The organism is Pseudarthrobacter sp. NamB4, assembly GCF_005796185.1.
In the GTDB taxonomy this organism is placed as follows: Bacteria; Actinomycetota; Actinomycetes; order Actinomycetales; family Micrococcaceae; genus Arthrobacter.
In genome coordinates this window covers 1-81,002 of the sequence record NZ_VAHM01000020.1, presented here as the reverse complement: position 1 = coordinate 81,002, position 81,002 = coordinate 1, and the positions used below count along the sequence as shown (strand labels likewise).

General features: G+C 65.3%; 86 protein-coding genes and 2 pseudogenes. 40 read left to right on the top strand and 48 right to left on the bottom strand.

What is annotated here, in order from left to right:
• Positions 1–145: 145 nt before the first annotated feature.
• A complete protein-coding gene (gene nboR, locus FDW81_RS16455) occupies positions 146–775 on the top strand; it encodes a nicotine blue oxidoreductase (protein ID WP_138135284.1) in 630 nt (209 codons plus the stop codon).
• Here the strand turns inward: nboR and FDW81_RS16450 are convergent.
• The 7 genes from FDW81_RS16450 to FDW81_RS16420 all read right to left on the bottom strand — a co-directional run bounded on the left by FDW81_RS16450 (position 764) and on the right by FDW81_RS16420 (position 9,712).
• Complete coding sequence (locus FDW81_RS16450) at positions 764–1,402, bottom strand: uracil-DNA glycosylase (protein WP_138135283.1); 639 nt, start codon at positions 1,400–1,402, stop codon at positions 764–766. The two genes, nboR and FDW81_RS16450, sit on opposite strands and share 12 nt — an antisense overlap.
• A gap of 32 nt (positions 1,403–1,434) precedes the next feature.
• Complete coding sequence (locus FDW81_RS16445) at positions 1,435–2,415, bottom strand: aldo/keto reductase (RefSeq protein WP_138135282.1); 981 nt, start codon at positions 2,413–2,415, stop codon at positions 1,435–1,437.
• 84 nt (positions 2,416–2,499) lie between these two features.
• A complete protein-coding gene (locus FDW81_RS16440; RefSeq protein ID WP_138135281.1) occupies positions 2,500–5,325 on the bottom strand; it encodes a molybdopterin-dependent oxidoreductase in 2,826 nt (941 codons plus the stop codon).
• Between the two features lie 3 nt (positions 5,326–5,328).
• Entirely contained in the window at positions 5,329–6,249 is a 921-nt protein-coding gene (locus FDW81_RS16435) for a xanthine dehydrogenase family protein subunit M (RefSeq protein WP_138135280.1), read from the bottom strand.
• Positions 6,240–7,484, bottom strand: a complete 1,245-nt coding sequence (locus tag FDW81_RS16430; RefSeq protein WP_138135279.1) for an XdhC family protein — start codon at positions 7,482–7,484, stop codon at positions 6,240–6,242. Before FDW81_RS16430 ends, FDW81_RS16435 begins: the two co-directional genes overlap by 10 nt.
• 177 nt (positions 7,485–7,661) lie before the next feature.
• Entirely contained in the window at positions 7,662–9,203 is a 1,542-nt protein-coding gene (locus FDW81_RS16425; protein ID WP_138135278.1) for an NCS2 family permease, read from the bottom strand.
• A gap of 14 nt (positions 9,204–9,217) precedes the next feature.
• Entirely contained in the window at positions 9,218–9,712 is a 495-nt protein-coding gene (locus tag FDW81_RS16420; protein ID WP_138135277.1) for a nucleoside deaminase, read from the bottom strand.
• 370 nt (positions 9,713–10,082) lie between these two features.
• Here FDW81_RS16420 and FDW81_RS16415 point away from each other — a divergent pair, with 370 nt between their 5' ends.
• A complete protein-coding gene (locus tag FDW81_RS16415; protein WP_171027253.1) occupies positions 10,083–11,489 on the top strand; it encodes an 8-oxoguanine deaminase in 1,407 nt (468 codons plus the stop codon).
• 33 nt (positions 11,490–11,522) lie between these two features.
• On the opposite strand, the gene FDW81_RS16410 is transcribed toward FDW81_RS16415, so the two are convergent.
• A complete protein-coding gene (locus FDW81_RS16410; protein ID WP_138135276.1) occupies positions 11,523–11,708 on the bottom strand; it encodes a hypothetical protein in 186 nt (61 codons plus the stop codon).
• A 345-nt stretch (positions 11,709–12,053) separates the two neighbouring features.
• Between FDW81_RS16410 and pucL the strand changes: the two genes are divergently transcribed.
• A complete protein-coding gene (gene pucL / locus FDW81_RS16405; protein WP_138135275.1) occupies positions 12,054–12,962 on the top strand; it encodes a factor-independent urate hydroxylase in 909 nt (302 codons plus the stop codon).
• Positions 12,963–13,103: 141 nt separating this feature from the next.
• On the top strand, positions 13,104–14,609 hold the full coding sequence (locus tag FDW81_RS16400; RefSeq protein ID WP_138135274.1) for a nucleobase:cation symporter-2 family protein: 1,506 nt from the start codon (positions 13,104–13,106) through the stop codon (positions 14,607–14,609).
• Between the two features lie 72 nt (positions 14,610–14,681).
• Here the strand turns inward: FDW81_RS16400 and FDW81_RS16395 are convergent, their stop codons facing one another.
• A complete protein-coding gene (locus tag FDW81_RS16395; RefSeq protein WP_138135273.1) occupies positions 14,682–14,930 on the bottom strand; it encodes an SCO4226 family nickel-binding protein in 249 nt (82 codons plus the stop codon).
• 157 nt (positions 14,931–15,087) lie between these two features.
• Positions 15,088–15,843, bottom strand: coding sequence for an IclR family transcriptional regulator (locus FDW81_RS16390; protein WP_138135272.1), 756 nt, complete (start codon positions 15,841–15,843; stop codon positions 15,088–15,090).
• A gap of 222 nt (positions 15,844–16,065) precedes the next feature.
• Between FDW81_RS16390 and FDW81_RS16385 the strand changes: the two genes are divergently transcribed.
• The 5 genes from FDW81_RS16385 (at position 16,066) to FDW81_RS16365 (ending at position 22,490) form a co-directional block, all read left to right on the top strand.
• Positions 16,066–17,511, top strand: coding sequence for an NAD-dependent malic enzyme (locus tag FDW81_RS16385; RefSeq protein WP_138135271.1), 1,446 nt, complete (start codon positions 16,066–16,068; stop codon positions 17,509–17,511).
• 37 nt (positions 17,512–17,548) lie between these two features.
• Positions 17,549–19,147 carry a malate synthase A gene (gene aceB, locus FDW81_RS16380; protein ID WP_138135270.1) on the top strand — a complete coding sequence of 533 codons (1,599 nt, stop codon included), beginning with the start codon at positions 17,549–17,551 and terminating at the stop codon, positions 19,145–19,147.
• Positions 19,148–19,150: 3 nt separating this feature from the next.
• Entirely contained in the window at positions 19,151–20,428 is a 1,278-nt protein-coding gene (locus FDW81_RS16375; protein ID WP_138135269.1) for an aldolase, read from the top strand.
• 16 nt (positions 20,429–20,444) lie between these two features.
• On the top strand, positions 20,445–21,257 hold the full coding sequence (locus tag FDW81_RS16370) for a bifunctional allantoicase/(S)-ureidoglycine aminohydrolase (protein WP_138135268.1): 813 nt from the start codon (positions 20,445–20,447) through the stop codon (positions 21,255–21,257).
• 90 nt (positions 21,258–21,347) lie between these two features.
• On the top strand, positions 21,348–22,490 hold the full coding sequence (locus tag FDW81_RS16365; RefSeq protein WP_138135267.1) for a serine hydrolase: 1,143 nt from the start codon (positions 21,348–21,350) through the stop codon (positions 22,488–22,490).
• Positions 22,491–22,503: 13 nt separating this feature from the next.
• Here FDW81_RS16365 and FDW81_RS16360 read toward each other — a convergent pair whose 3' ends face one another.
• Entirely contained in the window at positions 22,504–23,685 is a 1,182-nt protein-coding gene (locus tag FDW81_RS16360) for a zinc-dependent alcohol dehydrogenase (RefSeq protein WP_138135266.1), read from the bottom strand.
• A 173-nt stretch (positions 23,686–23,858) separates the two neighbouring features.
• Between FDW81_RS16360 and FDW81_RS16355 the strand changes: the two genes are divergently transcribed.
• Positions 23,859–24,107 (top strand): hypothetical protein, encoded by a 249-nt coding sequence (locus FDW81_RS16355; protein WP_138135265.1) that lies wholly within the window; start codon positions 23,859–23,861, stop codon positions 24,105–24,107.
• A 9-nt stretch (positions 24,108–24,116) separates the two neighbouring features.
• Here FDW81_RS16355 and FDW81_RS16350 read toward each other — a convergent pair whose 3' ends face one another.
• The 3 genes from FDW81_RS16350 to FDW81_RS16340 all read right to left on the bottom strand — a co-directional run bounded on the left by FDW81_RS16350 (position 24,117) and on the right by FDW81_RS16340 (position 27,038).
• A complete protein-coding gene (locus FDW81_RS16350) occupies positions 24,117–24,824 on the bottom strand; it encodes an HAD family hydrolase (protein WP_138135264.1) in 708 nt (235 codons plus the stop codon).
• Complete coding sequence (locus FDW81_RS16345) at positions 24,824–25,114, bottom strand: hypothetical protein (RefSeq protein WP_138135263.1); 291 nt, start codon at positions 25,112–25,114, stop codon at positions 24,824–24,826. The genes FDW81_RS16350 and FDW81_RS16345 overlap by 1 nt, the downstream gene beginning before the upstream one ends.
• 115 nt (positions 25,115–25,229) lie before the next feature.
• Positions 25,230–27,038 (bottom strand): glycoside hydrolase family 15 protein, encoded by a 1,809-nt coding sequence (locus FDW81_RS16340; RefSeq protein WP_138135262.1) that lies wholly within the window; start codon positions 27,036–27,038, stop codon positions 25,230–25,232.
• Between the two features lie 101 nt (positions 27,039–27,139).
• On the opposite strand from FDW81_RS16340, the gene FDW81_RS16335 reads away from it, so the two are divergent.
• Together FDW81_RS16335 and FDW81_RS16330 are read left to right on the top strand one after the other, a co-directional pair.
• Positions 27,140–27,871 carry a DUF72 domain-containing protein gene (locus FDW81_RS16335; protein WP_138135261.1) on the top strand — a complete coding sequence of 244 codons (732 nt, stop codon included), beginning with the start codon at positions 27,140–27,142 and terminating at the stop codon, positions 27,869–27,871.
• A 67-nt stretch (positions 27,872–27,938) separates the two neighbouring features.
• Positions 27,939–29,063 (top strand): App1 family protein, encoded by a 1,125-nt coding sequence (locus FDW81_RS16330; RefSeq protein ID WP_240720358.1) that lies wholly within the window; start codon positions 27,939–27,941, stop codon positions 29,061–29,063.
• Positions 29,064–29,137: 74 nt separating this feature from the next.
• Here the strand turns inward: FDW81_RS16330 and FDW81_RS16325 are convergent, their stop codons facing one another.
• The 4 genes from FDW81_RS16325 to FDW81_RS16310 form a co-directional block, all read right to left on the bottom strand.
• Complete coding sequence (locus FDW81_RS16325) at positions 29,138–30,718, bottom strand: glycoside hydrolase family 1 protein (RefSeq protein ID WP_138135259.1); 1,581 nt, start codon at positions 30,716–30,718, stop codon at positions 29,138–29,140.
• A gap of 108 nt (positions 30,719–30,826) precedes the next feature.
• On the bottom strand, positions 30,827–31,204 hold the full coding sequence (locus tag FDW81_RS16320) for a hypothetical protein (protein ID WP_138135258.1): 378 nt from the start codon (positions 31,202–31,204) through the stop codon (positions 30,827–30,829).
• A 64-nt stretch (positions 31,205–31,268) separates the two neighbouring features.
• Entirely contained in the window at positions 31,269–31,592 is a 324-nt protein-coding gene (locus FDW81_RS16315; RefSeq protein ID WP_138135257.1) for a J domain-containing protein, read from the bottom strand.
• A 111-nt stretch (positions 31,593–31,703) separates the two neighbouring features.
• On the bottom strand, positions 31,704–32,129 hold the full coding sequence (locus FDW81_RS16310) for an Hsp20/alpha crystallin family protein (protein ID WP_138135289.1): 426 nt from the start codon (positions 32,127–32,129) through the stop codon (positions 31,704–31,706).
• Positions 32,130–32,266: 137 nt separating this feature from the next.
• On the opposite strand from FDW81_RS16310, the gene FDW81_RS16305 reads away from it, so the two are divergent.
• Entirely contained in the window at positions 32,267–32,587 is a 321-nt protein-coding gene (locus FDW81_RS16305) for a MerR family transcriptional regulator (protein WP_138135256.1), read from the top strand.
• A gap of 20 nt (positions 32,588–32,607) precedes the next feature.
• Here FDW81_RS16305 and FDW81_RS16300 read toward each other — a convergent pair whose 3' ends face one another.
• The 4 genes from FDW81_RS16300 to FDW81_RS16285 all read right to left on the bottom strand — a co-directional run bounded on the left by FDW81_RS16300 (position 32,608) and on the right by FDW81_RS16285 (position 36,929).
• Entirely contained in the window at positions 32,608–33,408 is an 801-nt protein-coding gene (locus FDW81_RS16300) for a phosphatase PAP2 family protein (protein WP_138135255.1), read from the bottom strand.
• Between the two features lie 54 nt (positions 33,409–33,462).
• Entirely contained in the window at positions 33,463–35,262 is a 1,800-nt protein-coding gene (locus FDW81_RS16295) for a S8 family serine peptidase (RefSeq protein ID WP_138135254.1), read from the bottom strand.
• A 173-nt stretch (positions 35,263–35,435) separates the two neighbouring features.
• Positions 35,436–36,302, bottom strand: a complete 867-nt coding sequence (locus tag FDW81_RS16290; protein WP_138135253.1) for an NAD(P)-dependent oxidoreductase — start codon at positions 36,300–36,302, stop codon at positions 35,436–35,438.
• 33 nt (positions 36,303–36,335) lie between these two features.
• Positions 36,336–36,929, bottom strand: coding sequence for an adenylate kinase (locus FDW81_RS16285; RefSeq protein WP_138135252.1), 594 nt, complete (start codon positions 36,927–36,929; stop codon positions 36,336–36,338).
• Between the two features lie 291 nt (positions 36,930–37,220).
• Between FDW81_RS16285 and FDW81_RS16280 the strand changes: the two genes are divergently transcribed.
• Positions 37,221–37,964: a GAF and ANTAR domain-containing protein gene (locus tag FDW81_RS16280; RefSeq protein ID WP_138135251.1), complete on the top strand. Its 744-nt coding sequence runs from the start codon at positions 37,221–37,223 to the stop codon at positions 37,962–37,964.
• Between the two features lie 65 nt (positions 37,965–38,029).
• On the opposite strand, the gene FDW81_RS16275 is transcribed toward FDW81_RS16280, so the two are convergent.
• The 5 genes from FDW81_RS16275 to FDW81_RS16255 all read right to left on the bottom strand — a co-directional run bounded on the left by FDW81_RS16275 (position 38,030) and on the right by FDW81_RS16255 (position 43,018).
• Entirely contained in the window at positions 38,030–38,866 is an 837-nt protein-coding gene (locus FDW81_RS16275) for an alpha/beta fold hydrolase (RefSeq protein ID WP_138135250.1), read from the bottom strand.
• A 175-nt stretch (positions 38,867–39,041) separates the two neighbouring features.
• Positions 39,042–39,239 (bottom strand): hypothetical protein, encoded by a 198-nt coding sequence (locus tag FDW81_RS16270; protein WP_138135249.1) that lies wholly within the window; start codon positions 39,237–39,239, stop codon positions 39,042–39,044.
• A gap of 228 nt (positions 39,240–39,467) precedes the next feature.
• Positions 39,468–40,658: an acyl-CoA desaturase gene (locus FDW81_RS16265; RefSeq protein WP_138135248.1), complete on the bottom strand. Its 1,191-nt coding sequence runs from the start codon at positions 40,656–40,658 to the stop codon at positions 39,468–39,470.
• 12 nt (positions 40,659–40,670) lie between these two features.
• Positions 40,671–41,768 (bottom strand): ferredoxin reductase, encoded by a 1,098-nt coding sequence (locus FDW81_RS16260; RefSeq protein WP_138135247.1) that lies wholly within the window; start codon positions 41,766–41,768, stop codon positions 40,671–40,673.
• Between the two features lie 212 nt (positions 41,769–41,980).
• A complete protein-coding gene (locus tag FDW81_RS16255; RefSeq protein WP_138135246.1) occupies positions 41,981–43,018 on the bottom strand; it encodes an LLM class flavin-dependent oxidoreductase in 1,038 nt (345 codons plus the stop codon).
• Between the two features lie 99 nt (positions 43,019–43,117).
• Here FDW81_RS16255 and FDW81_RS16250 point away from each other — a divergent pair, with 99 nt between their 5' ends.
• The 3 genes from FDW81_RS16250 to FDW81_RS16240 are packed head-to-tail and all read left to right on the top strand — an operon-like array spanning position 43,118 to position 44,257.
• Positions 43,118–43,456, top strand: a complete 339-nt coding sequence (locus tag FDW81_RS16250; RefSeq protein WP_138135288.1) for a YnfA family protein — start codon at positions 43,118–43,120, stop codon at positions 43,454–43,456.
• 54 nt (positions 43,457–43,510) lie between these two features.
• Entirely contained in the window at positions 43,511–43,915 is a 405-nt protein-coding gene (locus FDW81_RS16245) for a YidH family protein (RefSeq protein ID WP_138135245.1), read from the top strand.
• Positions 43,916–43,945: 30 nt separating this feature from the next.
• On the top strand, positions 43,946–44,257 hold the full coding sequence (locus FDW81_RS16240; protein ID WP_138135287.1) for a DUF202 domain-containing protein: 312 nt from the start codon (positions 43,946–43,948) through the stop codon (positions 44,255–44,257).
• A 35-nt stretch (positions 44,258–44,292) separates the two neighbouring features.
• On the opposite strand, the gene FDW81_RS16235 is transcribed toward FDW81_RS16240, so the two are convergent.
• Positions 44,293–44,691: a hypothetical protein gene (locus tag FDW81_RS16235; protein WP_138135244.1), complete on the bottom strand. Its 399-nt coding sequence runs from the start codon at positions 44,689–44,691 to the stop codon at positions 44,293–44,295.
• Between the two features lie 57 nt (positions 44,692–44,748).
• On the opposite strand from FDW81_RS16235, the gene FDW81_RS16230 reads away from it, so the two are divergent.
• The 3 genes from FDW81_RS16230 to FDW81_RS16220 all read left to right on the top strand — a co-directional run bounded on the left by FDW81_RS16230 (position 44,749) and on the right by FDW81_RS16220 (position 47,661).
• The gene (locus FDW81_RS16230) at positions 44,749–44,985 is read left to right on the top strand and encodes a DUF2630 family protein (RefSeq protein WP_138135243.1); all 237 of its coding nucleotides are present in this window, start codon (positions 44,749–44,751) and stop codon (positions 44,983–44,985) included.
• Between the two features lie 126 nt (positions 44,986–45,111).
• Positions 45,112–45,906: a carbon-nitrogen hydrolase family protein gene (locus FDW81_RS16225; RefSeq protein WP_138135242.1), complete on the top strand. Its 795-nt coding sequence runs from the start codon at positions 45,112–45,114 to the stop codon at positions 45,904–45,906.
• Positions 45,907–46,341: 435 nt separating this feature from the next.
• Positions 46,342–47,661 (top strand): ammonium transporter, encoded by a 1,320-nt coding sequence (locus tag FDW81_RS16220; protein ID WP_138135241.1) that lies wholly within the window; start codon positions 46,342–46,344, stop codon positions 47,659–47,661.
• A gap of 58 nt (positions 47,662–47,719) precedes the next feature.
• On the opposite strand, the gene FDW81_RS16215 is transcribed toward FDW81_RS16220, so the two are convergent.
• Entirely contained in the window at positions 47,720–48,334 is a 615-nt protein-coding gene (locus FDW81_RS16215; protein WP_138135240.1) for a PadR family transcriptional regulator, read from the bottom strand.
• A gap of 176 nt (positions 48,335–48,510) precedes the next feature.
• Here FDW81_RS16215 and FDW81_RS16210 point away from each other — a divergent pair, with 176 nt between their 5' ends.
• Both FDW81_RS16210 and FDW81_RS18775 read left to right on the top strand, forming a co-directional pair.
• Positions 48,511–50,670, top strand: a complete 2,160-nt coding sequence (locus FDW81_RS16210) for a transglycosylase domain-containing protein (RefSeq protein ID WP_138135239.1) — start codon at positions 48,511–48,513, stop codon at positions 50,668–50,670.
• Positions 50,671–50,844: 174 nt separating this feature from the next.
• Positions 50,845–51,165 (top strand): annotated as a pseudogene (locus tag FDW81_RS18775) (hypothetical protein); the annotation flags it as partial.
• Between the two features lie 277 nt (positions 51,166–51,442).
• Here FDW81_RS18775 and FDW81_RS16200 read toward each other — a convergent pair.
• From FDW81_RS16200 to FDW81_RS16190, 3 genes are all read right to left on the bottom strand, one after another.
• Complete coding sequence (locus tag FDW81_RS16200) at positions 51,443–52,045, bottom strand: DUF1992 domain-containing protein (RefSeq protein ID WP_138135238.1); 603 nt, start codon at positions 52,043–52,045, stop codon at positions 51,443–51,445.
• A gap of 247 nt (positions 52,046–52,292) precedes the next feature.
• Positions 52,293–52,790 carry an SRPBCC domain-containing protein gene (locus FDW81_RS16195; RefSeq protein ID WP_138135237.1) on the bottom strand — a complete coding sequence of 166 codons (498 nt, stop codon included), beginning with the start codon at positions 52,788–52,790 and terminating at the stop codon, positions 52,293–52,295.
• A gap of 14 nt (positions 52,791–52,804) precedes the next feature.
• Positions 52,805–53,137: a metalloregulator ArsR/SmtB family transcription factor gene (locus FDW81_RS16190; RefSeq protein WP_138135236.1), complete on the bottom strand. Its 333-nt coding sequence runs from the start codon at positions 53,135–53,137 to the stop codon at positions 52,805–52,807.
• Positions 53,138–53,208: 71 nt separating this feature from the next.
• Between FDW81_RS16190 and FDW81_RS16185 the strand changes: the two genes are divergently transcribed.
• Positions 53,209–53,994, top strand: coding sequence for a hypothetical protein (locus FDW81_RS16185; protein WP_205754629.1), 786 nt, complete (start codon positions 53,209–53,211; stop codon positions 53,992–53,994).
• Here FDW81_RS16185 and FDW81_RS16180 read toward each other — a convergent pair.
• Complete coding sequence (locus tag FDW81_RS16180; protein ID WP_138135235.1) at positions 53,991–54,722, bottom strand: GAF and ANTAR domain-containing protein; 732 nt, start codon at positions 54,720–54,722, stop codon at positions 53,991–53,993. The genes FDW81_RS16185 and FDW81_RS16180 overlap by 4 nt on opposite strands.
• A gap of 152 nt (positions 54,723–54,874) precedes the next feature.
• Between FDW81_RS16180 and FDW81_RS16175 the strand changes: the two genes are divergently transcribed.
• From FDW81_RS16175 to FDW81_RS16135, 9 genes are all read left to right on the top strand, one after another.
• Entirely contained in the window at positions 54,875–55,591 is a 717-nt protein-coding gene (locus FDW81_RS16175) for a GAF and ANTAR domain-containing protein (protein ID WP_138135234.1), read from the top strand.
• Positions 55,592–55,600: 9 nt separating this feature from the next.
• Complete coding sequence (locus FDW81_RS16170) at positions 55,601–55,936, top strand: hypothetical protein (protein WP_138135233.1); 336 nt, start codon at positions 55,601–55,603, stop codon at positions 55,934–55,936.
• Positions 55,937–56,139: 203 nt separating this feature from the next.
• Positions 56,140–56,865, top strand: a complete 726-nt coding sequence (locus FDW81_RS16165; RefSeq protein WP_138135232.1) for a GAF and ANTAR domain-containing protein — start codon at positions 56,140–56,142, stop codon at positions 56,863–56,865.
• Between the two features lies 1 nt (position 56,866).
• Positions 56,867–57,109 carry a hypothetical protein gene (locus FDW81_RS16160; RefSeq protein WP_138135231.1) on the top strand — a complete coding sequence of 81 codons (243 nt, stop codon included), beginning with the start codon at positions 56,867–56,869 and terminating at the stop codon, positions 57,107–57,109.
• Positions 57,106–57,876 carry an ANTAR domain-containing protein gene (locus tag FDW81_RS16155; protein WP_370279120.1) on the top strand — a complete coding sequence of 257 codons (771 nt, stop codon included), beginning with the start codon at positions 57,106–57,108 and terminating at the stop codon, positions 57,874–57,876. Before FDW81_RS16160 ends, FDW81_RS16155 begins: the two co-directional genes overlap by 4 nt.
• A 399-nt stretch (positions 57,877–58,275) precedes the next feature.
• Entirely contained in the window at positions 58,276–58,473 is a 198-nt protein-coding gene (locus FDW81_RS16150; RefSeq protein WP_138135230.1) for a hypothetical protein, read from the top strand.
• A gap of 89 nt (positions 58,474–58,562) precedes the next feature.
• Entirely contained in the window at positions 58,563–58,985 is a 423-nt protein-coding gene (locus FDW81_RS16145) for a hypothetical protein (RefSeq protein ID WP_138135229.1), read from the top strand.
• A 47-nt stretch (positions 58,986–59,032) separates the two neighbouring features.
• A complete protein-coding gene (locus FDW81_RS16140) occupies positions 59,033–59,827 on the top strand; it encodes a type II CAAX prenyl endopeptidase Rce1 family protein (RefSeq protein WP_138135285.1) in 795 nt (264 codons plus the stop codon).
• Positions 59,828–59,856: 29 nt separating this feature from the next.
• Positions 59,857–60,885: a nitronate monooxygenase gene (locus tag FDW81_RS16135; RefSeq protein WP_138135228.1), complete on the top strand. Its 1,029-nt coding sequence runs from the start codon at positions 59,857–59,859 to the stop codon at positions 60,883–60,885.
• Between the two features lie 18 nt (positions 60,886–60,903).
• On the opposite strand, the gene FDW81_RS16130 is transcribed toward FDW81_RS16135, so the two are convergent.
• Positions 60,904–61,083 (bottom strand): hypothetical protein, encoded by a 180-nt coding sequence (locus FDW81_RS16130; protein ID WP_138135227.1) that lies wholly within the window; start codon positions 61,081–61,083, stop codon positions 60,904–60,906.
• Between the two features lie 106 nt (positions 61,084–61,189).
• Entirely contained in the window at positions 61,190–62,230 is a 1,041-nt protein-coding gene (locus tag FDW81_RS16125; protein ID WP_138135226.1) for an NAD(P)-dependent alcohol dehydrogenase, read from the bottom strand.
• A 291-nt stretch (positions 62,231–62,521) separates the two neighbouring features.
• Here FDW81_RS16125 and FDW81_RS16120 point away from each other — a divergent pair, with 291 nt between their 5' ends.
• The gene (locus FDW81_RS16120; protein ID WP_138135225.1) at positions 62,522–63,403 is read left to right on the top strand and encodes a helix-turn-helix transcriptional regulator; all 882 of its coding nucleotides are present in this window, start codon (positions 62,522–62,524) and stop codon (positions 63,401–63,403) included.
• Between the two features lie 32 nt (positions 63,404–63,435).
• Here FDW81_RS16120 and FDW81_RS16115 read toward each other — a convergent pair whose 3' ends face one another.
• A complete protein-coding gene (locus tag FDW81_RS16115; RefSeq protein WP_138135224.1) occupies positions 63,436–63,717 on the bottom strand; it encodes a hypothetical protein in 282 nt (93 codons plus the stop codon).
• Entirely contained in the window at positions 63,680–64,843 is a 1,164-nt protein-coding gene (locus FDW81_RS16110) for a sorbosone dehydrogenase family protein (protein ID WP_138135223.1), read from the bottom strand. Before FDW81_RS16110 ends, FDW81_RS16115 begins: the two co-directional genes overlap by 38 nt.
• Positions 64,844–64,985: 142 nt before the next feature.
• On the opposite strand from FDW81_RS16110, the pseudogene FDW81_RS16105 reads away from it, so the two are divergent.
• A pseudogene (locus FDW81_RS16105) lies at positions 64,986–65,309 on the top strand (LLM class flavin-dependent oxidoreductase); the annotation flags it as partial.
• 20 nt (positions 65,310–65,329) lie between these two features.
• Here the strand turns inward: FDW81_RS16105 and FDW81_RS16100 are convergent.
• Positions 65,330–66,163, bottom strand: a complete 834-nt coding sequence (locus FDW81_RS16100; protein WP_370279118.1) for an oxygenase MpaB family protein — start codon at positions 66,161–66,163, stop codon at positions 65,330–65,332.
• Positions 66,164–66,420: 257 nt separating this feature from the next.
• Between FDW81_RS16100 and FDW81_RS16095 the strand changes: the two genes are divergently transcribed.
• The 4 genes from FDW81_RS16095 to FDW81_RS16080 all read left to right on the top strand — a co-directional run bounded on the left by FDW81_RS16095 (position 66,421) and on the right by FDW81_RS16080 (position 69,603).
• Complete coding sequence (locus FDW81_RS16095) at positions 66,421–66,837, top strand: Hpt domain-containing protein (RefSeq protein WP_138135221.1); 417 nt, start codon at positions 66,421–66,423, stop codon at positions 66,835–66,837.
• Between the two features lie 75 nt (positions 66,838–66,912).
• Positions 66,913–67,377 (top strand): hypothetical protein, encoded by a 465-nt coding sequence (locus tag FDW81_RS16090; protein WP_138135220.1) that lies wholly within the window; start codon positions 66,913–66,915, stop codon positions 67,375–67,377.
• Positions 67,374–69,086 carry a DUF5671 domain-containing protein gene (locus FDW81_RS16085; RefSeq protein WP_138135219.1) on the top strand — a complete coding sequence of 571 codons (1,713 nt, stop codon included), beginning with the start codon at positions 67,374–67,376 and terminating at the stop codon, positions 69,084–69,086. Before FDW81_RS16090 ends, FDW81_RS16085 begins: the two co-directional genes overlap by 4 nt.
• Before the next feature lie 94 nt (positions 69,087–69,180).
• A complete protein-coding gene (locus tag FDW81_RS16080; RefSeq protein ID WP_138135218.1) occupies positions 69,181–69,603 on the top strand; it encodes a universal stress protein in 423 nt (140 codons plus the stop codon).
• Between the two features lie 86 nt (positions 69,604–69,689).
• On the opposite strand, the gene FDW81_RS16075 is transcribed toward FDW81_RS16080, so the two are convergent.
• The gene (locus tag FDW81_RS16075; RefSeq protein ID WP_138135217.1) at positions 69,690–70,637 is read right to left on the bottom strand and encodes a polysaccharide deacetylase; all 948 of its coding nucleotides are present in this window, start codon (positions 70,635–70,637) and stop codon (positions 69,690–69,692) included.
• A gap of 59 nt (positions 70,638–70,696) precedes the next feature.
• Positions 70,697–72,217, bottom strand: coding sequence for a cytosine permease (locus FDW81_RS16070; protein WP_138135216.1), 1,521 nt, complete (start codon positions 72,215–72,217; stop codon positions 70,697–70,699).
• Positions 72,218–72,325: 108 nt separating this feature from the next.
• On the opposite strand from FDW81_RS16070, the gene FDW81_RS16065 reads away from it, so the two are divergent.
• Positions 72,326–73,906 (top strand): PucR family transcriptional regulator, encoded by a 1,581-nt coding sequence (locus FDW81_RS16065; RefSeq protein ID WP_138135215.1) that lies wholly within the window; start codon positions 72,326–72,328, stop codon positions 73,904–73,906.
• A 50-nt stretch (positions 73,907–73,956) separates the two neighbouring features.
• Here FDW81_RS16065 and FDW81_RS16060 read toward each other — a convergent pair whose 3' ends face one another.
• The 3 genes from FDW81_RS16060 to FDW81_RS18185 form a co-directional block, all read right to left on the bottom strand.
• Positions 73,957–74,775 (bottom strand): IclR family transcriptional regulator, encoded by an 819-nt coding sequence (locus tag FDW81_RS16060; protein WP_240720356.1) that lies wholly within the window; start codon positions 74,773–74,775, stop codon positions 73,957–73,959.
• 85 nt (positions 74,776–74,860) lie between these two features.
• Positions 74,861–76,114 carry an aminopeptidase P family protein gene (locus FDW81_RS16055; RefSeq protein ID WP_138135213.1) on the bottom strand — a complete coding sequence of 418 codons (1,254 nt, stop codon included), beginning with the start codon at positions 76,112–76,114 and terminating at the stop codon, positions 74,861–74,863.
• Positions 76,115–76,419: 305 nt separating this feature from the next.
• Positions 76,420–76,620, bottom strand: coding sequence for a hypothetical protein (locus FDW81_RS18185; protein ID WP_171027251.1), 201 nt, complete (start codon positions 76,618–76,620; stop codon positions 76,420–76,422).
• A gap of 233 nt (positions 76,621–76,853) precedes the next feature.
• On the opposite strand from FDW81_RS18185, the gene FDW81_RS18180 reads away from it, so the two are divergent.
• Positions 76,854–77,018 (top strand): hypothetical protein, encoded by a 165-nt coding sequence (locus FDW81_RS18180; RefSeq protein ID WP_171027252.1) that lies wholly within the window; start codon positions 76,854–76,856, stop codon positions 77,016–77,018.
• 160 nt (positions 77,019–77,178) lie between these two features.
• On the opposite strand, the gene FDW81_RS16050 is transcribed toward FDW81_RS18180, so the two are convergent.
• From FDW81_RS16050 to FDW81_RS16030, 5 genes are all read right to left on the bottom strand, one after another.
• Positions 77,179–77,415, bottom strand: a complete 237-nt coding sequence (locus FDW81_RS16050; RefSeq protein ID WP_138135212.1) for a hypothetical protein — start codon at positions 77,413–77,415, stop codon at positions 77,179–77,181.
• Positions 77,412–77,672, bottom strand: a complete 261-nt coding sequence (locus tag FDW81_RS16045; protein WP_138135211.1) for a hypothetical protein — start codon at positions 77,670–77,672, stop codon at positions 77,412–77,414. Before FDW81_RS16045 ends, FDW81_RS16050 begins: the two co-directional genes overlap by 4 nt.
• A 6-nt stretch (positions 77,673–77,678) precedes the next feature.
• The gene (gene purU, locus FDW81_RS16040; protein ID WP_138135210.1) at positions 77,679–78,629 is read right to left on the bottom strand and encodes a formyltetrahydrofolate deformylase; all 951 of its coding nucleotides are present in this window, start codon (positions 78,627–78,629) and stop codon (positions 77,679–77,681) included.
• A complete protein-coding gene (cycA, locus tag FDW81_RS16035; RefSeq protein ID WP_138135209.1) occupies positions 78,626–80,113 on the bottom strand; it encodes a D-serine/D-alanine/glycine transporter in 1,488 nt (495 codons plus the stop codon). Before cycA ends, purU begins: the two co-directional genes overlap by 4 nt.
• Positions 80,103–81,002, bottom strand: a 900-nt coding sequence (locus tag FDW81_RS16030; protein ID WP_370279115.1) for a methylenetetrahydrofolate reductase, incomplete at its 5' end; no start/stop codon positions are given. The genes cycA and FDW81_RS16030, both read right to left, overlap by 11 nt.

Here is an 81,002-nt window from a genome sequence, read left to right as displayed (position 1 = left end):
AAAGCGCTGCAGATGCTCTCTGCCAGGGGCGAGGTGGAGGAGGGCGCGCCGTCGTACGCCCTGGACCGGTACAAGCTGCTGGACGTCAACGCCGGAACCACAGGCGGGACCGGCGGCGACGCCTAGGGGAGAGTAGGGTGCAGCTATGGGGAACACTGGTGACGTCAGGACCACCGGCCTGGTACTCGCTGCCGGCGCCGGCACCAGGCTCGGCAAAGGCCCCAAAGCGCTGCTCCCCTACCGCGGCCGGCCGCTCGTTGAATCCGTAGCCGGAGCACTGCTCGACGGCGGCTGCCGGGAGGTGGTGGTGGTGCTCGGCGCCGGAGCACCGGACGTCATCGCCGCCGCGGAGCTGGGCCGCTACCGCACCGTGGTGAACCAGGAGTGGCAGTCCGGGATGGGCAGCTCCCTCCTGCAGGGCAACGCCAGTGCCGCCCCGGAGGATCATCTCCTGGTGGCACTCGTTGACCAGCCAGGCGTGACCACCACAACGGTGCAGCGGCTGCTGGCAGCCCACCGTCCCGGCCGGATTACTGCGGCGGCGTACTACGGCAGTGCTGCCGCAGCGGAGGGTGCCGGTGGCAGGCTCCGCCGCGGGCACCCGCTGGTGATCGACGTAGCGCTCCGCAGCGACGTGGCGCAAACGGTGACCGGCGACGCCGGGGCGCGCGGCTTCCTGGGGGACCACCCGGAGCTGGTGGATGAGGTGGACTGCAGTGACCTGTGCACGGGAGAAGACATCGACACCCCGGCCCAGCTGGGGTTACTGGGCTAGCAGCTCCTCGAGCCCCCGCTTAAAGCCGGACCGGCCGCCATGGGAAGGATGCCTCACCTTCCGCACCTCCATGCCACTGCGCAGCAGGCTGCGGTGCGCCACGTTGCCCACAGCCACCACGGTTTCGATGCCAAAGAGCTCCACCAGCTGCTGCCAGAACGGAGTGCCCAGCTTCGCCTCCGCTGCCGTTGGGGTGCGGTTGGACTGCGGCCGGCCCGGGACGTGCGTATGCCAGGGGCAGGCGCTCCACAGCAGGGGAAGGAACTGCAGTTCCGCCAGCACCTCCCACATCACCGTAGCCGTGGGCTCGGCCGCAACCCCTGCAGCGTCCTCCGGAAGCGTGTACCCCTTGCCCGGGCCAAACAATCCGAAACTGTTGGCCTGGCCCTGGAACATAGTGCGGTTGGTGAACGGCACCCCGGTGATCCTCATGCCCCTGAAGCCGGGGGCTTCCCCCAGCAGCAGCATCTGCGGCGACCGCTCCTGCATTTCCGCCAGGTAGAGCTCAAGGTTGTGCCGGCGCTGGGCGTTTGCAGGCGCCGAGTGGCCAAGGAAGTTGTTGCGCCCCGGCCCCGACGGCACGGCTGAGAGCCGCTCCACGAAGGCGCCCAAGGCTGTTTCTGCCACTCACAGCCCCCGGTCGGACGCGATCAGCCCTGCTACCAGCGCGGGTGGATGGCCTCGCGGAAGTAGTGGTCGTAAATCCAGCGGACCCCGGCGTCAAACTCTTCGGTGACCTGCACGGAAGCCGCCGCTGCGTTCGCTTTCGCCTGGTCCACGTTGCGTGCGCCGGGGATCACCGTGGTCACGCCGTCCTGGGCCGCGATCCAGGCGATGGCTGCCTGGGCAGTGGTGGCTCCGGAAGGTACCAGCTGTTCGAACTCGGCCACGGCCTTCAGCCCGAGCTCGTAGTCCACGCCCGAGAAGGTTTCGCCAACGTCGAATGAGTCACCGTTGCGGTTGTAGTTCCGGTGGTCGTTCTCCGCGAAGGTGGTGTCCTTGGTGTACTTGCCGGACAGCAGCCCCGAAGCAAGCGGCACGCGGGCGATGATTCCCACGTTTGCCGCCTTTGCGGCGGGAAGGACCTCGTCCAGGGGCTTGAGCCTGAAGGCGTTCAGGATGATCTGGACGGAGGCTGTACTTCCGCGCCGGATCGCTTCCAGCGCCTCGTCGGTCCGTTCCACGCTGACACCGTAGTTCCGGATGGCACCCTCCGCCACCAGGGTGTCCAGGGCGTCGTAGACCTCGTTGCTGCTGAACACCGGAGTGGGCGGACAATGCAGCTGGACCAGGTCCAGGGTGTCGGTGCCCAGGTTCTTCCGGGACCGGTCCACCCACTGGCGGAAGTTGGCCAGGGTGTAGTTCTCCGGTTTCTGGTCCACCCGGCGGCCCATCTTGGTGGCTACCGTGATGTCCAGGCCGGGATTGTCTGCGAGGAACCTTCCGATGGCCTGTTCGCTCTTGCCGTCACCGTAGACGTCGGCCGTGTCGAAGAAATTTACTCCTGCTTCGACGGAGGCCGCCAGGATGGCCTGCGTCTGGGCCGGGTCCACGTTGCCCCAGTCGGCTCCGAGCTGCCAGGTGCCGAGTCCCACGATGGAGACGTTACGTCCGGTGTTGCCTAAAATCCGATGTTCCATCCCTCGACTATATGCAACGATGCAGGGTGAGGTGGGTCACCGGCTGCCGGACGCGCCTGTTTGGGGCTTTTGTGACCCCCTTTTTCAGGTGAGCAGCGATTCAGTGGGGACCAGCCCCGCTTCCTTAAGCCCCAGGTAAATCCGGTCCCGCGCAATGGGCAGCGACGCGAACCGCACTCCCGTCGCGTTACGAATGGCATTCGCCAGGGCGGGGGCAACGGGGTTGAAGGGACTTTCGCTCATGGACTTGGCACCCAGCGGCCCCACCTTGTCCTTGGTGTCCGCGAAGTACACTTCGCTGCGCGGCACGTCCGCGAAGGTGGGAATGTGGTACTGCCGGAGGATGTCCGTGGTGACCCGGCCTGTGTCGTCGATCACCACTTCCTCGTACAGTGCTGCGCCGATGGCCTGGGCGATCCCGCCCTCGATCTGCCCGCGGCACTGGCGCGGGTTGACCACCACGCCGGCGTCCGCCGCCTGCACGCTCTGCAGGATCCTCAGCTCCCCGGTGCCACGGTTCACCGCGACCCGGAACCCGTGGACGTTGAAGGCGACAGACCGCGGCGTCCCGCCCCAGCGTCCCTCTGCAGAGAGTTCGACGCCGGCTTCGGCAGCCTGCTGCGCCAGTTCAGACAGTGCCACGGGATTGCCGTCTATGACAACCGTGTCGCCGTCAAGGACGCAGGCCGAGGCCTGCGTCTGCCGGATGCCGGCGGCAAAGGCGCGGATCCTCACGGCCAGTTCCTCGGCCGCGGCAAGCGTGGCCTTTCCGGCCACCACCGTTCCTGCCGAGCCAAAAGCACCAGTGTCGTGCTCCACCAGATCCGTATCCGACTGCCGTACTGCAACGTTCGCGGCTTCGGTGGAAAGCGCGGTAGCCGCCAGCTGGGCATGGACTGTGGTGGTTCCGTTGCCGAATTCAGCCGTTCCCACGTCGGCCTGGTACGTGCCGTCCGGCAGGAGCCTCAGCCTGGAGTGGGCAAAGTGGCCGCGCGGGGGCACGGTGTCGATCATGGACAGGGCAGTTCCCTCGCCGGTGAGCCAGTCAGGTCCAAGCTCGTCCAGTCCGGCGGCACGATAGCGCTGGCGGCCGCGGGCCAGTGCGTCGCGGACCAGGCCCAGGCACTGGTCAAGCCCGTAGCTGCCGTAGTAGACATCCTCCTCAGGGTCCGGCTGGGTTGAGAGCATGCGGTCGCCTTCGCGCACCATGTTCCGGCGGCGGAACTCGAAGGGATCCATGCCGATGCCGGCCGCAAGTTCGTCCATCGCGGACTCGATGGCGAAAACCATCTGGCTCAGCCCGTAGCCGCGGAAGGCCCCGGCCGGAACCGTGTTGGTGTACATCGCATGCGCGTCCACCTTCTTGTTGGGGCAGTTGTATACCGCCAGGGATTCGCCGCAGCCATGGAACATCACACCCGGGCCGTGGTTTCCGTAGGCGCCGGTGTTGGTCAGGACGTCCAGTTCCAGCGCGGTCAGCCGGCCGTCGGCTGCAGCCCCGGCCTTGAGTTTGATGGTGAACGGGTGCCGGGTGGTGGTGGCGGTGAACTGCTCAGTCCTGGTAAGTTCCAGCTGGACCGGGCGGCCCAGCTTCAGGGCTGCGAGGGCCACGATGTCCTCGGTCAGGACTTCCTGCTTGCCGCCGAAGCCGCCGCCGACCCGTCCTGCCACCACGTGCACCTTGTCCTCCTCCAGGCCGAACACCCGGCAAAGGGTGCGGCGGACCAGGAACGGGACCTGGCTGGACGTGCGCACCTGCACGCGCCCTTCACCGTCCACGGACGCGATGGCCGCATGCGTTTCCAGGGCCACGTGCTGGACCCGCTGTGTTTGGTAGGTCTGTTCGTGAATGAAGTCCGCGGCGGCAAAGCCCTCGGCCACGCTGCCCAGTTCGGCGTGCAGTTCGGCCACCACGTTGCGTTCGGGGCGGGAAATGCGGGACGCCATTCCGTCCTTGTCCCCGTGCACTAGCGGCGCGCCGCGCAGCAGTGCTTCCTGCGGCGAGAAGACCGCCGGCAGTTCCTCATACTCCACGTCCAGTGCACGCACACCGGCTTCGGCGGCAGCCACCGTTTCGGCCACCACCGCCGCCACCCGCTGACCCCGGAACCGCACCACGTTGTCCAGGACGCGCGTATCGTCCGGGTCGTCGGTAAATAGTTCATGCTGGGCGGTGGAAAACAGCTGCTCCGGTACGTCCTCATGGGTGAAGACCGCAACAACGCCCGGGACCTTCAGCGCTGCATCGGCATTGATGGAAAGCACGCGGGCGTGCGCAAGCGGCGAGCGCAGGAGCTTGAGGTGGAGCAGGCCCTGCAACTGGTCCACGGGCACGTCCAGGGTGTAGCGGGCGGCGCCGGTAACCACAGCCCGGCTGGCAGGTGCGGGAACGTCGTCGCCCAGTTGCCCGGGCTCGGGATCGGGCTGCCCCTCCCCCGCAATGCCGGAACCCTGTCCTTTCGGATCCGGGTGCCCGGCATGCCCGCAGACGGCATCGGAAATGGCCCTGTACCCGGTGCACCGGCAGAGGTTGCCCTTCAGGTTTCGGGGCAGGTTCTCCTTCTGCTCGTCGTCGAAGGTGGCAGCGGTCATCACCATGCCTGCCGTACAGAAGCCGCACTGGAAACCCTGCCGCTCCATGAACTGCTGCTGCACCGGATGGAGGTCGGCACCGCCGGCGGTTGCGGCGAGCCCTTCGATCGTGGTGACGGCATGGCCTTCCGCGCGGACCGCTGGATAGATGCAGCTGTGCACCGGGGTACCGTCAACGTGGACAGTGCACGCGCCGCAGTCTCCGCCGTCGCAGCCCTTCTTGACGCCCAGGTTTCCCTGCTCGCGCAGGTAGGTGCGCAGGCACTGTCCCGGGCGGGGTGCCGTTTCAGCCGTCGTTCCATTAATTTCAATGGCCATTGCTCAGGCCCCTTCCTGCTGGGCGGCAAGCCCACTGTCCTTAGGCGGCCAGAAGTCGCCCGATACCCGGAGTCCGGGCGCCCCGTCCGGAGCGGCGAGTTCGGCCCGGATTTCTTCGGCTAGCCGGTAAGTCATGTCCCGGCGCCACACCGGCAGGCCATGGATGTCGTCGTGGTAGAGATCCTCAGGAATTGCCGCGCTGACGGCATCTGCCAGCCTATCGGCGTCCGGCAACCCGTCGAAGCGCAGCTGCACGGGCCGCTTGGTGGCGGCTGTAACGGTCAGGACCAGGGAGGTACCGCCGTCGAGCCTTCCAATCAGCAACACCCCGGACCTGCCCAGGTTGCTGAGGGACAATCGGCGGAACGCCGCCCGGGAGGCAAGGGCCGACGCCGGCAAGTGGACGCTGCGCAGCAGCTCGCCGGGTGCCAGGCAGTTCCTGGCGTCGCCGGTAACGAAGTCCGCCACGGGCACGGTGCGGCTGGTCCCACCGGGTCCGATGATGGTGGCCATGCCGTCCAGCCCGGCGGAGAGCGAGATGATGGGGCCGGCGGGCAGTGAGGTGCAGAGGTTGCCGCCCACCGTAGACATGTTCCACACCTTGAAGGAGGCGACGAAGGAATCGCAGCAAGGGTGGACCAGGTCCAGCCCGGGCCAGCTGCGTCCCGCCACCGCCGGTGACCCGGGAAGGCTGTACAACTGGGAGATGGTGCAGGTGGCGGCGAGCTCGATGCCGTCGTCGGTGACGGTTACCGGGGTCCAGCCTGCGCTGCCGAGGTCGAGGAGCCGCTTCAGCGGCCGGGGACCGAAGGCGAAGCTGCCGTAGGAGAACAGCACGGTGCCGCCGGCCAGCCAGGCGTCGCCGTCGCGCCATTCTGCGGGGTCGGTGGTGGGGACCACCGCCTCGATGGTGTTCATGTCCATGCGATCTCCTGCTGATTAACTGTGGCGCTGGCCTGTACCGGCTGCCGGCGCGCCGGGTGCTGATGGATGGGGCCGGACCTGTCCCGAAGAGGGGTACAGCCGGGGGCCCGGTTGCGTGCTGCAACGATTTCGGCAGTGATGGAAACCGCCACTTCGGCGGCAGAGACGGCGCCGATGTCCAGGCCAATCGGCGAATGGAGTGAGGCGATCCGCTCCGGCCGGACCCCGGCGGCGAGGAGCTCCTCCACCCGCTGCAGGTGGCTCCTCCGGGACCCCATGGCACCCACATAGGCGAGGTCCAGGTCCAGGGCTTTCTCCAGCAGTGGGAGGTCGAACTTCGGATCGTGGGTGAGGACCGCCGCGACGGTGCGGCCGTCCAGGCGTCCGGCCGCAGATTCCGCAGCCAGGTAGCGGTGCGGCCAGTCGGTCACCACGTCATCGGCGGCAGCGAATCTGGACTGCGCCGCGAACGCGGGGCGGGCGTCCACCATGGTTACGCGGTAGCCAAGCAGTTTTGCGGCCGGGATGAGGGCTGCACCGAAGTCATTGGCACCAAACACCAGCATCCGCGGCGGCGCGAGCCGGGATTCCACCAGGAGGGAAGGTCGCATGCTGTCCTGCGGGTCCTGTCCGAGCTTTTCCGGGAGGCAGTTGCCTGGCTCGGCAAGCGGGATTACGTCGGCGCCGCCGTTGCGAAGGATCGACTCCATCCGGAGCAGGGCCACGGAGTGCCCCTGCTCCACTAGAGAAGCCAGTTCCGGCAACACCGCCGCGCGCGCGGCCGCCGGATCATGGACCACGACGGCGCCGCCTCCGGACGTGCCTAAGCGGCGTACCAGCGCCACTGGCTCGCCCGGCGCCAGCTCCGCCAGTTGATGCAGCACGGTCCGGAGCGGGTGGGCGGGCTGGCCCGGTGCGTCCGGGGCCACCGGTTCGATATGGATGTCCAGCTCTCCCCCGCAGGTGAGCCCGGCGGCGAAAGCATCGGCAGAACTGAAGCCGAAGCGCTTCCCTCGCGCGGCGCCGTCGTCCATGGCTTCCTGGGCGAGCGCCACCACGGCGCCTTCCACGCAGCCGCCGGAGAGGCTGCCCAGTACGTCCCCGGAGGCGGCGACAATCATGGAGGTTCCGACAGGCCGGGGCACGGAACCGCTGGCGGCAACGATGGTGGCAACGGCGAACTGGCTACCGAGGAAATGCGCCCCGGAGCGAAGCGAAGGGATCAGGTCAAGCATGGCTGCACTCCTTGGTCCGCGCGGCGGTGGTGTCCATTGTCGTTCCTGTCGGTGATTCGGAAAAGCAGGTGGTTCTGGAAGCGGATTGTTCTTTGGAATTTGCCTGGTCCGGACATCCGCATCCCCTCCCAGGAATGCGGATGTCCGGAAGCGGCACGAGGTGGCCACAGGGTCCGGTCAGGCACCCAGCAGCAGGTTGATCGGTCCGCGGGCGAAGTAAATTAGGAAGCCGGCACTGACCACCCACATGAGCGGATGGACCTTCTTCGCCTTGCCGGACGCCGCACCGATGATGGCCCAGCTGATGAAGCCGACGCCGATTCCGTTGGCGATCGAGTAGCTCAGCGGCATGGTGACAATGGTGAGGAATGCCGGCAGGGCCACGCTGAACTTGCTGAACTTGATCTCGCGGATCTGCGCCATCATCATGGCGCCCACCACCACCAGTGCGGCGGCAGCGACCTCGAGCGGAACCACGCTGGTGAGCGGGGTAAGGAACATCGAGCCCAGGAACAGCACACCGGTGACCACAGATGCCAGGCCCGTGCGGGCGCCTTCACCAATTCCCGCTGCTGAGTCGATGTACACGGTGTTGGAGGAGCCGGAGGTAGCTCCGCCCGCCACGGCACCGAGCCCTTCAACGATGAACGCGGACTTCAGCCGGGGGAACGTCCCGTCCTTGTGGGCCACCCCGGCGCTCTTCGCGAGGCCGGTCATGGTGCCCATGGCATCGAAGAAGTTGGTGAACACCAGCGTGAACACCAGCATGGTGGCCGCGAGCCCGCCGATCCTGGCGAACGAGCCGAAGAGGTCGAACTGGCCCACCAGTGCCAGGTCCGGGGCCGAGACCAGCTGGCCGGACAAAACGGGGGTGTTCAGGTGCCAGCCGCCGGGATTTGTCTCGCTGGCCGGGCCGATCTTCATGACGGCTTCGACCACCGCCGCCAGGAACGTTGTGGCCACGATCCCGATCAGCAGGCCACCCTGGACTTTGCGTGCCACCAGGATGCCCATGGCCAGCAGGCCTACGATGAATACAAGGGTGGGGACCGAGGTGATGGAGCCGCCGTTGCCCAGCTGGACGGGAGGCCCGCCCGCGGTCGCCTTCACGAAGCCCGAGTCCACGAAGCCGATGAAGGCGATGAACAGGCCGATGCCCACCGTGATGGCGGCCTTCAGCTCCTTGGGTACTGCGCGGAAGATGGCGGTCCGGGCACCGGTGACGCCAAACAGGACGATCAGGATGCCGTTGATCACCACCAGGCCCATGGCTTCAGCCCAGGTCACTTCCTGGATGACTGAAACCGCCAGGAATGAGTTGATGCCGAGTCCGGCGGCGAGGCCGAACGGCAGGTTGGCGACCAGTCCGAAGAGTATGGTCATCACGCCTGCGGTGAGTCCGGTGACGGCGCCCACCTGCGCGGCAGAAAGCCAGCCCCCGGCGACGTCGGTGGGGGCGTTTCCTGCGCTGAACCCGCCGAGAATGAGCGGGTTAAGGATGACGATGTACGCCATGGTGAAAAAGGTGACCAGGCCGCCACGGAATTCGCGGGCGAGCGTTGAACCGCGCTGCGTCACCTGGAAGAAACGGTCAAGGAAAGAGTTCAACGCCGGCGGGCGTGGAGTGCCTGCCTGAGCGCTGGGGGTGCGCGGCGCCGTTTTTGCGCTGCGGGGTTGTGGAGCCGAATGCTCCTCGTGGGAGTTGTCCAGGATGGTCATGTCAGCCGCCCGGCCTAGTAGTCGATCCTGGTGTCGAGCGTGTTCCAGGTGTTGAACGGCTCCAGCGGCGCGGGGGCCTGCGGGTCGTTCAACACCAGCTTCGAGACCGGCATCAGGGAGTTCCGGTCCTTGTTGTCGAAGTATTCGTAGAAGACGGCGTCGTCGAAACCGACCGAGGCGGCGTCATGGCGGTCTGCTGCGAAGACCACCCGTTCCACCCGTGCCCAGAGTGCGGAGGCCAGGCACATGGGGCATGGCTCGCAGCTGGTGTAGAGGATGGCGCCGCTGAGGTCGAACGTGCCGAGCTCGCGGCAGGCCGTGCGGATCGCGGTGACCTCGGCGTGGGCGGTGGGATCGTTGTCCGCGGTGACCCGGTTGACGCCGTCGAACGTCCGGCCGTCCGCCGTGACGATCATTGCTCCGAAAGGTCCCCCGCTGTTCAGGACATTGGCCGTGGCCAACCTGATGGATCTGGCCAGGAATTCTTCGGCCGTGACGGTGGTACTCATGATGCGACTTCCTTATTGCCGGGAAGCCTGTTGCCGTTTTGCAGGACCAGTAGAACCAGGTGCGACGGTTACCAGGCTTCAGCATGTGCTGTGAAGGTTAAGTTGCGCCTGGTAGATAGCTTCCCGGAGTCCGGGTGCCCGCCTTTGGCAAAAACGAGACTAGCACCGGATTGTGGGCTGCGCCATAGTTTTCTGGAACTTTAATTTCGCTAGGTGAAATCTATGTTTCGGGTTCTTCACCTGCCCCTGCCGCTGCGGTCACAATGCGGGGCGTTGACGCAGGTCAAGGCTACTCCTTACCCTGATCGGACCCGCCCTGCCCCGCAGCGGCGGCCACCTGGATCAGCAGACAGGGCCTCACTGAGCTGGAATGACTACTACCGCGCTCAGACAAGGACAGCCCGTGCCCATCCCCGCCACTCTTCCTTCCGCAACCCGCCTCTGGATCAGGAATCCGCAAGCCGCCTTCACTGCCAACAGCCTTGACGCTTCAGCCGGCCTGGTGGTCAGCGGCGGGACGATTGTCGAGGTGCTTGCCGCCGGACAGCAGCCCGCCGAGCCGTGCGACGGGACTTTCGAGGCGGGCAACCACGTTCTGCTGCCGGGCCTGATCAACACCCATCACCACTTCTACCAAACCCTCACCCGGGCCTGGGAGCCGGTAACCAACGCACCCCTGTTCCCCTGGCTGCAGAACCTGTATCCGGTCTGGGCAAGACTGACCCCGCGTGACCTTGAGCTCGCCACCACCGTGGCGCTGGCAGAGCTGCTGCTCTCCGGCTGCACCACGGCCGCGGACCACCATTACCTCTTTCCGGCCGGCCTGGAGGGTGCGATTGATATCCAGGTGCAGGGTGTGCGCCGGCTGGGGATGCGTGCCACTCTCACCCGGGGGTCCATGACCTTGGGAACGGACGCCGGCGGCCTGCCGCCGCAGTCCACTGTCCAGGCTCCTGAGGTGGTGCTGGAGGACAGCGCACGCCTGGTTGACCTCTACCACGAACGCGGCGACGACGCAGTGATCCAGATTGCCCTGGCCCCATGCTCACCCTTCTCGGTGACAAAGGAGATCATGGCTGAAAGTGCAGCGTTGGCTGAACGTCTGGATGTGCGGCTGCACACGCACCTCGCCGAGACCCTGGACGAGGAGGACTTCTGCCGGCAGATGTTCGGGCTGCGGACTGTTGACTACCTGGACAGCGTGGGCTGGCTGACGGACCGCACCTGGCTGGGCCACGGCATCCACTTCAGTGATGCGGAGATCGCGAGGCTGGGAGCCGCGGGCACCGCCGTCGCGCATTGCCCTACCTCGAACATGCGCCTGGCGTCGGGGACCGCGCGGGTCGTGGAGCTGGAGGACGCAGGGGTTCCCGTGGGGCTGGGAGTGGACGGCTCTGCGTCGAACGATGCCTCAAACATGATCCTGGAAACGCGGCAGGCACTCTATCTCCAGCGGCTGAAGTACGGCGCGGACGTTCCCGTGGAGCGGGCGCTCGGCTGGGCAACGCGCGGTTCGGCCGCAGTGCTGGGCCGTTCCGGATTGGGGCAGCTCGCGCCCGGAATGCAGGCGGACCTGGCACTCTTCCGGCTGGATGACCTGCGGTTCTCCGGGAGCCACGACCCCATTGCCGCACTGCTGCTGTGCGCTGCCGACCGCGCCGACAGAGTGATGGTGGGCGGGCAATGGCGTGTAGTGGACGGGCAAATCCCGGGACTTGATGTGCCCGGGCTCATCGCCGAGCACTCCGCGGCGGCGCGCCGGCTGGTGAACGATTAACGGGGCCTCGGCCGTCCGGCCGGCGTCAGCGCTCTAGGAGCGCCGGCTGAATCCCGGAAGCGCGTGGACCCAACGCGAGAAGCGGCCGGGGACGTGTTCGCGGTCGGCGGGGAGGTAAAAGTCCGGATCAGTCCCGCCGCCCAGGGGGAGGTAGAACTCGGGGACTGACGGTGCCCCCGTTGGTGCCGGTGCTACCTGCGGGCTGTCCTGCTGGTACATCTGATCCTCCTCCGGGAGATGTTTCCGTAAAGCGGAAAATAAGTTTTGCCCTACGAAAAAGCATAGGCCGCGGCAACTGCTGCGTCAATGGTTTGCAAAGCCTCCGGTCATAAAACGAATTTTCGGTTTGTGATGTACACCACCGGTTTCCGGGGGTACGCTGGATGTCAATTCGTGGCGCATGTCACGTAACCTGGGAGCAGCAGGCAGGGTCGTTAATGAGCTGGCATCAATGGATGTCGGCTCTTTTTTGTTGGGTCGGCTCCACCGGAAACGCGCTTGAAACGCGCGCTTAATTTCAGTGATGGAACCTAGGTTCCACTTACCGGAAGTTGGGAACAGACCATGAGCAGCAAGATCATCCTCGGCGAAAACCAGTACGGAAAGGCCGAGGTCCGGGTCGTCAAAATCACCCGCGACACCGACCGCCACGAAATCGAAGACCTCAACGTTACCTCGCAGCTGCGGGGCGATTTCGCGGCCGCCCACCTCGAAGGCGACAACGCCCACGTGGTGGCCACCGACACCCAGAAGAACACCATCTACGCCTTCGCCCGCGACGGCGTCGGCTCCCCCGAGGCGTTCCTGCTTCGCCTCGGGGAGCACTTCACCTCCAGCTTCGACTGGGTCACCGGCGGGCGCTGGGAAGCCGAGTCCTACAGTTGGAACCGGATCCAGGCCCACGGCGCGGAGCATGACCACTCCTTCGTGCGGAACGGCCAGGAGGTCCGCACCGCGGTCCTGGTCCGGGACGACGCTACCACGCACCTGATCTCCGGGCTCAAGGACCTGACTGTGCTGAAGTCCACGCAGTCCGGCTTCGTGGGCTACCCGAAGGACAAGTACACCACACTGCCCGAAACCACTGACCGCATCCTGGCCACGGACGTCTCCGCGCGCTGGCGCTTCAAGTCCGGCACCGACTTCGGCGCGCTGGACTTCAACAAGAACTATGACGACATCAAGGGCCTCCTGCTCGAAGGCTTCACGGAGAAGTACTCCCACGCCCTGCAGCAGACCCTGTTCGACATGGGCGCCAAGGTGCTGGAAGCCCACAGCGAAATCGACGAGATCAAGTTCTCGATGCCCAACAAGCACCACTTCCTGGTTGATCTCGCACCGTTCGGCCTCGACAACCCCAACGAGGTCTTCTACGCCGCCGACCGCCCCTACGGCCTGATCGAGGCCACCGTCCAGCGCGACGACGCAACCGCGGCTCCTGCCGCCTGGTCCGGTATCGCCGGCTTCTGCTAAACCCCTTTTTCCGGTGGTTGAGCCGGGAACCGGCTCAACCACCGGCCCCAAAACCGGATATTTTCACGTCTTCAGCTTCACCTGTTAGCCAGACAACGTTAGCCAGACGATGACGTCTGCCATGAACCAAGAAAGTCTGCCATGAACACCAAGAAGAAACTGGCCGCTGCGGCCGCCCGTAAAGGATCAGCGAAGGCCCGCCCGGAGGACCAGAGGCTCCCCATCGGAAGCACGTTTGCCTACGGTTTCCAGCACGTCCTCACCATGTACGGCGGCATTATTGCCCCGCCCCTGATCATCGGCGCCGCCGCCGGCATGAGCTCTCAGGACATCGGCCTGCTCATCGCAGCCTGCCTTTTCGTCGGCGGCCTCGCAACCATCCTGCAGACGGTCGGCGTTCCCTTCTTCGGCTCCCAGCTGCCGCTGGTCCAGGGCGTCTCCTTCGCCGGGGTCTCCACAATGGTGGCCATCGTCCATGGAGGCGGCGGAATCCAAGCAGTGTTCGGCTCGGTCATCGCGGCATCGCTGATCGGCCTGCTGATCACACCGCTGTTCTCGAAGATCATCCGCTTCTTCCCGCCGGTGGTCACGGGAACGGTGATCACCACCATCGGCCTGACTTTGATGCCGGTGGCAGCCAACTGGGCCATGGGCGGCAACAGGACTGCCGAAAATTACGGCAGCATGGGCAACATCGGCCTCGCAGCAGCCACCATGGCCATCGTCCTGCTCCTGAGCAAAGTAGGCAGCGCAGCCATTTCCCGGTTGTCCATCCTGCTCGCGATGGTCCTGGGCACCCTCATCGCCTTCGTGTTCGGCAGGGCCGACTTCTCCAAGGTGGGCCAGGGCGAGATCGTCGCCTTCCCCACCCCGTTCGCGTTCGGCCCGCCCGTCTTCGAGATCGCGGCCATCATCTCCATGCTGATCGTCATCCTGGTGACCCTGACCGAAACCTCGGCCGACATCATCGCCGTGGGCGAGATCGTTGGCACCAAAGTGGACTCCAAGAGGATCGGCGACGGCCTCCGGGCGGACATGCTCTCAAGCGCCATTTCGCCGTTGTTCAACTCCTTCACCCAGAGCGCCTTTGCACAGAACGTCGGGCTCGTGGCCATCACGGGTGTGAAAAGCCGCTTCGTGGTCAGCGCCGGCGGCCTGATCCTGGTGATCCTCGGACTGCTGCCCGTCCTCGGGCGTGTGGTCGCCGCGGTGCCCACGCCCGTCCTGGGCGGAGCCGGCGTCGTACTCTTCGGAACAGTGGCCGCCAGCGGCATCCGCACCCTGGCCAAGGTGGAGTACCGGAATAACATGAACCTGATCATCGTGGCAGCTTCCATCGGATTCGGCATGATCCCCATCGCCGCACCCGCCTTTTACGACAAGTTCCCCACCTGGTTCGGCACCATCTTCCACTCCGGCATCAGCTCCGCAGCCGTGATGGCCATCCTGCTGAACCTGCTCTTCAACCACCTCAAGGCCGGCAACTCGGAGAACCAGTCTGTGTTCGTCGCGGGCACGGGCCGGGTCATCAGGGAAGAAGACCTGAAGTGCCTTGAGCACGGGGACCGCTTTGAAAACGGCAAGCTCATCGACTGCGACGGCAAGGAAGTTCCCGTGCAGTCGTCCGAGAAGGCTTCGGAGCACTAGGAAGTACAAAGACAGTTCACCGCAGTGGTCCCAAAAGGAACACTGCGGTGAACTGTTGTTATTGCCGGATACTTATACCATCAGGGGCACGGGATGAATTTCATCCGCCGGATGGCCGGCCCGCTCGTGGATCCGTTTTACGGCGTCTGCAGACGGAGCTTCGGACAGGCAATAGACCAGGCCGGATTCGGGATCCGCCCAGGCTTGTTTGAAGTCAACCTGCTCGTCCGCCTGGATTGCCAGATCCGCGTCATGCGCGGCGTGCAATTGCTCTGCGGTGATACCGACCATATTGTGATGCACATCCATGAAGGTTGCCATGACAGCACTCCCAAGGGTTGATTCCAATGGATGGGCCGATGCTACGCCTGCTCCATCAACCGGTCAACGACATTTTCCGCCGCCATTCGGCGCCCGGAACAGGCCTGCCGGGGGCAGGGCCTGCCAGAGCTGGAACGACAGCGGTACGCCCGGCGGGTCAGGTGCGGTTGAGCTCCAGCGAGATGGCCTCGGCTGCTTCGCGCAGGACGGGCACGGCTTTGTCAGCGAAGTGCTCGTCAACGCGGGAAACCGGCCCGGACACGGAAATCGCGGCGGGCGTGGGCGCATCCGGCACCGCCATGGCAAAGCAGCGCACGCCGAGCTCCTGCTCCTCCTCGTCAATAGAGTAGCCCCGTTCCCGGATGAGCTTGAGGTCCGCCAGGAGGTCGTCCACATCACCGATGCTCCTGGGTGTGGGGGTTGGCATCCCGGTGCGTGCAACTATGCCGCGCACGGTGTCATCGTCCAGCTGGGCCAGGATGGCCTTGCCCACGCCGGTGTCATGCATGTGGGCGCGCCGGCCCACCTCAGTGAACATGCGCATCGAGTGCAGCGACGGTACCTGCGCAACATAAATGACCATGTCCGAATCCAGCACGGCCATGTTGGAGGTCTCTCCAAGCCTGTCCACGAGCGTTTTCAACTGCGGCCGGGCCACGGCGCCCAGCTGTTTGTTCGCACCTTCGCCCAGCCGGATGAGCCGCGGACCCAGGGCATACCGCCGGTTCGGCAGCTGCCGGATATAGCCAAGCGACACCAGGGTCCGCAGCAGGCGGTGGATGGTGGGCAGGGGCAGGTCCGTGGATGAGGAAAGCTCGCTGAGCGTGACGTCGCCGCCGGCGTCCGTGATGAGCTCCAGCAGTTCGAAGACGCGCTCCACCGACTGCACGCCGCCCGGCGCTTTTTCTGCCATTCCGTTGTCTCCTACGGCTCGGAATCCGACAACTCTTATCCGCATCGTGAAAAGAGTTGCTTAGAACACCCAACATACAGCACCGCCGCAGAGACCGCGATGCACGCAAGGCAGTCTTATTTTGAAGGGTTGTATTTCCATCTTGCAGATAATAATATCCATAATACGAAAAGGTTTTAATTGAGCAGACGCCCGGCCCCGGGCCTAACAGGAGGACATTCAATGGCGAACCCCAGCCCCGGAAATTCGATCACCCTGCGCGTGGAAGCACCCTCGAGCTTCAGCGCCACCAGCGAACTGGCTGCCGCAGTCGGCGCCGCAGGCGCAGCCATCACTGCACTGGATGTCAGCGAATCCCACCACGAGACCCTGGTGGTGGACGTAACCTGCAACACCACGGACGATGAACACGCGGGCCGGGTCAAGGACGCCCTCAACGCGCTCGACGGCGTCAAGGTCCAGCACGTCTCCGACCGCACCTTCCTAATGCACCTGGGCGGCAAGCTGGAAGTCGTCCCCAAGGTAGCCCTGCGCAACCGTGACGATCTTTCCCGCGCCTACACGCCCGGCGTCGCCCGCGTCTGCCTCGCCATCGCCGAGGACCCCGCAGCCGCCCGCAATCTGACTGTCAAACGCAACACCATCGCGGTCGTCACCGATGGCTCGGCCGTACTGGGCCTTGGCAACATCGGCCCAGCCGCCGCGCTTCCCGTGATGGAGGGCAAGGCCGCACTGTTCAAGCAGTTCGCCAACGTGGACGCCTGGCCCGTCTGCCTGGATACCCAGGACACGGAAGAGATCATCAGGATCGTCAAGGCACTGGCCCCGGTGTATGGCGGCGTCAATCTTGAGGACATCGCAGCCCCGCGCTGCTTTGAAATCGAAAACCGGCTCCGAGAGGAACTGGACATCCCGGTATTCCATGATGACCAGCACGGCACCGCCATCGTCACGCTCGCCGCCCTGGTGAACGCACTGCGCGTGGTGGGCAAGAAGCTTGAGGAAGTAAAGATCGTGGTCTCGGGCGTCGGAGCCGCCGGCTCGGCCATCATCCAGCTCCTAAAGGCCCAGGGCGCGCGGCATATCATCGCCGCCGGCCGCTCCGGCGCCATCCACTCCGGTGAGGAGTACGGCGACGAGCACCGCAGCTGGATCGCAGCCAACACCAACGAGGAAGGCTTCGCCGGCACCCTGCACGAGGCCCTCGTCGGCGCGGACGTCTTCATCGGCGTCAGCGCCCCGCACGTCATCGGCGAGGAACAGGTGGCAGCCATGGCGCCGAACGCCATCGTGTTCGCCATGGCCAACCCCACGCCGGAAATTGATCCCGTCATCGCGTCGAAGCACGCCGCCGTCGTAGCCACGGGCCGCAGCGACTTCCCCAATCAGATCAACAACGTGCTGGCTTTCCCGGGCTTCTTCCGCGGTCTGCTCGACGCCGGGGCCTCGGACATCACCCCGGAGATGCTGGTGGCCGCCGCGGAGGCGATCGCCAGCCGGGTGGCTGACGATGAGCTCAATGCCAGCTACATTATCCCCAGCGTCTTCGATCCCCATGTGGCAGCCGATGTTGCGTCCGCTGTTGCAGCTGCTGCCCACGCCGCCAGCGTGGCAACGGCGGCTGCACCGGTAGCTGCGGAGCCCGAAGCAGCCCTGGCCAGCGCCTGATTCACCGCCTGACTTCAGCACAAGGAAAGGACCAGAAATGGCCATCACTGTCACAGACCCCCGGCCCATCGACCGCGCGGAGGAAATCCTCACGCCCAAGGCACTGGCCTTCGTGGAGGAACTGCACAACCGCTTTGCCGGCACCCGCAACGAACTCCTGCAGGCCCGCGCCGCCAAGCGGCAACGCGTGGCGGAGACAGGCAAGCTGGACTTCCTGCCGGAGACCAGGGACGTGCGCGACGGCGACTGGAAAGTTGCGCCCGCGCCTGCAGCTTTGCAGGACCGCAGGGTCGAGATGACCGGGCCGGCCTCACCGGCAAAGATGGCCATTAACGCACTGAACTCCGGCGCCAAGGTGTGGCTCGCGGACCTCGAGGATGCCAGCACGCCCACGTGGGGCAACGTCATTGACGCCATCCTCAACCTCCGCGACGCCGCCCGGGGCACCCTCAGCTACACCTCGGACGAGGGCAAGGAGTACCGGCTCCGCACTGACGCGCCGCTCGCCGTCGTGGTGGCCCGCCCCCGCGGCTGGCACATGCAGGAAAAGCACCTGCTGCTCGACGGCGAACCGGCCGTAGGTGCCCTGGTGGACTTCGGCCTGCACTTCTTCCACATCGCCAAGCAGCTGGTGCAGAACGGACAGGGTCCCTACTACTACCTGCCCAAGATGGAAAGCCACCTTGAAGCACGGCTCTGGAACGATGTTTTCGTCTTTGCCCAGGACTACCTTGGCCTGCCGCAGGGCACCATCCGGGCCACTGTCCTCATCGAGACCATTCCGGCCGCCTTTGAGATGGACGAGATTCTGTACGAACTGAGGGACCACGCCTCCGGCCTGAACGCCGGCCGCTGGGACTACCTGTTCAGCATCATCAAGTACTTCCGGGACGGCGGCGAGGAGTTTGTCCTGCCGGACCGCGCTTCCGTTGCCATGACTGCGCCGTTCATGCGCGCCTACACCGAACTGCTGGTGAAAACCTGCCACAAGCGCGGTGCCTTCGCCATGGGTGGCATGGCGGCCGTCATTCCGAACCGGCGGCACCCGGAAGTGACCGAGGCGGCGTTCGAAAAGGTCCGCGCGGACAAGACCCGCGAGGCGAACGACGGCTTCGACGGTTCCTGGGTTGCGCACCCGGACCTGGTGGCCACCTGCCGCGAAGTTTTCGACTCGGTGCTGGGCGGCAAGCCGAACCAGGTGGACAGGCAGCGCCCGGAGGTCAACGTCACTGCCGAACAGCTGCTGGACGTCTCCTCGGCAGACGGACAGGTGACCGAAGCCGGGCTGCGGCTGAACCTCTATGTCGCCGTTGCCTACACTGCTGTTTGGCTGTCCGGCAACGGTGCGGTGGCCATTCACAACCTGATGGAGGACGCGGCCACCGCCGAGATCTCCCGCTCGCAGGTATGGCAGCAGATCCGCAACAAGTCCGTCCTCGCGGACACCGGCAACACTGTCACCCGCGAACTGGTGGAACGGATCCTGGGCGAGGAGACAGAGCGGCTCCGCACCGAGTTCGGTGACGAGGCCTTCCGCCGCTACTACCAGCCGGCCAGCGAACTGATCGCTGACATCTGCCTGTCCGAGGACTACACCGACTTCCTTACCACCCCCGCCTACGAACTGGTGGGCTGAGGCATGGCAGCTTCACCCAAACCCTCGCTGTCTGCCGGGGACCTTGCCAACATCGACGGGCAGCTGGCCGCCACGGACCGGCTGCTGGAGCGGAACTACCCGGGCGACGACGGCTCCCGTCAGCCCGTCCACACGGTGTACGTGCCGGCGGACCGGTTCACGCCGTCGTTGGCTGCTGACTGGGGCGCCCAGGCGCTGGCAACCGCTGAGGCTCACGGCGGCCTGGAGAGGCTGGGCTGGTTGCTGGAGCAGCCGCTCTCCCTGAGCGCAGCGGTTGCCTCCCGGGTAGCGGACAAGCTCCGGCAGGAACCGATTGAGGACCTCCGGCTGGACTTCGAAGACGGCTACGGCGACCGCGGGGACGAAGCGGAGGACTCAGATGCCTGCACTGCCGCCCGCCAAGTAGCCGAGGCCGTTGCTGCCGGCACAGCTCCCCCCTTCATCGGAATCCGCTTCAAGTGCTTCGAATCCGCCACGCGGGCCCGCGGACTCCGGACGCTGGATCTGTTCGTCTCGGGGCTGGCCGAGGCGGGGGAACTGCCGCAGGGGCTTGTCCTCACGCTCCCCAAGGTGACCACGGTGGCCCAGGTACAGGCAATGGGCTATGCGGTGTCCCGGCTGGAGGAAATCCACTCGCTGCCCGCCGGGCGCCTCCGGTTCGAGGTCCAGGTTGAGACGCCGCAGCTCATTTTGGGACCGGACGGTTCCTCCCCCGTGGCACAGCTGCCGCACGCGGTTCCCGGCCGGATCAGTGCCCTGCACTATGGCACGTACGACTACTCTGCTTCGCTGCAAATCGCGGCTGAGCACCAGTCCATGGAGCATCCGGTGGCTGACTTCGCCAAGGAAGTCATGCAGCTGGCCGTGGCTGGAACCGGCATCAGGCTGTCTGACGGTTCCACCAACATCATTCCTGTAGGCGCCAACGTGGAGAACGCCTGGCGGCTTCATGGCCGGTTGGTGCAGCGTTCACTGGAACGGGGCTACTACCAGGGCTGGGACCTGCACCCGGCCCAGCTTCCGAGCCGCTTCGCCGCCACCTACGCCTTCTATCGGCAGGGCCTGCCCGCCGCCGCGGCACGCCTGCGGAACTACGTTGAACAGACGGAAGGCGGCGTCATGGACGAACCCGCCACGGCCCGTGCGCTGGCCGCCTTCGTCCTCCGCGGCGTCCAGTGCGGCGCTGTTGGTGCCCATGAGGTCCAGGCGCTTGCCGGCGTCGGAATTCCCCAGCTCACTGCACTGGCGCACCCGCGACTCGCCGCAACCTCCAACTCCTAAGCAAAGGATCCCTTTCATGGGCAAGTACTACTACCCCGAAGGCGGCCTGCCGCCGCAGACCCACCTCACCACCGAGCGCGCCATCGTCACCGAGGCGTACACAGTGATCCCCAAGGGCGTCATGACGGACATCGTCACGTCCAATCTTCCGGGCTTTTCAAACACCCGCTCCTGGATCATCGCCCGCCCCATTTCGGGCTTCGCCACCACGTTCTCGCAGCTGATCGTGGAGATCGGCCCGGGCGGCGCTGCCCCCAAAGCCGAGTTCGAGGCCGGCGTGGAAGGCGTGGTCTTCGTTACCAAGGGCACGGTCAACCTCACCCTGGACGGCGAACTGCACCAGCTCGAGGAGGGCGGCTACGCCTACCTGGCCGCCGGTGCGCAGTGGGGCCTGGAGAATGTTTCGGACGACATCGTGTCCTTCCATTGGATCCGCAAAGCCTATGAACGTCTGGAAGGGTACGAGGCCAAGTCCTTCGTCACCAACGAAAAGGACGTGGAACCTACGTCGATGCCGGACACCAACGACGTCTGGAAGACCACCCGCTTCACGGACTCCAATGATCTGGCCCACGACATGCAGGTGAACATCGTGACGTTCCAGCCCGGCGGCGTCATCCCGTTCCCGGAAACCCACGTGATGGAGCACGGCCTGTACGTCCTGGAGGGCAAGGCCATGTACCTGCTGAACAACGACTGGGTGGAGGTGGAAGCCGGCGACTTCATGTGGCTGCGAGCCTTCTGCCCGCAGGCCTGCTACGCCGGCGGCCCTGGCGAGTTCCGCTACCTGCTCTACAAGGACATGAACCGCCAGGTGCGCCTCACCTAACGCCCGCCCCACACAACCGACCCGCAAAAAATCGTCTTCAAAACCCGTTTTCCGACGTCAACTGCAAGTTGGTTGGGGAGAATTGATTCCATGGGCAGGCGGCGTGGCTGCGGGAGGAAGCGGATTACGGCCGCCCTGTGCGCGGCCCTGCTGGCGGCCGCCGTCGGGTGCACCGGGGAGCCGCCACCGCCGGAACCGGACGAGCCTGCCGCGTTCGCCCTCCTGGAGAACTTCAGTGCCCGGATGGTGGAGGAAGGTGCCCCTGCAATCGTGGTCTCGGTCCGGAACAGGGGTGAGGCCTGGACGCACGCGGCCGGCATACGGAGCCTGGAGTCCGGGGAGTCCGCCACGGTTGCCGATCCCGTCCACGTCGGCACCATCACTGAGTCCATGGTGGCCGTTTCCGTGATGAAGCTGGTGGAAGAGGGCAGACTGGACCTGGACGGCCAGGTCAGCGCCTATTTGCCTGAGTTCGGTACACTCCTGCAGCCGCCTGGGCCCCTCACTGTCCGGCAGCTGCTGACGCACGAATCAGGAATCCCCGACTTCACCGTCCCCCTGCTGGCATCGGGACGCTGGGTGGAGAGGATGAACCGGCCGCTCAGCCTCGAAGAGCAGTTGGCCCTCGCTGGCACCGTTCCCTGGGACGGGCGGCTGGCACGGATCTTTGACTACTCCCGCTCGAACTACGCGGCTCTTGCCCTGATTGTTGAGCGGCTCCGCGGCCAGGACCTTGCTACGGTCCTGGCCGCGGATATCGCCGGTCCCCTTCGCCTGGCAACAACCAGGCTGGGGGGCTCCCCGCCCACGGCCATGATTCACGGATACATCACCGTCGAAGGCATGAGGCAGGATGCCGGCATGCCGGCCTGGTTGGCCGAGGCCCCCTCCAACGGAGCCGTGTCCACGGTTGAGGAAGTGAACACGTTCTACGCGGCGCTGCTCCAGGGCAGGCTGCTGGCACCGGACACAGTGACGGCCATGAAGGGGGGATACTCGCAGTATTACGGCTTTGCCCTGCGGCGCTGGAACAACACCTGCACCAACCGCTTTTACTATGGACTCCCCGGCGATGTGGACGGCTATGGAACCGTGGCCATGACCAGCGAGGACGGCAGCAAGCAAATCGCCATGACGGTCGCTTACCCGCCCGCACCACCCACCCTGGAGTTGAACCCATTGATTTACGAGATGCAGGAGGTGGCGCAGGAGGCGATGAACAGCCTGTGCTGAATTAACTCGGGAGTCAGGCGCCGGGGTTCAGGACCACCTTGATGCAGCCGTCCTCTTTTTTCTGGAACTTCTCGTACAGGGCGGGCGCCCCTTCCAGTCCCGAACGGTGGGTAACCAGATCCATCACGCCCAGCGGATCGGCGTCGTCTTCCACCAAAGGAATCAGGTCATCGATCCAGTGCCGAACATTGCACTGGCCCATCCGGATCTGGAGTTGCTTGTCGAACATGGTGAGCATCGGCATGGGGCTGGCTTGGCCCCCGTACACGCCGCTCAGGGAGAGCGTTCCGCCGCGCCGCACGGCGTCGATGGAGGTGTGCAGCGCCGCCAGCCGGTCCACGCCGGCGGTCTCCATGGCCTTTTGCGCCAGCTTGTCCGGCAGCAGGCCCAGCGCCTGGTGGGCGAAGCCCGCTGCGGGAGAACCATGGGCTTCCATGCCGACGGCGTCCACCACCGCGTCCGGGCCCCTTCCGGCGGTCATCTCCCGCAGTTCGTCCGCCACGTCTTTGCCGTAGTCGAGGGCTTCCACCCCGTGCCGCGCAGCCATCTCGCGGCGCTCGGGAACAGGGTCGATGCCGATGACGCGAAGCCCCCGCTGGACGCCGATCCTGCCGGCGAACTGGCCCACCGGGCCCAGCCCGAACACTGCGAGGGTGCCGCCGGCAGGAGTGTCGGCGTACTCCACTGCCTGCCATGCGGTGGGGAGGATGTCCGAGAGGAAGAGGTACCGCTCATCCGGAAGTTCCGTGCCGACTTTCACCGGGCCGTAATCCGCGTGCGGGACGCGGAGGTATTCGGCCTGGCCGCCGGGCACAGAACCATACAGCTCTGAGTAGCCGAAGAGGGCGGCGCCTGAGCCCTTGTCCTTAACCTGGGTGGTTTCACACTGGGACTGCAGCCCCAGCGAGCACATGTAGCAGTGGCCGCAGGCAATGTTGAAGGGAACGACCACCCGGTCACCCTTCCGCAGGTTGGTGACTGCGCTGCCCACTTCCTCCACGATGCCCATGGGTTCGTGTCCGATGACATCGCCCTTGTGCATGTACGGTCCCAGCACCTCGTACAGGTGCAGGTCCGATCCGCAAATCGCCGTGGAGGTGATGCGGACAATGGCATCCGTCGGCTCCTGGATCACAGGGTCCGGTACTTCCTCCACGCTTACAGAACGTTTTCCTTGCCACGTCAGTGCTTTCACAACTCGCCTTTCCGGAAGTCCTGCCGTCAGTCGGGGCTCGCGCCCGTCCTTCGACGCTATCGGCAATCGGACAAAAAAGTAAGCAGGCTGACTAAAGCCTTGTCGTCGCGGGCTGCGGCTCCTAGCGTAGGAAGAGCCACATCCGCAGACAGCACGAGTGAAAGAGGAACGCCATGTCGCTATACCAGCCCGAACCCGTTGAAATCTCCACCCGTATGCGGCCGGGCGAATGGACGGAAGCGAGCCTCGAGGAGCTGGTCAACTCCTACCGCCACCGGATTGTGGAGATGGGCGCCAGCGTGTCCGATATCGTCACGGACATCGAGAGGAACGACGACGGCTCAGTCAAGGTGGCAGTGTCCTGGGCCAAACCCGCGAACCAGGGCGACGAAGACGCAGTGGCCGGCGGGCAGACCCTCTGAGGACAGTCCCTAAGCCCTGGCGATCAGCCGCCCAATGGCGCTGGAGGTAAGGTTCTGGAGCAGATCAGCAGGCCCTTCATAGACCTCTATTGCCCCCGCTTCACGAAGTTCCACCGCGTTGATTCCCCCGCACCTGACAGCCACACAGGGGATTCCCAGGGCCGCCGCAGCCTTCATGTCCCAGACCGCATCCCCTACGAAGACGGCGTCTGCGGCGTCAACACCGATCGCCTCCAGTGCCGCCACCAGGATGTCCGGGGAGGGCTTGCTCTCCTTGGCGTCATTGGCGCTGGTGGCGCCGTCGATGAAGGCATCGGACTCCAGGACGCCCTTCATGACCTCCAGGTCCCTGTGGCGGGCGGAAGAAGCCAGCGCCACCGCCAGTCCCCCGGCATGGCACTGGGCCAGCAGCTCCTTGGCTCCTTCAAACGCCCGCAGGGCGGGCCAGTGGGATGCATACAGGGCGCCGTGGCTGGCCATGATCTCCGCGTCCGCCGAGCGGTCCCGGTCGCCCGGCAGGAGATTGTCCACCAGCCGGTCACCGCCCATGCCCACATAGTGGTGAATGGAGGCCATGGGAATGTCGTAGCCGTACTGACGGAAGGCACCCCACCACGCCATGGTGTGGATGTAGGAGGAATCAATCAGCGTTCCGTCCACGTCAAAAAGAACCCCCCGGCGTCGAGCGCCAGAGGGTGTCTTGGCTTGGTGCACCATCAGCTGACCGCTGCCCGCTTGGATGCGGGGGTCTTCTTGTGGCGGGCAGCCTCCTCCTTGGCAGAGGCAACGGGGCGGACGCGCTCCCGGATGACTGTTCCGGCGCCGTCATGGCTCTTGTCCCGGATCAGCCCCGTGCCGGCGATTTCCCGCGCCATTGCCACTCCGGCAACGGCAGCCCGCTTAGTGGGAAACGTGACCGAGATGGCCATCAGGCTTCCGCTTCCATCCAGCATCCGGACCCTGTAGCCACCGTCGGGCGCGTCCACCAGTTCAAAATACCCGGCCATTAATATCACTCCTCCGTCAGTCACGGCGTTGTGCTTTGTGGGAGCACTCCATGAGGTCTTAGTAAGTATACTTATCTATTCTGCGAAGGAGAAGCCACTCCCGGACCGCACCGCCTCAGCACGGCTCCGCCGCTTCAGGCGGAATGGGAGTGTCACTTCGCCGCACCGTATCCTGATGAAGCTCCAAAGCGCTAGTCACAAGCGCAAAGTGGCTGAAGGCCTGTGGGGTGTTGCCCAGCTGCCGGCCGGCTTTCACGGCCCATTCCTCACTCAGCAGACCGACGTCGTTCCGCAGCTCCAGCAGCCGCTCGAAAAGTTTCCGTGACTCCTCATGGCGGCCCGCGCCCAAAAGCGCCTCCACCAGCCAGAACGAGCAGGCCAGGAAGATTCCCTCGTCCCCCGGCAGGCCGTCGTCGCTCTCTTCCGGGCGGTAGCGCAGCACGAACCCGTCCTCGGTGAGTTCCCGCTGGATGGCTTCAATGGTTCCGATCACCCGGGGGTCGTCCGGCGGCAGGAACCCAACCCGCGGAATCAGGAGGAGGCTGGCGTCCAGCTCGGGCCTGCCGTACGACTGCACGAAGGTATTGCGGGAAGCATCGAAGCCATTGGCCATAACGTCCTCATGGATGATGTCCCGCAGCCGCTCCCAGCGCTCCACCGGCCCCTTCAGGCCGGAGTCGCGGACGCCTTTCACCATTCGGTCCGCCGCCACCCAGGCCATCACCTTTGAATGCGTGAAGTGCCGGCGCGGCCCGCGCATCTCCCACAGCCCGTTGTCCGGCTGGTCCCAGATGGTTTCGAGGTGCTCCATCAGGGAAAGCTGCACGTCCCACGCCTCGTCCGGATGCTTCAGCAGCGAGTTCCGGGTCAGTGCAAGGCAGTCCAGCACCTCGCCCCAGACGTCCAGCTGCAGCTGCTCCGCAGCCCCGTTGCCGATGCGCACGGGAGAAGAGTTCTCGTAGCCCTTCAGCCAGGGCAGTTCCATTTCAGGCAGGCGGCGCTCGCCGTGGATGCCGTACATGATCTGCAGGTCGGCAGGGTCACCGGCCACGGCGCGCAGCAACCAATCCCGCCAGGCGGCTGCTTCCGCCGTGTAGCCCGCGGCCATGAGGGCCTGCAATGTCATGGTGGCGTCCCGCAGCCAGCAGTAGCGGTAGTCCCAGTTGCGTGGCCCTCCTATCTGCTCGGGCAGGGAGGTGGTCACTGCCGCCACGATCCCGCCTGTAGGCGCGTAGGTCAGGGCCTTCAGGGTCACCAGGGAACGCACCACCGCCTCCCGGTACTCACCCTTCACCGTGCATTGGGAAACCCAGCCCCGCCAAAAGGCATGCGTGGTGCGAAGGACTTCCTCGGCGTCGACCGTATGCGGCCTGCCCACGTGGCTTGGCGCCCAGGTGAGCACGAACGGGACCCTGTCTCCGGCCTCAACAGTGAAATCACTGACCGTGTGCATGTTCTCCCCGTGAAGGGGTGCCGGGGTCACCAGGTAGACGGCGTCCGGCCCGGCAATGGCATGAAGTCCAAGCTGGTCCCGGCGCACCCAGGGAATGATGTGGCCGTAGTCAAAACGTAGGACCAGTTCACTGTGCATCCTGACGCTGCCGCTGACGCCTTCAACGATGCGGACAATGTCCGCCACGGAGTCGCGCGGCGGCATGAAATCGATGACCCGCACGGTCCCATCAGGCGTTTCCCACTCCGTCTCCAGGACCAGCGTGCCCTCCCGGTACCCTCTTCGGGTACACGCTCCCCCGCCCGCAGGAGCCAGCAGCCAGCGCCCGGCTTCGGGCGTGTCCAGCAGGGCGTTGAAGCATGCGGGGGAATCGAACCTCGGCAGGCAGAGCCAGTCGATGGACCCCTCTTTGCTGATCAGGGCCCCCGTCTGAAGGTCACCCACCACTGCGTAATCCTCAATCCGCGCCATGTCCTTACCCTGCCACAGCCGCTCCCAAAGGGAAGGGCACTCACCGGTGTAGCCTGAAAGCCCTGAGGCACACCGGGAGGAACAGCACACCGGGAGGAACTATGGCAATCCACATCGGGACCTCCGGCTGGAGCTATGACCACTGGGAAAACGTCCTCTATCCGCCCGGGCTGCCAGCCAAGGACCGGCTCAAGCACTATGTCTCCCGGTTCAGCACCGTCGAGCTCAACGCCAGCTTCTACCGCTGGCCCCGGGACAGCACGTTCGCCGGCTGGAACCAGCGGCTGCCGCACGGGTTCTCCATGTCCGTCAAAGCCCCGCGTGGACTCACCCACGCCAGAAAACTGTACGCGCCCGAGGTGTGGCTGGAACGGATTGAGCGCTGTTGGCATGAACTGGGGGACAAAAGGGCGGTCCTGCTGGTCCAGCTTCCGCCGCAGATGGAGCGTGACGACGCCCGGCTGGACTACTTCCTGGCTGCCGTCCCGCCGTGGATCCGGGTTTCGGTGGAGTTCCGGCACCCCAGTTGGGACAATCCGGAGGTTTTTGCGTTGCTGGAGCGGCACCAGGCTGCCTACTGCGTGATGAGCGGGGCCAACCTGCCCTGCATCCTGCGGACCACCGCACCGTTCACCTACGTGCGGCTGCACGGGCCGGACCCGCAGCACCTTTACGGCGGTTCCTATTCAGACGACGACCTGCACTGGTGGGCGGAAAGGGTCCGCGAGTGGTCCGGCCAGGGCCTTGATGTTTACGCCTATTTCAACAACGACGGCGGCGGCAACGCGGTGCGGAACGCCGAGACCCTGCGGTGGATCCTGGGCGAAGGGTGACGTAATGCGGTGCCGGCAAGGACCCGGAAACCGTCCGATGCAGTACAGCCTGTGGCAGAGTGGTGCCATGGACACGGCTCACCAGAACCCGCCTCAGGACGCAGCAACCTCCCAGGGCCCGGAAAGCACGCAGGACCGGAATGGAACGGACCACACCCTGCTTTCCGGGAACCCGGTGTTCAGGCTCGCGCATAAGGTCTCCGACGCCTTCAACAACGTCCGCATCCAGTTGGCCAAACGCTGGAAGTTTGTTCCGCAGACCATCGCCTACCAGGGTTACGGATCCACCACTCAGATCCGGGTGCTCGGCCGGGTGCTGATGACCCAGAAACCGCTCCCGGGCAGCAAAGCGGAAACCGAGGCCCAGAACGGCAACCAGAACGTCCGCGGCTGGCGCGCCTTCACGGGTGTGCCGCTGCAGTTCACCGACGTCGAGATCACCATCGGCGATGTCGTCACCCATGTCCGCGCGGACCGGGGCGGCCTGATCGACACCGAGGTGGCGGTGGAGCTGTCCCCCGGGTGGCATACAGCCGTCCTGCGGGCGGAAGGAACGGAACCGGTGGAGGCACCCATCCAGGTGATCGCCCCGGACGTGAAGTTCGGCATCGTGTCCGATATCGACGACACCGTCATGGTCACCGCCCTGCCCCGTCCGTTCCTGGCGCTCTGGAACACCTTCGTGCTGAGTGAGCGCGCCCGCATGGCAACCCCCGGCATGGCCGTCTTGATGGACCGGCTGATCATCGAGCACCCCGACGCCCCGGTGATCTACCTGTCCACCGGCCCGTGGAACGCTGCACCAACCCTGGCCCGCTTCCTGAACCGGAACATGTACCCGAAAGGGGCGCTGCTGCTGACGGACTGGGGCCTGACGCAGGACCGCTGGTTCCGCAGCGGCCAGGACCACAAGCACCGCAACCTGGAACGCCTGAGCAAGGAGTTCCCGGACATGCGGTGGCTCCTGATCGGCGATAACGGCCAACATGACGAGGCTATCTACTCCGGCTTCGCCCAGGAAAACCCGGACAAGGTTGCCGCGATAGCCATCCGGCAGCTGTCCATGAGCGAATCCGTCTTCGCCGGCGGCCACTCTGAAGACGGCGACCATTCTGCATCGAAAGTCCCGTGGATCTACTCGCCGGACGGCGCCGGGATGGCCAAGCAGCTCACCACGCTGAACCTGCTTTGAGCCGGCCAATACGGCTCTGAGCCATTCAGTACAGCCCTGAACCAGCCCGTACGACTGGCCCAGGCACCCCGGTCCTAAGCGCTGGCACCCAGGACCGGGACGCCGTCGTCGGGAACGTCGTCAGTGCCCGGGACTTCCGCGCCGATAACGTCGACCTCGATGGGGTCCCCGGCCATCGCCCCGGCAATCGCGGCAGCTGCCGCCACCGCCAGGTCGCGCTCCTCGATGAGTTCCTGGAACCAGAAGTAGGACGCCTTGGGCGTCCGCTCGAGGGTGTCGAAATCCACGTGCAGGAGCCCAAAGGGCTGGTTGTAGCCGGCAGACCACTCAAAGTTGTCCAGAAGCGACCAGACGTAATAGCCGCGCAGGTCAACCGACTCAGCTTCGCCGCCCGGGGTCGTGGCCCGCAGTGCTGTCTCCAGGTGGTCCGAGAGGTATTTGAGCCGGCGCTCGTCCGGAATGAACTTGGTGTTCGTGGACTTGTCCCGCACGATGATGTCCTCGAAGCTCGCTCCGCCCTCGGTGATGATGACCGGCGGCAGGTTGGGGTAGCGCTCAGCCATCTCCTTCAGCGCTACCGACATGTACTCCGGCTTCACCGGCCAGCCGTAGGAAGTGATGTCCGCCTCCGGCCACGTCTCCACGTGGAAAGGAGTGCCGCCGCTGCCCGCCGCGCTCAGGTCGCTGCCCATCGCCTCGGCCATGCTGGCGGGAACTGCGCCGCCGCCCGGCCCTACCGCCACCTTGGTGGGCATGTAGTAGTTCAGGCCATAGAAGTCGAGGGGCTGGGAGATGAGCTCCATGTCCTCCTCGGGGTGCTCGAATGAGCTGAAGAACTTGGCCGCCCTGATCAGGTCCGGATACTTTCCGGTCAGCACCGGGTCCGCGTAGAGACGGTTCTGGGCGAGGTCCATCAGCCCCGCGCTGATCCGGTCAAGGGGATTGATGGAGTTGGGCACCATGGGCGAGTAGACGTTGGTTATCCCAATCTCACCGGGCACGTTTGCCGCCCGCAGGGCCTGCACAGCAAGCCCGTGCCCCAGCAGCTGGTGGTGCACGGTGGGGAAGGCGCCCAAAACGAGTTCCTTCCCGGGTGAATGCAGGCCAAGGGAGTAGCCGTTGGTGCTGACAGTGGCCGGCTCGTTGACGGTGACCCACCTGGCCACCCTGTCGCCGAACCTGTCCGCGAGGATGGCGGCGTAGTCCCCCAGGCGGTAGGCGGTGTCGCGGTTCATCCAGCCGCCGGCCTCGTCCAGCGCCAGTGGGGTGTCCCAGTGGTAGATGGTGGCCATGGGCGAAATGCCGTTGGCCAGCAATTCGTCCAGGAGCCTGTCGTAGAAGTCCAGTCCGGCAGGGTTGGCGGCCCCGCTCCCGGTGGGCTGGATCCGGGGCCAGGCGAAAGAGAACCGGTAGGAGTCCACGCCCAACTGCTTCATCAGGGCAACGTCCTGCGGCATGCGGTGGTAGTGGTCGCAGGCTGTTACGGGGCTGTGGTTTTCGACGATGGCACCGTCCTTTGCGGCGAAGACATCCCAGCCCGCCGGACCGCGGCCGTCCTCATCCAGGGCCCCTTCAATCTGGAACGCCGCAGTGGCCACGCCCAGGGTGAATCCAGGGGGAATGAGTGCGGCGAGGTCTTTGGCGGTGATGTGCATCGGGGGCCTTTGCGACGGAGCGTGGATAAGTACGTCTCAGGATGCCACAGCAAAGGACGCGGGACGAGCGGGGCACGGCGCGGCGGGCCTGATGACAGAAAAGCCTGCCTACAGAGAGCCGAAGAGGAATTCCTTGGCATGGGCAACCGCCTTCCGGAAGGCATCATTGCGGAGGGCCAGCAGGTGTTCACTTTCCCCGTCCGCGGGCTCCAAGTATCCCGTGTAGCCGGGGCGGAGCATCCAGATGTCCCCCGCAGGCGGCAGGTAGAAAACGCCAAACGACCGCTGCTGCGTTTCGTCTGCGGTCCAAACAGGGACAACAGCGAGCGCAGCGCCGGTTGCCGGGTTGATCCACTGTGCCCGCGGCAGCGGCTGCTCATGCGCTTCGGGGTCCAGGAAGGGAGCAGTGCCTGCGCCCCAGCGCTGTTCAAAGCGCTCGTGGAATGCCGGGATCAGGTGTGAGTCGTAGCGGCGCCACTCGCTCATTCAGTTCTCCGCCTCCTCGCGGTTAGTCGTTGTGCCGTGCCCCCTACTGCCAAGCCCCGATCCGTCAGGCCCATGGCCCGCTTTCCCACCGCACCGGCGTAATTCTGATGGCAGGACCGGTGGATTTGCCGGGGCTGCCGACCTTCCGCACGGGAGTGGCCTGCCCGGCGGCGGGGGCGCGTTGTTTGTCATAGGCCGCGCGGCGTGCCGGATCACGCAGGACAGTGAAGGCCTGCATGATGTCCAGGAGCTCCTCTTCCGGCGTGGTCCCGCCGTCCACATCGGGATGGTGGTTGCGCATCAGGGCGCGGTAAGCACGCGAAATCTCCTGTTGGCTGGCTTGCGGCTGCACCCGCAGGATCGCGTAATAGTCGGGTGTGTCTGTCATGGTGCGGACCTTTTCCGCTGGGCCGGCGCTGGATATTGGCGGCGCCGTCCGGGAAAGACTGCCGGCGGGCGCGGGCAATGCACCAGCACTGCCCGCGCCCGCCGGCTGTGGCTAGGTTCCGATCTGGTGCATTTCGCTTTGCTGCGTCTGGATCTCGATCTTGCGTGGCTTCGCCTGTTCAGCCACCGGGATCCGCAGGGTCAGCACGCCCTGATCGTAACTGGCCTTGATGTTGTCAGTATCCAGGGTGTCGCCGAGGATCAGCTGCCGGCTGAACACACCCCGGGGACGTTCGGAGGCCACCAGCTCCACGTTGGGCTGGGTGGGATCCTTGCGCTCCGCCCGGACCGTGAGGACGTTGCGTTCGACGTTCAGGTCCAGCGATTCCATCTTCACGCCGGGCAGGTCGAACGCCACCACGAAATGGCCGTCCTCCTGCCAGGCATCCATTGGCATGGCGGCCGGGCGGGCAGCTGTTCCAAAGACCTGCTGCGTGAGCCGGTCCAGCTCACGGAACGGGTCCGTGCGCATCAACATCATTTCCACTCCTTCAGCTTTGTAGGTGTAGAACCCCTGTCCTATCAACTCCCCATGATCTATGGTGGTTGATATAGATTTTTTATAGCACTCGTGGGAAACTAAGGCAAGACCTACGGACGGACTCTGGAGAACCTATGGCAGAGCAGCAGGCCGGACGGGCCAGAGGCGGCGACAGCAGCCGGGCGCTGTATGCCATCTCGGTCGCGGCCAAGCTGGCAGGGACCGGCCAGCAGAACATCCGGCTTTATGAAACCAAGGGACTGCTGACGCCGTCGCGCACTTCGGGCGGCACCCGCCAGTACAGCGACGACGACATCGCCGTCCTGCTGCGGATCGGCGAACTCCTGGAACAGGGACTCAACCTTGCGGGAGTAGCCAAGGTGCTGGAGCTTGAGGCTGCCAACGTGAAGCTGCACCGTGCACTGAAGCGGGCCCGGTCGAAGCCGCCCGGCTGAGGGCACAGTGAGCGCGCGCCTTAGTCCCGGGGCGATTCCGCCTTAGAGAACGTCCCGGCGATCCGTTCCCCCGGCACCCTGGCAGTGCGCCAGGTATCCAGGGCGATGACGCCGCCGAGGATGACCAGTGACAGCGACACCGATGCAAGGGTGTCGCTGAGCCAGTGGTAGCCCAGGTACAACCGGCTTACGGCGGCGAGGAAAATGCCGATTCCTGCCCCGGCGAAGCCCAGGACCGCAGCCTGGGGATTGCTGCGCCGTGAGTAGACCAGGAAGGCCCCCACCAGGAGGAAGTCGCAGGCGCCCAGGACATGCCCCGACGGGAAAGAAAACGTGTGGTCGATCCCGAACAGCATCTGGTCGACGGGCGGCCGGGAACGCCGCACGATCTGGAGGATGATCTGGGAAGTGATCACGCCGGTGATCATCGCCGAGGCGAGCAGGATGGGGCGCCACGCATGCTTCGCCGCGAGTCCCCACCAGACAACCACCACCAGGACGATGATGGGCAGGGCAATCGGGCCGAAGACCACAGCCAGGAAGATCATGACCACCGTCAGGGCCTGTGACCTCACCCCCAGGAGCCAGTCCCGTACCGGCCCATCGGCTGCGGACAGCCCGTCAGCCTGCAGCACGCTGATCAGGGTGGCGGCAAACAGCGCCACCCCGGCTGCCGCCAGAATGATGGCTGCGCGGTAGAGGCCTCGCCGGTCAGCCGGATCCATGTAGCGCTCTTCCACCACGAACTTGTCGTGGAAGACGCGCCACTTCCCAGGACTTTGCCCAGTGGCTCCCGAGCCTGCCGATCCCTGCTGTCCCACTGTGGTGCCCGTCCCTGCGCCCCGATGAAGTGCTTGGGGTGAAGACTATCCCGCCTAGTAGGACCCGGTGGTGAACTGCCAGGTCCGGCTTGCCAGCTGGTTGCCGGCGAGGTCACGGATGGATGTTTCGCCGCCGGTGACCGCCACGGTGTACTTGGTCTTGGCGGCCAATGCCTGCTGGGGGTCGAGGATCCACTGGTTGGTGGTGCCGTTGCGGAACACGGAGGCCGGTACCAGTGTTCCGGTGGCGGCATTGCGCAGCGTGAAGGTGGTTCCGTTGACGCCCTGGACTGCTTCGCTGAAGGTCACGCTGATGTTATTGCCACGCCGTACCAGTGACGCGTTGCTGCCGGGGGTGGTGCCGGTGACGACGGGCGCCGGGCCGGTCAGGAAGGTCCAGTTGACCGATGCCAGCGGGGTTCCTGCCGTGTCCCGAATGGCCGAGCTCCCGCCCACCAGCGTGGCGGTGTAGGTTGTGTCCGCGGCGAGGCTGGCCGAGGGGTCAAGGGTGGCGGTCCGGGTGGTCGCGTTGTAGGTGACAGCGGCAGGGATGGTGCTGCCGGCCGCGTTCTTGAGCAGGAATGTTCCGCTGCTCACTCCCTGGACGGCGGTGCTGAAAGTTGCGGCCACGTTGGTGCCGGTACCCACTGAAGTGGCGTTGGCGCCGGGAGTCACGGCCGTGACGGTGGGGGCTGGGGCGGGTGCAGGAGCAGACACCGCGCCGGAGTACAGCAGCCGGTTCGGCGTTCCGCTGGCGGCACCGGCAATGACTCCAGTGGTTGCGTTGGACGTGAGGGTTCCGGCCACCTGGGCGGGGGTGAGCGCCGGGTTTTGCGCCAGCAGCAATGCAGCGGCCCCGGCGGCGTGCGGTGCTGCCATGGAGGTACCGGACATCGACGCCGTTGCCCCGGAGGACGTGTGGTAGGCCGAGCTGATGCCCACTCCGGGGGCGTAGAGGTCTACGCAGGAACCGAAGTTGGAGAAGGACGCCTGCCTGTCAGAGGAGTCGCTTGCAGCCACCGTCACCGCTGCCGGAACCCGTGCAGGGGAACTTCCGCACGCGTCCACGGCGGAGTTGCCGGCGGCAACCACTGCTGTGACGCCGTCGTTCGTGACTGCCTGGATGGCTGTGTCCACGGCCGAGCTTGCGGATCCACCCAGGCTGAGGTTCACCACCGCCGGAACCCCTGCTGCGTGGTGGGCTGCCACCCAGTCGAGGCCAGCCACCACGTCTGAGTTGTAGCCGGATCCGTTGCAGTCGAGCACCCGGACGGGCACTACGGTGGCACCCTTGGCCACACCGTAGGTGGTCCCGGCCACCGTCCCGGCCACATGCGTGCCGTGGCCGTTGCAGTCGCCGGATCCCCTGCCGTCAGCCACGGCGGTCCACCCGGCTGTGATGCGGCCCGCGAAGTCGGTGTGCGAGGCCAGGACCCCGGTGTCCACCACGTAGGCAGTCACGCCTGCTCCCGAGGAGGTCCAGGAGTAGGAGCCGGTGAGCGGCAGCGGCCTCTGGTCCACCCTGTCCAGGCCCCAGGGTGCGGGCTGCTGGGTTGCGGAAATGCTGACGGGAGCATCTGCCTCCACGGACACGACCCGGCCGGACCTGGCAAGGGCGGCAGCCTGGGCAGGGTTGGCGGTCACCACCGCTCCCTTGAGGGCATGGCTGAAGGTCCGCCCGACGGCGAGTCCCTGGGCCCGCAGCCCCGCCGCCTCCTCGGCCACGTTGGCACCGGCTGGGTACTGGACGATGTAGCGGCCGGCGGTACCGGTGTCAGCCGGCGGAGCGGCCACGGCGGAGGGGGATGCGGAAAGGACGACGGCGGAGGCCAGCACTGCGGCGGCAGGCAGCAAAAAGGATTGAGTACGAATTTTGGGGTCCTCGTTTGGCGTTGTGGGCTGCGGGAGCGGGAGATACACCCGCCCTCACCAATGAGGATAGAAGCCGGAATCGGGCTGCGAGGGGGTCTTTGCAGGATCCTGCGGCAACCCTTGGTGATTGCTGTGCCGGGCCGGTTTCCCTGGCTCTAAGACACGGCGGCCGGGTCCTGCCAGTGGTTCCGCCAGGTGTGTTCCGGCTCGAAGCCCAGCAACCGCCGCGCCTTGTCAATGGACAGCATGGTCTCGTGTTCTCCCAGTTCCCTGGTCACCTTCACCGACGGGAACTCTTCCGCTGCCAGCTCGGCGCTGGACCGGCTCATGACAGTGTCCGCGTTGGCGATGATGAACGCCTCAAAACCCGGTTTTCCGTTTTCGAGCGCCCTGACCACGGCCTGCGCGCCGTCCCGGCCGTCAATGTATCCCCAGAGGTTCCATTTCCGCAGGGCGGCATCGGAGTTGAAGGACGGGAAATGCTCGTAGTCGGCAACATCCATGACGTTGGAGAACCTCAGCGCCACAATGCTCAGTTCCGGGTCCCAGCGCGTCAGCTCCACCGCCATCTGCTCCTCCAGGTGCTTTACCAGGGAGTAGGTGCTTTCGGGCCGGGCAGGGTATTCCTCGTCCACCGGGATGTACGGCGGATCCACGTCGAACGGCAGTCCCAGCACGGTCTCGCTGGAGGCATGCACCACCTTCTTGATGCCCGCCCGGCGTGCAGCCTGGAAAACGTTGTAGGTGGAAAGCATGTTGTTCTCGAACGTCGCCGCATCAGGCATGATGCCGGGAGCGGGAATGGCACCCAGGTGCACCACGGCGTCGAAACCCTCGTGCCGGTCGTCGACGCCCAGCATGACGTCCAGCACCTGGCCGTAGTTGCGCAGGTCCACCACCACCAGCCCCGGGCTCCGCGCCCCGGCCCGGTCAAGGTTGAGGACCTGGTGGCCGTCCCCGATCAGCCTCCGGACAACGTGCCGCCCCAGTTTTCCGCTTCCTCCGGTGACCGCAATTCTCATCAGTTTTCCTTCGTGTTGGTGGCTCAGGCCCGTTCAGGCGCCGGGACGCGGGGTTGCCAGGAACTTTTCGACGGCGGCGATCGCACGCCCGGTGATGTCGCCAGGGTCTCCGCTGCCGTTCACGGAGACGAGTAATCCCCTGCCCGCGTAGACCGAGACTACTTCATGCGTCTCGCGGTGGTAGAGATCCAGCCGGCGCCGGAACACGTCCACCGTGTCGTCCGTGCGGCCCTGGTCCGCAGCGCGGCCTCGCATCCGCTGCTCCAGCTCGTCATCAGGGGCGTGCAGTTCAATGACGGCGTCCAGGGCCAGCCCCTGGGCGGCGAGCATGTCGTCCAGCTCCATCACCTGGGGCCCCGTCCGCGGGTAGCCATCCAGCAGGAAGCCTGCCTGCAGGTCTTCCTTCAGGAGGCGGTCCCTCACCAGCGCATTGGTGAGGCGGTCGGGAACGAAAGTGCCGCCGTCGAGGTAGCCGGCAGCCTTGATGCCCAGTTCGGTTTCCTCGCTGACGTTGGTCCGGAAGATCTCCCCGGTGGACACCGCCGGGATGCCAAAGTGCCGGGCAATATGTTCCGCCTGCGTTCCTTTGCCGGAGCCCGGCGGACCGATGATGAGAAGCCTGGTCATGTCCTGTCCAACTTCCTGCCCGTCCGGGGCGGGCGGGCCGCTGTGGTGGGTCAGCCGCCGGGGCAGCGGCACCCGCTTCATTCTGCCCGGTGCCGGTGGCCTGCGCCAGAGGACCCCACCGGCATGCCGGTCTGACGCTTGACGGCTCCTAAGGATGTATATACTTCTGGATAGGTTTAGCAGCAGGCCGTTGGAAAGTTCGTCGATCCAGCGACCTGCACAGGCTCCCGGCATTTTGGGCCGGCTGTAGGTGCGGGTCGTTTTGACCTGAGCGAATGGCACTAAGAAACCGTGGCCAGCGAGTCAACAGCAAAACCTGATACATCCATCACCGAACGCCTGCATGAACTGGTTCTCAACAGCTCTGATGTTGAGGACTTCCTTAACGAGCTGGCACAGGTGGCCGCGCGGAACCTTTCCGAGCCCGGCGACGAAATGATGTGCGCCATCACGCTGCTGCGCCAGCGCAAGGCCGCCACGGTGGCCAGCAGCAGTGCAGAGGCAAAGGCCATCGCGCAGGTTGAGTGCGGCTTCAGCGGGACGCCGGGCATGACGGCCTCCACGGTACAGGAGACCATCCACATACCGGATGCTCAGCGTGACGGCCGCTGGCCCGACTATTCCTCCGCCGTGCTGGCCCAGGGCGTCCGATCCGTCCTTGCGTTGCCTTTCCGGCTGGAGGGCGAAACGAAGGCGGCTTTGCTCCTGTACTCCCGGCGCCCCGAGCGTTTTGGGCCCCGCATGCTGGAATTTGCCGAGGATTTTGTCAGCCAGACATCCTTGGCCCTGCGGCTCGCCGTCCGCTTTGCCCACTACAGCGAGACCGCCGCCAACCTCCGGGCAACCCTTGAATCCCGGACGGTGATCGACATGGCCGTGGGCATCATCATGGCCCAGAACCGGTGCAGTCAGCAGGACGCCTTTGACATCCTGAAGACCGCGTCCAGCACCCGTAACTCCAAGCTGCACGACGTTGCGGCAGCGGTGGTCAACTCCCTGGGGCAGGGCCCGGCACACACGCACTACGACGGGTAGCAAGGCACAGGTTCTTCCGGCGACGCGGACACCCGTCGTCGCCGGAAGTTCCTGGCGTTTGTGCCTTACTTCCCCAGGAACCGCAGCAGTGCTTCATTGACCTCTTCCGCGTGGGTCCACAACAGGCCGTGCGGGGCGCCCTCGATCTCCACGTACTCAGCGCTCGGGAGCGCCTTGGCGAACAGCCGGGCGGTTGAAGCGATGGGCAGGATATTGTCCGCGGTGCCGTGAAGAATCAGGGCGGGGACGTCAATCCTGGGGATGTCCTGGCGGAAGTCCGTAAGCCAGGTGGGTTGGGCGGCAACCGACGCCGTGGCCCCGGCCCCGGCGGCGAGGTTCCAGCTGGCGTTCACGGCCTCCTGGCTGAGGCGGGGCGTGCCAAGGAAAGTGTCCGAGTTGTAGAAGTTCTTGAAGAACTCCGTGAAAAAGGCGTACCGGTCCGCCGTAACGGCTTTCGCCAGTCCATCAAAGACTTCCTGCGGGACGCCATCAGGATTGTCATCCGTCTTGAGCAGGAACGGTTCAAGGGAACCGAGGAACGCTGCCCGCGCCACCCGCGCAGAGCCATAGGTGCCAAGGTAGCGGCCCACCTCACCGGTGCCCATGGAAAAGCCCACCAGCACGACGTCGTTCAGGTCCAACGTGGTCAGCACGGTGTTGAGGTCCGCGGCGAAGGTGTCGTAATCGTAGCCCTCGGTGGTCTTGCTCGACTTCCCAAAGCCGCGGCGGTCGTAAGTGATGACCCGGTAACCAGCGTCCAGGAGCGCTGCAGTCTGCTTTTCCCAGGAGGAGCCGTCCAAGGGGTAGCCGTGGATCAGCACAACGGGCTGGCCCGAGCCGTGGTCCTCGTAGTAGAGCTCAATGTCTGTGCTGTTTTCAGTTCCAACGGTAATGAAAGCCATTGCGGACAGATTCCTTTCGAGGCTGGAGCATCGGAGCGGGCAGACATGTGCCATGCCCGCGCAGTACCTACTCTAGGGCGGTCCGACGTTCCGTCCACCCTGCCCAGTCGCTCCTGCGGGCCCCACAGTGGCTTGGCTTCAACAGCGCAGGGCTTGGGCCACTGCCGCTGTGAAGCTACTGGGATGGCTGCGGCAGCTCGCAGGCGATCTGCGGATTAGCGCCCATGTAATTCAAGGGGCCGGCAATGATGGTGATCGCAACCGTTCCCGCCTCTGCACAGTTACCCGGCGCTGCACCGAAGTAGCCCCGCTGCCAGGCAGCCACGCCGCCGATGATCAGCCAGATGACAACAAGTGCTCCGAGAATCCGCATGTGTCCTCCGTTGGCCGCGCGGCTGTGGGTTCAATTATGCGACGGCGGCCGCGGGAAGTGCGAGAGGGATCGCCAAGGAGCGGCTGGAGGTGATAGAGCGTCCGCGAAAAACGCGCGTTAAGTGATAGAGCGTCCCAGGTGGCGGGGAGGCGGCGGACAGGAATGCACCCCCGGTTCCGGAAGATATCCGGCACCGGAGGTGCATTCTTGTGTCTTGGTGAGCGGCGCTCAGGCCTTGGCAGGCTTGCCCGGCAGGGCCAATTTGAAGACCTTCGCCCAGGCGGAGCCAACCTGCTTCGGAAGCGGACCAGTGGTGTACTTCAGCCCGTAGCGCTGGCAAATCTCACGGACCCTGGGCGCCACTTCCGAGTACCGGTTGGAGGGCAGGTCAGGGAAGAGGTGGTGCTCGATCTGGTGCGACAGGTTGCCCGTCATGATGTGCATGAACTTGGAACCGGAGATGTTGGCGGAGCCGATCATCTGGCGTACGTACCAGTCACCGCGGGTCTCGCCCTCCACCATCTCCTCCGTGAAGGTATCCGTACCCTCCGGGAAGTGACCGCAGAAGATGACCGAGTGGGCCCAGACGTTGCGGATGGCGTTGGCGGCGAGGGTGCCCAGCAGGGCGTGCTTGGCCGAGCCCGTGAGCATGGCCACTGCTGGGGTGGCTGCGTAGTCCTTGGTGAACTGGGTGACAACCTTCTTGCCCAGCGCCTTCAGGTCCTTGAGCAGTGCCTCCTTGGACTTCTTGCCTTCCTTGTACTCGGTCAGCTCGAGGTCGTAGATGGCAATGCCCCACTCGAACACCGGCGCCAGGATTGCATTGAAGAGCGGATTCGCCAGGTTGATCGGCTTCCACGGCTGCTCCTCGTCCATGCGCAGGAGGTTGTATCCGACGTCGTTGTCCTTGCCCACCACATTGGTCCAGCGGTGGTGGAGATCGTTGTGGGTGTGCTGCCAGGAGCGCGACGGGGTGACGAAGTCCCATTCCCACGTGGTGGAGTGGATGTCCGGGTCCCGCATCCAGTCCCACTGGCCGTGCAGGATGTTGTGTCCGAGCTCCATGTTTTCCAGGATCTTGGCAAAGCTGAGCAGGGTGGTGCCTGTGACCCAGGCAGCCTTGTTCTTGCCCACCAGCAGCGCGGCCCGGCCGGAGATCTCCAGCCCGCGCTGGATCTTGATCATCCGCCGGATGTAGGCGGCGTCTTCCGCGCCACGCTTGGCCAGGATCTCGTCACGGATGGCGTCCAGTTCACGGCCAAGCTCCGCCACCTGCTCGTCGGTGAGGTGTGCTGCCGCGGGCGGCCTGACGGCGGGGCTGCCGGACTCTGCGAGCTTTCCGGGGCGTGACCGGGAGCCTCCGGCAGCGCTGCCCTTGGTGGACGTGGGAGTGGCCTTGCTGGGTGAAATTACAGACATACCTGGTGCTCCTCAGATTTCGAGGTTGACGGGTCCGGCGGCTGCCGAGACACACGTTTGGATCAGTTCGCCGGGTTCGCCATGGACTTCCCCGGTACGGAGGTCGCGGACCTGTCCTGACAGGAGCGGCGTGAGGCAGCTGTGGCAGATACCCATCCGGCATCCGCTGGGCATAAGCACCCCGGCGTCCTCGCCGACGTCGAGGATCGGGGTATCGCCGTCGGCCTCCACTTCGCGGTCTGACGCCTCGAAGGTGACCAGGCCGCCGTCGTGCCCTACGCCGCCCTCGAAGGTGGTGTTGAAGCGCTCAATCATCAGGTTGCCGGCGGTGCCGGCCAACGCCACCTCTGAGCCAGGTGCCGCTGCCGTGAGGGCCGCGCGCTTCCACAGAGCCTCGGCGTCATCCAGGAAGCTGTCCGGGCCGCAGGCGTAGGCGGCGCGTTCCTTCCAGTCCGGGCAGATCTCGTCCAGCTGGTCCGTGCTGGTCAGGTCCATCCGGCCCTGCTCCCCCGTATACCAGTGGGCGAGGCGGAAGTTGGGGAACTGGTCGGCAAGCTCGGCCAGTTCCTCGCGGAAGAGGCTGTCACCGGGTGTCCGGGCTGAGTGGACCAGTACGACGTCGGCATCCGGACGCCGCGGGACAAGCGTGCGGATCATGGACATCACCGGTGTGATGCCGCTGCCTGCGGTGACCATCAGCAGTGGCCGCGGGTGCTCTGGGAGGACGAAGTCCCCCTGTGGCGGGGCCAGGAACAGGACGTCGCCAGGCTTGGTGGTGCGGACTAGAGTGCCGGATACAGCGCCGACGTCGGTCACGGTGATGGCGGGGTCCTTGCCGGCGGGGGCGCTGAGCGAGTAGGACCGCCAGTGGCGGACGCCGTCAAGCTCGACGCCGATGCGTGCCCACTGACCTGCCAAATGGGAGTGCCAGCCGCGTCCGGGCCGGAAGAAAATGGTGGCTGACTGGGCCGTCTCCTGCACCACGCGGGTGACCACGCCGCGAAGCTGCCGCGCGGAGTAGACCGGGTTGAACAGCGCCAGGATGTCCTCCGGCGCCAAAGGCGTGGTCAGTACAGAGGCCGCCTGGGCCAGCTGGCGTAGCCGGATCATGCGATACAGCCTAGAGCGGCGCGAGCCATATTTCTCTCTCTCCGTCATATGACCGTTCCGCAGTCACGCTAAGTGGTGGCGCTAAGCCCCCAAGCCGCACTTAAAGAGTAACGGCTGGAAACTGCGGATGGTTCCCCGGCACTTCAGTAAGCCTGCTTAGTATATCGCGGAAACCCACGTGGAGGGAGAAAAATTACGCTTGACCCGAAGTGTTACCGCTGGTCAGGTGTGGCCCATCCCAGGGCGGGCGCGATGTGCCGCGCCACGTTGCCCAGCAGCTTGGCATTGAAGTCCACGCCCAACTGGTTGGGAACGGTGAGCAGCAGGGTGTCTGCGGACTGGACGGCCGAGTCGGCTGCGAGCTGTTCGGCCAACACGTCCGGGGGTCCCGCGTAGCTCTTCCCGAACCTGGCAGTCAGCCCATCAATGACGCCCACTTGGTCCCGGCTGTCGCGCAGCGCGCTGCCGGCGAAGTAGCGGTTGTCCTCGGCGTCCACGATTGGGAGCACGCTGCGGCTGACTGAGATCCGCGGTGTGTGGGCGTGGCCGGCGGCCTGCCAGGCGTCCCGGAACAATTGGATCTGCTCGGCCTGCAGTTCATGAAATGGCACGCCCGTGTCCTCGGTGAGCAGGGTTGAACTCATGAGGTTCATGCCCAGCTCGGCTGCCCAGACGGCGGTCTTCCGGGTCCCGGCACCCCACCAGATCCGCTCGGCGAGGCCCGGAGACTGTGGCTGGACCGGCAACAACCCGGTGGCTCCGCCAGCGTACCGGGGATCCGCTTCCGCCACTCCGGCACCCGTGATCGCCCTCCGGAAGAGGGCGGTGTGGCGGCGGGCCATATCGGCGTCGGTCTCCCCCTGCCCAGGCACATACCCGAACGCTGCAGCGCCGTGGCGGGCGGGCTCGGGGGAGCCCCGGCTGATGCCCAGCTGGAGCCGGCCACCGCTGATCAGGTCCGTGGCCGCAGCTTCCTCTGCGAGGTACAGCGGGTTTTCGTAACGCATGTCAATAACGCCGGTTCCGATCTCAATCCTGCTGGTTCGGGCGGCTATGGCGGAGAGCAGAGGGAACGGCGAGGCCTGCTGCCGGGCGAAGTGGTGGACGCGGAAAAATGCGCCGTCGAGCCCAAGCTCCTCCACGGCCACCGAAAGGTCAATGGCCTGGAGCAGGGCGTCGCGGGCGGTCCTGGTTTGCGAGCCCTGGCCGGGACCCCAATGGCCGAATGAGAGAAATCCGATGCGCTCCATACTTGCCCCAACCTCGTTGCGGCTGCCGGCATTCCCGGCCGGCTCGCCTGAGAAGCTCCGGCTGGCATGATGACTGGCGTGGGTATTCCTGATGAGGCAATGGACATCTCCAAGACAGTCGTGCTCTTTGCGCTGGCCGCGGCTGCGGAGATCGGCGGCGCTTGGCTGGTGTGGCAGTCCGTGCGCGAAGGCAAGGACTGGTGGTGGGCCGGCCTCGGCGTGGTCGCCCTGGGCACGTACGGTTTCGTGGCCACCCTCCAGCCTGATGCACACTTCGGCCGGATCCTGGCCGCGTACGGCGGGGTGTTCGTGGCCGGTTCCCTGGCATGGGGCATGGTGTTCGACGGCTTCCGGCCGGATCGTTGGGATATGGCAGGTTCACTGATCTGCCTGCTGGGGGTGGCCGTAATCATGTTCGCCCCTCGCAGCGGAGGATGAGTGGCGCCCCTGAGCGGAACCGCCCTGCGCAGGCGAACCGCCTAGACTGGCACCGTGACCAACAGCGAGGAACCCGGCGGCGGCGCCGTCCCGCCGTCGCGCGGGAGAATCGCCGAGCGCCTGCTGCCGGGCGGGGAGGAGCCGGACCCGCGGTTCACGTTGGCCAATGAGCGCACGTTCCTTGCCTGGATCCGCACCTCCCTCGCGCTGCTGGCCGGGGGCATCGCCATCGAAGCCTTCACAGCAGACCTCTTCCTGGTGCCCGTCCGCAAGGGACTGGCGGTGGTTCTGCTCCTGCTGGGCATGCTGCTGAGTGCGGGCTCCGCGGTGCGGTGGCTGCGGGTGGAACGGAGCATGCGCCACAGGGCACCGCTTCCGCTGCCGCTCATTGTGCCGCTGCTGGCGGCGGCAGGTGCGCTGGCGGCCGCCGTCGTGCTGGTATTTATCCTCTGGCGCTGATCAGTGGCACCTTCCCGCCGTCCGGCCGCCATGCACGGGGACCCTGGCCTGCAACCCGAACGGACAACGCTTGCCTGGGGCAGGACCATGTTGGCGCTGGTAACCGTCAGCGCGATCTTCCTGCGCTGGCTTCCGCAGCATGGCCTTCCCATCCTGCTGCTTTTCGCGGTGTCGGCCAGCGCGGCAGCGGCCATCTACTTCAGCCAGCGCGGCCGCTACAGTGCCAGTTCGCGCGGGATCAGTGAGGAATCCGTCGACGCCGACATCTCCGCTGTGCTGTGGACGGCCTTCGCGGGGATGCTGCTGGGAGGGCTCGGCGTCGGGATCGTCCTCGCGGGCTAACAGGCAGCTTTATCAAAGGGGGCCGTCGATCCCCTTCACAACATCGGGAGGACAAAGCCGGCCAGCAGCGCCGCCGCCCCGATGCCCGTAAGCCAGCGGCCCAAGATCGAGGCCGTCCGGCCTTCCTCTTCCGGCGCGGCAATTTGCCACTGGGTAGGACGCTTGGGATGGTAATAGATAGGGAGCGTGCTGCCCACCGCAAGATCCTTGATGTCGTGGGGCGACATGGGTGCATGGTGCACCTGGTATTTGCGGTCAAACCACCGGAAGCCCACTCCCGTGGTGTCGGAATACACCACGGCCTCGGCCACGGCCCAGGGGTGCACAAAGCGCCGCAGGTACCCACTGTAGAACAGCAGTCCAAGCCCGGCGGGCAGGCACAACCAGGTCAGCATTTCCAGGATCGGACCTGCCATATCAAGCGCAGTGGGCATGATTCTGATAGTACAGGCGTAGGCTGGGGAGACCTGTCCGCGGAGTAAGGGGAGATTATGAACGACCAGGATATTTTGGCGCGCATCCAGGCCCTCGTTGAGGAGGAGCATACCCTCCGTGACGGAGCCGGGGATGGGCAGGCGCCGGACCACGCGCGGCTCAAACAGGTGGAAGAGAGTCTGGACCAGTGCTGGGACCTGCTGCGCCAGCGCCGGGCCAAAGCAGATTCCGGGGAGAACCCAAACGAGGCCGAAACCCGGCCCGTCAGTGAAGTCGAGGGCTACAAGCAGTAGGTGTACTCCTTCTGACCCTGCCTCCACTGGCGTCACCGCCGGGCACTACACCGGCGCCTGAGCTTGAGGCCGTGCCTGCGGGTGCTGGGCCCCGCTTCGCTTGCAGTGAACAGATTGGAGCCATCCATGCGTCTGGCAGTCGCACAGATCATTAGCAGTGCCGACCCCGCAGCGAACCTGGAACTGATCCGGGACTACGCCACGCAGGCCAAGGCCGCCGGCGCGGAGCTGGTGGTGTTCCCCGAGGCTGCCATGCGGGCCTTTGGCCATTCCCTTAAAGACATCGCAGAACCCCTGGACGGGCCATGGGCAGAAAAAATACGTGCCCTGTCCCGGGAACTGCGCGTTGTGGTCGTCGCCGGGATGTTCGCTCCGGGAAAGGACGGCCGGGTCCGCAATACGCTCCTGGTAACCGGCCCGGGCGTGGACACTTCCTATGACAAGGTCCACCTCTTCGATGCTTTCGGCTTCACCGAATCCAAGACGGTTGATGCGGGCGAGACCCCTGTCACTTTCGAAGTTGACGGCACAGTTTTTGGACTGGCCACCTGCTACGACGTCCGCTTCCCTGCACTCTTTGCTGCCAACGCCCGGGCCGGTGCGCAGGTAAACATAGTCTGCGCTTCCTGGGGAGCCGGCGAAGGCAAGTCGGAGCAGTGGGACCTCCTGGTGCGCGCACGGGCACTGGACAGCACTACTTTCGTGGTGGCCTGCGGGCAGGGTAATCCGGAAACCATTGGCGCAGGTCCGGCCGGCACCGCCCCCACGGGCATCGGCCACAGCGCCGTCATCACGCCCCTTGGCATCCCCCTGGCCGCACTGGGCGGGAAGCCGGAACTCGCCGTCGTCGACATCGATCCCTCGGTGGTGGACGAGGTGCGGGCCAAGCTGCCCGTGCTGGCCAACGCCCGGCAGTTCTAATTTCCCGGGGCGATGCCCCGCTGGGCGTCCCGGACTATGGCACCGGAGACGAAACAGCGCGCCGCTTCCCGTGCGGCGCGCCGTCGTATTGCAAAGAACATCCCAGCGCCAATGCGGTGAGGCTCCCTTTACGCTGCCGTAATCACTACTTACAGGCGGACGACGGCGGCTCCTCACCGTCCGCGTTAGGGTCCACCGCTGCATGAGACCGCCTTTGCGCACTTTACGGCCCGGCGCCAACCGCCTCCGTGTGACTCCGTTTACATGGCCGAAACATGCCGGACACGCCGACTTCACACACCGCCTGGTTCTGTAACGCGAGCGCAACTTTCAGGCGCGTTTCCCGAAACACGGAGCACGAAAGATGGAGCGCGGGGGAACGCGAGGGCCGGCAAAGAGCGCCCCGCTTGAGGCGCAATTCAAAAGGGACCCGCCGTGGAGATCACTGCCCAACATGTATGGCTGATGGTTTCAGCCGCGATGGTACTGCTGATGACTCCCGGACTGGGGCTCTTCTACGGCGGCATGACACGCGCCAAAGCCGCCCTGAACATGATCATGATGAGCTTCATCTCCGCCGGGATAGTGGGTGCGGTGTGGGTCCTGTGGGGCTACTCCATGACCACCGGCGAGGGCGTGCTTGGCATCTTCGGCAACCCCTTCGCCAGCTTCGGCCTCCAGAACCTGATGGGCTCACCGGACCTGATCAAGGCAGGTTACAGCGCCACCTTTGCCATTATTACGGTGGCGCTGATCAGCGGGGCCATCGCGGACCGCGCGAAGTTCGGCGCGTGGGCCCTGTTCGTCCCGCTATGGATCACAGTGGTGTACTGCCCGCTCGCCTACATGATCTGGGGCGGCGGCCTGATGAGCGCAGATGGAGCGGTCACGGCTATTTTCGGCCAAGTCATTGACTTCGCCGGCGGCGCGGTGGTGGAAATCAGTTCCGGCACCGCCGCACTGATCCTGGCTTTGATCGTGGGCCAGCGCCACGGCTTCGCAAAGGATCCCAACCACCGGCCACACAACGTCCCCTTCATCATGCTGGGCGCAGCAATTTTGTGGTTCGGCTGGTTCGGCTTCAACGGGGGCGCGGCCACCACCGCCGAGCAGGCCGGCCTGATCTGGGTGAACACCCTGGTCACCCCGGCGGCTGCCATGCTCAGTTGGCTGGTCACCGAGAAGATCCGCCACGGGCACCCCACATCCCTGGGTGCCGCATCGGGTGTGGTGGCAGGTCTCGTCGCCATCACTCCCTCCTGCGCCAACATCAGCCCTGTGGCCGCAATCGGCCTCGGCCTGGCAGCAGGAGCCGCCTGCGCCGTCTTCGTTGACCTCAAGTACCGCTTCGGTCTTGACGATTCCCTCGATGTGGTGGGCGTCCACCTGGGGGCCGGCCTCATCGGAACCCTTGCACTGGGTTTCATCGCCCTCCCGGTGGACGGGCAGGGCGGCGGTCTCTTCTACGGCGGCGGCGTTCAGCAGTTGGTAGCCCAGTCCGCGGCCGTGGTCATCACCGTGCTGCTGTCCGGCGTCGGGACCCTGGTGATTGGCAAGGGCATTCACAGGGCCATCGGCTTCCGGGTCAGCGAGGAGGCGGAAACTGCCGGTGTGGACCTGTCCGAACATGCCGAAAGTGCCTACGCGTTCGGGGAGATGGGGGCTGGCTTCAACCTGCTGCCCCACGCTCCGACGCCTTCCCCGGCCAGCACCGAAACCACTGCCCGGGAGAGCAAGGAAGCCTCCTTCGCCTGACGCGGGCAGCCAGGCAAGGGGATTACCTGTCCAACAGGCTTCCGCCTGGGCGGAGGCTCTAGTCGGCCAGGATCTTGTACAGGGCACGGCGCGTCTCATCCAGCTTTTCGATGGCGGCAGCCCGCTGCTCTTCTGTAACGCCGCTGCGGAACTGGTGTACGGCGGCCATCAGCTTTCCGAGGCTCTGGTGAAACTCACGGTCTGAGCTGTCCGGCGCCGAATTCCACGCATTCTCCATCTCCTCCCCGTGCTCGGCCACATAGGCCCGGCCCGCATCAGTAAGCGCAAATTCCGTCCCGCGCCCTTCGCTCAGCGCCGCGATCAGTCCTTCGTCAACCAACTGCTGCAGGGTCGGGTAAATGGAACCAGGACTTGGCCGCCATGCACCGTCCGTTCTGACGGCAATGGTCTTGATCAATCCGTAACCATTTGACGGGGCTTCGGCCAGGAGCGAGAGGATCGCGGCACGGACGTCACCCCGGTTTGCCCTGCGCGGGCCACGGCCGAATCCAGGGCCAAAGCCAGGACCAAAACCGGGTCCGAAGCCCGGACCAAACCCAGGCCCAGATCCGCCACCTCGGTGTCCATGCGGCCCCCTGCGGCCTCTCCTCCGCTCGAAGCGCCCACTGCTGAAATCCGGAGCGGGAAATACATCTTCAGGTATGCCCTTCATCGTGGCATCTTCCTTTCGCAATTTGTTTCACTGAGCTCCTCAGTGATATTTAACGATATGTCGTTAAGTATCGCTGGTCAATCGAGAGTTTGTAATCAAATCCTGATCTTCCAGGGCCGGAATCGGCGTCCTGTCCGGCGTATTCTTTTGGCACCTTCTAGCTTGAGGGCTGAGAAATGGTCAAAAAGAAGAAGCTCAGGCGCGGTTCGGGTTCCCCCCTGGCAAAGTTGTTGGGATTCCTGGCAGCAAGCGTGATCTGCGGCGTTCTGGCGGCGAGCCTTGTGGTTCCGGCGGTAGCTGCAGCAGCATTCGGCATCTCCACCTCCATCGACTACTTCGAAAGGCTGCCGGAGGAACTGACTGTTCAGCCGCCGTCGCAATCCACTAAGGTCCTTACCGCCGATGGCCAGCCCATCGCGACCTTTTATGCCGAAAACCGCATCCCGATCCCGCTTGACCAGATGTCACCCCACATCAAGGACGCGGTCATCGCCATCGAGGACAGCAGGTTCTACGAGCATGCCGGTGTGGACCCCCAAGGCATTGTCCGCGCCCTGGTGACGAACCTGACCCGAGGTGACCAGCAGGGCGCCTCCACCATCACCCAGCAGTACGTCACCAATGTCCTCAACGAGGCGCGACTCTCCCAGGACCGGCCGGACGAAGTGATCCTGAGCGGACAGAAAGACGTTGGCGACAAGCTGCGGGAGATGAAACTGGCGATCTCCCTTGAGAAGAAGTTCAGCAAGGACCAAATCCTCGAGGGCTATCTGAACATCGTCTTCTTCAACAGCGACGCCTACGGCGTGGAGGCGGCGGCACGCTACTTCTTCGGCACCACGTCCAAGGACCTCACGCTGCCCCAGGCAGCACTGTTGGCCGGACTCGTCAACAGCCCCACGTTCTACAACCCGGCGATAAACCCGGACAACTCCATGACCCGCCGGAACCAGGTGCTGGGTGAGATGCTCCGCCTCGACAAGATCACGCAGGCGGAGCATGACGAGGCCGTGGCCACGCCAATCGACCTCAAGATCAACCCTGAACGGCAGGGCTGCGCCAACGCCCCGATGGCTCCCTACTTCTGCGACTACATATCGCAGCTCATCCTCAACAACCCCGCTTACGGCCCCACCCCCGAGGAACGCCAGCGCAAGCTGTACCGCGGGGGTCTTACGATCGTCACCACACTGGACAGCAGGCTGCAGGCCGCGGCCCAAGCACAGGTGGACGGCACGGCCGGGCCCAACCCGGACCGCTGGGGGGCCGCCCTGGTGACGGTTCAACCGGGCACCGGCAAGATCCTGGCAATGGCCCAGAACACGGTGTTCCTGCCCGAACCGGGCAGGTTTGATACCCACCTGAACTTCAACGTGGACGCCAAGGACCCGCAGGGCAATAACCTCAACGGTGCGGGCGGTTTCCAGCCCGGATCCACCATGAAGCCGTTCACGTTCGCGCAGTGGCTGAACGAGGGGAAGCCCCTCACCGCCGAAGTGGACGCGGCCCGGCGTGTTTATCCGCTGGACTTCCCGTGGCGATCCAGCTGCGGAAGGGTGCTGGGTGCGTACAGCACGGCGCAAGCCAACCCGGCCCTGGGCGCTGCGGATGACCTGCAGAACGCTGAAGAGGGCTTCTACCGGAAGATGCCCATCAATTACGGGCTGTACAACTCCATCAACACGGCCACGTTCGCCTCCGCAACCCAGCTGGACTTTTGCGGGATCCAAAAGATGGTGGACGCTGTGGGCCTGCACAGCGGGCTTGATGGCTCCCCGATCAACATGCATCAGCTGGGCAATCTTTTGGGTGCTATCGGAGTGGCCCCCCTGCACATGGCCAATGCTTTCGCCACTTTCGCCAATGACGGCCGCTACTGCACACCAATCGCGCTCGTAGAGGTCAAGGATGCGGCCGGTGGCAACCTGCCTGCCCAGCCGGTCGAGTGCCGGGACGCCGTGAAGCCGGACGTGGCCCGCGGTGTCAACAACGTGCTGCAGGATGTGCTCGTCAAGGGCTCAGGTGTGTGGATCAATCCCAAGACGCATGACAAGTTTCCTGTGGCAGCCAAGACCGGCACCTCGAACAATAACGGGTCAACCTGGATCGTTGGCTACACCACCGGCCTTGCCACCGCTTCCTTCTTCGGTGACGCCCTTGAGGGACAGAAGCGTGCCGGGCAGAACGTCACCATCAACGGAACCCACTATCCCCGCCTTGACGGTTGGATGCTCGCAGGGCCGCAGTGGGCCAACTACATGGTCAAGGTGGCGCCGCTCTACCCTACCGCCCCGTTCCCTCCGCCTCCACCATCAATGATCGGCCCGAACCCCTGACCAAACGGGGTGGCGCAGAACAATAAGCCAGTGGGGTAGTCGGCAGGGAGGCAGGGTCCAACGCAAGGAGGTCCCCCCGGCTTAAGGAAGTCCCGCCCGGCCCAGTACCTGCACGGCAGGCTTCTTTGCACCCTCCAGGTGCCGGACTTGCTCCTTGCCCTTGCCGAGGGCATCATGATGCCGGAAAGCCAGTACGCCCTCCACATTCCGTTTGGTGCCGGGAAGGGAAAGGGCCGTGAACCGGTAGCAGTGGGCGGTTGGGGTGGTAACTGCGACAGAGTGTCGCGGCCCGGTCAGTGGTTTGGCTGTCCAGCCGGGATCCAGCCGAAAGGGCCGGATCACGTGCAGGGCAAGGCAGAGCGAGACGAGCAGGCACCGCTTGCCGGGGCACTGCTCCTGAAGTCCATCCCGGCGTCGGGAAATTCGCTGCCGCTGCAACCCTCGGGCGATACCGAGATCGGCTGGCACTTCCACCCCAACTACTGGGGCCACGGCTTCGCGACTGAGCCTGCTGCCGCGGCCCTTACACACGCCTTCGAGAGCGACTGGGCAAGGTGGTGGCGCGGTCAAAGCCCCGGCCAACGCGGCGTCCCAGAAGGTCTGCCTGCGCATCGGCATGGTCCACCGTGGCCAAACGGACAGGTACTACAACGGGGTGTGCGAGCTCTTCGCCGCGCAAGCACCCCACCAAGCCTGACCACCCCGATGCCAAGCACCACAGGAGGACAAGTGGACGACGGCGGGCAGCACCGCCGTCGTCCACGTCACCTGATCAGTCCACCTGGCCGGTCCCGCGCCACAGCCGCTGCCACCAGGTGCGCGGGAGTTCAGGTTCCGGCGCAGTTTCGACAACCCGGGCTGCACGGCGTTCACGCCAGCGGACCACTTCTTCCTCCACCTCCCTGGTTTTGGTGATCACCGGCGGACCGCCCTGGAGCTGGCGGCGGGCATCAATGACGCGGCGGTTGAAATCCTGCAGGATGTCACGGACCTGCTGCTCCGTGTACTGCTCATCGAGTTTTGCGTCCAGCTCCGCGTCCTCGGTCCGGAGCAGGATGGCCGGCGGGCCAAGACCGCTGATGTTTTCGCGCTGGAGAAGCCCCTTGACCCACCAATCGGGGTCGTACCGCTCGCCAAGCCCGGGAATCGGTTTGCCGGCGTACTTGAGGTCGTCGAACTTGCCCTGCGCCATGGCGTCACGGACCAGGTAGTCCGCCCGGGCGGCGTCGCTTACCTTCTTGCGCTTCTCCCGTTCTTTTTCTTCCAGGGCCTCAAGCGCTGCTTCCTCCTGGTTGCTGATGCCGGCTCCCCGGTAGGAACGCAGCTCCGCGGCCCGCTCCAGCCGCTGCCGGAATTCCGCTCCGCCGCTGCTCATTTGTCACCGCCTCACCTGGTTGGCTTCCATCCAGTATTTCCAAGCTTCCCGCCTGGTTCAACGGCTGTGAGGGCGGCCGGATTCCCGCACCCGAGTATGGGCAGGAGCGATGAACGAGGTGATGCGGGACCCGCCCAGGCGGGGCGAAGCAGCCCCTGCCAAGGCAAGAGTACTGCCAGGCAAGCGTACGACGGCGGGCGGTACCCGCCGTCGTACGCTTCCTTGTGCTGGTGGCCCGGTAAGCTGCTCAGGCGTTGGCGTGTTCGGCAAGGATGGCGTCGATCTGGCCGACCGCCTCCCGCATGCCTTCCTCCATGCCCATCTGGACCATTTGCTCCATCTGCTCTTCGGATTCGAAGATGGTGGCCACCGTCATGCTTGTGCGGCCGCCGTTTTCCTCAAGGGTCACCGTGACGTGCGTGGCGCCCATGGCCTCAACGGGCTCGCCCTTCTCGTCCGCGAAGCCGTCGTCGAACTGCAGGCGGATGGGCGGCTGGATTGACGTGAAGCTCCACCAGCCGCCGGCCTTTTCGCCCTCCGGGCCGGTCATGTAGTAGCTGGCCCTGCCGCCCGGCTCGAACTCGAACCGCTCGAAAGTGGCCGGCCACGTGGGCGGGCCCCACCAGCGCTCCAGCTGGCGCGGGTCCGCCCAGAGCCGCCATACGCGTTCGACACCGGCGTCGAACTCTGCGGTGAGGGTGTAGCTGAGCGCCTCGACATTCTTGGTGGTATCGATAACCGACATTGCAGAACCCTTCCTTATCCTTCAGCCAGAATTCCGGCCATCCGGCCCACACGCTCCTGCCAGATCGCCTCATACTCATCGAGCAGCCGCCGGGCTTTCTGCAGCCCTTCGTGATTACCCCGCACGATCTGCTCCCTTCCGCGCTTTTCCTTGGTGACCAGGGAGGCGCGCTCCAACACCGCCACGTGCTTTTGGACTGCGGCGAAACTCATGGCGTAGAGGGAAGCGAGGCCGGAGACCGAATACTCCCCCACCGTCACCCGGCGGACGATGTCCCGGCGGGTGGAGTCGGCGAAAGCCTGGAACAGGCGGTCGAGTTCGGTTTCACGGAGCTGATCTACAACCATTTGGTTGTACGATATACCTGGCTGCGGCAGGTGTCAATAGTTTGGTTTGCCCGGCCGGTATCTTGAAGGCCATGAGCATTTATCTCGTTGGTGCCGGCCCTGATCCCGTCTCCTTTCCAGCAGTTTTTGACCGGTTCGTTGGCGACGCCCAGCAGCGTGCGGATAGAGCCGGGAGAGATTTCGCCCGGGTTGCCGTGGTGGTGCACGACCGGGGCGGAGACCCGGGGAGCGTCCTGGCCGACTACTCAGAACCGGTGACGGCACGGGCACCGCTTGAGGTGGTGCCCGTCCTGCTGGAACCAGGCGGAACCGCGGATGGGTCACTGTTCCACGGCGTTGACGGACTGATAGTAGGCGGCGGACTGACGCCGTCCTACCACCAGGGCCTTTGCACGGTAGGCCCGGTCATTGCCGGCCTCGTGGACAACGGCGTTCCCTACCTTGGTTTTTCCGCCGGAGCCATGATTGCCCCTGCCAGAGCCCTGATCGGAGGCTACCGGGTCAATGGCATTGAGGTGTGCGCCGAGGAGTGCGGGGAAGGCCTGGACCAACTGGACATCAGGGAGGGGTTGGGGCTGACTGGCTTCGCCGTGGACGTCCATGCGGCGCAGGCAGGCACCCTCAGCAGGGCCGTTGCTGCGGTGGCCGCAGGGCTGGTGGACCGGGCCGTAGCGGTGGATGAAGGCACTGCGCTGGTTCTGCAGGCAGCGGGAGATAAGGACTTTGAGGTGCTGGGTGCGGGCAACTGCTGGGACGTCCGCCGGTCGCCCCAGAAATCAGGCACGATCTCCCGGCCCTCTGTCTCTGTTTCCGTGCTGTCCCTCGAAGGCGCAGGCTTCCGGCCCGGAGCGTCCTAATCGAAGTGGGTCTGGACAGTGCTGCCCGACAACTGCTCGACCAGTTCCTGTGCAACGTCGCGCAGCTTGCGGTTACGGTTGCTGGAAACTTTGGTGAGGATTTCCATCGCCTCGGCCTGCGAGCAACGGTTCTGGCCCATGATCACACCGCAGGCCAGGTTGATGGCAGTCCTGCTCTCGAGGGCCGCTTCCAGATCCTCCGCCCGGTTCTGCACTGTATTGATACGCACTGAGAGGTGCAGTGTGTTGCGCGCCGCCGCGGCGAACCCCACGGCTTTGCCGTAAACCTCAGCGGTGAAGGCACCGGGCTTGGTGGCGAAGAAGTTCAGGGCCGCGCGGGCATCGCCGGTGATTTCCAGCGGGACGCCCAGGCTGCTGTGGACATTGGCCTCGGCGAGCTTCTGGTTGAAGGAGGGCCACCGGGGATCCCTGGCAATGTCGTCGATCATGACCGGGGACATCTCCCGCAGAGCGAGGATGCAGGGTCCGTCGCCCAACGCCTGTTCCATTTGGTCAAGTTTTATAGCCCGCGCGCTGCTGCCTGCAGCTGTGGAGGGGCGGCGCGACATCTTGAGCGTGACCGCGCATTCGATCTCATCACCTGCCGCTTCAGATACTGCGGCGGCAGCCAGACCCGAGAGCCCGGAAAGGAACTCCACCGCATTTCCTGCACCCACCAGGATGCTCTGAAGTTCTCTTACGGCTTCATTCTCCATTGAGCTTGACATGGGCCAATCCTACTGGAGTCCGTCCTGCAGGGCCCCCGCTTCCTGCTCATCCGAGGATTTTAGCAAGACCGCGTGACTGGGAACTCTCACCAAGCCTTCTGCGCACAGGGCGGTTCGGACCCCGGGAAAGGGGTTGGCTTTATGCTGGGAGTATGGCGCAACTTCCCTTGGACGAGTTCAGCACGGCCATTGCTCGGATTCAGGGATTGCTGCTGACGGAGGAAAAGGTCGCCTCCGCAGTGCGGCTCCTCGCCAAAGCAGCAAAAGAGTCGGTTCCAGCGAGCATTGGAGCCGGCGTTTCCCTCTTGGACTCACGGGGGCGCCGTATCAGCAGCGGCTACACCGACAGAATTGTGGAACAGGCAGACGCTGCCCAGTACGAGTCCGGGGAAGGACCCTGCCTTACCGCCTGGGCAGCGGAGGAACCCGTCCTGGTCAAGCACCTTCCCGAAGAACAGCGGTGGCCGGAATGGCGCAGCGCCGTGCGCCCGCTGCCCATCCTTTCGGTGGTCAGCGCCCCGCTTATCGCAGGGAAGGAATGCATCGGCACCCTGAAGCTCTATTCTGCGACGGCGCACGCCTATGACGGATCGAGTGCAGGGCTGCTCCAGCTTTTCGCCAATCCCGCCGCAACACTGCTTACCCATATCCAGGCCAGCGAGGCGCCGCTAAAGATGACTGAAGCCCTACAGTCATCGCTGCACAGCAGGGATCTTGTAAACCGCGCGTGTGGCGTCCTGATGCAGCGGCTCGGACTGGGGCACGAGGACGCTCTGCGGCAGTTGATGAAGCAGGCCCGGGACACCCGCAGCACACTGCAGCAGGCCAGTGAAGCAATCCTCGCCGGAACGCCGGCATCCAGGGCCTAGGCAGTTCCAATGAGCTTCGATCCCAACGAACCGGAACAGCGGCGGCGGCTCCGGGCCGCCATTAAGGCTGCCGGCATCTCTGTTTCCGAGTTGTGGCTGAAATACTTCTCGCTCTCGGGAGACGCCGGTGAATATGAGGTGGAAGCCTACCTGCAGGGACTTCTCTCGCTGCCGGCCGTGCAGCGCGACCTGTTGGCGCTGGCCGCAAACGAGCTCATTGACGATTTGCCGCGGCCGCGGGCCCCATACTCGGACGACTTCGGCCCTGAGCCGGCAGGTGCCGACGGCGGAGACGGTCCCACGCCCGGCAGCGCCGACGACCGCACGGCCGGAGCTGACGAGTAGCACCGCGCGGGACGGCCTTCGGAGGGCAGGACTGACATCGGGGACAGGGCTGTTTCTTGGCAGAGGAGACAGGCGTAGTGTCGGTAGTAGGAGATTTCAGGATGCCCACAGGATCCGGAGGTTGAATACAGGGGCCAGGCCGCGTTGAGAGCGGAGGCCGACAGCCAGGAGCAGATACCTGGCATACCAAGGATCGAGGCCGCATGGCTACGAGCAAAGCATTGACAACTTCGGACGAGTTCCAGGACCTGCTGCTTGAGAGCCCCGGCTTCCCCGAGTTCCTCCTTGGCCTCGCCACGCTCTCCGCATCATCCCTGAGTTCGGACGAGTCCGTGGAGTGCACCATCACAGTGGAGCGCGACGGCGCCCCCTCCACAGTGGCCAGCAGCAGCGAAGAGGCGCAGCACCTGGACGAGACGCAGTACGCCTTCGACGACGGCCCGTGCCTGGCCGCCGTCCGCCAGCAGCGGGTGGTGCTGATTCAGGACCTGGGCAGTGACGGGCGGTGGGGCAGCTACTCGCCTGCCGCGCTTAAGGAAGGCATCCACTCCGTGCTTGCGGTGCCCATCCCCGCGGGCCCCTCCTCCCGCGCGGCACTGAACTGCTACGCGCGTACCCCCCATGCCTTTGAGCAGGACAGCGTGGAGCGTGTGGAAGAACTGGCGGGGTCGATGTCCCGCATCCTCCAACTGGCATTGCGGCTGCATGCACCGGAAGCTTACCCGGAGCACCTCCGCGCGGCGCTCAAGTCCCGGGCAGTAGTGGACGCAGCCGTTTCCCTCATCATGCTCCAGCACCGCGGGGGCCGGGACGGGGCGCTGGACATCCTCCAAAGGGCAGCCAAGTCGAGCAACCGGAGACTCCAGGAAATAGCGAGTGACATCGTGCAGACAGGAAAAGCACCCTCCCCTCCGGCGGAAGGAGCATGACATGCCTTCCGACGGCCAGGATTACCCTAACGATGCGGACCGGCTTCGCCGCGGTGCAGCCCAGCGGTTCAAGGAAGCGGAGCTGCCGCTGGCGAAGCTGTGGACCTACTACTACGGCATCGGCGGCGACCTTGATGAAATGTCCCTCGACGCTTACCTCCACGAAGCGCTTGATATCCCCGCCGTGCAAGTGACCCTGGTGGCCACGGCGATGGCGGAAATGACAGAAGGTGACCTACTGTGACGATTTCAGGACACAGCCCGGACAGCTCCCCCGGCAGACCCGACGAGACTCCGGACACGGAGACAACGCTGCAGGAAATGGTCCTGGAAAGCCAGGACATCGCGGGCTTCCTGACCGACCTTGCCGTCATGGCCGCGTCCCGGCTGTCAGCTCCGGACAACCTGGTTCACTGCGGAGTCACCGTCATCCGGCACAAGAGGCCTGGGACCGTGGCCAGCAGTGACGCCAAGGCCCATGCGTTGGATGAGCTGCAGAACGGATTCGGAGACGGCCCGTGCCTGGCTGCGCTCAGGAGCAGGACGCCGTTGCTGATTCCTGACCTGGCCGGGGAACGCCGGTGGAAACCCTACATCAGGGCGGCCATGGCCCAGGGAGTGGCCTCCATCCTGGCCGTGCCGCTGGACCTTGCCGGCGAGGCAGAAGCGGTCCTGAACGTCTACTCGGGCCGCAGCAGGGGCTTTTCAGCCGATGACATTTCCACGGTTGAGGCTTTCGGAGGCCAGGCGGCCGGCGCCCTGCGTCTGGTCCTTCGCATCACCCAGCTCAGCGAAGCCAGGAATGACCTTGCCACCGCCCTGCAGTCCCGAACCGTCATTGACATGGCAATCGGGGCGATTATGGCCGAAAACAGGTGCAGCCGGGACAAGGCGTTCAGCATACTTACCAAGGCTTCCAGCACCCGCAACATCAAGCTGCGTGAGGTGGCAGCCTCCGTTATCGCCTCTATCTCGGGCGAGAAGCAGATCAAGACGTACTTCGACGAATAACAGCAGGTGCTTCCCACCAGGACACCCGTACTGCCGCTCCCTAGTGACCAGTCTCACTTGAAACATTCTTGAGTCGGCTGCGGCACGTTCGGCACCATGGAAAGGCAGCGGCGGGACATCCTCCGCTGCCATCCTGGTGAAGCAATGAGGCCCACCGGTGAGCCTACTGCGGCCGCCAACGACTCAGATGCGGACCCGCGATGCGAGGTGGCTGCCTACCGGATCGTCCGGTGTGCTTGGTCACATCAGCCCGTTTTTGATTGCCAACGGTCGCCTCAACCTGCACCATTGGAGAAGCGGGAACGCGCTTTCCTGCCTTCAGGACCGTCCTCATAGACGAGGACACGGCCGGGACGATGACGATCCGGGCCGCCGACCGCAAGAAATGGAAGTTGAATAATGACGTTCGATGCCACCGATTCCGTAACCCTGAAAATCTGGGACAGGTCCACCCTGCACCACACGCTGGACTCCGCGGTCAACGAATTGTCCGCCCGGCACAACACCACCACCTGCCGCATTGCGGTGACCTGCAGCGGACCCAACACGTTCACGCTGAGCGTGCGCGGCGAGGGCAAGGTACTCGCCACCGCGTAAGCGGCCATGCGGAAAACAGAAGGGGACGACGCCGGGAGGCACCGGCGTCGTCCGCTTCCGCTAACTCCGTACCCCTGGATCCTGGATGAATGACGATGCGCAAGCCCGGCGGCCAGGAGGTAGCGGAGTTCGACCAGCTTCAGCGTTTGGAGGATTCCGGCCTGCCCAACTGGCAGGCGCAGGTTTCGGGTTCCACGGAGGAGGACCTCCAGGAGTTGTCCGACCTGATCGAGCAGCGGGGACTCGGGATGGACGACTGGGCAGGGATGCGCCTCCTGCATTCAAAGAGCTCACACGGATCTCCCGACGCCGGCCGCCACCATCCGGCAACACCGGCGGACGTGACACGGTTGGGGCTGGCGGGCCCTGAACCGGGACTTACCCAAACGATGGAAGCGTGGGCGGCTCCCCGTTCATGGCTGGACCTTGATCTTGCCCTGCTGTGGTGGGCGGCAAGTAAACTGCTGTGGCATCCAACCGGAAGCGCTCCCGAGCATCAAAGGTGGCCATGAGGCAGCAACCACAGGTACAGGCCGACGCAGGCCCGGCAGGCACGGACATGCCCGCAACCCATCCGCTGTCCCTGGTTCCGGCAGCCCTTGTGTCGGCGTCGGGATTCCTGCTCTTCGCCCGGCAGGACCGTCTCTCCGGATTCCTGCTGCTGGCGGTTGCGCTGGTGCTGGCCGGATTCCTCAGCCGCCGGCTCCTGGTTGACCTGGCGCTGATCGCAGTAGGCCTGACGGCCATGAGCCTGGTTCCCATCACCACCGACATCAGCACCGAGCACATGCTGGTGATGGGCACCGCGATGATCATCGCCGTCGGCGTCCCCTACTCAGTCTCGCGGTTCATCACCAAGGACCACGCCATCCGGTTCCCCGTCAGGACGGGACAGCCGTGGACTCGGGCCGAGAAATGGTACCTGCCCGCGGTCCTGGTAATCGGGTACGCACTGATGCCTGTGTACATGATCCGCACCGGCGTCTACAACAACTGGCCGGCTGTGAGCGATCCCGACGGCATCGCCCGGCTGTTCCTGGGCACCAACGTGCTCGGCATCTGGGATGAACTCTTCTTTATCTGCACGGCGTTCACCCTCCTGCGGCGGCACCTGCCCGACTGGCAGGCCAACCTGCTGCAGGCCGTCCTCTTCACGTCGTTCCTGTGGGAACTGGGCTTCCACGCCTGGGCGCCGTTCTTCATTTTCCCGTTCGCCCTGCTGCAGGCCCGGCTGTTCACGGTGACCAAGTCGTTGTCCTATATCGTGAGCGTCCACCTGCTGTTCGACTTCGTGCTGTTCCTGGTCCTGATCCACGCGCATAACCGCCAGTGGATCGACATCTTCCTGTACTGAGCGCCACGGACTGAAAGCGGTGCAGCACCATGCCTGGATCCCGGCCCCTTTTCAATCTTTCCACCCTGGCGCTGCCCGTCATCCAGGCGCCGATGGCCGGTGGCCCGTCCACGCCCCGTCTGGCAGCGGCAGTGAGCTCGGCAGGCGGGCTCGGCTTCCTTGCTGCGGGCTACAAGAGCGCGGCCGTGATGCAGGCGGAGATCGAGGCAACCCGGGAGCTAACCGGCGCCCCCTTCGGCGTCAACGTGTTCGTCCCCCAGCCTTCGGTCATCAGTCCCCGCGACGTGCAGCAGTACGCCCTGTCCCTGGCTCCTGATGCCGGCCGCTTCGGCGTCGAACTGGGCGAGCCGCGGCACGACGACGATGACTGGAACCATAAGGTGGACGTCCTGCTGGACCGTGCGCCCGCCGTCGTTTCCTTCACCTTCGACCTTCCCGACCCAGAGGTGATTAGCGCCTTGAAGCAGCGCGGAGTGTACGTCATGGCAACGGTGACGTCGATGCCGGAAGCGGTGCGTGCGCTGGAGGCAGGCGTGGACGCGCTCTGCGCCCAGGGGCCGGAGGCCGGCGGCCACCGCGGGACCTTCGACGCCGCCGGCCCCGCCCCGGAAGTACCTCTGCACGCGATCCTCGGGGAGCTGTCCGGGCTCGGTGCACCCCTGGTTGCAGCAGGCGGGATCGTCACCGCCGACGATACGCGGGCCGCCCTGTCGTGCGGCGCCGCAGCGGTCCAGGCCGGGACGGCGTTCCTGCTCGCGGATGAGGCCGGCACCAAGGCGGCGCACAGAGCGGCCCTGACCTCCGGACGCTTCACCGTCACGGCCGTCACCCGGGCTTTCTCGGGAAGGAACGCGCGCGGGCTGCATAACGAGTTCATGCGCAGGCACGACGCCGGCGCTCCCTACGGCTATCCGGAGATCCACCACCTGACCACTCCCCTGCGCGCTGCAGCTGCGGCTGCCGGGGATCCGGACTGGCTCAACCTGTGGGCGGGCACAGGTTTCCAGCGGACGACGGCGGGGCCCGCCCCGCAGATCCTGGCTGCCCTCACGCCTTAGCCGCCAACGGAAGGCTGCCTATTCCTCGCCGGTGTCCTGGGCTTCCAGGTACTTGTCCATCGCTTCACAGGCGCGCTTCCAGCGTGCGCTCAGCGCGTGCCTGCTCAACGGTTCAGACATGCCGTTAAGTACTTTTTCGATCGCATCAGTTGCGGCGTCCCGGGCTCTGTCCTGCGCCGCCGGGGTGTAGTGGTTCATGCCAGTAATTCGTAGTGTCACCGCACGGGGATGGCGGGCAAATTCCCCCGAAGACGACGGCAGGCCGGCTCCTCTTGGAGCCGGCCCGCCTCACGCCTGCCTCAGGTCAGAGGGTGGCGGTGTCGATCACGAAGCGGTACCGGACATCCGACGCCAGCACGCGCTCGTAGGCGTCGTTGATCTTCCCGGCCGGGATGACCTCAATCTCCGCGCCGATGTTGTGCTCCGCGCAGAAGTCCAGCATCTCCTGCGTCTCGCGGATGCCGCCGATCATTGAGCCAGCGAAGGACCGCCGCCCGCCGATCAGTGCGAACGCGTTGACCGGAAGCGGCTCAGCGGGGGCACCGACGTTGACCAGCGTGCCGTCCAGCGTGAGCAGCTGGAGGTAGGAGCTGATGTCGATCGAGGCGCTGACGGTGTTGATGATCAGGTCGAAGTTTCCGGCAAGCTGTTCAAAGGTGCACGGATCGCTGGTGGCGTAGTAGCTGGTTGCACCCAGCTTCAGGCCGTCTTCCTGCTTCTTCAGCGACTGGGACAGGACGGTCACTTCGGCGCCCATGGCGGCGGCCAGCTTTACGGCCATGTGGCCCAACCCGCCCAGGCCGACGACAGCCACCTTCTTGCCGGGGCCCGCGCCCCAGCGGCGGAGCGGGGAGAAGGTGGTGATACCGGCACACAGCAGCGGTGCGGCGACGTCCAGGTCCAGGCCCTCGGGGATGCGGACCACGAAGTCTTCGGTCACCACCACGTGGGTGGAGTAGCCGCCCTGGGTGATGGTGCCGTCGCGGTCCACTGCGCCGTAGGTGCCCACCATGCCCTTGAGGCAGTACTGCTCATCGCCCTGCAGGCAGTTGGCGCACTCCTTGCATGAATTGACCATGCAGCCGACGCCTACGCGGTCGCCGACCTTGTGCTTGGTCACCTCGGACCCAACCTCGGTGACGACGCCGGCGATTTCGTGGCCGGGCACCAGCGGGTACTGCTGCGGGCCCCAGTCACCGCGGACGGTGTGGATGTCGGAGTGGCAAATGCCGGCGAACCTGATCTCGATCAGCACGTCCTGCGGCCCAACGGCGCGGCGCTCGATGGTGGTGGAGACGAGGTCCTCTGTTGCGGACGGGGATGCATAGGCCTTGACGGTGGTCATGGTTCTCCTGTGGTTCTTTGGGGGGATAACTGAATGCTACAGGGCTTGGTAACAGCAAACCGGAAGATCGGAGGTGTAACGAGGGCCCTGCTGTAACTGGTACTGGCAGACCCACCCTCAGCGCCCCTCGGCTGGGCTGGAAACGCGTGGGCGGGCGCTCCATCTGTTGCTGGTGTCTCTAAGGGTGATGCTTCCACTAAACCGGCAGTATGCACGCGCAGCGAGGGTTCTGCTGTAACTGGTTCTGGCAGACCCTCCCAGTGGTTTGCGCATCCGTCGTACGGTTTCCTTATGGATAACCGAGCCGAGGTACGACAGTTCCTTTCGACCCGTCGCGGGCGCATCACCCCCGAGCAGGCAGGGCTGGAAACCTACGGCGGGCGGCGCCGCGTTTCGGGGCTGCGCCGGGAAGAGGTGGCACGTCTGGCCGGTGTCAGCGTGGACTACTACACCCGGCTGGAACGGGGAAACCTCACCGGTGTTTCGGACAGCGTGCTGGACGCGATCGCCCGTGCCCTCGAGCTGGACCGTGCTGAGCACGACCACCTCTACGACCTCGCGCGGGCAGCCAACAGGTCCGGCCGCAAACGGGCTGCGGCCCCGGTCCCATCCCGGGTGCGGCCCGAACTGCAGTACCTCCTGGACACCGTCACGGGAGCGCCTGCGTTCATCGGCAACAACCGGATGGACATCGTGGCCGCCAACACGCTGGGCTACGCACTTTATTCGGACATGTACCGCGGACCGGCGCGCCCGGCCAACCACTCACGCTTTATTTTCCTGGACCCCAGGGCACACAACTTCTACACCGACTGGGAACGGGCAGCAAACACCAATGTCGCCATCCTGCGCCGGGAAGCAGGAAGGAACCCCCATGACAAGGGCATTGCCGAACTCATTGGAGAGCTGTCCATGCGCAGCGACGAATTCCGGACCCGCTGGGCAGCGCACGACGTCCGGCGCCACTACGCGGGAACGAAATTATTCCAGCACGCTGTGGTGGGACTCCTGGAACTGAATTACCAGGTACTGGGGCTGGAAGAGGACCCCGGTCACTCCCTGACGATTTACCCCGCAACCCCCGGCAGCCCCTCTGAGGAGGCCCTCAAGCTTCTGGCGTCCTGGGCCGCCACCGAAAACATCGTGGAGCGGGCACTGGCCGGGGTGCGTTAGGCCCTCGCGTAACAGGCACTGACGGGGTCCGCTCAGTCCGGCAAGGCAAAGCCCGTGTACTGTTCCAACGTTTCCAGCAGTTCGGACTGGAACGCTTCGTCCTCCACGGCCCGGTGGGGTTTTCGCCTTCGCTGACGAAACCAGTAGCCGCCTGAGCCGGCGCCTTGCCCGTTCACGGCGGGCCATACCTGGGTGGCGTGGCCGAGCCCGATCAGGTTCCTGGCAGCGTTTAGGCCAAGTCCGGCGGCGGCCCCGGTGATCAGGACCCTGGCCACGTCAGCCCCTGCCCAGCGGTACTGCGAAAATCCGGTCATCCCCGGGTTCAGGGTCGCCGCGTCCGTCAGTGTTGTTGGTCAGGAACCACAGCTGTCCCTCCGGGGAGACCGTGACGTCACGGATCCGGCCGTACTCGCGCCTGTAGTGGTCCGTGAAGGTTGAGGGGTCGGAGACGGGCACGGAGCGAAGGACCTGTCCCCGGAGATTGGCAATGAACAGGGTCCCGCCGGCGTGTGCCATGCCGCTGGGGCTTGCGTCGGTTGGCTCCCATTGCTGCACGGGATCCACGAAACCCTCCCTGTCTGCTATCCCTTCAACCGTGGGCCAGCCGTAGTTCGCTCCGGGAGTGATGATGTTCAGTTCGTCCCAGGTGTTCTGGCCGAATTCGGTGGCGAACATGGTGCCGTCGTCCGTCCACGCAATCCCCTGCGGGTTCCGGTGCCCGTAGCTGTACACGAGCGATCCCGGGAAGGGGTTGTCAGCCGGGACATCGCCGCTGGGGGTCATCCGAAGAATTTTGCCGGCCAGGGATTCGCGGTCCTGGGCGGCGTTCCTTTGACTCGCGTCGCCGGCCGTCACGTACAGCATGCCGTCCGGACCAAAGGCGATCCGGCCGCCGTCGTGGATGCTCGCGGAAGGTATCCGGTCAAGGAGGGTGTCCGGCTCCCCCAGCGAGAGCGAGCCCGGGGAGCCCGTGACGGCGAACCGCTGGACCCGGTTCCCGTCCGCCGCAGTCGAATATACATAGAGATCACCGCCGCTGCCTACGGCAAGGCCCAGCAGACCCGATTCTCCGCGGGCGGCCACACCTTCAACCGTACCGATCGGCCGGACGGATCCGTCCGGGGCGAGTTCAAGGATCCGCCCGCTGTTCCGCTCGCTCACCAGCGGTCTCCCGTTGCGGAACACCACGGACCACGGGGCGTCCAGGTCCGCCGCGACCTGCTGCGGTGTTCCGGCTATAGCGGCTGCCGCCGTCGTGACTGGCGCGCTGGTTGGCTCCGTGGACGGCGTGGCGGATGTAGCCGGACCAGATGCCGCCGGTGTGGACTGCGCGGGGGCAGGAGAGCCACTGGCGGCCGGCTCCGGGGCGGGGGCGGCAGTGCAGGAAGCGAGCAGGATGCCCGTTCCCAGGACAGTAGCGGCGAGGATCCGTTGGCGCATGTGTTTCTCCTCCGTGGCGGCGGTCTGCTGTAGCTCCCAGCATTGCGTATGAAGCCGTCTGCCAGGAGAGGAAACGTAGATCAAGGCAAGCCCTGTCAGTACCTGTTACGGCAAAACCCTCTAGCAGCAGGGCCAGTCACATGCCCGTACCACCGCTGCCGGCCGGGATCCGGAGACCATCAAGATCCTGCCGGGCATCGTGCCCGTCATCGGCGCGACTAAGGCGGACGGTTTGGAGCTTGAGCGCGAACTCGACCGGCTGATCAAGCCGGAGTATGCCCGGATCCAGCTGGCCAAGACGTTGCGGGTGGACCCTGAGGACCTGCCCCTGGACCGGCAGCTGCCGGACAACCTGCCCAGCGAGGACGAGATTGAGGGGGCCAGGAGCCGGTACACCCGGATCGTCCAGCTGGCGCGCCGGGAAAGGCTTACGGTCCGCCAGCTGATCGGCCGCTTGGGCGGCGGCGGGTGCCGCCGTCGTTCGGCCTACTTCAGTGACCCGGCGGGCTTGCGTTGTTTGGCGGGCCACCATTGCTTTGCGGGACCGGGCTCCCCGTGAAGCTCGGCGTCAAGGCTGTTCAGGCAGTAGTTTTTAAACCAGTGCCGGATGCCCTGCGGCAACTTGGGATAAACCACGGACAGGATGCGCATGGTGCTGTCGAAGCGGCGCTGGTGGCGTTCGCTCCACGGCAGGCCGAAGTCCTTGCGCAGCTGCTCCGGAAGGAGTCCGGCCGTGAGGAACCTTGCCGGCGGAATGATGACACGGTACCAAAGGGCCGTGTGCTTCGGGTACAGCAGTCCGCGGCCCACGCGGATGCCGGCGTCTTCCGCCCGCAGGTTGGCGATCCGCTCTTCCCAGTAGCGTCCGAAGGCGGCCCGGTCCTTCGGCCACATGCCCGCCGGAAGCTGCAGGGCTGTGCCGATCCGCGCATAGTCCTGGTACATGGCATCGGCCGATTCGTCGTCGAGCGGTCCGTAAATCTTCTCGATGACTGTAACTGCCGTGTCATAGAGGGTGGCCACCACCCACAGCTGCAATTCGGGATCGTAGGCGTTGTACCCGGGCGAGGTCCCGTTGTCTGCCCTGCGGACCGGCACGTGGGCGCGGTTGACCCGGCGCCGGACCGCATTGACCTGCTCCTCGTTGCCGTAGACGATGGCGTAGACGTAGGTCAGGGTTCCCTTGAGCCTGTTGACGGGACGGCCGGTGAACGTGCTGTTCTCGTGGACTCCCCGGCCTACCGGGGGATCGGCAAGCTGCAGCAGGAGTGCCCGCCCCGCGCCCGCGAGCAGGATGGCTTCCGCGCCGTAATCTGCCATTCCCCGCACCATCTCAACAGGGTACCGGAGGGGCAGAAGGGATGGCGACGGCACTCCACCGCTATTACTGGGACGCATGTGAAGGTCGAGGGAACCGTTGTCCTCCTGCCAGCACGAGCAGCGCCCTTGGAAAATCGAGTACACGCCACTCGTGTCCTCGATCCCCTCTCCCCGTACCGTCCTTTGAAAGTCCTGCGGACGGCCGTGGGTGCTGCGGATGTCAGGGGGCGGTTCATGGGGTCCATGGAAGCACCGTCATGACGCAGTCCAACGGTTACGCCCGGCCCCTCCTGGATCCGGCAGTCCTGGAACGGCTGCGCGCAGACCTCGAGGATGACGAGGGGGTCTGGAAGGTATTCATCGAGGACTACATCAGCAACATGCCCCACAGGCTGCAGCGGGTACGCCTCACACTCACCACCGGGGACGTTGCCGGTGCCATGGACGCGGTCCTGAGCCTCAAGACGTCCAGCCAGATGGTGGGGGCGGAGATGCTGGCGGGGCTTACCGAGGACCTCGAACAATCCCTGCGTGAGGAGGTCAGGACCGGGGACCCGGCCGTGGTCCTTCCCCGGCTTGCCGCCGAGCACCTCCGCCGGATCAAGCAGTGCGCCCAGCGCACCATCTATGTCCTTCAGGACCATCTCGCACAAAGGCCCCCGCCTGCGGTATGAGGCTCCAGTTGGGCGCGGGAAATACCCGCGCCCAAGACACCGGCGAAAGCGGGGCAAAGAGTGCATACTGGCGCCATGACTGATGCAGTGCGAAAACCGGACCGGATCCTCCTCGTGCTGCTCGGCGTCATCGGAGTGCTGGTTGTGGTGGCCCTTGCCGTTGTCTTTTCGAGAGGCGATCCTGAACCGCTGGATGAGGCCAGCCCGGCAGGAGTCGTCCAGCGGTACAGCACCGCAGTCATCGACGGCGACACTGCCACGGCCGAGTCCTACCTCACCGAGGCCGCCCGGAGCATCTGCCGTGGCTCCTTCTCCGGTGAGCCACTGCCCTCCCGTGTGGTCCTGATTTCGACGACGGAGCGCGACCAGGCAGCCACCGTGAAGGTTTCGATTGTCCACTCGTCCCAGAACGGACCCTTCGGCCCTTCAGAGTATGAGATGGAGGACATTTTCTCCTTGGCCAGGGAGGACGGGAGCTGGAAGATCAGCCAGGTGCCGTACCCGCTGATGGCCTGCTCCGGGATGCCGGCGAAACCATGACGTCCCCGCCGCGGCTGGCGGTCCCCGCCACCGTTCCCGCCCAGGCCACCTTGCGCCGGCTGATCCTGTACGCCCTGCTGTTTGCCCTGGTGGTGATCGCGGCCAGCGGCGTCAGCGGGTTGCTGGAGCGGCTTTTCACGTCCGGAGCTGTTCTGGCGTCCTCGGATGTCGGCGGGCTTGCCCTCTCCCTGGCCTTCACACTGATCGGCGGACCGCTCGCCCTGCTGTTGTGGTGGTTCGTCTGGCGCAGGCTCGATGACGAGGCGGAGCGCACCTCTGCAGGCTGGGGCCTCTACATCACCGCCGTGTACGCTGTCTCGCTCATCGTCTTCACCACAGCCTTTCTCGGGCTCGCGTCGTCGCTCATAGGGCAGCGCGGCAGTGATTGGGCCTCGGCGCTTGCCAACGGAATAGTCTGGGCAGCCGTCTGGGCCTGGCACCGCTGGATGTGGAAGCACCCCGTGAAGCCGACGTCGCATCTGGACGATGGGCGGGCCGTTGTCGGATCGGTGTTTGGCCTGCTGCTGGGCGCCGGAGCCGGCATCGCCGCGCTCGGCGGGCTGCTCGACGTCGCGGTCCGCGGGTTCCCGCTGACGGTGACCGTTGAGCCCTGGTGGTACCCCGTCCTCCGCTCGCTCGTGTGGGCGGCAGGCGGAATCATCGTGTGGTGGTGGCACTGGTTCAGGGAAGGCGGGCGAAGCTTCCGGACGGGCCTCGTTGACGTCATCACGATTACCGTCGGCGTCTTTGTTGCCGGCATTACAGCCCTGGGCGGCGCCGGGGTGGTCCTGTTTGTGCTCCTCCGTCTGGCATTCGACCGGGACGACCCGATGAACGAACTGCTTGAGCCGCTGGCACCGGCCATTGCTGCAGCAGTCATCGGATCGCTTGTGTGGCGCTACCACCGGTTGGTGTCGGGCCGCCGCTCCCCCGAGACAGTGCGGGCAAGCCTCCTGGTCACGTCCGCGGTTGCCCTCACCGCGGCAGCCTCCGGTGTTGGCGTCATTGTCAATGCCATGCTGGCCGCAGCCGTGTCGCCGTTGGCAGGAGGGGCAACGCGAACCCTGCTCCTGGGCGGCATCAGTTCCCTTCTGGTGGGCGGCCCGCTCTGGTGGCTCGCGTGGAAGCCCCGGAAGCAGCCTCAAACTGCTGCCGACATTCCGCCCGGCCGCCGCATCTACCTGGTGGCGTTCTTTGGCGTCAGCGCCGTGGTCTCACTCATCACGCTCCTGGTGATCGGCTACCGGCTCTTCGAGTTCCTCTTGGGGGACGTATCGGGAGGCAGCCTTCTTGACCGCATCCGCGCACCACTTGGCCTCCTGGTGGCTGCGGGCCTCGTGGCCGGCTACCACTTCCCCCTGTGGCGGCACGACCGGGTCCTCCTCGCCGCCGTCCAACCCACCCGGAAGCAGACCATTGAACAGGTCATCCTGGTCATTGGGTCCCAGCAGAATGGCGAGGTCTTGGCCAGGGGCATTGCCGAAGCGACGGGCGGCGCCAGGGTCACCGTCTGGCTGCGGGCGGACGACGGCGGCGCTGACCTTTCGCCCTCGGGCCCAGGTTCCGAGGGGGCTGCTTCCCTTGCGGTGGACGGGGCAGTCCAGGAGGTGATGGGTGCCTTGGCTGGAGTCACGGCGCAGCATGTCCTGGTGGTTCTCGGGGCGGGAAAGACGCCGGAAGTGATCCCCCTGCGTACCCCGCCAAAGTGACGCCATCCGTAAAATGACATGGGGTCTTCAGCCTGAACTTCCCTAGACTGGCCAGTGGACGTTTGAACCACGGACGAGAGCAAAGGAGCAAGGCATGAGCGGAGAAGTTGTTGTAGGGGTGGACGGCAGCGCATCGGCCCGGAAGGCCGCGGAGGTGGCACTGGGACTGGCGGAAAAGCTGGGAGCCCCACTCCACATCGTCACCGCCTTCGAGAGCGACACCCCGGAAACCTTCGGGGTCGGCTCCGACCAGGTGAAGGTCTTCAGCGCGGACAGCGCCGAAAACGTTGCGAAATCACTGGCAGCATCGCGCCCGGGAGTGCAGGTGACGCACTTCGCCGCCCGCGGCAAGCCCGCCGACTCCCTCATCAGGGAAGCCATCCGCTTGGACGCTCAACTGATCGTGGTGGGCAACCGGAGGATGCGCGGCATCGGCCGGCTCTTGGGCAGCGTCGCGAACAGCGTGGCGCACAACGCCCCCTGTGATGTCTACATCGCCAACACTTACGAGGACTGACAGTCCCTAAAGGCCCTGCGGCACCCAGGGCAATGACGGACGACGGCGGGAGGTCCCGCCGTCGTCCGTCATTGCCCGTGACGGGGCTACTTCAGCGCACCCTCCCGCACCCTTGCAGGCTCAAACTGCGCACCGGCGCCGGGAAACGTGGGTACCTCGATCCGGGCATGGCTGTGGATTTCGTTCACCGTGGCCTTGGTGTGCTCCGCGATCTTCTCCATGGTGGTCACCCACATGCCGTCCATGGCCTTCACCCGCTCAATCAGCTGTTCCAGCGCCACCGCCTTTGACGGCCGGCCCGAGATGAACGGGTGGTTGGTCAGGACGAAGCAGCTGCCCTGGGAGTGGTGCGCCTCGGCCTCCAGCGTCCACATCTCCAGCACCTTCGCCGGGCTCTCGATGACACCGCTGCCGGTCACGCCCGGGTAGAACGCGTACTGCTCCCAGTCGTCCAGGGCCCAGTCCACCGGGATCTCCACGATGTCGCGGGGATCATCGGCAGCCACCGCAAAGCGGTAGGGGGCGTCGCCGTCGAGCAGGCTCGAATCGTAGAGGAACCCCCGGTCCGCCAGCAGCCCCGGCGAATGCCAGTTCAGCTCCCACCACGGCGCGCGGTAACCCACCGGACGGACGCCCGCCACTTTCGCCAGGGCCTCGAGGCCCCGGTCCAGGTAGCTGGCCTCGGTGCACGGGTCGATGCCCTGCATCGGCTCGTGCAGGTAGCCGTGGTGCGCCACTTCATGCCCGCCATCCACAATCCGGCGGACCACGTCCGGGTAGGACTCAACCGTAAAGCCGGGGATGAAGAAGGAGGCTTGGATGTCCTGGCGTTCCAGAATTTTCAGGAGCCGGGGCACGGCCACCTTGGGCCCGTAGGACTGGTGGGTCATCAGCGACATCCGGCGTGTGCTGGTGGGGTCGTGGGCTATGGTGCAGGATTCCGCGTCCACGTCGAAGGTGAAGGACGCGGCTGCCTTGTAGCCGTCGGGCCAGATGATGGGATGCAGGAGGTCAGCGATGGCGGGCTGGTTCACGATGGAGTCCTTTCGGCGGGCCCGCAACGGGCCCGCCTGAAGAGAGTGGAAGGAAAGGGTCAGAGGACCGGGATGACCGTGTTGCCGGTGCCCTCCGGCTCGGCGGCAACGCGGTTCTTGGAGCCGACGTACCGAATGTGCGCACGCGGGCCGAGCACTGCGTAGACGCCCGCGCTGGTCAGGCCGCCTGCCAGCCAAGACAGGTCCCAGCCGCCCAGCGCCACTGCGATGGGGCCCTGCATGACGGGGATCAGGCCGTACATAAACAGCCAGGTGGCGAAGATGCCGGCCAGGAGGGAGGTAACGCCCGCCCAGTTGATACCGGGGAGCCGGGAAGTGCCGACGCCGTCGAACAGCCGTTGGGGGTCGCCCGGCCAGCGCTTCTCCAGCCAGAAATAGTGCACCAGCATGACCCCGCCCCAGGCGGCCACCCAGGCCACCAGGCCGATGAGCCAGGCGTCCAGGACAGCGGCAAAGTCCTCCTGGAAGATGAAGAAGACGACGGCGGCCAGCGAGAAGACGCCGACGAACAGGTTCAGCTTGCGGCGGCTGATGGAGATGTCCAGCGCTTGGGTGGCCACGGAGAACGTGTAGATGTTCAGGATGTTGGTGGCGATGGGGCCGTGCAGCACCATCAGGAGCACCGGCAGGGCCAGAACGCCGAAGTTCTGCACGATCAGCTTCCCAGGGTCAACCTCGCCGCTGTTCGTGGCCAGGCTGGCACCAAGGATGCCGAGCCAGACCACCGGGATGAACTGCCCCAGGACCGAGGCCAGGTAGACCTTTTTCCTGGGCACCGAGGTGCTGACAAAGCGGGAGTAATCGGCGGCATAGGTGAACCAGGTGATGCCCCATCCGATGCCAATAGCGGTCATCACGGCGCTCATGGCGGCGATCCGCTCCGAGCCTTCCAGAATGGCGCCGGCCGGACCCGCGTAGGACCAGTTGATCTCCATGCCGAACCAGGCGACGGCGGACATGACGGCCAGGATGACGATGGTGGGCGGGACGGTCCACTTTTCGAACGCGGCGATAGCCTTGTACCCGAACCAGGCGATGGCCACCTGCGCCGCCATGATCCCCGTGGCCACGGCGATCTTCCAGCCATAGTTCTGCGCCTCCGGATCCACCCAGCCGAGGGTGCCGAACAATGCCATCACCAGGTCCAGGATGATCCAGGTGTTGACGGCGCACCAGCCGATGACCAGCAATGCCTGGATGGCGGCCGGAAGGTAATTGCCGCGGCGACCGAATGCCGCGCGGGCCAGGACCATGCCGGTGGCGCCGGTCTTCTGGCCAAGGAGCACGAAGCAGCCGAAGAGGAGCATGCCGATCAGGTTGCCCAGGACCAGGACGGTCACAGTGTCCGCAAAGCCGAGCCCCAGGTGGATGCCGAGCGCCCCCAGCACCCAGTTGATCGGAGCGAGGTTGGCGCCCGCCCAGATCCAGAACTGGCCGGAGACTTTGCGGGTGCGGGCGGATTCGGGGATGGGCTGGAGCCAGGCTTCGTGGTCCGCCGCAGTGTTGTTGTTTGCATCAGCCGCGCGCCGTTGCGCTGCTGTAGAAAGCTTTTCTTGCATGGGGAGCCTCCATGAGGTGGATGGATACTCACAAGGCTATGTGGCCCCCGTCACAAGCAACAAGATACGATATGTCGAACATATTGCTCTACTACTTTACGGATTGTCATGTCAGTGTTCCTAGGGGAAATACTCGCCCACCCCGCCCTGGCCTCCGCCGATCCCGTGGTCCATCCGCCGGGGGCACATACCTATGCGCAGCCCGTGCGCTGGGTCCACTCCAGCGAGGTGCTGGACATCGCTCCCCTGCTGCGGGGCGGTGAGTTGCTGCTCTGCGGCGGCATCACCCTGGCCTCGGCCACGCCGGAGAAGCGTGAGGAGTATGTCCGCGCACTCGCGCAGCGCGGCATCGCGGCGCTGGCCATCGAAACCGGGGGCGCCCTGCCCGAGATCCCGGCCGCGATGCTGGAAAAGGCCCGGGAGTACGGGCTTCCGGTGGTGGAGCTCCGCAAGGTGGTGCCGTTCGTTGGCGTCATGCAGGCCATCAATTCGATCCTGGTGAGCGAATCCGTGGGTCACCTCCAGCAGGCGGACGCGGCCACCCGTGCCATGGCTGCCGAGCTGGCCCACGGAGCCTCCCTGGACAAAATTTTGGGGGTATTGGCCGGCATCACCGGCTCAGCAGTGAGGCTCACCTCCCCGTGGGGTGTTGCGATGGGGAGCGCCGCGCCGGAGAGCTGGGAGGGCGACGGCGGCAGGCCCGACGACGAAGCAGTGGCAGGCGGGCAAGGCGGGGATCCCGGGGCGGCCGGCCGCGTGGCGATCAGCGTGGACATACCCGTGCGCGGTGTCCTGATGGGCAGGCTTGAAGTCCAGGTGAAGCAGGGGGCAGACACCGCCCTTGCGCACGTGGCGGGGGAACGTGCCGTCGACATCCTGGGCCTGGCGTTGCTGCAGCACACGCCTCCCGGGCTGCATGCTCTGGCCGGCGCCGAGCTGATGCGCGCAGTGCTCACTTCCGCGCCGGCGTGGCGCCTCGAGCAGCTGGCACCGGGCGCCGGTTTCCCGGCCGAGTCCCCCGCCGTGGTGGCGGCAATCCACGCCGCGTCCCCGCAAGAGCTGCGTGGCGCCGTCGAGACGTTCCTGAACTCAAGCCGCATTCCCAGCGCGGCCTATCAGGACGATGCGGAGCTTGTGGTGATGATCGGCCTGCCCGCGGACGACACCGTGGGCGCGCGGCGGAAGCTCCTGGAATCCCTGCAAGGACTGGAGGGAGACCAGGACGCAACGGTGGCCCTGGGGCCGGTTGCCGGCAGGGTGGCGGAGGCTGCCTGGTCCCTGGCCGAAGCGCGCCGCGCACTGGAGATTCGCCAGGTCCGGCGGCGCAACGCATCGCCTCGCAGGCGGCATCCGGATCATGGGCGGGTGGTTGTTGATGCGGAGGACACCGCCGTGGAGAGCCTCGCCCTGACGGCCATCGACGCGTCCGCGCGGGAGGCGTTCGTCACTCGCCAGCTGCGTGCGGTCCTGGAGCATGATGCGCAGCGGCAGTCTCAGTTGCTGGAGACGCTGCAGGTGTGGCTGGACTCCGGCTGCAACACTGCCCAGTCCGCACGCGAACTGCACCTGGAGCGGCAGTCAATGCACCACCGGCTGCAGCGGATCTTCGAGCTGTGCGGCGGCGACCCCCGGGGCACAGGCCGGCTGGCTTCCCTGCACCTGGCGGTGCGGATGGCGGGCCTGGCCTGACCGAAGGCATGCGCTGACCCGGCCAGGTTGGGTTACTTGGCGGGGCCGGCTTACTTTGCCGGGCGGCCGCCGAGGCGCGTGGTCACCTGCGCGGCCGCGGCGACGCACGCTTCGCCCAGGGTCTCCAGCCGTTCCCGCGAGACACGGAAGCGCGGGGCGGAGATCAGCACGACGGCGGCTACGTCACCGCGGTGGTCGAAGACCGGTGCGGCAACCCCCACCTCGTCGAGGGAGGATTCGCCGTAGTTCTCCGCCCAGCCCCGGCTGGCCACGTCCCGCAGCCTTGCCTCGTAGGTTTCCAGGCCGGCGTCGTCCAGGCCGGGATAACTGACGGAACCGCTGCGCAGCAGTTCACGGACCCGCTCGGCGGGCCGGGCTGCCAGGAACACCTGCACCGAGGCGCTGACGGCGTCCCGGTACCGCGCACCCAAGGGTGTGGTGTGCTTGATCTGGTGGTGGCTGGCGATCTGCTCCACACAGATCGCTTCGCCGCCGCTCCATACCATCAGGGCGCTGGTTTCCCCAGTCTGCTCGGTCAGTTGCCGCAGGACGGGATAGGCCACACGGCGCTCGTCCATCTCAGCCAGCAGCGGCCCGGCAACGGCGATAAGTCCCAGCCCCAGTCGGAAACGGCGGCTTTCCGGATCCCGTTCCACAAGGTTTTCCTGCTCCAGGGTGGCCAGGATCCTCGAGACGCTGCTCTTGTGCATACCCACCCGGCCGGCGATTTCGGTGACTCCCAGCAGCGGTTGTTCCGGAGTGAAGGTGCGCAGGACGGCGATCGCGTTGACGACGACGGAGGCGCCTTTCGCGTCGGCCGTGCCGTTGGCGCCGGTTCCGTGGGTTTCTCTGGCTGCTGGTGGAGTCATGGTAGCTATCATCTTTCCCTACGTTCGGCGGAGACGCCGAAAGCGGCGCCACGGATTCCGCAGCGCCGCTCCCTGCTTCTGGGGCTTATGCGTCGACGATGTTGTGCTCGGGCCCGAACGGGAACCTGGTGATGTTCTCCACCGTGCCCTCGCCGATGACTAGGATGTCGTGCTCGCGATATCCGCCGGCGCCGGGCTGTCCGTCGGCAACGGTGATCATCGGCTCCATGGACACCACCATGCCGGGTTCCAGGACGGTTTCAATGTCCTCTCGGAGCTCCAGGCCGGCCTCGCGTCCGTAGTAGTGGCTGAGGACGCCGAAGGAGTGGCCGTAGCCGAAGGTGCGGTTGGCCAGCAGGCCGTGGCTGATGTAGATCTCGTTCAGTTCGGCGGCGATGTCCTTGCAGACCGCGCCGGGCTTGATGAGTTCCAGGCCGCGCTTGTGGACTTCGACGTTGATGTTCCACAGTTCCAGGGAGCGCTCATCCGGCTGGCCGAGGAAGAGCGTGCGCTCCAGTGCGGTGTAGTAGCCGGAGGTCATCGGGAAGCAGTTGAGTGAGAGGATGTCGCCCTGCTGCACCTTGCGGGTGGTAGCCCAGTTGTGCGCGCCGTCGGTGTTGATGCCGGACTGGAACCACACCCAGGTGTCGCGGACTTCGCGGTGCGGGAAAGTCCTGGCGATCTCGTGCACCATGGCTTCGGTGCCGATGAGGGCCACCTCGTATTCGGTGATTCCCTCACGGATCGCGGCGCGGATGGCCTCGCCGCCAAGGTCGCCGATGCGTGCGCCGTGCTTGATGACCTCTATCTCCTCAGCGGATTTGATCATCCGCTGGCGCATGGCGTCCTGGGAGACGTCCAGGAGTTCGGCACCCGGGAAGGCGGCTGCGATCTTTTCGCGGGTCAGCCCCGGGAGGAAGTCGTCCTCAACGCCGATCCGGTTGGCCTTGACGCCGCGTTGGCGCAGCGCCTCCTGCAGGCCGAAGTAGAAGTTGTCGCGGCGCCAGTCAGTGTAGACGATGTTCTCGCCGTAGGAGGTGCGCCATGGCATGCCTGCATCGATGTTGGCGGTGACCGTGACTGAGTCATCGGCAGTGACCACCAGGGCGTAGTTGCGGCCGAACGTGGTGTAGAGGAAATCGGAGTAGTACTTGATGCCGTGGTAACTGGTCAGGATGACCGCATCCAGGTCCTTGGCGGCCATGATGTTGCGGAGTCCGGCGAGGCGGCGTTCGAATTCCGCATCCGAGAAGGTCAGCTTCTCCTTCTTCCCGTTGTGCAGGACTTTCAGGCGCTCGAGTTCGGCGACGGAGGACGCGGTTTCGACTGTGGTGGTCATAGTTATACCTTTCGTTAGAACACTTCCGGATTCGGAAGGAGCAACTAGGTTGCAAGCTCTGCAACACTGTTGCTCCAAAGGTAGGTTGTGACATCAGCAACGGTCAAGGGTGCGCCAGTACCTTTTCGCCCGATTCACCGAAAATCGTAGTCACGGTCCGCCCGGCGCCCCATTTCAATTGGTCACTGTAGAGCAACGCAGTTTCCAATAACGGAACAATGCCGACAAAAAGGGGGCTGCCAGTGTCCCTGGCAGCCCCCGGAGAAAAGACGAACGACGGCGGGTGCGTCCCGCCGTCGTTCGCTTTACTGTGAATTGTTGTCCTGCCGGGGTTCGTCACCGTGCGGATGGCTGCGGTGGCGGGCTTCCTGCAGGTGGTGCTCCAGCTTTTCCTCCGCCTCGCGGCGGCGCTGGCCCACGATGCGCATCTGCTGGGTTGTTGGTGCCGTGTGGGCATGCAGGTGCGGGCCTCGGTCATGCGGGCTGCTGGCCCTGTTGTCTTGCATAGGGACATGGTCCCACCACACGCGGCCTGCGGGAAAGTGCCGTCGGCGCTGCCGCCTGAGCTCGGGACGTCCTTCTCGATCTCCGCGGCTGGTTCGTCCGTCCTGCTTCTGTGGCTTCCTCCGGACGTCCTTCATCAAGATTTGCGCAGTTTATCCCGACGGTAGATAAATCCTCTTCCGCTCACTTCTCCTCCTGCCTAGGGTGGCTTTCACAGACTCACCAAGGGGGAAATATGAAGAGCGCGGATGACCACCCACTGGACACGCTTGACGACGTTCAGCAGCAGCTTTCTGCAGAGCCGCTGGAGGGCCGGCAGCGGACGGTTGCCGAGTGGACCGGCGATCTTCTCCTCGGGATGCATCAGCCCATCCAGTTCCGGCTCGCCGACTGGCCCTAGGAGTTTCCGTGGCCCGCGCCGCTGCAAAGTGCGGGCCACCTGGATCACCGGTATGACTCCCCCGGTTTAGGCTTCGGGAGCCATGCGCCCAACACGGCCAGCGCAGTAATCCAGGTTGTTACCCGCCGTTTCCGGCCCGCACGCCCTTCAGGCAGGAACTTTAGCTCGAGACGTCCCGTTCGATCTCCTCGGCGAGGTCATCCACCACTTCGGGGCGCAGGTCGATGCCCGCATTCTCGAAGCGTTCCTCGAGCACATGGCTTACGTCATCCTGGACATGGCCCAGGCGGATCTCGTCCTTGACGTCTTCGGCAATGCTTTCGGCGGTTTCGACGCCGTCAACCTCCGCCATGCTGTCGTCATCAAAAGGGGCACCTGCGGTATCAGAGTCAGTCATACCCCATGGTTGCCGGTTGCCGGCGTCGGGTCAACAACCTGGCCCTTGATCTCGACTTTGACGAAGTCCTCCCGGTGGAACATCCGGCGTTCCGGCCAGCCGTCCAGCACCACCCACAGGACGGAGCCGTCCGGAGTGCTGCCGTCCACCACACCGCAGCCGATGTGCTGCCCGTCCCGTGAAAGCCGCACCCACTGCCCCATCGGCAGGGCGGTCCATGCCACCCGGCGCCAGCCCGGTGCTTCCCCGTGCTTCATGGCCAGCTACCGCAGGATGACCGTGCGGTTGCCCAGCAGCAGGATCCGTCCCTCGCAGTGCCAGCGGACGGCGTTCCGCAGCGCCACGCACTCCGCGTCCCGGCCCACCGCCACCAGGTCATCGGCCGTGTAGGTGTGGTCCACCTCGATGACCTGCTGCGAAATGATCGGCCCCTCGTCCAGTTCGGCGTTGACGTAGTGTGCCGTAGCGCCGACCGTCTTGACGCCGCGCTCGTACGCCTGGTGGTACGGCTTTGCGCCCTTGAAGCTGGGCAGGAACGAGTGGTGGATGTTGATGGTCCTGCCGGCCAGCTGGGCCGAAAGCCCGTCGCTGAGCACCTGCATGTACCGGGCCAGGACCACCAGCTCCACATCGAAGGCGTCCACAAGCTCCAGCAGCCGGGCTTCGGCGTCGGGCTTGGTGTCCTTGGTGACCGGCACATGGAAGAACGGGATGCCGTGCCACTGCACCAGGCCTTCCTGGTCGCGGTGGTTGGAGACGACGGCGACAATCTCCACGGGGATATCGCCAGTGCGCGCCCGGAACAGCAGGTCGTTCAGGCAGTGTCCCATTTTGGACACCATCACCAGCACCCGGCGCTTGCGGCCGTGCGGCTCAAGCTGCCAGTTCATCTGCCACTTTTCCGCAACAGGCTCGAAGCTCCGGCGGAGATCATCGGTGCGGAGGGGCTCGCCCGGGTCAGGCCCGGACGGATCCCGACCTGGCCCCGGCGCGGACGTGAAATGCACCCGCATGAAGAAGTGTCCTTGCGCCTTGTCGCCGTACTGCTTGATGTCCATGATGTCGCAGCCGTGCTCCAGCAGGAACGCGGACACCGCGTGCACAATGCCGGGCGATTCCTTGCAGTCCACCGTCAGGACATGCTCGACGGCGGCAGCAGGGTCAGCCGTTACGGCACCGACTGCGGGGGCTGGCGCTTCGAGTGATGTGCTCATTTCTGCACCCCGTTCCCTGCCCCATCGAAGTCGCGGCGGATCGCGGACGCTTCGGCGTCCAGGTCCTGGGCAAGCTCGGATTTGAAGGTCTCGTACCGTGCCAGGTGGGCGGGGCGGCGGCGGAGCACCAGCCATGCTGCGCCGAGGACCAGGAACCACACCGGCGTCACCAGCAGCGCCATCAGGGTGTCCGGTTGCGTGGTCAGCGCCCAGAGGACAAAGGCGAAGAACGCGAACACCATCCAGACCATGGGTACGCCGCCCGGCATCCGGTATTTGGAGGCAGCGTGCAGATGGGCACGGCGGCGGCGGAAGGCCAGGTAGCTGGCCAGGATGATGGACCAGACGAACACGAAGCAGACGGCGGATACGGTGGTCACCATTTCGAAGGCCTTGCCGATGTCCTGGCCGGCGTACATGAGCACGACGCCGGAGAGCAGCAGTACGCAGGAGAGGAACAGGGCGTTCTGCGGGACTTTGCGGGCAGACAGGTTGCGGAAGACCGACGGCGCGTCCCCCTCCTGGGCGAGCCCGTAAACCATGCGGGAGGTGGAGTAGATGCCGGAGTTGGCCGAGGACATGGCCGAGCTGAGCACCACCAGGTTCACCACGGTGGCTGCGGCGCCGAGGCCGGCGAGGGAGAACATGGCGATGAACGGGCTGTGGCCGGCCTGGAACTGGGTCCACGGGGTGACGGACATCAGGATGATGAGGGCGCCCACATAGAAAAGGAGCACGCGGATCGGGATGGAGTTGATGGCCCTGGGCAGGTTCTTCTCCGGATCCTTCGCCTCGGCAGCCGTGGTGCCCACCAGCTCAATACCCACGAACGCGAACACCGCAATCTGGAAGCCGGCAACGAAACCCATGAATTCATTGGGGAAGAACCCGCCGTGGCTCCACAAGTTCGTGAAGGTGGCAGGGCCGGCGTCGGACTGGAAGCCCGTGAAGATCATGAACGTGCCCACGATGATCAGCGCCGCGATGGCGATGATCTTGATCAGCGCGAACCAGAACTCGGTCTCGCCGAAGGCCTTTACCGTAACGAGGTTCAGGAGCAGGAGGATGGCCACGGTGGCCAGGCCAGGGATCCACAGCGGCAGCCCCGGCCAGAGCTCCTTGGAGTAGCCGGCAATGGCGATCACGTCTGCGATGCCGGTGATCACCCAGCAGAACCAGTAGGTCCAGCCGGTGAAGAAGCCGGCCCAGGGTCCCAGGAGGTCCGCCGCAAAGTCACTGAAGGATTTGTAGTTCAGGTTGCTGAGCAGCAGCTCACCCATGGCCCGCATGACGAAGAACAGCATGAAGCCGATGATCATATAGACGAAGATGACGGACGGCCCGGCGGCGGAAATGGTCTTGCCGGAGCCCATGAACAGGCCGGTGCCGATGGCGCCGCCAATGGCGATCAGCTGGATGTGCCTGTTGGTCAGTTGCCGCTCCAGGTGCGGCTCCTGGTGGGCCGTAAGGGGTTTAGTGGTCACGTGCTGCTCCTCGAATCGACGTTGGTTGGAGTGCTGCTGTTGTGGACGTGTGGCCCGGCTCTTTGCCGTTGGGGAGGCCGGGGATGGAATCAAGGCTGTTGAAGCTGTAGAGATGGATGCCGGCGAGGTTACCGGGCTGGCTTCCCAGCTCGGTGATGAGGCTGTCCGGCGAGTAGCGGTCCCCGCTCAGGAGCTTGCGCGCCAGCGGGCCTTTGCGGCTAAGAAACTTCAGGGAACTTCCGACGCCGATCTGCGTGGCAAGTGCCACGAGTTTCGTCCGCGGGACTGACCCTGCCACGCCGGCCCAGACGGGCAGGTTGACGCCTTCTCGGCGCAGCAAGGCGGCGTAGTCGTGGACCTTGTCCGCGGAAAAGCACATCTGGGTGACCACATGGGTGGCCAGGTACTGCTTGGCCAGCAGGCCGTCCAGCAAGTCCACGGGGCTGACCAGCGGGTGGCCTTCCGGGTAGCCCGCCACCCCTGCCCGCATCAAGCCGCCGCTGTACTGTGCGATGTCTTCGAGGACCGGAAGCGCCGAGTCGTAGCCTCCGGCAGGCTGCTTCCGGTCTCCCCCAATGACGAAGACTTCGCGGATGCCCGCGGCATCGCAGCCGCGGACAATCTCGGTGAGTTCGGCACGGGTGCGGATGCTCCGCGCGGCGAGGTGCGGGACCACCGCATAGCCGGCGTCGCTCAGCTCCACGGCAGTCCGCATGGTCCGCTCAATGCCGTGGTGCGGCAAACAGGTGACGCTGAGCGCGGTGGTCCGGGGCACGAGGGCCCGGACCTGCTCCACGATGCCCTCGGAAGGGATGACTTCAATTCTGACGGGGAACATCATTGGTCCTGTCTGTTTCAGGTTCTGGTTATTCCGGATCAGGCCGAGGCG

What these genes read in the sequence shown, in the direction of transcription:
- FDW81_RS16275 (WP_138135250.1), bottom strand. Translation starts at nt 38,866, where the DNA reads ATGGCTTTCATTACCGTTGGAACTGAAAACAGCACAGACATTGAGCTC.
- FDW81_RS16320 (WP_138135258.1), bottom strand. Translation starts at nt 31,204, where the DNA reads ATGAGCGAGTGGCGCCGCTACGACTCACACCTGATCCCGGCATTCCAC.
- pucL (WP_138135275.1), top strand. Translation starts at nt 12,054, where the DNA reads ATGAGCAGCAAGATCATCCTCGGCGAAAACCAGTACGGAAAGGCCGAG.
- FDW81_RS16400 (WP_138135274.1), top strand. Translation starts at nt 13,104, where the DNA reads ATGAACACCAAGAAGAAACTGGCCGCTGCGGCCGCCCGTAAAGGATCA.
- FDW81_RS16135 (WP_138135228.1), top strand. Translation starts at nt 59,857, where the DNA reads ATGCCTGGATCCCGGCCCCTTTTCAATCTTTCCACCCTGGCGCTGCCC.
- FDW81_RS16165 (WP_138135232.1), top strand. Translation starts at nt 56,140, where the DNA reads ATGGCTACGAGCAAAGCATTGACAACTTCGGACGAGTTCCAGGACCTG.
- FDW81_RS16210 (WP_138135239.1), top strand. Translation starts at nt 48,511, where the DNA reads ATGGTCAAAAAGAAGAAGCTCAGGCGCGGTTCGGGTTCCCCCCTGGCA.
- FDW81_RS16335 (WP_138135261.1), top strand. Translation starts at nt 27,140, where the DNA reads ATGGCAATCCACATCGGGACCTCCGGCTGGAGCTATGACCACTGGGAA.
- FDW81_RS16050 (WP_138135212.1), bottom strand. Translation starts at nt 77,415, where the DNA reads ATGACTGACTCTGATACCGCAGGTGCCCCTTTTGATGACGACAGCATG.
- FDW81_RS16305 (WP_138135256.1), top strand. Translation starts at nt 32,267, where the DNA reads ATGGCAGAGCAGCAGGCCGGACGGGCCAGAGGCGGCGACAGCAGCCGG.
- FDW81_RS16095 (WP_138135221.1), top strand. Translation starts at nt 66,421, where the DNA reads ATGACGCAGTCCAACGGTTACGCCCGGCCCCTCCTGGATCCGGCAGTC.
- purU (WP_138135210.1), bottom strand. Translation starts at nt 78,629, where the DNA reads ATGAGCACATCACTCGAAGCGCCAGCCCCCGCAGTCGGTGCCGTAACG.
- FDW81_RS16435 (WP_138135280.1), bottom strand. Translation starts at nt 6,249, where the DNA reads ATGGACATGAACACCATCGAGGCGGTGGTCCCCACCACCGACCCCGCA.
- FDW81_RS16145 (WP_138135229.1), top strand. Translation starts at nt 58,563, where the DNA reads ATGACGATGCGCAAGCCCGGCGGCCAGGAGGTAGCGGAGTTCGACCAG.
- FDW81_RS16375 (WP_138135269.1), top strand. Translation starts at nt 19,151, where the DNA reads ATGGCAGCTTCACCCAAACCCTCGCTGTCTGCCGGGGACCTTGCCAAC.
- FDW81_RS16195 (WP_138135237.1), bottom strand. Translation starts at nt 52,790, where the DNA reads ATGTCGGTTATCGATACCACCAAGAATGTCGAGGCGCTCAGCTACACC.
- FDW81_RS16120 (WP_138135225.1), top strand. Translation starts at nt 62,522, where the DNA reads ATGGATAACCGAGCCGAGGTACGACAGTTCCTTTCGACCCGTCGCGGG.
- FDW81_RS16440 (WP_138135281.1), bottom strand. Translation starts at nt 5,325, where the DNA reads ATGGCCATTGAAATTAATGGAACGACGGCTGAAACGGCACCCCGCCCG.
- FDW81_RS16345 (WP_138135263.1), bottom strand. Translation starts at nt 25,114, where the DNA reads ATGGCCGGGTATTTTGAACTGGTGGACGCGCCCGACGGTGGCTACAGG.
- FDW81_RS16085 (WP_138135219.1), top strand. Translation starts at nt 67,374, where the DNA reads ATGACGTCCCCGCCGCGGCTGGCGGTCCCCGCCACCGTTCCCGCCCAG.
- aceB (WP_138135270.1), top strand. Translation starts at nt 17,549, where the DNA reads ATGGCCATCACTGTCACAGACCCCCGGCCCATCGACCGCGCGGAGGAA.
- FDW81_RS16445 (WP_138135282.1), bottom strand. Translation starts at nt 2,415, where the DNA reads ATGGAACATCGGATTTTAGGCAACACCGGACGTAACGTCTCCATCGTG.
- FDW81_RS16385 (WP_138135271.1), top strand. Translation starts at nt 16,066, where the DNA reads ATGGCGAACCCCAGCCCCGGAAATTCGATCACCCTGCGCGTGGAAGCA.
- FDW81_RS16250 (WP_138135288.1), top strand. Translation starts at nt 43,118, where the DNA reads ATGGACATCTCCAAGACAGTCGTGCTCTTTGCGCTGGCCGCGGCTGCG.
- FDW81_RS16325 (WP_138135259.1), bottom strand. Translation starts at nt 30,718, where the DNA reads ATGCACATCACCGCCAAAGACCTCGCCGCACTCATTCCCCCTGGATTC.
- FDW81_RS16270 (WP_138135249.1), bottom strand. Translation starts at nt 39,239, where the DNA reads ATGCGGATTCTCGGAGCACTTGTTGTCATCTGGCTGATCATCGGCGGC.
- FDW81_RS18185 (WP_171027251.1), bottom strand. Translation starts at nt 76,620, where the DNA reads ATGCAAGACAACAGGGCCAGCAGCCCGCATGACCGAGGCCCGCACCTG.
- FDW81_RS16130 (WP_138135227.1), bottom strand. Translation starts at nt 61,083, where the DNA reads ATGAACCACTACACCCCGGCGGCGCAGGACAGAGCCCGGGACGCCGCA.
- FDW81_RS16340 (WP_138135262.1), bottom strand. Translation starts at nt 27,038, where the DNA reads ATGGCGCGGATTGAGGATTACGCAGTGGTGGGTGACCTTCAGACGGGG.
- FDW81_RS16100 (WP_370279118.1), bottom strand. Translation starts at nt 66,163, where the DNA reads ATGGCAGATTACGGCGCGGAAGCCATCCTGCTCGCGGGCGCGGGGCGG.
- FDW81_RS16255 (WP_138135246.1), bottom strand. Translation starts at nt 43,018, where the DNA reads ATGGAGCGCATCGGATTTCTCTCATTCGGCCATTGGGGTCCCGGCCAG.
- FDW81_RS16215 (WP_138135240.1), bottom strand. Translation starts at nt 48,334, where the DNA reads ATGAAGGGCATACCTGAAGATGTATTTCCCGCTCCGGATTTCAGCAGT.
- FDW81_RS16430 (WP_138135279.1), bottom strand. Translation starts at nt 7,484, where the DNA reads ATGCTTGACCTGATCCCTTCGCTTCGCTCCGGGGCGCATTTCCTCGGT.
- FDW81_RS16080 (WP_138135218.1), top strand. Translation starts at nt 69,181, where the DNA reads ATGAGCGGAGAAGTTGTTGTAGGGGTGGACGGCAGCGCATCGGCCCGG.
- FDW81_RS16415 (WP_171027253.1), top strand. Translation starts at nt 10,083, where the DNA reads ATGACTACTACCGCGCTCAGACAAGGACAGCCCGTGCCCATCCCCGCC.
- FDW81_RS16055 (WP_138135213.1), bottom strand. Translation starts at nt 76,114, where the DNA reads ATGACCACCACAGTCGAAACCGCGTCCTCCGTCGCCGAACTCGAGCGC.
- FDW81_RS16260 (WP_138135247.1), bottom strand. Translation starts at nt 41,768, where the DNA reads ATGATCCGGCTACGCCAGCTGGCCCAGGCGGCCTCTGTACTGACCACG.
- FDW81_RS16190 (WP_138135236.1), bottom strand. Translation starts at nt 53,137, where the DNA reads ATGGTTGTAGATCAGCTCCGTGAAACCGAACTCGACCGCCTGTTCCAG.
- FDW81_RS16045 (WP_138135211.1), bottom strand. Translation starts at nt 77,672, where the DNA reads ATGAAGCACGGGGAAGCACCGGGCTGGCGCCGGGTGGCATGGACCGCC.
- FDW81_RS16200 (WP_138135238.1), bottom strand. Translation starts at nt 52,045, where the DNA reads ATGAGCAGCGGCGGAGCGGAATTCCGGCAGCGGCTGGAGCGGGCCGCG.
- FDW81_RS16115 (WP_138135224.1), bottom strand. Translation starts at nt 63,717, where the DNA reads ATGACCGGATTTTCGCAGTACCGCTGGGCAGGGGCTGACGTGGCCAGG.
- FDW81_RS16285 (WP_138135252.1), bottom strand. Translation starts at nt 36,929, where the DNA reads ATGACCAGGCTTCTCATCATCGGTCCGCCGGGCTCCGGCAAAGGAACG.
- nboR (WP_138135284.1), top strand. Translation starts at nt 146, where the DNA reads ATGGGGAACACTGGTGACGTCAGGACCACCGGCCTGGTACTCGCTGCC.
- FDW81_RS16170 (WP_138135233.1), top strand. Translation starts at nt 55,601, where the DNA reads ATGAGCTTCGATCCCAACGAACCGGAACAGCGGCGGCGGCTCCGGGCC.
- FDW81_RS18180 (WP_171027252.1), top strand. Translation starts at nt 76,854, where the DNA reads ATGAAGAGCGCGGATGACCACCCACTGGACACGCTTGACGACGTTCAG.
- FDW81_RS16420 (WP_138135277.1), bottom strand. Translation starts at nt 9,712, where the DNA reads ATGAGTACCACCGTCACGGCCGAAGAATTCCTGGCCAGATCCATCAGG.
- FDW81_RS16240 (WP_138135287.1), top strand. Translation starts at nt 43,946, where the DNA reads ATGCACGGGGACCCTGGCCTGCAACCCGAACGGACAACGCTTGCCTGG.
- FDW81_RS16160 (WP_138135231.1), top strand. Translation starts at nt 56,867, where the DNA reads ATGCCTTCCGACGGCCAGGATTACCCTAACGATGCGGACCGGCTTCGC.
- FDW81_RS16225 (WP_138135242.1), top strand. Translation starts at nt 45,112, where the DNA reads ATGCGTCTGGCAGTCGCACAGATCATTAGCAGTGCCGACCCCGCAGCG.
- FDW81_RS16410 (WP_138135276.1), bottom strand. Translation starts at nt 11,708, where the DNA reads ATGTACCAGCAGGACAGCCCGCAGGTAGCACCGGCACCAACGGGGGCA.
- FDW81_RS16060 (WP_240720356.1), bottom strand. Translation starts at nt 74,775, where the DNA reads ATGACTCCACCAGCAGCCAGAGAAACCCACGGAACCGGCGCCAACGGC.
- FDW81_RS16365 (WP_138135267.1), top strand. Translation starts at nt 21,348, where the DNA reads ATGGGCAGGCGGCGTGGCTGCGGGAGGAAGCGGATTACGGCCGCCCTG.
- FDW81_RS16230 (WP_138135243.1), top strand. Translation starts at nt 44,749, where the DNA reads ATGAACGACCAGGATATTTTGGCGCGCATCCAGGCCCTCGTTGAGGAG.
- FDW81_RS16070 (WP_138135216.1), bottom strand. Translation starts at nt 72,217, where the DNA reads ATGCAAGAAAAGCTTTCTACAGCAGCGCAACGGCGCGCGGCTGATGCA.
- FDW81_RS16125 (WP_138135226.1), bottom strand. Translation starts at nt 62,230, where the DNA reads ATGACCACCGTCAAGGCCTATGCATCCCCGTCCGCAACAGAGGACCTC.
- FDW81_RS16390 (WP_138135272.1), bottom strand. Translation starts at nt 15,843, where the DNA reads ATGGCAGAAAAAGCGCCGGGCGGCGTGCAGTCGGTGGAGCGCGTCTTC.
- FDW81_RS16265 (WP_138135248.1), bottom strand. Translation starts at nt 40,658, where the DNA reads ATGTCTGTAATTTCACCCAGCAAGGCCACTCCCACGTCCACCAAGGGC.
- FDW81_RS16235 (WP_138135244.1), bottom strand. Translation starts at nt 44,691, where the DNA reads ATGCCCACTGCGCTTGATATGGCAGGTCCGATCCTGGAAATGCTGACC.
- FDW81_RS16350 (WP_138135264.1), bottom strand. Translation starts at nt 24,824, where the DNA reads ATGGTGCACCAAGCCAAGACACCCTCTGGCGCTCGACGCCGGGGGGTT.
- FDW81_RS16140 (WP_138135285.1), top strand. Translation starts at nt 59,033, where the DNA reads ATGCCCGCAACCCATCCGCTGTCCCTGGTTCCGGCAGCCCTTGTGTCG.
- FDW81_RS16370 (WP_138135268.1), top strand. Translation starts at nt 20,445, where the DNA reads ATGGGCAAGTACTACTACCCCGAAGGCGGCCTGCCGCCGCAGACCCAC.
- FDW81_RS16315 (WP_138135257.1), bottom strand. Translation starts at nt 31,592, where the DNA reads ATGACAGACACACCCGACTATTACGCGATCCTGCGGGTGCAGCCGCAA.
- FDW81_RS16425 (WP_138135278.1), bottom strand. Translation starts at nt 9,203, where the DNA reads ATGACCATCCTGGACAACTCCCACGAGGAGCATTCGGCTCCACAACCC.
- FDW81_RS16090 (WP_138135220.1), top strand. Translation starts at nt 66,913, where the DNA reads ATGACTGATGCAGTGCGAAAACCGGACCGGATCCTCCTCGTGCTGCTC.
- FDW81_RS16110 (WP_138135223.1), bottom strand. Translation starts at nt 64,843, where the DNA reads ATGCGCCAACGGATCCTCGCCGCTACTGTCCTGGGAACGGGCATCCTG.
- FDW81_RS16395 (WP_138135273.1), bottom strand. Translation starts at nt 14,930, where the DNA reads ATGGCAACCTTCATGGATGTGCATCACAATATGGTCGGTATCACCGCA.
- FDW81_RS16355 (WP_138135265.1), top strand. Translation starts at nt 23,859, where the DNA reads ATGTCGCTATACCAGCCCGAACCCGTTGAAATCTCCACCCGTATGCGG.
- FDW81_RS16180 (WP_138135235.1), bottom strand. Translation starts at nt 54,722, where the DNA reads ATGTCAAGCTCAATGGAGAATGAAGCCGTAAGAGAACTTCAGAGCATC.
- FDW81_RS16150 (WP_138135230.1), top strand. Translation starts at nt 58,276, where the DNA reads ATGACGTTCGATGCCACCGATTCCGTAACCCTGAAAATCTGGGACAGG.
- FDW81_RS16175 (WP_138135234.1), top strand. Translation starts at nt 54,875, where the DNA reads ATGGCGCAACTTCCCTTGGACGAGTTCAGCACGGCCATTGCTCGGATT.
- FDW81_RS16290 (WP_138135253.1), bottom strand. Translation starts at nt 36,302, where the DNA reads ATGAGAATTGCGGTCACCGGAGGAAGCGGAAAACTGGGGCGGCACGTT.
- FDW81_RS16310 (WP_138135289.1), bottom strand. Translation starts at nt 32,129, where the DNA reads ATGTTGATGCGCACGGACCCGTTCCGTGAGCTGGACCGGCTCACGCAG.
- FDW81_RS16330 (WP_240720358.1), top strand. Translation starts at nt 27,939, where the DNA reads ATGGACACGGCTCACCAGAACCCGCCTCAGGACGCAGCAACCTCCCAG.
- FDW81_RS16065 (WP_138135215.1), top strand. Translation starts at nt 72,326, where the DNA reads ATGTCAGTGTTCCTAGGGGAAATACTCGCCCACCCCGCCCTGGCCTCC.
- FDW81_RS16185 (WP_205754629.1), top strand. Translation starts at nt 53,209, where the DNA reads ATGAGCATTTATCTCGTTGGTGCCGGCCCTGATCCCGTCTCCTTTCCA.